This window comes from Aeromonas sp. 600774, from assembly GCF_049175075.1.
Taxonomy (GTDB): Bacteria; Pseudomonadota; Gammaproteobacteria; order Enterobacterales; family Aeromonadaceae; genus Aeromonas; species Aeromonas veronii_A.
This window is the reverse complement of the sequence record NZ_JAAKUJ010000002.1, coordinates 1-115343: the sequence shown is the minus strand read 5'-3', so window position 1 is coordinate 115343 and position 115343 is coordinate 1. Positions and strand designations below refer to the sequence as shown.

The window sequence follows — 115343 nt, the reverse complement described above, 5'->3', positions numbered from 1 at the left end:
TCACCCACTGCATGATGCCGAAGTGGTAGAGCACGGCAATCAGCGCGCTGATAAAGATCACCAGCGGCAGTACCCGCACGGCGAAGATAAAGCCGTTGCTGGCCAGATCGCCAAACACGAAACGAATGCCGCTGTCGGCAAAGCCGAGCAGGGCGGAGACGCCATTACTCATGGCACCGAGCATGATTTGTCCGGGGGGAAAATAGAGCACCAGCGCAGCAAAACCGGTTTGCAGGGCGAGCGCACCCAGCACGGTTCGCCAGCGGATAGCGCGGCGGTTTTCACTCGCCAGCCAGGCGATAAACATCAGGGCCAGCATACCGACCAGACTCAATAACAGTGTCATCTTGCACCTATGAAGAGAGGAGTTTCATATGGCAAGTCTGCAGACAGGCGTCGCGGGAGATCCGGCGGGAGAAGTGCCGACCCACGCGACACGCAGACCACAAACCTACAGGTTAGTGGCGGGTCCCATCCTGGGGTCATTCACGTTCCGGGTGACAGCATGTATCGGGTGACGCCAGCGCCGTCGCAGGGGGAGATGCGGCCGGGTGGCAGGTCGGGCGGCGATGGTACAGTGATCATCGTCACAGAAAAAGCGGTAAAACGATTGGCCGGAGTAACTTTTTCAACTTGTTCACACAACGAAACAGGGCCAGCGTGACGCTGGCCCTGTTTCAATCCGTACTTGAGCGTTCAGATGATTACTTGAGGCGCTTGCCGCTCGCGTCCACCACCTGCTCGCCATCCTCCTTGGCGAAGGCCCCTTTTTGCTGATCGGGCAGAATATCGAGCACCACTTCCGACGGACGGCACAGTTTAGTGCCAAGCGGCGTAACGACGATGGGGCGGTTGATGAGGATGGGGTGAGCCAGCATGGCATCGATCAGTTCATCATCGCTGAAACGATCTTCCGCCAGACCGAGCGCCTCGTAGGGTGGAACGTTCTTGCGCAGCAGATCGCACACCGGCATGTCCATGGCGGCGATCAGCGCCACCAGCTGGTCACGGGAGGGGGGCGTCTCCAGATAGTGGATGACAGTGGGCTCGACGCCGCTGTTGCGGATCAGCTCCAGGGTGTTACGGGAGGTACCACATTCCGGGTTGTGATAGATGGTGATTGCACTCATTTGCGTGTCTCTCATTAATCAAGTGAATAGAAAATGGATAGCATCTAGTTCGCGGCCAGCTGTTAGCGGCCATCAGTTAACGGCTCAGCCCCGCTTCGTACCAGGGTTTGCTGGCGTTAACCACCCGCACCACCAGCAGCATGACCGGCACCTCGATCAGCACCCCGACCACGGTGGCGAGCGCCGCGCCGGAGTGAAAGCCGAACAGGCTGATGGCGGCGGCCACCGCCAGCTCGAAGAAGTTGGAGGCGCCGATCAGGGCGGAAGGACAGGCGACCGAGTGCTTCTCCCCCACCTTGCGGTTGAGCCAGTAAGCCAGCCCGGAGTTGAACAGCACCTGGATCAGAATGGGCACCGCCAACAGGGCGATAACCAGCGGCTGCTCAATGATGGCGTTGCCCTGAAAGGCGAACAGCAGCACCAGAGTGAGCAGCAGGGCCGCCACCGACCAGGGCTGGATGCGGGTCATGACGCCGTCAAAATGGGCCTCTCCCTTGTTCAGCAAAGCCTTGCGCAGCAGCTGGGCGATGATGACCGGAATGACGATATAGAGCACCACAGAGGTGAGCAGGGTATCCCATGGCACAACTATGCTGGAGACCCCGAGCAGCAGCGCCACCAGAGGGGCGAAGGCAAACACCATGATGAGGTCGTTCACCGCCACCTGCGACAGGGTGAAGTAGGGATCGCCGTTGGTGAGGCGACTCCAGACAAACACCATGGCGGTACAGGGGGCCGCCGCCAGCAGGATCAGCCCCGCTACGTAACTGTCGAGTTGATCAGCCGGCAGCCAGTCGGCAAACAGCACGCGGATAAAGAGCCAGCCGAGGAAGGCCATGGAGAAGGGCTTGACCAGCCAGTTGATAAAGAGGGTGACCCCAATGCCCTTCATGTGCCCCTTCACCTGATGCAGGGCGCCAAAATCGATCTTGAGCAGCATGGGGATGATCATCACCCAGATCAGCAGCCCCACCGGCAGGTTGACCTTGGCCACCTCCATGGCGCCGATCGCCTTGAAGAGATCCGGCAACCCCTGTCCGAGGCCAATCCCCACCAGAATGCAGAGGGCGACCCAGGCGGTCAGATAACGTTCAAAAAAGCCGATGGCAGGCACGGCCTTGGCATCACATGTTGCAGACATCACAGCTCCCGATGCGGCGCAATCCCGCATCTTCTATTGGTTCAAAACAAAGGGTTAGAACAAGTAACGGCATATTCAAACCGCCCCGGCAGCGGGCCGGGGCGGCGACTCAATGGTGCTGGCAGAGGCGGCGCAGGGCATCTGGCCCCACCGGCTCCTCGGCGAGCAGCGGCACCACGGCGTAGCGGCTGGCATGTTGCTGCTCGACCGCCTCGATATAGGGCAACTGGCGCTCGGCCCGCAGTTGCAGCAGCGGCGAGCTGACCGCGGCTTGCTGCAAGCTGTGGTTGATGAGCCAGCCCCAGGGCTCGATGCCGGCTCGGCGCAGGTCGGATTGCAGATTGGCCGCCTCCTGCACTGGCGTCGGCTCGGGCAGCGTCACAATCAGCACCTTGGTCTGCTTGGGATCCTGCAACTGCATCATGGGGGTGGTGAAGTGCAGCCCCTTGTTTCCCATCTGGCGAGCGATCTCCCTGTGGTAGGCGCCAGTGGCGTCGAGCAGCAGCAGGGTGTGGCCGGTAGGGGCAGTATCCATCACCACGAAGCGCTTGCCCGCCTCGCGAATGATGCGCGAGAAGGCCTGAAACACGGCGATCTCCTCGGTACAGGGGGAGCGCAAGTCCTCCTCCAGCAGTGCCCGCCCCTGCTCGTCCAGCGCAGCCCCCTTGGTGGCCAGCACCTGAGCGCGGTAACGCGCGGTCTCGGTGTGGGGATCGATGCGGCTCACCTCCAGATGGGGCAGGCTAGCTGCCAACGTCTCGCTCAGGTGCGCGGCGGGATCCGAGGTGGTGAGATGCACCGGCAAGCCGCGGCTCGCCAGCTCCACCGCCACGGCGGCCGCCAGCGTAGTCTTGCCCACCCCGCCCTTGCCCATCAGCATGATGAGGCCATGACTGTCGGCGGCCAGTTCGTCCACCAGCGAACTCAACTCGGGCTGGGCTTGCTTGACAGTGGAGTGTGCTGTCGGGGATTGGGCGGCAGTTCCCTCTGATTGCAGCAACAGACGCAAACTGTCGACCCCCACCAGATTGGTGGCCAGCAGCGGGATATGATCCTGCGCCAGCCCCTTTATCCCCTGCGGCATCTGGGCGAGAGCCTGTTGCTCGCGCTGCCAGAGCGCCATTGCCAGCGGATCTCCGGCAAGGGCGCCTTCGGGGAAGAGGCCATTGATCACCAATTGCTGGTTCAACAAGCCGATAGCGGCCAGCTCCTCGTGGGTGCGGGCCACTTCCCGCAGAGTGGATTGCTGGGCCCGCGCCACCAGCACCAGACGGGTGCGGGCAGCATCTGCCAGCGCGGCGACCGCGTCGGCATACTGGCTGCGCTGCTTCTCCAGCCCCGCCAACGGGCCAAGGCAGGAGGCATCCCCCTTGCCCTGCTCCAGAAATTCGCTCCAGGCGCCCGGCAGTTGCAGCAGCCGGATGGTGTGGCCGGTTGGGGCCGTATCAAAGACAATGTGGTCATATTCGGCCAGCAGCGTGTGGTCGGTCAGCAGCGCGGTGAATTCGTCAAAAGCGGCGATCTCGGTGGTACAGGCGCCAGAGAGCTGCTCCTCGATGCTGCGCACCACGCTCTCGGGCAACTTGCCGCGCACCGGCCCGACGATCCGCTCCCGATAGGCTTTGGCCGCCGCGGGGGGATCTATCTCCAGCGCCGACAAACCGGGCACAACGGCGATGGCAGTGACGCGATTGCCGATCTCGGTGGCAAACACCTGCCCCACGTTGGAGGCAGGATCTGTGCTCACCAGCAGCACCCGCTTGCCAATATCACAGAGAGCCACTGCACTGGCGCAAGCCAGCGAGGTCTTGCCCACCCCGCCCTTGCCGGTGAAAAAGAGAAACGGCGGTGGATTGGTCAGAAAATGGTACATAGCCTCTCCTGAATGGTACGTCGCGACTCAGCAGCAACCGCTGCCAGAGCAGCAGCCGCCCTTGACGATCCCCTTGATGGCCGCTTGCGGCGCAGGCAGCCCGGCATAACGGGCCAGCTCGCTGCGGCTCGGATAACGGCCGGTCAACACCACCTGCCCCTCCACCAGCACCAGCGGCAACCCCTCCTCCCCGGCGTGGGTCAGAAAAGCGCTGACGGCAGGTGTCTCGGCAAATTGCATCGGCTGCTGGGCCAGATTGAAACGCTCGATGGCTACTCCCTGCTCCTTGGCCCAGGCAAGGTCGGCTGCGAAGGTGACCAGTGCCTGATCAACCTCGGTACCGCAGACACCGCTGGAGCAGCAGAGGGCGGGATCAAAAATCTGAATGGAGGACATGGCATTACTCCTTGTTGCAGCAGGGCTGCGCAGGCAGAACATGGGGGGAGCAGGCTGACTCGGCACGCATCACGCCGCACGCCTCGGGATGACCGGCACAGCACTCCTCGGTGAGGTAGGCGATCACATCCAGCATCAGGGGAATATTGGCGCGGTAGCGCAGAAAGCGCCCCTCCTGCTCCACCGACAGCAGACCGGTGTTGAGCATCGCCTTGAGGTGAAACGAGAGGGTATTGGGGGCAATATCGAGCTCGCTGGCCAGTTCACCGGCGACCCGCCCCTCCAGCCCGGCCTTCACCAGCAGCCGCCATACATCGAGCCGGATGCCGGATGCCAGCGATTCAAAGACCTTGGTGGCCATCTCTTTGTTCATCTTCAATCCCCTTGGTGCGACCTTTCATTTCAACTATACAAGAATTATTGAAATGATCAAGGTACGTACCGAAGCGAAGATACGAGGTTCTGACATCAAACCGAGCAAAAAGGGGAATCGACGAGTGAACAACCGTTGCGGACGAGCACACAGGGCTCGTCGCAGATAAACAGACGCCCTCCAGAGGGAGGGCGTATCAGAGCGTTTGACCCGCCAGCACAGTCAGCGCTGTCGGGGCAATCAGACGAACGCGTGCCTTATTTGGCAGCAGGCACTGCGTTAAAGGTGAGCAGGGCCGCCTTGTTGGCATCGCTCAGAGTCAGCTGGTTGCCGTTGATGGAGTAGGTTGCCACCTTCTCCAGCTTTTGCAGGAACTCGGTCTCTTTGTTCATGGCGTCGCCGATGCACATCATGCGAGTGGAGCCCATGGCGCCCAGCGTCAAGACACCGTCACCCTGCTTGGTGATACCGCCAAAATAGCGGTTGCAGCCGCCCTTGCCCGCCACCTTGCCGTCGACCACTTGCAGGGTGAAGGTATCGCCGGTGGCGCCTTGCAGCTGCCAGCCGGATGCTTGCAGTTGAGCCATGCTGGAACCTGTTGCCATTGCGCAGCCTCCCAGTGCCAGCGCGGCCAGCAGAGTCAGTTTCTTGTTCATGGATTCACCTCTTAATGATTAGAGCCATCAATACGGCAGCCTGTTTATCATGGCTGGCGCCCATGCCAAAGGATTTTATTGTGATCTCCCTTCACTTTACTACCAGCTGGCATGTGCCATGCTTAGGCTCAGTTCCGGACCCAGGGAGGGGAAACGAATGGTCAAATCACTCATCATCACACTGCTTGCAACCTGCGCCAGCTTGGCTGTTCAGGCCGCCGACTGGGCAGTGGTTCAGCCGCAATCCAACCCGTCTCTCTATGTCAAAAGTTACTCGGGTGTGCTGCTCAATGGCCATAGCCATCACAGCGACAGTTTTGATCTCTGGCTGGTCAATAGCGGCTATCAATATCCGGTGGTGGATGATGTGACCCTCTTTATGGAAGCGGGCCCGGCGGTGGCGGATCAGAATCGCACATCCGGTTTCAATATGAGTTCGGGGGTACGCTACCAGCTCTCTCCGGCATTCAATATCGGCAGCCAGATCAAGCATCTCGATCTCAACAAGACCAGCACCCTGCTGGAGCTCAACTCCAGCCTGCTGCTGACCCCCAGACTCTCCCTCACCGCCAACTACGGCGTCAGCGCCATCACTGCCGATCAGGCGCTTAGCCTGGGAGTCGGCTTCAACTTCTGAATCAGATCAGCGGCGTGGCGCTCACCACCACGCCGTTGCGATCCGCATAGATGTAATCCCCTTCGTGGATGGTCACACCGGCAAAGCTGACCACGGCCCCCAGCTCTCCCAATCCCCGCTTCTCGGTCTTGACCGGACAGGCCGCCAGCGCCTTGACCCCGAGCGCCAGTGTCGCCAGAGTGCCCACATCCCGCGCCGCGCCGTGGATCAGGATTCCCTCCCACCCCTGCTCCACCGCCTTGACCGCCAGTTGATCGCCAAGCAGCGCACGGCGCAGCGAGCCGCCACCGTCAATCACCAGCACCTTGCCGTGACCGGGGCGGCTCACCAGATCCCGCACCAGACTGTTGTCTTCATAACAGGAAAGCGTTACGGCGCGACCATAAAAGAGGGCCTTGCCGCCAAAATCCTGAAACACCGGGTCGGCCACTTGCAGCAAGTCGCCATGTTGATCGCAGAGGTCGGGCAGGAGATCCAGCATGATTTGATTCCTTTCAGATACATGAAGGTGTTCATTCTTTCATCATGCAAGGTTTCTGGCAATCCAGAAGGATTCAATATTGCCCAAGCAAACGGCTGATTTATCCGTCAATACTGGTGTCAGCCAGAGCTGGCCATCCTCCACCCAGTAGATGGCGTTCTGGCCAAAACGGGCAGCCAGCTGACGGGCTTGTGGCAGAGATAGCGCCACCGCCAGCGATGACTCCTGCCAGCGTTCGTCCGGGTCAGATCCCCAAAACGGCCCCACCACGGGCACCTGCAAATCAACGGTCAGGTGGCGCCACATCGCACGTTCCCGCCGCGAATTGCGCCGCGCCGAGACCTGCTGACTGGTCGGGTTCCAAGCCGTAATAATGGCAAACTCGGGCCAAATTGGTGGCTCAAATGGCGCGAGAAAGCAGATTTTCTTGTAGTTTTCCCACAAATTCATGTCAATCACATGTTACATTCCATTACATTTTTCAGTGAATAAAAAGGGGGGCAGGCCAAGTATGATGCAGCTGTATCTGGGTTTGACCTATATCAAAACAGAGTTAAAAAGTTGCTATCTGACGGCAAAGAGTGTTGTTATGCTCCTGTTAACTGATAAAATGCGGCCACTTTCGTAATGGATGACCTTTCCAGGCGCTGCTCGACCAGACTTGTCGGGAACCTATAAGTGGCACAGGGATATTTGCCGGTACTGATGCCTAATTCGCGATACTCCGACCTGACTCTCATACCCAGGATGACGTAATTAATTTTCAGGATCAGTCAGGAAATCGGTTTGAAACGCCAAAGAGTGTTAAATTTAAGATAATTAACTGATAAGAATCTGGGAATACTCATGCAAACACCACACATTCTGATCGTCGAAGACGAGCTGGTCACACGCAATACCCTGAAAAGCATTTTTGAAGCCGAAGGCTACATCGTGCTCGAAGCCAATAACGGCGACGAAATGCACCAGGCCCTCACTTCCCACACCATCAATCTGGTGATCATGGACATCAACCTGCCGGGCAAGAACGGCCTGCTGCTGGCCCGTGAGCTGCGTGAGAACGACAACATCGCCCTGATGTTCCTGACCGGTCGTGACAACGAAGTGGACAAGATCCTGGGTCTGGAGATCGGCGCCGATGATTACATCACCAAGCCGTTCAACCCGCGCGAGCTGACTATCCGTGCACGCAACCTGCTGAGCCGCACCATGAACGTGGCTGCCGGTGGCGAGGAGAAGAAGCTGGTTGAGCGCTACCTGTTCAACGGCTGGGCGCTGGATATCAACAGCCGCGCGCTGGTCAGCCCCACTGGCGACATGTTCAAGCTGCCGCGCTCCGAGTTCCGCGCCATGCTGCACTTCTGCGAAAACCCGGGCCAGATCCAGACCCGTGCAGAGCTGCTGAAGAAGATGACCGGCCGCGAGCTCAAGCCCCACGACCGTACCGTCGATGTGACCATCCGTCGCATTCGCAAGCACTTCGAAAGCGTCAACGATACTCCGGAGATCATCGCCACCATCCACGGCGAAGGCTATCGTTTCTGTGGTGAGCTGGAGCAGGAATAAGCTCCCGCAACGCTGTTGATCTGAAAAGGCGCCTCGGGCGCCTTTTCTGTCTCTGCGATTTGCCTTAAAAGCTGAGAAACGATGAGCCTGACATCACACGGCGTACAAGATAGATGAGAAACAAAAAGCCCACTCCTGCGAGTGGGCTTTTTGTTTTGAAGCTGGAGCGGGCAGCGGGAATCGAACCCGCATCATCAGCTTGGAAGGCTGAGGTAATAGCCATTATACGATGCCCGCCTGGCATCTGAAATTTGGAGCGGGTGATGGGAATCGAACCCACGTATGCAGCTTGGGAAGCTACCGTTCTACCATTGAACTACACCCGCGTCAGGGCTCCTACTATATGCATTTTGCCGCCGAGCGCAATGGCGCCTCTGCCACTTTTTTCAATAAATCAATCTGTTCGGACAAGGATTGAACAGACGGTTGCTTTTTCAATCAAACATTTTCAACACAGATAATTTACAAGGTTGCCAAGGCCAAACGGCAAGGATAGTCTTGCGCCACTCGACGCGAGGATGGTGGTAATGGATAAAAAAACGCAAAAACGTCTCTATGGCTGGTTGCGCAAGCAATCGAGTCACGGTCGCCGCTGGATCACGATATCCATCGCTTTTGGCCTTGGCCAGGGCATTCTGATGGTGGCGCAAGCCTGGCTGCTGGCGACCCTGTTGCACAGCTTTATCATCGAAGGCTCAACGCCTGAGCAATCCATCACGCTCTTTATTACCCTGCTGCTGGTGACGCTTGGCAAAGCGGCGCTGGCCTATGGCCGGGAAGTGGCCAGTTTCAAGGCGGGCAGCGCGGTGCGCCAGACCATCCGCCAGCTGGTGCTCACTCGCTTGAGTCGTCTCGGCCCTGCCTATATCCAGCGCCGTCCGGCCGGTAGCTGGGCCAGCCTGCTGCTGGAACAGATTGAAAATATGCAGGATTTCTTCTCCCGCTATCTGCCGCAGATGGCCATCGCCGTCTTTATTCCGGTGGTCATTCTGGTGGCCGTGTTCCCGGTCAACTGGGCGGCGGGCCTGATCCTGCTGGGCACTGCGCCCCTCATCCCCATCTTTATGATCCTGGTAGGTGTGGGCGCCGCCGATGCCAACCGCCGCAACTTTCAGGCGCTGGCCCGTCTCTCCGGCCACTTCCTCGATCGGCTGAAGGGGCTGCGCACCCTGCAACTCTTTATGCGTACCCAGGCAGAAGGTGACGCCATTCGCGACGCCTCGGAAGATTTTCGCGAGCGCACCATGGAAGTGCTGCGCCTGGCGTTTTTGAGCACCGCCGTGCTGGAGTTCTTCGCCGCCATTTCAGTGGCACTAGTCGCCGTCTACTTCGGCTTCTCTTATATCGACCATCTGAACTTTGGTAGCTATGGGGTCAAGGTCACCCTCTTTACCGGCCTGTTCGTGCTGTTTCTCGCCCCCGAGTTCTACGCCCCGCTGCGGGAACTGGGTGCCCACTACCACGCCAAGGCGCAGGCTATCGGCGCTGCCGAGCAGTTGCTGGAATTCCTAGAAGCCGAGGTGAGCGAGCCGGCCGCAGGCACAGCGCCGTTCCATGCCGACAGCCCGGTCAAGGTAGAAGCTAAAGCCCTTGAAGTGCTGAGCGCCGAAGGCAAGGTGCTGGTCGGCCCCATCGACTTCACCCTGGAAGCCGGTTCGCGCACCGCCCTCATCGGCGTCAGCGGCGCAGGCAAGAGCTCGCTGGTCAACGCCCTGCTCGGCTTTGCCCCCTATCGTGGCGAGCTCAAGGTAAATGGTCAGGAGCTTGCCACCCTCGACATGAGCCAGTGGCGCCTGCAACTGGGCTGGCTCTCGCAAAACCCGCAGCTGTTCCACGCCTCCTTGCGCGACAACCTGCTGCTGGCCAAGCCAACGGCCAGCGATGCCGAGCTGGAAGATGCCCTGAAACGGGCACAAGCGTGGGAATTTGCCATGGAGAAGGGGCTCGACTATCCGGTCGGCGATCAGGCGGGCGGCCTCTCGGTCGGTCAGGCCCAGCGCCTCGCACTGGCGCGCACCCTGCTCAAATCGACCCAGCTGATGGTGCTCGACGAACCGACCGCCAGTCTGGATCGCCACTCCGAACGCGCCATCATGACCACCCTCGAGCAGGCGATGGCTGGCCAGACCCTGCTGATGATCACCCACCGTCTCGACCAGCTTACCAAGATGGACAAGATAATGGTGCTGGCCCGCGGCCAGCTGGTGGAGCAAGGCAGCTTCCAACAATTGAGTCAGGCGGATGGGCCTTTTGCCCGCCTGCTCTCCCAACGTTCCGGAGGTTCTCTCGATGAGTGATCTGTTGCCGTTTCTGCGCCTCTATCGCCAACACTGGCTCAGCCTCACCATTGGTTTGCTGCTGGCGCTGGTGACCCTGGCCGCTGGCATGGGGCTGCTCTCCCTCTCCGGCTGGTTCCTCTCCGCCGCCGCCGTGGCGGGGATGACAGTTGCGACGACCCATGCCTTTAACTACATGACCCCTGCAGGCGGAGTGCGCTTCTTCTCCATCGTCCGCACTGCCGGTCGCTGGGGTGAGCGGGTCGTAAGCCACGACGCCACCTTCCGGGTACTGACCCGACTGCGGGTCTGGTTCTGGCAAAAACTCTCGCCGCTCTCCACCGGCACCCTGGCCGGTTTCCGTCAGGCGGATCTGCTCAACCGACTGGTGGCAGACATCGATGCGATGGACCACGTCTATCTGCGGCTGATCACCCCCATAGGCGCGGCCCTGCTCAGCACCGCCGGACTGGTCTTCTTCCTGTCGTTTTTCGACAGCCGTCTCGCCCTCACCCTGGGGGCCATTCTGCTGTTTGGCATGATTGCCCTGCCGCTGGTGTTCTACTTCCTCGGCCGTCGCCCCGGTCAGGCGCTGATTGCCGAAAAATCGACCCTGCGTACCCGGATGGTGGACTATCTGGATGGTCAGGCCGAGCTGCAGATGTTTGCCGCCGCCCCCAAGGCGCTGGTTGAGCTGCAACAGGCCGAACAGACGCTGCTCGTCGTGCAGGCCCGGATGGCCAAGGTGAGCGGGCTGGCCAACTTCTCGGTGCAACTGCTGAGCGGCTGGACCCTGACCCTGATGCTCTGGCTGGCCGGTCATGGGGTAGCGGGTGCGGCGCCCGACCCCATCACAGCACTGATGGTCTTTGCCACCCTGGCAAGCTTCGAGGCTCTGATGCCGCTGGCGGGGGCTTTCCAGCACCTCTCCACCAGCCTCACCTCGGCACGCCGCCTGAACGAGATCCTGCAAGAGGCAAAAGCCCCTGTGTGGGGCGACGAGCAGACCCATGCCACCGCTGGCGCGCTGCAGATCAATGACCTCTATTTTGGCTACCCGGGCAACCCCCAGCCGGTACTGCGTGGCTGCACCCTGCAACTGCACGCCGGTGAAAAGCTGGCGCTGCTGGGCCAGACCGGCTGCGGCAAATCGACCCTGATGGGGCTGCTGACCCGGGAGTGGAGCCCGCAGGCTGGCAAGATCCTGCTGGGTGGCAAGCCGCTCACCGACTACAGCGAAGGGGCGCTGCGCGCCTCCATCTCGGTGGTGAGCCAGCGGGTGCATCTGTTTGCCGATACCCTGCGGGGCAACCTCAAACTGGCCGCCCCGACCGCCACTGACGAGCAGCTGATTGCGGTGCTGACCCAGGTCGGACTGGCCAATCTGCTGGAAGATGAGGCGGGCCTCGACGCCTGGCTCGGTGACGGCGGCCGCCCCCTCTCCGGTGGTGAGCGTCGCCGTATCGGCATCGCCCGCGCCCTGCTGCACGATGCGCCGCTCTGGCTGCTGGACGAGCCGACCGAAGGGCTCGACAGTCAGACCGAGCGGGAGATCATGGATCTGCTGTTCCGGCTCGGGGCTGATCGCACCTTGCTGCTTATCTCCCACCGCCTGCTGGGGATGGAACAGATGGATCGGATTGCCCTGATGGAAGAGGGACAGATCCGCCTCTGCGCCCCTCACAACGAGCTGCTGGGGGATGATTACTACCGCAGCCTCTATCAGCGACTGGCTCCGGTTTGATATCAGGCTGATGGGGGTCACACCCTGACAACAGGGCGCAAAACGGGGCTGGTCGCCGCAGGCGGCTGGCCCCTATAATGTCCCCCTCATTATTCAACAAGATGCCGACATGGAGCGCCCGCGCATTTCTACTGTCCTCATCACCGACACAAGATACGAGACGATGAAACGCCTGATCCTGATGATGCCCCTGATTGCTTCCGGCTGTGCCAACTACGCCTTCAACAGCAATCTGGATAAAGAGAACTTCGACGAATACTTCAAACCCGGTAGCGTGCGCATCTATGAACAGGATGAGCTGGCTGACCTCAACTACCTCTACCTCGGCACCATCGAGGGTGAATCCTGCCAGGCCGATGCCAACCAGCCGGTGCCCAACGCCGGTGAAGCGCGCACCCAGGTCCGTCGCCGCGCGGCAGACATGGGTGGCAACGGCGTCACCATCGACAAATGCGCCGAATTCAGCGACACCCCGGGCTGCCTGAAACAGGTGATCTGCTACGGGCAGGCGCTGAAAGTGGCCGAAGAGAAGTAACCCGCTGTCATGGCCCTTGCTATCGTTCGCCTTGGCAGCCCGCGCCTGCCCGATGAGGGACTGCGGATCGGCACGGTGCGCCGCCCGCCCCGCGGCGTCCCCAAGAGCGAATTTGCCAGCCAGCATTGGTATGATGTCTGGTTCCCCAACCTGGCGCCCAGCAGCGAGACCATGAAGTTGGGGCAGGCAGCCGAGACGCCCGCCCAGTGGACGGCGTTTGGCAAACAGTACAAGGCAGAGATGGCGCAACCTGCCGCGAGGCACGATCTGGCGCTGCTGGCCGCCCTCTCCCACACCACCAATCTGTCGGTGGGCTGCTACTGCGAGCAGGAATCCCGCTGCCATCGCGCCATTTTGAAAGAGCTGCTGGTAGCTGCGGGGGCCGCCATTCGCTAACTCGGTGAGCGACAGCAATACGATGGGGAATCGCGTCAGCCTGTACTCGGCAACCATCAGGCATGGATAGACAGAGAGGGCATCCCGCGGGATGCCCTCTCTCGTTGTATTCGCACCTGCCGTACCACGCTCGGCAGCAGCGGCTCCGATGCCCCCTCCTAATGCAGACTGGGTTCCAGAAACTGCTGACGCAGCAAGCTCTCCTCGGCCTGAGTCATGGCATTCTCCGCCACCCCGGTGGCAGGCTCGATGGCCAGCCAGTGGGCAAGGTCGGCGACGGTCTCCTCCAGCGGCCGGAAGTTCAACCCGTGGACAATGGCCGCCTCAGCGCTTATAGAGCCATAACCGGCAAACTCCGCCTGCGCGCAGGGCAGCAGGGCGGGATAGCTCTGCCAGGGCTCGATACCGGCCGCCATCAGGGTGGGCCAGGGCAACCATTCGGGCTGAATGGGTCTGGCTGGCGGCAACCGGGCGCTCAACCGCTCCAGCCAGTCGCAGAGGGTAATGCCGGGTTTGAGCAAGTTGAATGTGCCCCCCAACTGCTGCTCGGCCGCGCGCAGCACAAACTCGGCGCAGTCGCGCACATCGAGATACTGCAAGCGATCCTCGCCACAGCCCGGTAACAACCAGGGCCCGCCCTGCTGCACCCGCTTAATCCACCAGGCCATGCGACCGGTGGGATCATGGGGGCCACAGAGCACGCCCGGGCGCAGGATGCAAAGCCGCTCACCCCAGCGGGCGCGATACTCGGCCTCGCACAACACCTTGAGCGGGCCATAGTCAGTGGACATTTCCCCTTCGGGGATAGGGTGCAGGGGCGCCGACTCATCCATTCCGGGCAGTGAGAAATCGCGATAGACGCTGATGGTGGAGATAAAGATGAGCCGTGCGCAGCACCCGAGCAAAGCCGCCGAGAGGCTCGCCGCCTGCTCGGGGCGATAGCAGCAGGTGTCGATGACGAGATCCCACTGCAACCCGGCCCCTTGCAGGGGGCTCAGGTTCTTGTCCCTGTCGCCGGTGAGCTGCACCAGATCGCGCCAGTCCGGATGCTGGTGCAGGCCACGGTTGAACAGGGTCACTTCATGGCCCCAATCCAGTGCCAGCGCGGTGAGGTGGCGCCCCAAAAAGCCGGTGCCACCGATAATCAGCAGTTTCATCCCTCTCCCTCCCCCTTCGGCGCGAGTGCGCACATTTCATCCTGACACGCCAGTTGCCTCCACCCTACGCAACTCGGCGCGCAGGCACAGCCCCCGACTGGCCGGGATGGGACAGGGATCACGGCAGCGCCGCAGAAAAGGGCGTAATGAGGCCAAACCTGCGTTTTGGGGCCGTCTGTGCTAAATTGCCGGGGTTTTCAGTCAGGATCCGCCATGAAGTTCGAAATCGACACCCTCGGGATCATCCGCTCTCCCTACAAGGAGAAGTTCGCCATCCCCCGCCAGCCCGGACTGGTCAAATCGGCCCGCGCCCGCCTCGAGCTGCTTCCCCCTTACGATCAGCCGGATGTGCTGCGCGGCATCGAGCAGTTCTCCCATCTGTGGCTCAGCTTCGTGTTTCACCAGACCATGGCGCAGGGCTGGCACCCGACGGTGCGCCCGCCGCGCCTTGGCGGCAACGAACGGGTCGGCGTCTTTGCCACTCGCTCCACTTTCCGCCCCAATCCGCTAGGGCTCTCGGTGGTCGAGCTGCACGGGGTAGGTCGCGAACGGGGCAAGTTGTGGCTGGAGCTGGGAGCGGTGGATCTGCTCGATGGCACCCCCATCGTCGATATCAAACCCTATATTCCCTATGCCGACAGCCTGCCGGATGCCCGTGGCGGCTTTGCCCCCGATGCGCCCACCCCGCCGCTGGCGGTGAGTTTCAGTGCCGAGGCCGAACAACAGTTGCAACCCTGGCTCAAGGCCCACCCCGAGCTGCGCCAGCTGGTGAGCGAAGTGCTGGCGCAAGATCCGCGCCCCGCCTACAAGAAGGGCAAGCCCGATGAGAAGGAGTACGGGGTGCGGCTGTTTGACTGCAACGTCCGTTTTTGCATCAACGAACCCGCGTGTCTGGTAGTGGCCATCGAGCCCGCCTGAACCTGGGCGGGCCGACATCGCTGATGCTATTTCACGCCTTCTTCACGTCACAAGGGGCTTAATGAGCCTGTAAATTGTGTGGCATTGATCAGACTATCCACCCGGTTGCCAGTGATACCATGCAGACAGCAGAGGGCATCTCCTCTCTGACTGATGTCAGAAGCAGGCTATCGATGTATGGCAAGCATGGTAGCTCTGCTATTGCCGCCAAAGGATCTGGCCTCGCCCCGACACGTTTGAGTGCGGGGATGCCAAACGGATGTGACAGCACTTCGAAGGAACAAACCTATGCTGATGAACAGTGAACAACGTTATGGCACCCTGAATATCGGGCTGCACTGGCTGACCCTGTGGGCCATGATCGCCGTCTACGCCCTGATCGAATTTCGCGATATCTTCCCCAAAGGGGACCCGGGTCGGGATCTGATGAAGGAGTGGCACTTTATGCTGGGGCTGCTTATCTTCGCCCTGGTCTTTGTAAGACTGGCCCTTCGCTGGATAAGCCCGACGCCCCGTATCGTGCCCGAGCTCTCCCCGCTCATGCACAAGCTGGCAAAACTGGCCCACCTTGCCCTCTACGGTTTTCTCATTCTCACCCCGCTGTTTGGCTGGCTGCTGCTGAGCGCCGCAGGCAAGCCTATCCCCTTCTTCGGGCTCGAGCTGCCAGCCCTGATCTCCCCCAGTCCGGATATCAAGGGGCTGATCAAGGAGGTGCACGAAACCTTGGGCAATATCGGTTACGCCCTGATCGGCCTGCACACAGTGGCCGCCCTCTATCACCACCATATTCTCAAAGACAACACCCTCACCAATATGCTGCCGCCGCGCCGCAGCTAACAAGCAGCAGAACAAAAACAGAAGGGGCGCACATTGCCCCTTCTGTTTTTTGAACGTGACAAGACTGGTGTCTCTGAAGCGACCCACTGCTCACGCCTCTGACAGGTCTCTACAAGCAGAACGCCTTATGATTCAGTCCCGATACAGGAGCTGCACGATAGGATTCGAATTGACTCAAAGCGACATACACTTTCTAATTGACAGTCTGGACCCCTATGACCGTTCACATCATGAAAATTCTGTTGGTCGAAGACGACAAGCTGCTCAATCACCACCTCTCCTCTCTGCTGACCGAAGCAAACAACCAGGTCTACAGTACCGATCAGGCCGGAATTGCGCTGCACTATGCCGCCGACTACCCCATTGATGTGGCGATCATCGATCTCGGTCTGCCCGATATGGATGGTTTGCAGTTGATCCGCCAACTGCGCGAGCGGCAGATCCCCTTCCCCATCATTGTGTTGACAGCCCGTGGCAACTGGCAGGACAAGGTCGAAGGACTGGAGGCTGGAGCTGATGACTATCTGGTTAAACCGTTCCAGAAAGATGAGTTGCTGGCCCGCCTCAATGCCCTGATGCGCCGAAGCGCGGGTTTTATTTCCCCCAAGGTGAAGGCCGGTGATTACGAGCTTGATCTCTCCCGCAAGGAGCTGACTATCGCTGGTGAAGTGGCTGTGCTCACCAGCTTTGAGTACCTCATTCTGGAGTACCTGATGCGCAACGCCCGTCAGGTGGTCTCCAAGCAGCAACTGCTTGACCAGCTATACGGCGATGGAGAAGGGGATCCCAACACCATAGAGGTGATGGTGAGCCGCCTGCGTAAAAAGCTGGATCCGGAAGGGACGATTCAACCCATCTCGACCATCAGGCGTCAAGGTTACATCTTCAACCTCTCCTGTAGCTGATGCAGTTTCATCTGCCACGCCCAGTCAAGATGATCCGCAGCTCCCTGCACATCAAACTGCTGCTCAGCTCGCTGCTGGTGATCGCACTGATCATGGGGTTTGCCGTCTACGCCCTCTACCTCGGCCACATGGAGGAGCAGAGTCAGAAGGCGAGCGCCGGCATGCAGGAGAACCTGGCCAAGCTTTTCTCCTCCACCAAGCCGGTCAACAGCGAAGCCACCGAGATCGGCCGTATCTCCCGCCAGGTCAGTAACAGCAATCTCGATACGCTGATCTGTCGTGCCGATGGCGAGATGATTTGGTCAAGTCTTCATATGCCGGAGGTCATTAGCTCCAAGCAGACCATCTGCAGAGAGTTGATGAAGTATCTGGGCGGTATGGATCTGGACTACTTTTTCAAAAAACACACTATCAAGAACGGCGAAAGCTACTTCGTCTACAGCCTGCGTTTTATCCGCAACCCCGGCAATGGCACCACCGCTTACTACGTGGTGATGATCGACTCGGCCAAACGCTATCACGAAGAGTCCCGCGCCTATCTCTACCAGACGGCCAAACAGGCACTGCTCGCCTATCTGCTGCTGGCCGGGCTGTTGCTGCTTACCACCTTCTGGAGCCTCAGCTCACTGCGCACCATCGCCCATCAAATCGACGATATCCGGGCAGGCAAGCGGGATGAGATCGCCCATGATTTTGAACGGGAGTTGGCCCCGCTGACCGACTCCATCAACCAGTTGCTGGAGAACGAACGCCAGCAGACCCAGCGCTACCAGCATGCCCTTAACGATCTCGCTCATAGCCTGAAAACACGGCTGGCACTGATCCAGATCACCACCCGTGAAATGCAGCTGGGGCGGGAACTCCACGACAACATCAATGAGCAGATCCTCACCATGGATCAGATGATCCAGTACCAGCTCAGACGAGCAGTTACTGGCCGCCAGCGCCTCGCCAGCAAAGGCACCGAACCAGTTCCGCTGATTGAAAAACTGCTGGCCAGTCTGGCCAAGGTCTATCGCCACAAGAAGCTGCAGACCCACTTCCTGTTCGATGATGATGCCCTCTTCCACGGCGAACAGGGCGACCTGATGGAACTGATGGGCAACCTGCTCGACAATGCCTGCAAGTTTGCCATCAGCGAAGTGAAGGTGACGGTACGCCGCCATCTCGACCGGTTACGCATCGAGGTAGAAGATGATGGCCCGGGCATCGATCCGGCCAAATCGGAGCAGATCTTTCAGCGTGGCGTGCGCGCTGACAGCTCGCCCGGCCAGGGCATCGGTCTGGCGGTGGTGACCGAGATCGTTCACAGCTACGGCGGCCAGATCCGGGTCGATGAATCTCCCCTCGGCGGTGCCCGCTTTACCCTGGATCTTCCCTGACACCGGATAGGCCCGACCACGGCCCCTCAGCCTCCCGCTACATAACCCTAACCGGGGTTAAAAATCCCGCCTGACACCACCCAATTCAGCAATATGCTATCGAGATACTTGAGATGTGATGCATCTCGGTTAAGCTATGGCCGACTCGTTTGTTAACCATTTGATGGATCTTTAATCGCACTATGGAAAACATGTTTGAAAGATTGATGTACGCATCCCGCTGGATCATGGCCCCCATCTATCTTGGGCTCAGCCTCATACTGCTGGCACTGGGAGTGAAATTCTTTCAGGAGATCCTCCATATCCTGCCCAACATACTGGAGATGAAAGAGGTAGATCTGGTGCTGGTCACACTGTCGCTGATCGATATCACCCTGGTAGGGGGACTTATCGTGATGGTGATGTTTTCCGGCTATGAGAACTTCGTCTCGCGTCTCGATGTAGGGGATGAGAACGACAAACTGGTGTGGCTCGGCAAGCTCGATGCCGGCTCCCTGAAAAACAAGGTCGCCGCCTCCATTGTCGCCATCTCCTCCATTCACCTGCTCAAGGTGTTTATGAATGCCGAGAACCTCCCCAATGACAAGATCAAGTGGTACCTGCTGATCCACATCACCTTTGTCCTCTCGGCCTTCGCCATGGGCTACCTCGACAAGCTGACCCGCAAATAGAAGTCAGCCTGTAATAGACGCTATGCCCGATAACACGACATGGACCGGGCATAGCGGTCGCCCCGAGCAGGGGATGGATTGGCAACGGGGATAAGCAAGTCACCAACATAGATGGCCGCCCGCCTTGGCCGGTATTGTGGTCGCCTTGAATGCCATGGCGGCATTCTCTACAATGACCCACTTTTTATTCATTTCGGGTTATATCGATGAGCGATACCAGCACCAAACCGGCTCTGCCGGATCACCTCTCCTGCAATCCCCGCAGCCCTCACTATGTGGCAGCCTGCTTCGATCACCCGATCGGTATTCGCCTGAACGGCAAAGAGCGCACCGATGTCGAGGAGTACTGCATCAGTGAAGGCTGGGTGAAGATCCCCTCCCCCAAGGCGCTGGATCGCCGTGGTCAGCCCATTCTGATCAAGCTCAAGGGCACCGTCGAAGCTTATTACAGCTAATCGCAGCCACCCGCTTCGGGTAAAACAGAAGGCCACCCTAGCGGTGGCCTTCTGTTTTTCGGCATTTGTGCTGGGATCTGCGCCCGCATCGTCGCCAGCACCAGACCATATTTCTCGCTGGGCAGCCCTTATACCCCCAGCCGATCACGCAGGGTGTACCAGGCGGCGCCGGCGGCGGTGAAGGGGATGCGGAACAACCGACCACCCGGGAAGGGGTAGTGCGGCAGTTTGGCAAACGCATCGAAGCGCTCCGCCTGACCGCTCAGCACTTCGGAGAGCAGCTTGCCCGCCAGATGGGTGCAGGTGACACCATGGCCGCTGTAGCCCTGCATGTAGTAGATGTTGGGGCCGATACGGCCAAACTGCGGCAAGCGCGACAGGGTGAGCAGGAAGTTGCCGGTCCAGGTGTACTCCACCTTGACGTCAGCCAGCTGCGGGAAGGTCTTGAGCATCTTGGGGATGATCAGCCGCTCGATATCAGCCGGATCCCGCGCGCCATAGACCACGCCGCCGCCATAGATCAATCGGTGATCGCCGGAGGTGCGGTAGTAGTCGAGCAGGTAGTTGCAATCCTCCAGACAGTAGTTCTGCGGCAAGAGTGAACGGGCCCGCTCCTCTCCCAGCACTTCGGTGGCGATCACCTGGGTGCCGCAAGGCATGCTCTTGCTGGCCAGTTCCGGCACCAGATTGCCGAGGTAGGCGTTGCCGGCCACCACGATAAAGCGCGCCTTCACCGCTCCTTTGGCGGTCTTGACCAGCGCCGGCTGACCCGGAGTAATGCTGGTGACGGCGGACTGCTCGAAGATCTGCCCCCCCTGGATGCGGATCGCTTCCGCCTCCCCCAGCGCCAGATTGAGAGGGTGAATATGGCCACCGCTCTTGTCGAGCAGGGCGCCGACGTAGCGATCGCTCGCCACCACCTCGCGCACCCCCTTGGCATCGAGCAGCTCCAGCTGCTCATTGCCCCACTTCTCCCAGCGCGCCTTCTGCGCCTTGAGCTCGTGGAACTGCTTCTCGGTCTCGGCGGCAAAGACGCCCCCCTCCTGCAGATCGCACTGGATGTTATAGCGCTTGATCCGCTCGCGGATGATCTGGCCCCCCTCAAACAGCATGGAACCGAGCAGCCTGGCCTGATCCGGCGGGCAGTTCGCTTCTATGGTGTCAATGTCGCGGCTGTAGGAGTTAACGATCTGGCCGCCGTTGCGGCCGCTGGCGCCAAAGCCGACTCGTGCGGCCTCCAGCACCACCACCTTGTAGCCCTTCTCGACCAGATGCAGGGCGCTGGAGAGGCCGGTATAACCCGCCCCGATGACGCAGACATCGCACTCCAGCTGTTCGGTCAATGTCGGGTAGGGCGCGTGTTTATTGGCGCTGGCTGCGTAGTAACTGTTTACATGTTCGGTCATGATCCCTGTTTCCTTACCGGTTCTGTTGCCAAACTACTGTCAGGATTAAAAGCTCGCCGGGGTGTGGGCACTGACGATACGACAGGTCTGCCCCGACGGATTGCTGAAGCTGTGGGGCTCGCCGGTGTCGATCACATAGCTGTCGCCCGCTTCGAGTTGATAGCTCTGGCCTGCCACCGTCAGGGTCACCGACCCCTCCAGCACTGTGCCGACCTCCTCTCCCTGATGCTTGACCTGCCCGCCGGTGTCGGTACCGGGGGGATAGGTCTCCAGCATAAAGCCGAGCTGGCGGCGGTTGTTGCCGTTGTGCACCAGCTTCATCGAGACCCCCTGACTGCCCAGCTCGATAAGCTGTTCAGCCTTGATCACCACACTGCAGGGGCGGCTCTCCTCCTCGGCGAAAAAGCGCGACAGCGGCAGGCCATAGACGGTGAGCAGCTTTTGCAACGACGCCACCGAGGGGCTCACCTTGTCCTGCTCTATCATGCAGATGGCGCCGTGGGTCAGGCCGCTCAGCTCCGCCGCCCGCCGCTGGGAGAGCCCCAGCTGGTGGCGCACTGCCGCCAGCCGCTCGCCCATGGTACGGGCACCGTTCTGTGGCAGCAGCAGCAGGCGAGCCTCGCTCTCACTGCTCTGTGGCCCGCTCATGGCAGGCCCCCTCTCATCTTCTGCCTGCACTCCCGCAACATGGGTCATCTCCCTCTTCCCTCTGGTTAAAATAGCGGACCAGCACCATCCCTGGCTGTTTGCGATGCTACACACGCATCGTTAATTATTTTGCACACCCCAACCATCACACCAAGCCACCGGATCGAGGTAAACTGCGCTACACAGCCCATTTTCTAGCACGCAGCACACCAACAATTCAAATATATTTAACACTTGAAAAACATTTCAGCTCAATTTATGGTCTCCCTGTGCTTATTATTTTATACGGCAGCACCACAGGATGAGCCGCATCATCGCCACCTTGCTGCCAGGTTTCACCATTGAGGCTTGCCATGTCCGCTACCAGCTCCAATCAAAGCTTGATCAAATCCCGCGCCTATATAGATGGTCAGTGGTGCGAGGCCGCCAGCGGCCGCACCTTCGAGGTCACCAATCCGGCTACCGGTGCCGTGATCACTCAGGTGCCCGACATGAATGAAGAGGATACCCGCCGCGCCATCGCGGCCGCCCATGCGGCACAACCCGCCTGGGCAGCCCTCACCGCCAAGGAGCGCAGCAACAAGCTCTACGCCTGGTTTACCGCCATCACCGCCCACAGCGATGAACTGGCCCGCATCATGACCTGCGAGCAGGGCAAGCCGCTGGCGGAAGCCAAAGGGGAAGTGACCTACGGCGCCAGCTTTATCCAGTGGTTCGCCGAAGAGGGCAAGCGCGCCTATGGCCGTACCATCCCGGGCTTTAGTGGCGATCGCCGGCTGGCCACCATCAAGCAGCCGGTCGGGGTGGTCGCCGCCATCACTCCGTGGAACTTCCCGATTGCCATGATCACCCGCAAAGCAGGCCCGGCGCTGGCCGCCGGTTGCACCATCGTCATCAAGCCGGCCGCCGAAACACCGCTCTGCGCACTGGCGCTGGCGGTACTGGCCGAGCAGGCGGGGATCCCCGCCGGGGTCATCAATATCGTCACCAGCCACCAGCCGAGCGCGGTGGGCAACGAGTTGTGCAACAACCCGACTGTGCGCAAGCTCTCCTTCACCGGCTCGACCCGCATCGGCAAGCTGCTGATGCGCCAGTGCGCCGACACCATGAAGCGCCTCTCGCTGGAGCTGGGCGGCAACGCCCCCTTTATCGTCTTTGACGACGCCGATCTCGACGCCGCCGTGGCCGGGGCGCTCGCCTCCAAATACCGCAACGCCGGGCAGACCTGCGTCTGCGCCAACCGCATTCTGGTGCAGGCCAGCGTCTATGACGCCTTCGCCGAGAAGCTGACTGCCGCCGTTGCCGCCTTCAAGGTGGGAGATGGCATGAGTGAAGGCACCCAGATCGGCCCGCTCATCAATCCGGCCGCCGCCAGCAAGGTCGCCGAACTGGTGCAACAATCTGTTGCCGCCGGTGCCGAAGTGCTGCTGGGTGGCGAGCCCCACCCCGCCGGCCCCCTCTTCTACCGCCCCACCATTCTGGGCAAGGTAGCCAAGGACAACCCCATCCTGCAGGAGGAGATCTTCGGCCCGGTCGCGCCGCTGGTGCGTTTCGAGAGCGAAGCCGAGGCCATCGCGCTGGCCAACGATACCCCCTATGGTCTGGCCGCCTACTTCTATGGCCGCGACATCGCCCGGGTATGGCGCGTCGCCGAGCAGCTTGAATACGGCATGGTCGGCATCAACGAGGGGATCATCTCAACCGAATTGGCCCCCTTTGGCGGCATCAAGGAGTCGGGTCTGGGTCGGGAGGGGGCAGCCGAGGGGCTGGAGGAGTATCTGGAGACCAAATACCTCTGCTTTGGCGCCATTCGCTAGGGCAGCAGAGGGCTAAAGCATCGTATTTATCGATGCTTTAGCTGCAATATTCATCGCTTTTACAGATAGATTCAGACGTTCACCCGAGGCGGCAAGGGGCGCAATTTGGCCTGCGCTGCCTCGCAAGAGGGCTTCTGCAACATACACCACACGCAGCCGATCTGGCCCGATGGGCTGTTCGGCGGTAATGGGCGCCAGATCGCCCGCCACATTTTCAGGGAATATCCGGGGCTGTGGCCCCTCAGGGAGGAAAGATGAGTCAGTCAGAATCAAACAAGGCGTGGCAAGCGCGCCGCGAGGCGGCCGTGGTCAACGGTGTTGGCACCCTGCTGCCGGTCTTTATCGACCGCGCGCAAAATGCCGAGCTGTGGGATGTGGAGGGCAACCGCTACATCGACTTTGCCTCCGGCATCGCCGTGCTTAACACCGGCCACAACCACCCGAAAGTGGTGGCGGCGGTGCGCGAGCAGCTGGAAAAATTCAGCCACACCTGCTTTCAGGTCACCCCTTACCCGGGCTATATCGAGCTTGCCGAAAAGCTCAACGCCCTGGTGCCCGGCCCGACCCCGAAACGCACCCTGTTTCTCTCCACCGGCGCCGAGGCGGTCGAGAACGCCATCAAGATTGCCCGCGCCCACACCGGTCGCAGCGGCACCATCGCTTTCAAGGGGGGCTTTCACGGTCGCACCATGATGGGCATGGCGCTCACCGGCAAGGTGGTGCCCTACAAGACCGGCTTTGGCCCCTTCCCGGGCGAGGTCTACCACATCCCCTTCCCCGCCGATTATCTGGGGGTGAGTGAAGAGGATGCCCTGCATGCCCTCGACCTCTGCTTCAGCGCCGACATCGAGCCCTCCCGCGTTGCCGCCATCATTATCGAGCCGGTACAGGGTGAAGGGGGCTTCTATCCCGCCTCCCCGAGCTTTATGCAGAAGCTGCGCAGCATCTGCGATCAGCACGGCATTCTGCTCATCTGCGACGAGATCCAGAGCGGCTTCTGTCGCACCGGCAAGACCTTCGCCACCGAGTATGCCGGCATCGAGCCGGACATCATGACGTTGGCCAAGAGTCTGGCGGGCGGCTTCCCCCTCTCCGCCGTGGTGGGCAAGGCAGAGATCATGAACGCAGCCAAGCCGGGCGGCCTTGGCGGCACCTATGCCGGTTCCCCCATCGCCTGCGCCGCCGCGCTGGCGGTATTGCAGGTGATCGAAGAGGAAAAACTCAACCAGAAAGCACTGGATCAGGGTGAGCAGATCAAGGCGGGGCTGCAACGCATAGCCGAGCGTTTTGACTGCATAGGTCAAATTCGCGGACCCGGTGCCATGGTGGCCATGGAGCTGGTGAAACAGCGCAATGCCGACCAGCCTGATCCCGACCTCACCAAACGTCTGGTGGCCGAGGCGGGCAAACGCGGTCTGGTCCTGCTCTCATGCGGGGTGCGCGCAAATGTCATCCGTTTTCTCGCCCCGCTGACCGCCCCGGCGGCAGTGATTGACGAAGGGATGCAAATCCTTGAAAAATCACTGGAGGCCGCGCTGGCCTGACCAGCAGGAAAGTAACCGCTAACCTGTGCAAAAAAATGCAGTTTTGCCCCCTTTTTTTCTTGTCAAGGGGGCCCTGCAAATGCACAATGCGCCGCCACTGCAAGGACCGGTATTACCACATCTCGCCGGTCCTTTTTTGTACAGTGAACAAACCCATAAACGAGGCCGGATCACCCCCGGAAAAGATAGCGAGATTGGCAGCAATCTCCCGACACCACATTCAGTGAGGAACAACATGGGGCATCTCAATGCTTTCCGACCGGCTCTGCCCGGTGCGCGCCACCCCGGCGCCCTTGATTCCCGGGCCTCTTTCCCGGTTTCGTTGATGGAGTGTGCCGCCCCGGCACCGCGTGAGGAACAGGCATGATGAACGCCCAACCGGTTGGTCTGAAAAAGACCCTGAAACTGTGGCAGGTCGTGGTCATGGGTCTTGCCTACCTCACCCCCATGGCAGTGTTCGACACCTTCGGCATCGTTACTGAGATCACCGAAGGCCATGTCCCTACCGCCTACCTCTTTGCCCTGATCGGCATGCTGTTCACCGCCCTGAGCTACGGCCATCTGGTACGCAAGTTCCCGTCGGCAGGCTCCGCCTATACCTATGCCCAGAAGGTGTTCCACCCCTATGTCGGCTTTATGGTGGGCTGGACCTCCCTGCTCGACTATATGTTCATGCCGATGATCAACATGCTGCTGGCCAAGATCTATCTGCAGGCGCTCTTCCCGAACGTAGAGCCCTGGACCTATATCTTCGGTCTGGCGGCGGTGATGACCGCCCTCAACCTGCGCGGCATCAAGCTGGTGGCCAACTTCAACAGCGTCATCGTCATCATGCAGTTCAGCATCATCGCCGTCTTTATCGGCCTGATCGCCTGGGGCGTGCACAATGGCGAGGGGCTCGGCACCGTGGCCAGCAGCCGTCCCTTCTTCTCCGAGCAGATCAACATCTCGCCGCTGCTGATGGGGGCCTCGATCCTCTGTCTGTCGTTCCTCGGCTTTGATGCCATCAGCACCCTGTCGGAAGAGACCCCTGACGCGGATCGGGTTATCCCCCGCGCCATCGTGCTGACGGCACTGATCGGCGGTGTGCTGTTTGTCACCACCTCCTACTTCCTGCAGCTCTTCTTCCCGGACATCTCCCGCTTCCAGCATCCGGATGCGGTGCTGCCGGAGATCGCCCTCTATGTCGGTGGCAAGCTGTTCCAGGCGGTGGTGCTGGTCTGCACCACAGTGGCGGTACTCGCCTCCGGGCTCGCCTCCCACGCCGGCGTATCGCGCCTGCTCTATGTGATGGGACGGGATCGCGCTCTGCCGAGCCGCTTCTTCTCCTATGTGCATCCGAAGTGGCAGACCCCGGCCTGCAATGTGCTGCTGGTCGGCCTGCTCGCCCTCTCCGCCGTCTCGTTCGATCTGGAGATGGCGCTGGCCCTGATCAACTTCGGCGCGCTGGTGGCCTTCACCTTCGTCAATCTGGCGGTGATTGCCCACTTCTATGTGAAGCTCGGTCGCAACAAGAGTCTCAAGGATCATCTGGTCTATCTGCTGCTGCCGCTCTGTGGCGCCGCCTGCATCGGGGTGCTGTGGCTCAACCTTGAGCCCTCCTCCTTCGAGTTGGGTCTGATCTGGGCTGCGCTCGGTGCCATCTACCTCTTCCTGCGCCTGACGGTGTTCCGCATTCCGCTGCGCACCAGCGAGGAGATGGCGCAATAAGCCAGCCGCGCGGATAAAACGATAAAGGAGCCTGCGGGCTCCTTGTTTTTACTCTGTCATGCTGATTGTTTAGCGCGTTGCTCTCCGTTTTAACGCTTTGCGGTTGCTCTCCTTCACCGCGCTGGCGCTCCCCTGATCTGCTGTGTGTGATGCGGTTATGGCCGCCACCTTTTGATAGCCACGCATGTTTTGCCATTGCGCTTTTTGCTGAAAATGTGACTGATTTCAAATCGGCGCCCACCACTATTGCCCTCCGTGATTTTGATCCGACTCAGTAAACCACTTTTACCAGTCATTTTAATGACTAAATATGCAACTGCTATTTTCTCCCACCAACCCCCTTATTCCCGCCAGCAAAGCCCCCAGGAGGTTGGGCTACAGTCCGGGGAATGGCGGCAAATATGATCAGGATCAATCTTGAGGCGCAATGCGCCCTGCAGGGACAATCAGGACAAATTTCGAACAGCATGAAAATAGTGCGTCGCCCCCCTCTATGCCCCCGTAAAGAGGGGGGCGGCACGGGGTCGGCCACAGGGGGCGAGTGACCACTTACCTTCGCTGCGCTTATGCAAAAAAATGCGATATTGAGCCGATTATTGCTTGTCAAGGGGGAATCCCGAATGCACAATACGCCGCCAATAAAGGACCGATGTTCACTGCGACATCGGTTTTTGTATTTTGAAGAGCAGTGCAAACCCACCACAAGAGGCCGGAAACGTTCCGGAAGTGATACCCGAGATTGCCAACAATCTCCCGACGTTAATGAGGAAAAACATGGGGCGTTTCAATGCTTTCCTGCCGGCTAATACCGGTTTGCGCCTCCCCGGCGCCTTTGATCTGCAGGCCTGCGAATCCACCGCAATCCTGTACTCGTTGCAAGCACGTGCTGCGGCACTGATTGAGGAGAAAGCGTAATGGCATCTCAAGGCGCCAAGCTGCTCAAAACCCTGACCCTGACCCAAGTGATCGTCATGGGTTTGGCCTACCTGACCCCCATGGCTGTATTCGATACCTTCGCCATCGTCGGTGACATCACCGAAGGCCGGGTCGCCACTGCCTATCTGCTGGCCCTCGGCGGCATCCTGCTGACCGCCTTCAGCTACGGCCATCTGGTGCGCAAGTTCCCCTCTGCGGGCTCTGCCTATACCTACGCCCAGAAAGTGTTCAACCCCTACATCGGTTTCATGGTCGGCTGGTCCTCCCTGCTCGACTACATGTTCATGCCGATGATCAACATCCTGCTGGCCAAGATCTACCTGACCGCCATGTTTCCGGGCGTCGAGCCCTGGGTCTTCATCTTCGGTCTGGTGACCGTGATGACCTTCCTCAACCTGCGCGGCATCAACCTGGTGGCCAACTTCAATGGCCTCATCGTGGTGATCCAGCTGGCCATCATCACCATCTTCATCGGTCTGATGGCATGGGGCATCTATCACGGCGAAGGCGCCGGCACCCTGATGAGCAGCCGTCCGTTCCACTTCGAGTCAGCACAACTGGTGCCGCTCTTCACCGGTGCAACCATCCTCTGCTTCTCGTTTCTGGGCTTTGACGGTCTCAGCTCTCTCTCCGAAGAGACTCCGAACGCCGGCAAGGTGATCCCCAAGGCGATCGTGCTGACGGCTCTTATCGGCGGCATCATCTTCGTGGTGGTCTCCTACTGCCTGCAGCTCTACTTCCCGAGCCTCTCCCGCTTCCAGCATCCGGATGCGGTACTGCCGGAGATCGCCCTCTACGTCGGCGGCACCTTCTTCCAGTCGGTAGTGCTGGTCTGCACCACGGTCGCGGTACTGGCCTCCGGCATGGCGGCTCACGCCGGTGTGTCGCGCATCCTCTACGTGATGGGTCGTGACCACATGATCCCGGAGCGGGTGTTTGGCTACATCCACCCGAAATACCGCACCCCGGCCATCAACGTGCTGATGGTGGGCGGTCTGGCCCTCTCCGCCGTGTCGTTTGATCTGGATACCGCACTGGCGCTGGTCAACTTCGGCGCACTGGTGGCGTTCAGCTTCGTCAACCTGTCGGTGATCGGTCAGTTCTGGGTGCGCGAGAAGCGCAACAAGACCCTCAAAGATCACGTCATCTACCTGTTGATGCCGTTGCTCGGTGCCGCCACCATCGGTGCGCTGTGGATCAACCTGGAGCAGAGCTCGCTGGAGCTGGGCCTGATCTGGGCGGGCCTCGGCGCAACCTATCTGTTCCTGCGTCTGGCGGTGTTCCGTATCCCGTTCCGTCAGTACGAAGAGGCGGCTGACGCCTGATCCTTTGCGGATAACGGATAGACAGAAGGGGAGCCATGGCTCCCCTTTTTGCTGCCGGTCTGTGGCCGGTCACACGGGCTTGGGCCCGGTCTGCTTACTGCTTATCCAGTACGGCGGTCGCCGCAGCCTTGAGCGGATCGCGAGCGATGCTCTTGGCATCCTGCTCCGCCTTGTGCAACTGCTGGTTTGCCTTGTCCATCTTCTGCTGCATACCGTTGCCGCTCTCCTTGAGGTCGGCACGCTTCTCGCCCAGCAGGTCGTTGCGGCCTTTTTGCACCTCAGCTTTCACCTTCTCTTTCTCCTGCTTCACCAGCTTGCTGGTATCACAGTTGCCCTTGACCCCCAGAGTGGCATTCACCGCTTCGTTTTTGAGGGCCTTGTCGAGGTTGCAGTCGGTTTTCAACAGGCTGGCCTGTGCCCCTGCCGAAAGCAGCCCCAGCGACAGAGAGAGGATCCATGCACGCATCATCTTGTTTACTCCTGCTTGCCAATAAAGGGGCGCAGTGTAGCGATCACATTCCGGCTGACAAGGCAGCAGTGCTTTCGTCCCCCCTTTTGCCACCCCAGAGCCAACCGGCTCGGTCAGCGCCTGTCGCCGCAGTTCGTCGTCATAAAAACATCATCGAAATGTCACGTTGTCATATTTCTGTCATTAACCATTGATTAAATGCGCGGGTCATCAACAACCCAAGACGGAACGACCGTCTCAAGAGGCTTTATGCAACACCATCACTCCTTGTCACAGCCGCCCGCGACCCGCGCCCTGTTCAACTGGATGAGTGTCATCGTACTGGTCTACCTGATCCTGGTTGCCGTGGGCGCCATCTCCCACGGCTTCAAAGATTTCTCCGGCGGCGCCGAGGGCGCAGCCCAGATCTTCGCCTTTGCCAACAACCCCTTTGTCGCCCTGCTGCTGGGTATTCTCGCTACCGCGCTGGTGCAATCCTCCAGCACCGTCACCTCGGTGATCGTCGGTCTGGTGGCTGGCGGCCTGCCCATCAGCATGGCCATCCCCATGGTGATGGGTGCCAACCTCGGCACCACCATCACCAACACCATTGTCTCCATGGGCCATGTGCGGGATCGCGCTGAGTTCCGCCGCGCTTTCGCCGCCGCCACCGTGCACGACTTCTTCAACCTGCTGGCGGTGTTCATCTTCCTGCCGCTGGAGCTGATGTTCGGCCTGCTGCAACATAGCGCCGAGTGGCTGGCCAACCTGCTGGTAGGCTCCGCCAACATGTCGATGAAGGGCATGGATTTCATGAAGCCGCTGACCGCACCGGCCCAGCAGCTGATTGACAGCGCCGTTGCCTTCCTGCCGGGCAAGGGCGCTGCCATCGCCACTATCATCATCGGTATCCTGCTGATCCTCGCCTGCGTCACGTATCTCGGCAAAGTGCTGCAACAGGTACTGGTTGGCCGCGCCAAAGAGGTGCTGCACAAGGCGCTGGGCCGTGGCCCGCTGACCGGCATCACCTCCGGTGCGCTGGTGACCATCATGGTGCAGTCCTCCTCCACCACCACCAGCCTGATGATCCCGCTGGCCGGCGGCGGCGTGTTCAGCACCCGTCAGCTCTACCCCTTCACCCTGGGGGCCAATATCGGTACCACCATCACCGCCCTGCTGGCTGCCACCGCCATCAGCGGAGCCGGTGCCCAGCTGGCCCTGACCATCGCGCTGGTCCACGTGCTGTTCAACCTCTTTGCCGTGGTCATCATCTATGGCATCCCCTTCCTGCGCGACCTGCCGCTGCGCGCCGCCGAGGGGCTGGCCCGGGTAGGCAGCGAGAACAAGCTGCTGGCTCTGGGTTATGTAACGGGTCTCTTCTTCGCCCTGCCCGCCCTGATGATGGTGGCCGCCAAGTAAGCGCCGCTGCCATGACAAGGGGCGAGTCACCGACTCGCCCCATTTTGCGTCCAGCTCGCCGGGCTTTGCCTGCCCGCTCACATCCTCCCGCCCTGTGGCTCGCCATCAGGGGCGGTGCGCGATAAGATGACGCCCTCATTGCACTTTTTACATTTCATGGAACAGGAAAAACCGATGAAATTCATACTGATCGCACTGCTCATCGCCGGTGTGGCCTACTACTTCTACTCCAGCAGCAATAACAAGAAGCTGGCGGCCGACAACGTGCGGATTGGCGCCGAGTTCCTCGCCAGCAACAAGGAGAAGCCGCTGGTGACCACCACCGCCTCCGGCCTGCAGTACGAAGTGCTGACCCCGGGCACAGGCACCGTTCACCCCACTGCCACCAGCAAGGTGAAGGTGCATTACGAGGGCAAGCTGCTGGACGGCACCGTCTTTGACAGCTCGGTCGCCCGTGGCGAGCCCATCGAGTTTGGCCTCAATCAGGTGATCGCTGGCTGGACCGAGGGGGTGCAGCTGATGGTGGAAGGTGAGAAGACCCGTTTCTACATCCCTGCCAACCTCGCCTACGGCGACCGCGCCGCTGGCAAAATCCCGCCGGGATCCGTCCTGATCTTCGACGTGGAACTGTTGGGTATCCAGTAACCGCGCAGGACGTTCCAGTGGCAATATCCCACTGAGCGTCAGTCCTGATCTTCGACGTGGAGCTGCTGGGTATCCAGTAAGCGCTCCGTCACGCTCCATCAACAACAAGGCCAGCATTATGCTGGCCTTGTTGTTATGGGAACCTTACTCCCCCTTGGCGATCCCTTCCCGGCGCGGATCCGCTGCACCAAACCAGCCACCGCCATTGCGCTCAACCCCCTGCAGGCCGGAGGTCTGCTCGTTCAGTACCACCTCATGTCCCCTCGCCTTCAATCCCTCGACCACCGACATGGGGGTGCGTCCCGCCTCCAGCTCGGTGGGGCCGTTGCGGCTGCCAAAGTTGGGCAGGTTGATGGCCTGTTGCAGGTTCAGACCCCAATCCTGGGTGCCGAGCAGGGTCTTGCCCACGTAGTTGATGATGGCGGAGCCCCCCGGCGAGCCCAGTGTCATGGTCAGCTCGCCGCTTGGCTTGTCAAACACCAGCAGGGGTGACATGGAGGAGCGGGGCCGCTTGCCCGGCTCCACCCGGTTTGCCACCGGCAGACCGGCGGCATCCACCGAGGTGAAGGAAAAATCGGTGAGCTGGTTGTTGAGCAGGTAGCCGTTGACCATCTGACGCGATCCGAAACCATCCTCGATGGAGCTGGTCATGGAGATGGCCATCCCCGCCTTGTCGACGATCGAGACATGGCTGGTGGAGGGGAGTTCGGGGGTCGCATCCTTGCCGCGTGCCAGCGCCAGTGGCGGCGTACCGGGCTTGGCAATCCCCATGGAGTGCTGACCGACAAGCTTGCCGCGCTCGGCCAGATAATCCTTGTTCAGCAGCCCCTTCACCGGCACGCTGACAAAATCGCTGTCGGCAACGTACTGGTTGCGATCGGCGAAGGCGAGACGCGCCGCTTCGCTGTAGAGGTGGATAGCCTCACTGGAGGCAGCCAGTCCCCCCTCCTTCGTGGTGATCGGCTTGAGGGCGGCCATATCGCGGCTCTCCAGCATGCCGAAAATCTGGCCGAGCGCCAGGGTGCCGGATGAGGGAGTGGGGAAACCGCAGATCTTGCTCTGGCGATAGTCAAAGCAGAGGCCATCCCGCAGTTTGGCCTGATAGCTGGCCAGATCGGTGGCCGCCAGTACCCCGGGATTGGTGGGATGCTGGCGAACTTTGGCCACCATAGCATCCGCCAGCGGCCCCTGATAGAAGGCATCCACCCCCTCTGTTGCCAGAGTGCGCAACACCTTAGCCAGCGCCGGGTTGTTCAGCCGGGTGCCTGCCGTTTTGGGGCTGCCATCCGCCTGATAGAAATAGGCACGGGCATCCGGGTCACGAGCCAGATAGGGATCCTTGGCCAGCAATGTGGCCAGCCGTGGACTTATTACAAATCCTTGTTCTGCCAGCGTGATGGCGGGCTCGAACAGCGCAGCCCAGGGCAACTTGCCATAACGCTGATGGGCCAGTGCCAGAGCGCGCAGGGTGCCGGGAACGCCGACCGAGCGGCCCCCCACCACCCCGTCATAAAACGCCAGCGACTTGCCATCTTGCATAAACAGCTGGTCGGTGGCGGCAGCCGGCGCCATCTCGCGGCCATCCACCGCACTCACCTTGCGGCCATCCCACACCAGCAGCAGCGTCCCGCCACCGATCCCGGAAGATTGCGGCTCCACCAGCGTCAACACCAACTGCACCGCAATGGCGGCATCGACAGCACTGCCACCGGCCTTGATGATCTGGTAGCCCGCATCCACCGCCAGCGGGTTGGCGGCCGCCACCATGAAATCATGGCCCTGCCAGCCCTGTTTGTCGGTCCAGCCACTGGCGGCTTCGGGTGCGATCAGGGTCTGGGCTGGCGGGGTGTAGTGAAAGCCGTTGTCACTGGCACAACCGGCCAGCAGGGCAAGGGCGACAGCCAGCCCCAGAGGTTTGCGCAACATGACACTCTCCTTGTCTGTTTTATGACCATGAAGAGGGACTATGTCACGATTGGCGCTGACAGCTCAAGTTATTGAACGAGATCAATATCTTACTCATCTATCAATAATGGCAATCCGCAATAGATATAAAAAAACCGCCCGAAGGCGGTTTTTACGATGGGATGGCAGAGGCCAAACAGGCGCAAGTCCGGTTAGATGGACTGCTCTTCGCCACCCAGGGCGGCAAACAGCGCCGGGATAAACTGGGACAGCTCGGAGGTCACCAGCGCGAAGTCCGCATCCAGACGGGCGGCCGGATCTTCGCTGGTGACATCGTCGTTCTGCTCGCGCAGCTCTTCGCTGAATTTCAGGCGTTTGATGGAGAGATCATCCCCCAGCACGAAGCTGACGGTCTCGCCCCAGTTGAGGGCCAGCTTGGTCACCAGCTTGTCGTTGGCCAGGTGGTTCTTGATTTCATCCGTCATCAGATCCTGCTGCTTGCAGCGGATGATGCCGCCGTGCTCCATGGCACTGCGCAGCTCGGCTTCGTCTTCCAGAGTGAAGGAGGCTGGCAGATTGCCCTCGTTCAGCCACTCGGTCATGGTGATCTCGGGCGGGTTCTTGAGGGCCACAGGCACCACCGGCAGGGAGCCGATGGATTTGCGCAACAGCGCCAGCAGATCGTCCGCCTTCTTGGCAGAACCTGCGTCCACCACCATCAAATTGTCGGCCGGATTGATCCAGGCGAAGGTCTGGCTGGTACGACTGAAGGCACGGGGCAGCAGGGTGTGGAGGATCTCCTCTTTCAGCGCTTCCTTCTCTTTCTTCTTGAGGGCGCGTCCCTGTTCGAACTCGATCGCCTCTACCTTCTCGGCCAGCATCTCCTTGACCACGGTACCGGGCAGCATCTTCTCTTCCTTGCGGGCGCAGATGAGGATGTGGCCGGAGGCAGAGTGGGTCAGGGTTGAGCCGAATTTGCCAAGGGGCTTGACCCACCCGAAACGGGAGATGTCCTGACTGCCGCAAGGGGTGAAGGCACAGGCTTCCAGCTGGGTTTCCAGCTGATCCACGGTCAGGTCAAAGGGGCGGGTAAAGCGATAAATCTGCAGGTTTTTAAACCACATGGCGTCCTCGGTCTCTAGATTGTCCGGCGGGCATTGTACTAGAGAGGCGCTTTGTGATCAGCCAATCATTCTCGCTAAATAAAGGGAGATCGACCTCACAGGGTCTCATTTATATCACCTGAGCGGCCGTCAAGTTCCCCTAGACTGCGAGTGTACAAGTTGTTACCAAGGATGGATTTATGTTGCGGCCCAGTCGCCCGGAAGATATGGAAGAGATCGTCGAAATCTGGCTGCTGGCCTCCCTGCAGGCCCACGATTTCGTCGATGCCTCCTGCTGGTGGCAGGCACAGGAGGATCTGCGTACCCGCTATCTCGAGCGTGCCGCCATCTGGGTGTTCGAGGAGCGCGGCGATCTGCTCGGCTTTATGGCGCTGGTGGACAACTTCCTCGCCGCCCTCTTTGTGCGTCCCGACCGTCAGGGTCGCGGCGTCGGCCACGCCCTGCTGCAGGAGGCCAAGCGTCAGGGGGCGTCGCTCCACGCCCGGGTCTTCGTCGAGAACGATCAGGCAGTACGTTTCTATCGTCGCCACGGTTTCGTCATCAAGGGTGAAGAGTCCGATCCTCTCACCGGTCACCCCCAGTACAAGATGTGCTGCGAACCCGCATGAACTGATGACAGCCCGCTGTTTTACTTGAAAAAAGCACGGGGCATCCTCATCTTGTCTCCATCGGGTGCCCCAGGCACCATCCCTGAAATCGGGCTGCTTTCCAATGAAAATCCTTCACACCGCCGACTGGCATCTTGGCCATCAACTGCATGGTCATGACCGCCGTTTTGAACACGATGCCTTCCTCTACTGGCTGAGCGACACCCTCAAGGCGCGCGAGATCGACGCCCTGTTGGTGGCAGGCGACCTGTTTGATACCGCCAATCCGCCCGCCAGCGCCTGGCAACAGCTCTACCGTTTTCTGGCGCGGCTGCGCGCCGAGATGCCCCACCTCAACATGGTGCTGATCGGCGGCAACCACGACTCCCCCTCCAAGCTGGATGCCCCCCACGAGCTGCTGCGCGCCTTTGAACTGCATCTGGTGGGCAGCATCAGCCGCGACAGTGAGGGCAAGCTCGAGACCGACCGTCTGCTGGTACCGCTGCAAGACCGGGAGGGCAACATTGCCGCCTGGTGCGCCGCCGTGCCGTTCCTGCGCAGCAGCGACTTGCGGGTGGAACAGCTGGCTGAGGGGCAGGACAGGCTGATCGAAGGGGTTCGACAGGTCTATGCCGAGGTGCTGGCCGAAGGGCGTGCTCGCTGCGGGGAGGAGCTGCCACTCATTGCCATGGGCCACGCCTATCTGGCGGCAGGCCAGCTCTCGGAGCTGTCGGAGCGGCGGGTGCTTGGTGGCAACCAGCACGCCCTGCCTGCCGAACTCTTTGCCGGTGCCGACTACACGGCGCTCGGCCACCTCCATCTGGCCCAGAGCCCGGCCGAGGGGGTGCACTACAGCGGCTCGCCGCTGCCGCTTTCGCTCGCCGAAGCCAACTACAACCACCAGGTGCTGGAAGTGACCTTTGCGGAGGGTAAACTGGCCGGGCTGGAGCGGATCCCGGTCCCCCGCGCGGTGGAGATGATCCGCCTGCCCCAGAGCAGCCTCGACGACGCACTCAAAGCCATCGCATCGCTCGAGCTGCCTGATTGTCCACAAGAAGCACAGCCTTTCCTCGAAGTACGGCTGCTGCTGCCCAAGCCCGAAGCCCGCATTCGCGAGCGCATTCTCGCCGCCATCGCCGACAAACCGGTGCGTCTGGCCCGCATCAGCACCCAGTATCAGGGCTCGGGGGAAGGGCTGGCCGATGGTCGCGAGCGGCGCAGGCTCGATGAGCTCTCCCCCACCGAGGTGTTTCGCCTCTGCTATCAGCGCCAGTTTGAAGGGGAGCCCGAGGCTGGGTTGGTCGCCTCGTTTGAAGAGATCCTGGAGCAGGTGAAGGAGTCAAACCAATGAAAATCTTGTCTCTGTCTGGTGAGAATCTGGCCAGTCTGACCGGCCCCTTCACCATCGACTTTACCAGGGGAGCGCTCGGCGCCGCCGGTCTGTTTGCCATCACCGGCAATACCGGCGCGGGCAAGAGCACATTGCTCGACGCCATTTGTCTGGCCTTATACGACGAGATGCCGCGCTTTATCGCCAATCGCAAGAACGTGGCCGAAGTGGGCCGTATGGATGATGAAGAGAAGCTCAAGGCCAACGACGTACGCGGCATCCTCAGTCGCGGCCACGCCAGCGGTTTTGCCGAGGTGCAGTTTCGCGGCTGCGATGGCCGCATCTGGCTGGCCCGCTGGGCGGTGCGCCGGGCGCGCAACCGCTCGGAGGGGCGCTTTCAGGCGCAGGAGCGCACCCTGACCGACGTCGAGTCTGGGCAGGTCTTCTCCGGCAGCAAACGGGAGCTGCAGGATCGCATCGACGAGCTGGTGGGCCTCTCCTGGGAGCAGTTCCGCCGCGCGGTGATCCTGCCGCAGGGGGAGTTTGCCGCCTTCCTCAAATCGGACGCCAACGAGCGCTCCGCCCTGCTCGAACGGATGACCGGCACCGAGCTCTACTCCGCCATCTCCATCCAGACCTATGAACGGGCGCGGGAAGAGCAGCAGAAGCTGGCCACCATTGCCCAGCGCCTCGGCGACGTAGAGCTGATGGACGAGGCCACCCGCGAACAGTGGGTGAGCCAGCAGGTGAGCCTCTCCACCACCCTCAAGCACGAGCAGCAGCAACAGCAGCTGATGCAGGACTTGCGCGACCTCAACAGCCGCATTGCCGCCCAGTTGCAGGGCTGCGCCGAGGGACAAGCAGCGCTCGATGCCGCCCTGCAGGCCCACGGCGCCGCCGCCCCCGAGCGCGACGAGTTTGCCCGCGCCGAGCAGGCTCAGGTGGCCCGCGCCGATCACAACGAGCTGGCCCGCCTCACCCTCGAAGTGCAGCAGCAGGAGAAGGTGATCGCCGAGCTGGGGCCGGAGCTGGCCAAGCTCGAGGCGCAGACCCAGCAGAGCGCGCTGACCGAACAGCAGCTGCTGGCGGAGAAGATCGCCGCCGAGCGGGAATGGGGCGCCCTGCAACCCGAACTCAAGCGGGCGCAGGAGCTCGATACCCGCATCCGGGAAAAAGTGCAGCAGTTGCAGAAGATCCAGCAGGAGGGGGCGCAGGAGCGGGAGGTCCAGCTCACTCTCGAACAGGGCTGGCGCGAGCAGAGCCGACAGGTAGAACTGCTCAAGCAGCAACACCAGCAGTGGGGGCTCTGGCTCGAAGAGCACAAGGAGCTGGCACCGGTTGCTCGCCAGTGGCAGCCCCTGCTCACCGCCATGCAGGATTGGGCCGAGGATGCCGACAAGCTACAACAGCTGCTCACCCTGCGGGATCACAAGCTGCGCGCCCTGCAACAGTTGCAGCGCCAGCTGGAGCAAGGTCAGCAGGAGCGCGACTACTGGCAACATGAACAAGCTCGGCTGCAACAGCAACAGAACGAGCTGCAGGAGCAGCAGTGGGAGAGCCGCCTCGCCAAGGCGCAGGAGCAGTGGCAGCAGCAAACCGAACAGCTGGGACAGCTGCGCCAGCTGCTGGAGCTGGCCGATTATGGCCGCAACCACGGCGAACAACATGGCCGCTTGCAGCAGGAGATTGCCCAGCTGGAGCAGGCCCTTGGCAAGCTCGCCACCCTAAGCGAAGAGCTGGCCCCCGCCCGCGAGCGGCTCGCCCTGCAGCGGGATGAGGCGCGCCATGCGCTGGAGCAGTCCCGCGCCATCGCCAGCTTCGAGCAGTATCGCCATATCCTGAGCGATGGAGAACCTTGCCCGCTCTGCGGCGCCGAGGAGCACCCCTACAGCCAGAGCCAGCCGCAGGTGGCGGGTATTCTCGGTCAGCTGGCGGAGCGGGCCAGAAGCCTCGAACTGGAGTGGGAGCGGCTCAACCACCAATACATTCAGTGCGAGAGCGAGCGTCAGGAGCTGGCTCGCCAGCTGGCAGTGCGCCAGCAGCACCTGCCGGAGCTGGAAGCGCGCGCCGAACAGCTGACCCAGCGCTGGCTGCAACTGGGAGGCGATACCCTGCTCGGCCATTCGCTGCCGCTGCGCCAAAGCCCCATTGAGTGGAACGAGCTGATGAGCACCCTGCTTGGCCGTGGCCAGGCGCTGGAGCAGGGGCTGGCCCAGAGCCAGCAGCAGCTGCGTCAGGCCCAGCTTGGCCAACAACAGCTGCAAGGGGTGCGTCAACAACTAAGCCAACTGGCTGCCCAGCACCAGCAGTTTGACCAGCAGTGGCAGGAGGCCGATCGCCAGCGCATCGCACTGGAAGGGGAAGTGAAAGGCATGGGTGAGCAGGAGGCGACCCTGCGCCAGCGCCTCGAACAGGGCGCCCACCGCCTCGATGAACAGATGGGCGGCCAACCCTGGCGCCAGTGGCTCGGCAGCCAGCAGTGGCACGAGTGGCAACGGACCTGCGAAGCCTGGCTGCACGGCCAGAGCGAGTGGGAGCGGCTGGCCAGCGAGATCGCCAGCCTCACCCCTGCCCTGAGCGCGCAGGAGGCGCGCCTGCAGACCCAGCGCGAGCTGCTGCACAAACTCGAGCGGGACTACAAGGAGCATGAGCAGCAGCGGCAGGGGCTGCTCACCAGCCGCGCCGCCTGTCTGAATGGCGAGGAGATCCCGCTGGTCGAGAGCAGCTGGCAACAGCGGCTGCAACAACTCGCCAGCGAACTGGAGCAGATGCAAAGCGGCGCCCGTGCTCTGCGGGAGCGGCAGACCGAGCTCAAGACCCGCCTCACCCATGTGGAGCAGGAAAAGCAGACCAGCAGCCGCCGCAAGCGGGAGGTACTAGGGCGCTGGGCAGCCCACGCCACTACCCTCGGCATCGCCGAGTACGACCTGCGCCGTCTGCTCGCCATCAGCCCCGATGAACTCAAGGCTCGCCGCACTGCCCTGCAAGGGTTGGAAGATGCCCTTGGCGAGGCGCGCACCCGCCTTGCCGAGCGGCAACGGGCGCTGGCACTGGAGGAGAGCAAGCGGGATCGCTATCGCGAGCACCACCCCGAGCTGGCCGCCCTGCCGGATGCAGAGCTGAGCGAGCAGCTGGTGGCGCTCGATGCCCGCTGCCGCGCCCTTGAAGAGCAGCTGTTCGAGTACAAGAGCAAGCTGGCACAGGCCGAAGCCGCCGCCCTCAAGGCGGGTAGCCTGCAACAGGAGCTGGCCGCCCAGCAGGCAGTGGCCGACCACTGGCAGCAGCTGTGCGATCTGATCGGGCAAGCCAACGGCGCCAAGTTCCGCACCTTCGCCCAGAGCCTCACCCTCGAGCGTCTGCTGCTGGAGGCCAACGCCCAGCTCGCCGAACTATCACCGCGCTACCGGCTGGAGCGGGTACCCGGCACCGATCTGGCGCTGCAGGTGGTGGATCTCGACATGGGGGACGAGGTGCGTTCGGTGGACTCCCTCTCCGGCGGCGAGAGTTTTCTGGTGTCGCTGGCGCTGGCGCTGGCCCTCTCCAGCCTCTCGTCGCGGCAGACCCAGGTCGAATCGCTGTTTATCGACGAGGGGTTTGGCACCCTGGATCCGGACAGCCTGGATCTGGCGCTCGCCAGCCTCGACTCCCTGCAGGCCGCCGGCCGCCAGATCGGAGTCATCTCCCACGTCCAGACGCTGGTGGAGCGGATTGGCGTGCAGATCAGGGTCGAAGCCCTCGGCGGCGGCGAGAGCCGGGTAGTGGTTCCCTGAGGGCCTTCGGCTCAATCACCACTACCATCGATCCACCACGCCGTAAATAACAAGACCCCGCCAATTGGCGGGGTCTTGTTGAGAGGCTATCAGCCGAAGCGGTAGGCGCCCATATAGAGGCTGCCGCCATCCCAGCTCTCGTGCAGCCGGGTGGGCGCCACACCATCGGCCGCCCCCAACGCCACAAAGAGCGGGCGCAGATGATCGTCGTGGGGATGGGACTCCACCGCTCCGGGAGCCTGCTGGCGATAGTCGAGCAACGCCAGACGATCCTCGTCGGCCATCTTCTGCTCCAGCCAGTCGACAAACTGGCTGGCCCACTCCGGCACTGGCGAGCCTTCCGGCGCCAGCGCCCGCAGGTTGTGGGTGATGGCACCGGAGGCGAGGATGCCAATCCCCTGACTGCGCAGTGCCCCCAACACCTCTCCCAACTGCCACAGTTGGGCCGGGGTGAAGCTCGCGGGAATGGAGATCTGCACCAGCGGGATCTCGCTGTTTGGGTCGATCAGGGAGAGCGGCGACCAGACCCCGTGATCCAGCTCGCGTCGCACCGGGGTGGCGGTCAGTCCGGCCAGTGCCAGCTGGTCGCTCACCCCTTGTTGCAGCCACTCGGGGCTGCTGGCAGGCCAGCGCATCCGGTAGAGGGGCTCGGGAAAACCGTAAAAGTCGTACATCAAGGCCGGTTTGGGCTCGACGTTGATCTGCAGCTCGCGGCTAAACCAGTGGGCGGAGATGACCACCAGCCCCTTGAGCTCACCCAGACGCAGGTTTCGCAGAAAGCGGGTGGCGGGTTGCTCACGCAGCACCAGATCCGGTGCGCCGTGAGAGATAAACCAGACGGGGGCGAGGGACATAAAGCAGACTCCAACAAAGTATCAGGGGCGATACCGGAGGGGATATCGCTGTTGGAATCGATTATCCCCCTGCCATTAAAAGTGAACAATCCAGCAAGATGGATAAGAACTATCAACCAATGGTTGATAATTTCACGCCTTCACGACAGGTAATCGGCAATAGATATCAACGCTGCGGCGCTTCCGGCTGCAGTCGGGCTGCACGAAGCGCCATCCGGGTCGCTGCACTGTGATCCTGCCACTCTCGCCACGCCAATCCCTCGGCGGCCGCCTCCCCTTTCACCGGATGGGAGAAGATCGCCAGCAGTCGCGCATTATCAGGCCAGTAGCTGGCTGGCAGTGTCTGAACCAGCAGCAGGGCGGCGCCCAGCAAGAGAAAAGCCCATCCGGTTTCATGGCTGTTTTTCATCCCTGCCTCCTTCACCCGTGCGCCAATGAACTAACATTTTTGCGCAAGCCGGTGACAAGACGGTGACAGCGGACGGGTGGTCATTTTACAACATCTGAACCTCAACCCGGCCAAACAACCACAGATGGCAACATTTGTATCCCTTCAGCCCGAACCTGTGGCCGTATGCTCTAAAATGTGACTCACAGGAAAACGTTATCCCTGAAAAGAAAACGTTATCTGGTCAAAACGTTGTTTCTGGATCATAAAAAGATTCCAAAAACTGGTGTATATTGCTCGGCGGAAATTCCTTAACCATGAAGATTGACATGAAAAAGACCAAAATTGTCTGCACCATCGGTCCGAAGACCGAATCCAAAGAAATGCTGGCCAAAATGCTGGACGCCGGCATGAACGTCATGCGCCTGAACTTCTCCCACGGTGACTACGCCGAGCACGGCAGCCGCATCAGCAACCTGCGCGCTGTAATGGCCGAGACCGGCAAGCACGCAGCTATCCTGCTGGACACCAAGGGTCCGGAAATCCGTACCATGAAGCTGGAAGGCGGCAACGACGTCGCGCTGGTCGCGGGCCAGACTTTCACCTTCACCACCGACCAGACTGTGGTTGGCAACAAAGACAAAGTGGCTGTGACCTATGCAGGTTTCGCCAACGATCTGCGCGTCGGCAACCGGATCCTGGTTGATGACGGCCTGATCGGTCTGGACGTTATCGAAATCACCGAGCGCGAAGTTATCTGTAAAGTGCTGAACAACGGTGACCTGGGCGAGAACAAAGGCGTTAACCTGCCGGGCGTCTCCATCAAGCTGCCGGCGCTGGCCGAGAAAGACAAGCGCGACCTGATCTTTGGTTGCGAGCAAGGCGTTGATTTCGTTGCTGCTTCTTTCATCCGTAAGAAAGAAGACGTTCTGGAAATCCGTGAGCACCTGAAAGCCCACGGTGGCGAGAACATCCAGATCATCTCCAAGATCGAAAACCAGGAAGGTCTGGACAACTTCGACGAGATCCTGGCTGTTTCCGACGGCATCATGGTTGCTCGTGGCGACATGGGTGTAGAGATCCCGGTTGAAGAAGTTATCTTCGCCCAGAAGATGATCATCGCCAAGTGCAACAAAGCCCGCAAAGTGGTTATCACTGCCACCCAGATGCTGGACTCCATGATCAAGAACCCGCGTCCGACCCGCGCCGAAGCTGGTGACGTGGCCAACGCCATCCTGGACGGTACCGACGCAGTGATGCTGTCCGGTGAATCCGCCAAGGGTAAGTACCCGCTGGAAGCCGTGACCATCATGGCCACCATCTGCGAGCGTACCGATGCCGTGATGCCGTCCAACCTGTCTGCTGCCAACGACAGCAACAAGCTGCGCATCACCGAAGCCGTATGTAAAGGCGCCGTAGAGACCTCCGAGAAGCTGGACGCCCCGCTGATCGTGGTCGCTACCGAAGGCGGCAAATCTGCCAAGGCCATTCGCAAGTACTTCCCGAAAGCCTGGATCCTGGCTATCACCACCAACAAGAAAACTGCTGCCCAGCTGGTTCTGACCAAGGGTGTGGTTGCTCACGTGGTTGACAGCATCGCCTCTACCGACGATTTCTATCGCATCGGTAAAGAAGCCGCGCTTGAAATCGGCATGGGTCTGAAAGGTGACGTAGTTGTGATGGTCTCCGGTGCTCTGGTACCGAGCGGCACCACCAACACCGCTTCTGTTCACGTTCTTTAATCAGAGCTGAACGAGTTGAAAACGGCGCCTGCGGGCGCCGTTTTTTTTGTCCCTCCCCCCTGCTTACCTGACAAGCCCGGTGTTAGAATCCACGCGAATTTAATCTATGCGGGAAATCTCCCGAATATCGCGTAATAACCCGGAAGTTATATGCCCTCAATACGTTTTAAAAGAGTCTCGGCCACCCTGTTGCCGCTGCTCTGTCTCCTCGCCAGCCTCTGCATGCCGCAAGCCATGGCGCAAGATGTCCCCTCTCGCAACGCAGTTCAGCGAGCGCTGGATGGTCTGGGTAAATCAGAGACCCTGACCGTCAGTCAGCAAGCGGATCAGAAGTTGCTGACCGAAACCCTCGGACTGCTCGACAGCATCGACAAGGAAGAGGCGAAGGCCAAGACCCAGGCCCAGAGGATCCGCAACCTGCCCACCGAGCTCAGAGAGATCAGCGCCAAGCTCGATGCCCTGACCAAGGGCAAGAGTGCCGAGCAGATCAAGAGCGAATACGCCAGCATGAGTCTGGCAGAGCTCGACAGCCGTCAGCCGGAAGTGCTGGCCAACATGCAGGCGGCCCAGGAGGCCCTCGGTGCCATCGGCAGCCAGCTCACCAGCTTGCAGACCCTGCCAGAGCGGGCCCAGGCCAGCATGAGCCGTGCCTACCAGCGCAGTCAGGAGATCCGTACCCGCCTCAACGCAGGTGAAAGCGTCTCCAGCGCCGAGAAGATGAAGCTCGGTGCCGAACTGGCCCTGCTCGACCTGCAACTTGCCCACCTGCAAAAGGAGCTGGATAACCGTACCAGCATGCAGGATCTGGCGATCAAGCAGCGCGACTACCAGAGTGCCCGCCTCGCCAGCGAAGAGCAGAAACTGCAGCTGTTACAGGATCAGAGCAGCGCCAAGCGCCTCGGCGACACCGAAAAAACCGCCGAGCAGACCGGTGAACTGGTGGCGACCGAAGACAGCCCGCTGGTGCAAAAAGAGCAGGAGCTCAACCACCAGCTCAGCCAGCAGCTGATCGGTGCCACCACCAACCTCAACTCGCTGGTCCAGAAAAACCTGCAAGCCAAGAGCTGGCTGGAGCGCGGCATCCAGACCGAGCGCAACCTCAATGAACAGGTGCAGATGCTCAAGGGCAATCTGCTGCTGTCACGCATCCTCTATCAGCTCTACCAGCAGCTGGAAGCGGCACCCACCATCGCCGTCAAAAATCTGGAAGAGCAGATTGCCGATCTGCATCTGGCCCAGTTTGAACTGAGCCAGCAGCGTGACCAGCTGTTCCAGAAGAACCTCTATCTGGACAATCTGATCGCCGGCAGCAAGGATCCGGTCAGCGAGGAGGACAAGGAGAGCCTTGCCAAGCTGCTCGACACCCGCATCAATCTGCTCGACCAGCTCAACCGCCAACTCGACAGCCAGCTCACCAACGCCATCAGCCTGCAGCTGACCCAGCAGCAGCTGGCGCGGGTCTATGCCTCTATCGAATTTACCCTGCAGCAACACATCTTCTGGGTAAGCAGCAACAAGCCCATCGACAGCAAGTGGTTTATCAGCTGGCCCGCCCAGGCCTACAAACAGGCCTCCGACTGGGTATTGAAACCGGACTGGAAACGCTGGCGCGAAGAGCTGCTCGGGATCTCCCTGCTTGCCTTCCCGCTGCTGCTGATCGGCGGCCTGCTGGTCTGGAAACGTCCGGCGCTGGTTGAGCGCGAGAAGAAGATCACCAAGGACCTTGGCCGTTTCCGTCAGGACAGCCAGTGGCACACCCCGCGCGCCCTGCTCTATACCGTGCTGCAACGCCTGCCGGGCAGCATGTTCATTCTGGCTGGCGGTCTGCTGCTCACCTACTGCGGTCTGCTCAGTCCCAAGCTGATGTTCCAGATCACCCTGAACCTTGCCCTCGGCTATCTGGTATTCAGCGTCTATCTGGCGGTGATGCGCCCGGGCGGCATCGCCGAAACCCACTTCCGGATCCCGAAAGCGGAGCTGCAGGCCAAGCGCAACAGCATGCGCTACATCTGGTTACCACTGCTGCCGCTCATCATGCTCGCAACCAAGGCGGTGGTTGAACCCTCCACCCTGGGCAACGACGTGATCGGCCAGGCCATGACCCTGACCCTGCTGGGGCTGGCCGCCTATCTGGTGTTCCCCATCTCCCGCGCCCGCATCAAGGGCGAGGCGAGCATGCAGAAGTCGCTGATCGCCATTGCCCTGGCGCTGGCACCGGTGGCGCTGATCGTGCTGGCCGTGCTCGGTTACTACTACACCGCGCTGAAGCTGACCGGTCGCCTGATCGAATCCTTCTACCTCATCATCATCTGGAGCCTGGTCTACCGCACCGCCCTGCGTGGTCTGGAGCTGGCTGCCCGTCGTCTGGCCTACCGCCGTGCGGTGGCCAAGCGTGAGCACAAATCTTCGGAAGATGCGGAAGGTGGCGAGTCCATCGAAGAGCAGCCCATGGATCTGGAGGATGTCAGCCAGCAGTCCCTGCGTCTGACCCGTACCGTGCTGATGCTGATCTTCGGTGTCGCCTTCTACTGGCTCTGGTCTGATCTGGTCGCGGTCTTCTCCTACCTCGACAGCATGGTGCTGTGGCACCGCAGTGAAGGCACCGGCGCCAACGCCGTGCTGTTCCCCATCAGCCTGAGTGATGTGCTGATCGGCTTCCTGCTGCTCGGCGGTGCCTGGTCACTGGCGCGCAACCTGCCCGGCTTGCTGGAGGTGCTGGTGCTCTCCAAGCTCAACCTGGCTCAGGGTACCGCCTACGCCATCACCACCATGCTCAACTACGTGCTGATCGGCTTTGGCTCCCTGACCGCTCTCTCCATGATGGGCGTGCAGTGGGACAAGCTGCAGTGGGTAGCGGGTGGTCTGTCAGTCGGTATCGGTTTCGGCATGAAGGAGATCCTCTCCAACTTCGTCTCCGGCATCATCATCCTGTTCGAGCGTCCGGTGCGGATCGGTGACACCGTCACCATCGGCTCCTTCTCCGGTACCGTCTCGCGGATCCGCATTCGCGCCACCACCCTGACCGACTTCGACCGCAAAGAGGTGATCATCCCCAACCAGCAACTGATGACAGAACGGCTCATCAACTGGTCGCTGAGTGACACCGTCACCCGGGTGATCGTGCGGGTGGGCGTGGCGTACGGCTCGGATCTGGAGCTGACCCGCACCCTGCTCAAACAGGCGGCCGACGAAAACAGCCGCGTGCTGAAAGACCCAGCCCCCATCGTCTACTTCCTCACCTTTGGCGCCAGTACTCTGGATCACGAGCTGCGCTTCTTCGTGAGCGAACTGGGGGATCGCAACCCGGCGGTGGACGAGTTGAACCGCAAGATCGACCAGCTGTTCCGCGAGAATGGCATCGAGATCGCCTTCAACCAGATGGATGTCTACATCAAGAACATGCAGGGCGAAGAGCAGAAGGTGGAGTCCAACTCCGCCGCCCTGCCGCCGCCCGCGGAAGATGGCAAGCAGCCAGCCTGATAGCGAACTGCATGAATCTGATGGCAACAGCCGCTCACCCTGGTGAGCGGCTTTTTTATGTTCCCGTTGCCACGACCGTCCACTCAGGCAACCGCCGGAGAGTGATAAATGAGTTTACCCGCTGCGGTCTCTCACCTAATGTAGGCTGACGAACGGGAGAGCAGGGAGCCGCGTTTTCGCCCATGGATGACCAACAACTAGAGCACATTCTGTTTCGCTCCTTTGATGTGATCCCGCTCCCAATCCTGGTGTCCGAGTCGACAGCCAGCCAGGGTCATATGTCACCCGACCGGATCCCCCTGCGTCGCCATCTCTTCCTCAACAGGGCCTTTCGCGAACAGCTGGGCTATGAGCTGCAGGATCTGCCGGACATGGAGAGCTGGTTTCACCTCGCCTATCCCGATGAGAGCTATCGCAACTCGGTAATTCAGGCTTGGCATAACCAGATAGAGCAGAGCCTGCACCATGGACTGGAGGTCGCCGAGATGCCGGCGCTGATTCGATGCAAGAGTGGCCACTCTCGCTGGTTTATCGTCACCGCCCAGCTGGGGGCAGATGCCATCCCGGATAGCCATATCGTCACCTTTCGCGATATCCACGACCTGCAATGCATGGTAGAAGAGGTGAGCCGCCTCTCCTGCACCGATCCCCTCACCGAACTGACCAACCGGCGTGGCGCCCAGCAACAGCTGCAGGCTCTCTGGTTGCAGGGCCAGCCCCTCTCGGTGGTGTTGGGAGATATCGACCATTTCAAGCAGGTCAATGACCGCTACGGCCATCCTGCGGGCGATGCCGCACTCTGCGCCGTCGCCCATGCCATGGCGGGCCAGTTGTTGCCCGGGGAAAGCCTGGCCCGTTGGGGTGGAGAGGAGTTTCTGTTGATCCTGCCAGACTGCAGCCTTGAGCAGGCGGCACAACGTGCCGAGCAACTGCGCCAGCATGTCAGTACCACCCGCTTGCCATGGCAAGGAGAACAGATCGCGCTAACCATCAGTCTGGGGTGTGCCGGCATGAAGGGTCAGGAGAGCATCGACTATCTGCTGATGATGGCAGACCGGGCCCTTTATCAGGCGAAGGAGCAGGGACGTAACCGGGTGGTCATCTCGGCACAATAGCCTGATAGCCAGAAAGGGAAGCTCGCATGCAACCATAAAAAAACCGAAGCACCAGGCTTCGGTTTTTTACTGCGGCAACTGGCATAGGCCAGCCGACCATTACTTCTTGATACGGATAACCGGAGTCTCGCCCACAGTCACGGCACCAGTCATCTTCACCAGCTCTTTGATCTCGTCCATGTTGGAGATGACCACCGGAGTCAGGGTAGATTTGGCTTTTGCTTCCAGAACGGCCAGATCGAATTCGATGATGGTGTCACCGCGCTTGACCTGCTGGCCTTCCTGAGCGATACGCTTGAAGCCTTCGCCTTTCAGTTCAACGGTGTCGATACCGAAGTGAACGAACAGCTCGATCCCAGAGTCGGACTCCAGAGAGAACGCATGGTTGGTCTCGAAGATTTTGCCGATGGTGCCGTCGCACGGAGCAACCATCTTGTTGCCAGCCGGCTTGATGGCGATGCCGTCACCCACGATCTTCTCGGCGAAGACAACGTCAGGCACATCTTCGATCGGCACGATTTCGCCAGACAGCGGAGCAAAGATTTCGATGCCGCCGGTATCAGCGCTATCGTCGGACACCAGTTTCTTCAGTTTGTCGAACAGACCCATAGTAAAAGCTCCTAAAGATGATTTGTCGCTGTTTGCAGCCGATCTTAGCAGACTGCCTTCTGCTTGATAAAGTTATCTACGCACGCTTCGATTTCAGCAGCGGTGGCAAAGCTCAATGCCTGGTCAGCCATTGCCTTCACATCTTCGAAGCTGGTGTTGCGGATAAGCTTCTTGATACGCGGTACAGAGATGGCGCTCATGGAGAACTCATCCAGACCCATACCCAGCAGCAGCAGAGTGGCGCGCTCGTCACCAGCCAGTTCACCACACATACCGGTCCACTTGCCTTCGGCGTGGGACGCATCGATAACCATCTTGATCAGGGTCAGGACGGAGGGTGACAGCGGGTTGTACATAGCAGAGATCATCTCGTTACCACGGTCGACGGCCAGAGTGTACTGGGTCAGGTCGTTGGTACCGATACTGAAGAAATCCACTTCCTTGGCCAGATGATGAGCCATCACGGCAGCGGCCGGGGTCTCGATCATGATACCCACTTCGATGGATTCATCAAAGGCTTTGCCTTCAGCACGCAGTTCGGCTTTCAGGGTCTCTACGGTCGCTTTCAGGCTACGGAACTCTTCGACAGAGATGATCATCGGGAACATGATGCGCAGTTTGCCGAAGGCAGACGCACGCAGAATGGCCCTCAGCTGAGCGTGCATGATGTCTTCGCGGTCGAAGAAAATACGCACGGCACGCCAGCCCAGGAAGGGGTTCATCTCTTTCGGGAAATTCATGTACGGCAGCTCTTTGTCGCCGCCAATGTCCATGGTACGCACGATGATCGGCTGATCCGGCATCGCTTCGGCCACTTCTTTGTAGGCTTTGAACTGCTCGTCTTCGGTCGGCAGCGCGTCACGGTCCATGAACAGGAACTCGGTACGGTACAGACCCACGCCTTCGGCGCCATTACGGATGGCACCTTCGGTATCCTTGACGGTACCGATGTTGGCGCACACTTCGACCTGGTGACCATCCAGCGTGATGGCAGGCAGATCTTTCAGCTTGGCCAGCTCATCTTTCTCGGCCTGGAACTGAGCCTGGAACTTCTTGGCTTCGTTCAGCTGTTCAGCGGTCGGATTGATGATGATCTGGTTATTGATCGCATCCAGCACCAGCATGTCACCGTTCTTGACGCGCTCGGTGATGTCGTTGGTGCCTACCACGGCCGGCAGCTCCAGGGAGCGGGCCATGATGGAGGTGTGAGAGGTACGGCCACCGATATCGGTGACGAAACCCAGCACATATTTCAGGTTGATCTGAGCGGTTTCAGACGGGGTCAGGTCTTTGGCGACCAGGATCACCTCTTCGTCGATGGTGCTCAGGTTGACAACGGCGATGCCCAGCACGTTCTTCACCAGACGGGTACCGATGTCACGGAAGTCGGTGGCGCGCTCGCGCAGATAGGGGTCATCCAGCTCGGCCATCATCTTGGCGTACTGCTCGATCACCTCATAGATGGCTTTGTCGGCGGATGCCTTGTTCTCTTTGATGAAGGATTTGATATCCCCTTCCAGCTCCTCATCTTCGAGCAACATGATGTGGCCTTCGAAGATGGCCTCTTTTTCCTCACCGAAGGTGCGACCGGCCATCTCTTTGATGGCTTCCAGCTGGGCAGCTGACTTGGTACGAGCTTCGAGGAAACGGTTGATCTCGCCATCAATCTGATCAGCAGAGATTTTGCCCTGATTGATAACGATTTCATCTTCTTTAAGAAGAAGCGCCTTACCGAATGCGATACCGGGGGACGCAAGAATGCCAGATATCATAATCCTTCCTATTAAAACGACTGTGGGGGAGGAATCTAAAGCTGGATTACTCCAGCTCGTCCATCAGGGCAACCAGCTTCTCAACAGCTTGCTGAGCATCCGGGCCATCAGCCTGGATAGTTACGTTGGTACCCTTGGTCAGGCCCAGGGTCTGCAGCTTGAACAGGCTCTTGGCGCTGGCGGACTTGCCACCGGAGACCACAGTGATCTCGCTTTGGAATTCTTTGGCTTCTTTCACGAACTGAGCTGCCGGACGGGTGTGCAGGCCGTTTTCAGCAGTAATAACAACAGACTTCTCGTACATGGTTTCACCCCATATTATTGATATTTTTTGGTGGATTGGTCGTTTTTGAAGCAACCTGACCCACCGTGTCAGTATGGATATGTTGTAAAGTAACGAAAGCAGACCCGCAATGGTTTAATCCAGGTCAAGTTTCTGTGCAGTAATCGGCACGCTGGTTGGCAATTTTCAGTTATTGGGCTACAAGCCGCATCAGGACTGGCTTGAAATTATTTTATAACGAAAAATAACACTTTGTTACTTTGTGATACCCAGCCAGCAAACACCGCGTGACGCCGCACAGGATATGAGATTTATCACAGAATGTCTGCTTTTTTTCTCACTCCCAAGCTTGTTATTTTACCCCAAAAAATAAGGACCAAGTGACACTATCAGGGGTTGAGTCTAGCCCATAAAGAAGCGGCGCTCTTGGGAGCGCCGCTGTTTTGAAAGATTCCGATCAGTTACTGCTGCAGTTCCTGCTCGCTGAACACCCCGGCAAACAGGGCGCTGGAGAGGTAACGCTCCGCGGCGCTCGGTAGGATAACGACTATCGTTTTTCCTTCAAACTCCGGCTGCTCGGCCAGACGGCTGGCTGCCACCACAGCAGCACCGGAGCTGATACCGGCCAGGATCCCCTCCTCCTCCATCAGGCGGCGAGCCATCTCGATAGCTTCGTCACTGGTCACCTGCTCGACCCGGTCAATCAGGGAGAGGTCGAGGTTGCCCGGGATAAAGCCGGCGCCGATACCCTGGATCTTGTGGGGGCCCGGTTTGATCTCTTCACCGGCCAACTTCTGGCTGATGACCGGCGACTCGGCAGGTTCGACCGCAACAGAGACCACCGCCTTGCCCTGGGTCTTCTTCAGGTAGCGGGAGACACCGGTAATGGTGCCGCCGGTACCGACCCCGGCCACGAACACATCCACCTCACCGTCAGTGGCATCCCAAATCTCGGGGCCAGTGGTCTTTTCGTGGATCTCCGGGTTGGCCGGGTTTTCAAACTGTTGCAACAGCACGTATTTGCCCGGCTCGGACTCGAGGATCTCGTTGGCCTTGGCAATGGCCCCTTTCATTCCAAGCGGTCCTTCGGTCAGCACCAAATTGGCACCGAGCGCCTTGAGCAGCTTGCGGCGCTCCAGACTCATGGTTGCCGGCATGGTCAGGGTAATGGGATAGCCGCGAGCAGCCGCAACAAATGCCAGAGCAATACCCGTGTTGCCGCTGGTGGGCTCGATGATCTCCTTACCCTTGGTCAGGATGCCACGCTTCTCGGCATCCCAGATCAGGTTGGCGCCGATCCGGCACTTGACGCTGAAGCTGGGGTTGCGGCTCTCGATCTTGGCCAGCACGCGGCCTTTGGTAACACGGTTGAGACGAACCAGCGGGGTGTGACCGATAGTCTGGCTGTTGTCCTCAAAAATTTTGCTCATGGTGCTATCCCTGTGTTTGTTACGACGATGAAACAAGATTACCCTGTGGTTTCTGAATGAGAAGTGACTATTCGTTATAACCATATGGTATTACAACATATAGATCTTATTCTCTCTGGCCCCTGACTCCGGGAGCCAATCGTCAAAGGAACCGACGTTATGGGATTTTCAGGAAGCAGCCAGTATCTCGCCTCCGATGCATTGAAGATGGCGGTCAATGCCGCCATCACCCTCGAAAAACCGCTGCTGATCAAAGGGGAGCCAGGCACCGGCAAAACGGTGCTGGCAGAAGCGGTCGCCAATCATCTTGGCACCGATCTCATTGCCTGGCATATCAAGTCCACCACCAAGGCCCAGCAGGGACTCTACGAATATGATGCGGTGGCCCGGCTGCGCGACTCACAGCTCGGCGATCCCAGAGTGGCCGATATCAGCCACTACATTCGTCAAGGCAAGCTGTGGCAGGCTTTTAGCGCCGAGCAGCGACCTGTGCTGCTGATCGACGAGATCGACAAGGCCGACATCGAATTCCCCAACGATCTGCTGCTGGAGCTGGATCGGATGGAGTTCGACGTCTACGAGACCGGCGAGCGAGTCAAGGCGCGCCAGCGGCCGGTGGTCATCATCACCTCCAACAACGAAAAAGAGCTGCCGGATGCCTTCCTGCGCCGCTGTTTCTTCCACTACATCCGCTTCCCCGACAAGGCCGAGATGCAGGCCATCGTCAAACTCCACTACCCCGACCTCAAGGAGAGCCTGCTTGGCGAGGCAATGGATCTCTTCTTCGAGCTGCGCGAGGTAGAGGGGCTGCGCAAGAAACCCTCCACCTCGGAGCTGCTGGACTGGATCCGCCTGCTCTTGGCCGACGATATCGCCCCCGAGGCGATGCGTGCCCGCGAGCCCGGCAAGCTGGTGCCCGCGCTATATGGCGCCCTGCTCAAGACCGAGCAGGATCTGCATCTCTTCGAGAAGCTCGCCTTTCTGGCCCGGCGCGGCAGCTGACCCATGCTGATCGACTTTTTTACCCACCTGCGCCGCCACAAACTCCCGTGCAGCCTGCGTGAGCTGCTGGACTTGCACGCCGCACTGGCTGCCCGGCTGGTCGCTGTCGATATGGACGAGTTCTACCAGCTCTCCCGCTGCCTGCTGGTAAAAGACGAGGCCCACTACGATCGCTTCGATCGCGCCTTCGCCGAATACTATGAGGGGCTGGAAGCGATTCCCCTGCTGCCGGAGAGCCTGCCCGAGGAGTGGCTGCGCAAGGAGTTCGAACGGCTGTTGAGCCCAGAGGAGAAGGCGCTGCTCAAATCCCTTGGCGGACTCGACAAGCTGATTGAAACCCTTAACCAGCGATTACGCGAGCAGAAAGAGCGCCACGCCGGCGGCAACAAGTGGGTGGGGACTGGTGGCAGCAGCCCGTTTGGCCACGGCGGTTTTCACCCCGAGGGGGTGCGCATGGGTGGAGAGGGGCAGCACGGCAAGGCGGCCAAGGTGTGGGAGGCCAGACATTATCGCAACTTCAGCGACGACTCACCGCTTGGCCAGCGCGCCATTCAGCTCGCGCTGCGCAAACTCAGACGCTGGGTGCGCAAAGGCAATCCCGACGAGCTGGATCTCGACGACACCATAAAAAGTTCTGCCCGCCAGGGCTGGCTCGATGTGAAACTGCGGCCCGAGCGCCACAACGGGGTGAAGCTGTTGGTTTTCTTCGATGTGGGAGGCTCCATGGATGCCCACGTGGCCGAGGTGCAGCGCCTCTTCTCCGCCCTGCGCCACGAGTTCAAGCATCTGGAGTACTTCTATTTTCACAACTGCCTCTACGACTTCGTCTGGAAGGATAACGAGCGCCGCTTTGAGGAGCGGTTCGATACCCTGCGGCTACTGCGCACCTACGGCAGCGACTACCGGGTGATCCTGGTGGGGGATGCCACCATGGGCCCCTACGAGATCACCTGGCCAGGCGGCAGTGTCGAGCAGTGGAACGAAGAGTCGGGTCAGGTGTGGCTTACCCGCTTGCAGCAGCACTTTCCCAAACTGGTGTGGATCAACCCCACCCCGCGCCGGGAGTGGCTCTGGCATCCCTCCATCAAGCTGATGAATGACGTGGTTGGCGGGCGAATGCATCCGCTGACCCTGGCGGGTCTCGCTGCGGCGATCGACCAGCTGTAACCCTCTCTACCCTATAAACCGACAAGCCGGGAACGCCCCCGGCGAGGAGCAAAGATGACCTCTATCGTGATCAGTGGCTCAGGCCTCTATACCCCACCCTTTGCCGTCAGCAATGAAGAGCTGGTGGCTGCCTTCAACCAGTATGTGGATCTCTACAACGAGGAGAACGCCTCTGCCATCGACGCCGGCCAGCTCCCCGCCAAGCAGCACTCCAGCTGCGAGTTCATCGAGAAGGCCTCCGGCATCAAGAGCCGTTATCTGGTGAGCCGCGAGGGGGTGCTCAACCCCGATATCATGCAGCCGCTGCTGGCGGAGCGGCCCGATGAGATGCCCTCCATCATGGTGGAGATGGCGGTGGCCGCCGCCGAGCAGGCGCTGATCGCCGCCGGTCGCGAGCCCGGCGAGATCGATCTGGTGATCGTCGCCGCCTCCAACATGCCGCGCCCCTACCCAGCGCTGGCCATCGAGCTGCAGCACTATCTGGGGGCGAGCGGCATGGCCTTTGATATGAACGTGGCCTGCTCGTCTGCCACCTTCGGCATCAAGACAGCCGCCGACATGCTGGCGGCAGGCACAGCCAACGTGGCGTTGGTGGTCAATCCGGAGATCTGCTCGGGGCACCTCAATTTTCGCGATCGCGATAGCCACTTTATCTTCGGTGATGCCTGCACCGCGGTGCTGCTGGAGCGGGAGGCCGATTGCAAGGTGGCCAATCCGTGGCAACTGGTGGCCAGCAAGCTGGTGACCCAGTACTCCAACAACATCCGCAACAACTTCGGCTTTCTGAACCGGCTGAGCCCGCGCACCCGCTACAGCGACGACAAGCTGTTCCGCCAGCAGGGGCGCAAGGTGTTCAAGGAGGTGTTACCGCTGGTGTGCGACCAGATAGCCAACCAGCTCGATGAGCAGGGCTGGCCCGCCGAGAGCCTGAACCGGCTCTGGCTCCATCAGGCCAACCTCACCATGAACCAGTTCATCGGTCGCAAGCTGCTCGGTCACGATGCCAGCCAGCAGGAGGCGCCGATCATTCTCGACAGCTACGGCAACACCAGCTCGGCAGGCTCCATCATTGCGTTTCACCTTCACAACGGTGACCTTCCTGCCGGGGCCCGCGGCGTCCTCTGCTCGTTTGGTGCCGGTTACTCCATCGGCAGTCTGCTGCTACAACGACAGTAACAGAGTGCGCGGGGAAAATGGCCCGCGCCCTGCACTCTGGTTGGGGCTTGGTACTGTTTCGCCACTAGCCCCTCTCCCGGCCCCCCTTGCGAGAGGAGAAGATGGGCATAAGAGAGTGGTCAGACCATAACTATTGACCCGAAAACGCCAGAACACAGTGACAACGGATACCGACAAGCCATTGATGAAAAACTTATTTTTCAGATTCGTTGCAATTTTTGAGTACCATGGTGCAACGGGCCGCTATCTGGATCACAAGATGACAGGAAAAGGCGGCAATTTGTCATCCTTTGCCAATGATGGCTTCCAATGAATTCGAGGTTTGCTATCATCCGGAGACATTTCTAATCTGTCGCCGGCTACAAAAGAATCCCCCTCATGTACACACAGTTCTTCGGCCTATCTGAACCGCCCTTCTCTATCTCGCCCAATCCCAAATACCTCTATATGAGTGAGCGCCACGGCGAAGCCCTTGCTCACCTCAACTACGGATTGCAGGATGGCGGCGGCTTTGTGCTGCTGACCGGCGAAGTGGGCACTGGCAAAACCACCGTCTCCCGCTGCCTGTTGCAGCAGTTGCCAGCAGAGACCGAGATCGCCTACATCCTCAACCCCTCCCTGACCGAACGGGATCTGCTGGCCGCCATCTGTGACGAGTTTCAACTCCCCTACCCCGCCGAGGCTGGGATCAAGCAACTGTTCGACCTGATCCGCGACCACCTGCTGGCCAACCTGACCGCAGGCAAGCGCAGCGTGGTACTGGTGGATGAGGCCCAACATCTGTTGCCCGGGGTATTGGAGCAGTTGCGTCTGCTGACCAACCTGGAAACCGACGAGAAAAAACTGCTGCAAATCGTGCTGATCGGCCAACCCGAACTGCAACAGATGCTGCGCCTGCCCCTGTTGCGCCAACTGGCCCAGCGCATCACCGCCCGCTACCACCTGCTGCCCCTCTCCGCCACCGATGTGGATGCCTACGTCCGCTTCCGGCTGCAAGTAGCCAGTTGTGTGCAGCCCATTTTTACCCCCAGAGCGATCCAGACGCTGCATCGGCTCTCCGGCGGCATTCCGCGCCTGATCAACCTCATCTGCGATCGCGCCCTGCTCGCAGCCTTCGCCCGTGGCAGCTACAAGATTGTCCACAGCGATATCAGCCAGGCCGCCTTCGAGGTCAATGGCGTTCGGGACGAAGGGAGCTGGGCCTCCGGTCTGATGGTGACGCTGGCGGGCGCCCTGCTGGTGGCCGCAGGCTGGTGGAGCTGGCAATTTTTCGGCGTGTTCCCCACCCGTCCGGTAGTCAAGGTCGAGGTGCCTGTCACCGTTGACGAAACCGCCGAGCAGCAGGAGCAGCTGACCGAGGCGATCAATCAGGCCATCGACCCCGACAGCGCCATGCAGAATCTCTATCGGGTCTGGGGTTATGAACCGGAACCGTTCGAGGCAACATGTGACAACGCGCCCCGTGCCGGTCTGCGCTGTCAGGAGGGAGAGGCAAGCCTCGACGAGCTGCGCGCCCTGCAGTATCCCGCCATGATCACGCTCACTGACCAGAATGGCGGTCTCTATTACGCCACCCTGGTCAATCTGGGGCCAAGCAAGGCCAGCCTGATGATCGGCAACCAGAGCTGGCAAGTGGATCGCCAGTGGCTCACCGACAACTGGGGTGGCAGCTATACCCTGCTCTGGCGCATGCCGAAAGGGGGCGTCAGCCTGATCGCCAGCAATGCCGGACAGACCCAGATCCAGTGGCTCGACAACGCCCTGAGCCGAGCATTGCAACAACCCGAACGCAAGGTGCGCCGTTTCGATGGCGAGCTCAAGACCAAACTGCAGCAGTTCCAGCGGGATCAGGGGCTCACCCCTGATGGCATCGCCGGCAGCAACACCCTGCTGCGGCTCAACGCTCTCTCCGGCGAACCCATGCCAAGACTGGAGGAGGCCTCCTGATGTCTACCCTGCTCAATGCTCTGCGCCGTGCCCAGCAGCCTTCGCAACAGAGCCATATTCCCGCCATGGGGCTAGCAGTAGCCCGCGAAGAGACGCAACCCGCGCGCCGTATCGGCTGGCTGCTGGCCCCCCTTGCCCTGCTACTGGGGGCGGGTGCCAACTATGGCTGGCATCTAATCCACCTGCGTCCCATCGAGGAGAAGGTGGAGGTAAAAGAGGTGATTGCCTCCCCCTTCGTGCGGGTTGAGCCCAAGGCGATGGTGACCCGTCCGCTGCCCCCGCCCCTGCCGGAACCTGTGGTGCAGCAGCCCAGGGTTGCTGCGGCTGCCAGCAATCCGGCAACCAGTCGACCGACCTTGGCCGAACAGCTGATGCGCGCCCTCAACGAAACACCGCTGCAACAGGAATCGGGTACAGTTCCCCAAGGCGTGCAGCCGGCCCAGCTGATGTCGCTGAATGCCGCTCCGCTTTCGGTTCGCCAGCAAGTGCCCGCATTCAGCTATGGCTCCCATGTGTTCTCATCCAATCCGGCCAAGCGGGCCGTGGTGCTCAATGGCCGGGAATATCGGGAAGGAAGCGAAATCGCCCCCGGAGTCCTGCTCGCCACCATAGACCAGCAGTACATTGTGCTGCAGGTCGGAGGCCAGAGCGTAACCCTCAAGGCGTTGCAGGATTGGCGAGGGTGAGTACGCACCTGTCCCTGATGATCGCTGGCCAGCAGGATGCGCCTCACCTGAGTGACACTTTTATGAGCATTCAAAGGGTTACGGTGTGATGAAATATCCATTTTTACAGTTTGGTGTGCCCGGACCCGTTGTGTCACAGCACGCAGCCGTACACAATACGCAGCCGCCCCAGAACCTGGAATTTGTTGATTAATATGACGCTACGATTCAGGGATGACATCTTGACCCTGCTGCTGGCCCGGTGCCGGCAGCTTCCTTTGACTCGCGTCACTGGAGTGTTCTTTCTGGCGCTGCTGTTGATGCTGGCACAACAGAGCGCAGCACTCACCTGGCGCTTGCTCACCCTGGCAAACCCGCAATCCAGCCAGCCGTGGCAACCTTCCACCGTAGCGGTCAGCGGCCAGAGCAGCCCGCGCCTTGAGCTGGATGAGGTAAGCCGACTGGCGCTGTTTGGCAAGGCGATCCCCAAGGCGCAGGCCAAAGCCGCAGTGGCCGCCAATGCGCCGCGTACCCAGCTCAATGCCCAACTCAACGGGGTGCTGGCCAGCTCAGATCCATCCAAATCCATCGCTATCATCGCCATGTCCGGCATCCAGAACTCATATGGTATTGGCGACATGATTGACGGCACCCAGGCGCGGATCCGGCAGGTCTATCCGGATCGGGTGATCATCGAGCGGGATGGCCGCGACGAGACCCTGATGCTGGATGGCGAGGAGTATGGCAAGCCGCTGCCGCAAACCAACTCTGCTCCTCTTGGCTCCCTGCGCAGCGAGCTGATGGCCGACCCGGGCAAGATCACCGATTACCTCAATATTTCACCGGTTCAAGTGGATGGCCGCATGACCGGCTATCGCCTCAACCCGGGCCCCCATCCGGAATTTTTCAACCAGAGCGGGCTGCAGGCCAATGACCTGGCCATCAGCATCAACGGGCTGGATTTACGGGACAACATGCAAGCCATGCAGGCGATGCAGCAGCTGGCTGGCGCAACGGAAATGACAGTGACCGTCGAGCGACAGGGCGAACAGTTCGATGTCTATGTGCGCTTGTCAGAATAATGATTTGGAGTCGTACCAATAATGACAACTAAAGGGAAAGGCTGGCGTCTGGCCACTATCGCAGCGGCACTGATGATGGCGGGCTCAGCCTGGGCCACCGAATACTCTGCCAGTTTCAAGAACACCGACATTGAAGAGTTCATCAATACGGTGGGCAAGAACCTCAATAAAACCATCATCATAGAGCCCTCGGTGCGCGGCAAGATCAACGTGCGCAGCTACGACCTGCTCAACGAGGAGCAGTACTACCAGTTCTTTCTGAGCGTACTCGACGTCTACGGCTTTGCCGTGGTGCCGATGGATAACGGCGTGCTCAAGATACTGCGCTCACGGGATGCCAAGACCTCCGCCATTCCGGTGGTGGATGGCAGCAACCCGGGCATGGGCGACGAGATGGTGACCCGGGTCGTGCCGGTGCGCAACGTCTCGGTGCGTGAACTGGCTCCCCTGCTGCGCCAGCTCAACGATAACGCCGGTGGTGGCAATGTGGTGCACTACGAGCCCTCAAACGTGCTGCTCATCACCGGCCGCGCTGCCGTGGTCAATCGTCTGGTGGAAGTGGTCAACCGGGTCGACCGTGCTGGCGATCAGGATGTGGACATCATCAAGCTCAAGTTTGCCTCGGCGGGCGAGATGGTTCGCTTGGTGACCAACCTCAACAAGGATGGCAATCCGCAAGGAGGCACCGCCTCCCTGCTGCTCTCCCCCAAGGTGGTGGCTGACGAGCGCACCAACTCGGTGGTAGTGAGTGGAGAGCCGAAAGCGCGCGCCCGCATCATCCAGATGGTACGCCAGCTCGACCGTGACCTGCAGAGTCAGGGCAATACTCGGGTCTTCTATCTCAAATATGGCAAGGCCAAGGACATGGTCGATGTGCTCAAGGGGGTCAGCTCCAGCATCGAGGCCGACAAGAAAGGGGGTGGCAGCGCAGCCGCTACCAGTGGCGGCAGTATCGGCGGCGGCAAGCTGGCCATCTCGGCCGACGAGACTACCAATGCTCTGGTCATCACCGCCCAACCAGACGTGATGGCCGAGCTCGAACAGGTCATCGCCAAGCTCGACATCCGCCGCGCCCAGGTGCTGGTAGAGGCGATCATCGTCGAAATGCAGGATGCCGATGGCCTCAACCTCGGCGTCCAGTGGGGCAATGCCAATGGCGGCGGTACCCAGTTCACGAACACAGGGCTCCCCATCACTGGTGCCATCGCCGCGGGCAAGGATTACCAGAATGGCAAGACCGATGGTGCTGCCAAGTTGCTAGAGAGCTTTAACGGGATGGCTGCCGGTTTCTATCACGGCGACTGGGCCATGCTGGCGACGGCGCTGGCCTCCAATACCAAGAACGATATTCTCTCCACCCCGAGTATCGTCACCATGGATAACAAGGAGGCCTCCTTCAACGTCGGTCAGGAGGTTCCGGTCCAGAGCGGCTCACAGACCTCCACTACCAGTGATCAGGTGTTCAGCACTATCGAGCGCAAGACAGTGGGCACCAAGCTGACGGTCACGCCGCAGATCAATGAAGGGGATTCGGTGCTGCTCAACATCGAGCAGGAAGTCTCGAGCGTGGGTAAACAGGCAACAGGAACAGACGGTCTGGGACCCACCTTCGATACCCGTACCGTCAAGAACTCCGTGCTGGTAAAGAGTGGCGAAACCGTGGTGCTGGGCGGCCTGATGGATGAGCAGACCAAGGAGGAGATCTCCAAGGTACCACTACTCGGCGATATCCCGGTACTGGGCTATTTGTTCCGTTCTACCGCCAACAGTACCTCCAAGCGCAACCTGATGGTCTTTATCCGGCCCACCATCTTGCGCGATGCGGACGTCTACTCCGGCATCTCCAGTAACAAGTACAGTCTGTTCCGCGCAGAGCAGCTCAATGCGGCCTCGCAGGAGGGCTACCTCACCTCCCCCGCCCGTCAGGTATTGCCCGCCTACGGTCAGGATGTGATGGTATCACCCGAGCTGCAAAAAGAGATTCAGAAGCAGATCAACGAGATGCAGAACAGACAGCAGAGCGCCGTCGAAACCACCACCCCCTTTGTGCAGAGCCGTCCCTGATGAGTGCCTACCATCTTGACGGCGGCGAGTTGCCGCCCCCGCTGCCGGAGCTGCCCTTTGCCTTTGCCCGCAATTTCGGGGTGATCCTGATTGAGCGGGAAGGGGCACCTGTGTTGCAGTGCCGCCCCGGCGTCACCCCGCAAGCCCTGCTGGAAGTACGGCGGGTAGCGGGTTGCAGCTTCGCGGTGGAGCAGCTCGACAACGAGTCCTTCGAAGAGCTGCTGATGGCCCACTATCAGCGCGACTCCTCCGAGGCACGTCAGCTGATGGAAGATCTCGGCAACGAGATGGACTTCTTCGCGCTGGCCGAAGAGCTGCCCCAGAGCGAAGACCTGCTGGACGCAGATGACGACGCCCCCATCATTCGCCTCATCAACGCTATGCTGAGCGAGGCGATCAAGGAGGAGGCCTCAGATATCCATATCGAGACCTTCGAGCGGGCACTGGTGATCCGGTTTCGCATCGATGGGGTGCTGCGGGAGATCCTGCGCCCCCATCGCAAGCTGGCCTCGCTCCTGGTCTCGCGGATCAAGGTCATGTCGCGGATGGATATCGCCGAGAAGCGGGTGCCGCAGGATGGCCGTATCTCGCTGCGTATCGGCGGCCGCGCCGTCGATGTGCGGGTCTCCACCATGCCGTCCAGTTACGGCGAGCGGGTGGTATTGCGTCTCTTGGACAAGAACAACGTGCGCCTCGAGCTCAAGCAGCTGGGGATGACCGCGGCCAACCGCACCATCATCAGCGAGCTTATTCGCAAGCCCCACGGCATTATTCTGGTCACCGGCCCGACCGGTTCCGGTAAATCCACCACCCTCTATGCGGCGCTGTCTGAAATCAACTCGCGGGATCGCAACATCCTGACCGTCGAAGATCCCATCGAATATGACCTCGAAGGGGTGGGCCAGACCCAGGTCAACACCAAGGTGGACATGACCTTCGCCCGCGGCCTGCGCGCCATCCTGCGTCAGGATCCGGATGTGGTGATGGTGGGGGAAATTCGTGACCTCGAGACCGCCCAGATCGCGGTACAGGCCTCCCTCACCGGTCACCTGGTGATGTCGACCCTGCACACCAATACCGCCATCGGCGCCATCACCCGGATGCGGGACATGGGGATCGAGCCCTTCCTGCTCTCCTCCTCCCTGCTGGCGGTGCTGGCCCAGCGGCTGGTGCGCACCCTCTGCCCCGATTGCCGCGCCCCGCGCCCGGCCACCGAGCAGGAGCGTCTCGCCATGGGCATCAAGCTGGAGCCGGATCAGCCTATCTGGCATCCGGTGGGCTGCGAACAGTGCAACCACACCGGCTATCGCGGTCGCACCGGCATCCACGAACTGGTGGTGGTTGACGAGGCGGTGCGTGAAGCCATTCACGGTGCCAGCGGCGAGATGACCATTGAACGGCTGATCCGCGGCCACACCCCCAGCATCCGCCGCGATGGCATCGACAAGGTGCTCAAGGGGCAGACCAGCCTCGAAGAGGTACTGCGCGTGACCCGGGAAGATTGAGATGGCGGCATTCGAATACAAGGCCCTCGATAACAAGGGGCGTAGCAAGAGCGGCGTGATGGAGGGCGACTCGGCCCGTCAGGTACGCCAGCTGCTGCGCGAGCAGGGGCTCACCCCGCTCGAGGTCAACGAGACCACCGAGAAGGCGAAACGGGAGGCAACCCGCTTCGCCCTGTTCCGTCGCGGTGCCAGCACTGCCGAGCTGGCCCTGATCACTCGCCAGCTGGCCACCCTGGTCGGTGCCGGTCTCACCATCGAAGAGGCGCTCAAGGCGGTGGCCGAGCAGTGCGAAAAGGCCCACTTGCGCTCTCTGGTGGCGACCGTGCGCAGCAAGGTAGTGGAAGGTTATTCGCTGGCCGACTCGCTGGGGGCCTTTCCCCATGTGTTCGACCAGCTGTTTCGCTCCATGGTGGCGGCCGGTGAAAAGTCGGGCCATCTGGAAAAAGTGCTCAACCGCCTCGCTGACTACACCGAGCAGCGCCAGCATATGCGCACCAAGCTGCTGCAGGCGATGATCTACCCCATCGTATTGACCTGCGTCGCCATCGGGGTTATCTCGATCCTGCTCACCGCCGTGGTGCCCAAGGTGGTTGCCCAGTTTGAACACATGGGTCAGCAGCTGCCGGGCACCACCCGTTTTCTCATCGGCACCAGCGAACTGATGCAGGCATACGGCCTCTGGTTCCTGCTGCTGATCTTCCTCGGCAGCTTTGTCTGGCGCTGGTGGCTCACCGACGAGAAGCGCCGCCGGCGCTGGCATCAGGTGCTGCTCGGCCTGCCGGTGATTGGCCGGGTCAGCCGCGGTCTCAACACCGCCCGTTTCGCCCGCACTTTAAGCATTCTCAACGCCAGTGCGGTGCCGCTGCTGGAGGGGATGAAGATCGCCGGTGAAGTGCTCTCCAACGACTTTGCCAGAATGCGCATTCTCGAGGCCGCCGAACGGGTGCGCGAAGGGACCAGTCTGCGCAAGTCGCTGACCGAGACCAAAATTTTCCCGCCCATGATGCTGCACATGATCGCCTCCGGCGAGCAGAGCGGCGAGCTCGACAGCATGCTGGAGCGGGCGGCAGACAACCAGGATCGGGAGTTTGAATCCCAGGTCAATATCGCCCTCGGGGTATTCGAACCCATGCTGGTGGTCTCCATGGCCGGGGTAGTGCTGTTTATCGTGATGTCGATCCTGCAGCCGATCCTCGAGCTCAACAATATGGTGAATATGTAAGTTTCCGGTGTTCGGTGATGCCGCTGGCGGCCCGTCGAACCCACCCAGTGATCACTCTCTGATGGGTCATCCCATCTCATTCGTTACGGAGCAACTCATGAACAAACGTCGTCAATCCGGTTTTACCCTGCTGGAAGTCATGGTGGTCATCGTGATCCTCGGTATTCTGGCCAGCCTGGTGGTGCCCAACCTGATGGGCAACAAGGAGAAGGCTGACCAGCAGAAAGCGGTCTCCGATATCGTGGCGCTGGAAAACGCCCTCGACATGTACAAGCTGGACAACAACCGCTACCCGACCACCGAACAGGGTCTGGAGGCACTGGTGACCAAGCCCTCCATCGATCCGGCACCGCGTAGCTACCGCGATGGCGGCTACATCAAGCGCCTGCCGCAAGATCCCTGGGGCAACCCCTACCAGCTGCTGAGCCCGGGCCAGTTCGGCAAGATCGATATCTTCTCCATGGGTCTGGATGGCGAAGCCGGTACCGATGACGACATCGGCAACTGGAACCTGAAGGATTTCCAATAAGTGATGTGCCGCCACCCCATGCAGTCCGCCTTGCTGGAGCAGCCTGAATGAGGGCTGCACCATCTGCCCGTTGTCAATCCGGCTTTACCCTGCTGGAGGTGCTGCTCGTTGCCATGTTGATGGGTCGGCTTGAGGCTACCGCTATGCAGTTGAGGCTGGTGCCATGAAACATACTCGCCAAGCTGGCTTTACTCTGCTGGAAGTGTTGCTGGTTGCCATGCTGATGGGGCTGGTGGCCACCGCCGTCACCCTCAGCATGGGGGGCGCAAAAGGTGACAGGGAAATCGACAAGCAGGCGCGCCGCCTGATGGCGACCCTGCAACTGGCGCAGGAGTATGCGGTGATGGATGGTCGACTGGTGGGCATTCGCATCGAGGATAACGGCTGGCAGTTTATGCAGCGTCAGGCCAGGGATCGCAAGTGGCTGGCCCTGGCCGGCGACAAACAGCTGGGCCCGGTACAACTGCCCGACGAGATGACCCTGACGCTCGAACTGGAGGGATTTGGCTGGCAGCCGGATCCCGATGAAGAGCGAGAAAAGAAACGGGATGCGAAGGAGCGTACCCCGCAGCTCCTTATCTTCCCCGGTGGTGAACTGACCCCCTTTACCCTTACCTTCAGCCAGCAGGGTGACGATGCGCGTTACACCCGCCTTGTCAGGGGTGACGAGTTTGGACGTCTCACCCTGTTCACCGGCGATGAGGATGAAAAAGGGAACAACCCATCATGAACGCCTGCAGGATGATGTTGTTTGATAAATCTGTGATGGTGGCGCCACCGCTGTGCCAACTACGCCCTCTACAGGTGACACGATGAATGCGCGCGGCATGACGTTACTCGAAGTGATGGTAGCGCTGGCGGTCTTTGCCATTGCCGGTCTCGCGGTCATGAAGACCGCCAGCGAGCACCTCTCGGCCCTCAACTATCTGGAGCAGAAAACCCTGGCCACCTGGGTGGTGGAGAACCAGCTGGTGCAACAGAAGCTCGAGAACAAGTGGCCCGGCAACAGCTGGGTAGAGGGGGAGGAGCAGATGGCGGGCAGTACCTGGTACTGGCGCTATCGTGGCGTCGCGACCAGCGACAGCAACTTCAAGGCACTGGACATGGAAGTGCGCACCGAAGCCAGGGCAGAGAACCCGGTCGCCATGATGCGGACCTATATCAGCCGATGACTCAGCTCTTCACCCGTACACCTCGCCCCATCCGCCAGGCCGGTTTCACCCTGCTCGAAATGCTGGTGGCCATCGCCATCTTCGCCACCCTCAGCATGGGCGCCTATCAGGTGCTGCAGGGAGTGCTCACCAGTGACGAAGTGGCCAAGCGCAAGGAGGCCCGCCTCAACGAATTGCAGCTCGCCTTCACCCTGCTGGAGCGGGATGTCACCCAGATGGTGCCGCGCAGCGGCCGCATCGAGGGGGAGAACAACAAGGTGCTGCTGGCGGCCTCCCGGTTCGGCCAGCAGAGCGATGACTGGGGTATGGCCTTTATGCGCAGCGGCTGGCTCAACCCCGATGGCATGCTGCCCCGCTCCCATCTGCAGCGGGTCGGCTGGCGGCTCAAGGGGCAGACGCTGGAGCGCCTCAGCTACCTCTATCCGGATCCGGTGATCGGCACCGAGCCACGTATCCAGCCGATTCTGACAGGGGTCACCGCCTTTCGCCTCTACTTCTACGACAAGGGCAACTGGAAGGAGGAGTGGACCCAACGCAGCGTGCTCCCCTACGGGCTGGCAGTGGAGCTGGATCTGGAAGATTACGGCACCATTCGTCGTCAGTTTCTGATTGGTGCCGGTGGCCAGCGCGCCGAAGAGAACAGCCAGAGCAGCAACCCCGCTCAAGGGAGCGGCAACGGCAATACCCATGGCGGCAATGGTGACAGCCAGAATGGAGGGGGCGCCAATGGGGGCTAATCTCCCGGGCCGCCAGCGCGGCATGGCACTGCTGGTGGTGCTGCTGATCCTCTCGGTGATGGTAATCATCGCCAGCAATATGAGCGGCCGCCTGCAGCTCGAGCTGCGCCGCACCGCCAACATCACCACAGGTAAACAGGCATGGTGGTATGCCCTCTCGGCTGAGGCGCTGGTGAGCAAGGTACTGGCCCAGGATTTCAAAGACAGCCCAGAGGTGGTGCACCTGGGTCAGAACTGGGCCCGCAAGGATGCCATCTTTCCGGTGGATGATGGCCAGCTCAAGGGCGAGGTGACCGACCTGCAATCCTGCTTCAACCTCAACAGCCTGAGCGTGGCATCGAAGGCGGGGAGCGACGAGGATCTGGCGCAGCAGCCCTATCCGGTGCAAGTGTTTCGCACACTGCTCAAGGAGCTGGCGATGGATGATTACGAGGCAGCCCAGCTCACTGACGCCATCCGCGACTGGACGGACAAGGATACGGTGCTGGTCTCCAGCCTAGGGGCCGAGGATGCCTACTACGAGGGACTCAAGCCTCCCTACCTCACCGCCAACCAGTGGATGCTGGGCAAGGATGAGCTGCGGGCGGTGCGCGGGGTGACGGCCAGGGTCTACGCAAAACTGGCCCCCTACGTCTGCGCCCTGCCAAACGACAAGCTGAAGATCAATATCAACACCCTGCTGCCCGAACACCCCGAGCTGCTGGCAGCCCTCTATCTGGGCAAGATTGGCAGCGATGACGCCAAGCGGGTACTGACCGAGCGGCCGAAGAAGGGGTGGAAAGAGAGCAAGCTGATGACGGATCAGCTGCCCGTACCTCTTGAAACCGTCAAGGGGCTCAAGGAGGCGCTGGTGGTCAAGAGCGACTTTTTCGAGGCCCACGTGGTCGCCGAGGTCGGTGACAACCGCGCCTGGCTGGAGAGCACCTTCCTGCGGGGCAAGGACAACAAGCTGGTCATGCTGCGCCGCCTCAATAGCGGCGCCGAATAAACAACGCTGGCGGGAGCGACTCCCGTCAGGGAAAACATTGGATGCAGCCTGCGGGCTGCGCACCGGTTGCGTGGGCCTGGCCCACACGAACCGGTATCGCAGGAGAGAGAGGCGTGAGCGAGAGTCTGGTCATCCGTCTGGGGACCACTAAACAACAACCGGTCGCCTGGCTGGTCTGGTCGAGTCAGGAGCAGGAGATCATCGCCTCCGGCGAGCTCCCTTCGGCCGATGCGCTGAGCGAACTGCAGGAGCGTGCTGGCGGCCGCCCCGTGGTCACGCTAGTGCCGGGCAGCGATCTGATATTCCGTCGGGTCACCCTGCCAGGACGATACAACCGTCAATCGGCGGCAGCCCTCCCCTATCTGCTGGAGGAGCAGATCGCCTCCGATGTGGATGAGCTGCATCTGGTGGTACTGGCTCACGACGGCCCGCAGGTAGATCTGATGGCGGTGGATCGGCAGAAGATGGCCCAGTGGCTCGGCTGGCTAGAGACGGCAGGACTCAAGGGCCTGCAGCTGTTGCCAGACGTGCTGGCACTGCCGCAGACCACTGATGGCTGGTCTGCGCTGCAACTCGGCAACGAGTGGCTGTTACGCCAGGGCCCCTGTCAGGGGATCGTCGCCGACGAACCGCTGCTCGCCATCTTGCTGGCCGCAGAAGCTGAACCCGTCACAATTTATAGCCACACGCCGGCGCCCGCCATTGCGGCGGCCAACTGGCAGCCGGCCGAACCCGAACTGCCCATGCTGCTGCTAGCCAAAGGGGCCCTCACCTGCCGCGCCAACCTGCTGACCGGCCCCTACCGCCCCCAGACCGAATATGCCCGCTACTGGCTGCAGTGGCGCAAGGTAGTCATTACCGCCGCCCTGTTGCTGCTGGTGGCGCTGGGCCAGCGCGGGGTACAGCTCTATCAGCTCACCGAGCAGGACAAGGCGCTGAAAGCGGAGATCCGCGCCGTCTATACCCGCATCTTCCCGGGAGAGAGCCGCATCGTTAACGTGCGCAGCCAGATGACCCAGCACCTGAAACAGATAGGACAGGCCCCGCAAAACGGCGTGCTGCTGATGCTCACCGAACTGGCCCCCACCTTTGCCGAAGTGCCCGGCCTCAAGCCACAGGTGATGCGTTTTGACGCCAGCCGTCGCGAACTGCGGCTGCAGGTGACCGCCCCCGGTTTTGCCGAGATCGAGCGGTTCCGCGAGCTGGCGGGCAAGCAATTCGAGGTACAGCAAGGCGAGGTGCGCAGCACCGAGGGCAAGGTTGAAGGGGCGCTGGTGCTCAAGGGTAAATCATCATGATGGAAAAATTGCAGGGCTGGTGGCACGGCATCACAGCACGGGAACAGCGGCTGGTGGTCGCAGGCGGCGTTCTGCTGCTGGTCGGCCTCTTCTACTGGAGTGTCTGGCATCCTCTCAACAACCGCATCGCCGAGCGCGAACGCCAGGTGCAAAACCAGCAGCAGACCCTCGCCTGGCTCAAGGAAAAAGGTGAAGTGGTGTTGGCCATGCAAGGGAGTACGGGGAGTCAGATCGACACCAGCGGCACCCTGGAGGGGGTGGTCAACCGCACTGCCTTCAACCACAAGATCAAGATTGCCCGGCTGCAACCCCAGGGGCAGGAGCTGCAGGTGTGGATCGACACGGTCCAGTTTGATGACTTGCTGCTCTGGCTCTCCACCCTGGTGGAGCAGCACGGCATTCAGGTTCAAATCATCGAGATCGCCCGCGAGGATCTGGCCCCGGGTCTGGTCAAGGTCAGACGTTTGCAGTTGAGCCGTCCACAATGAAAAAACGCATCCTGATTGCCAGCCTGTTTCTGGCCACCTATCTGGTCTTCCTGCTCGCCACCCTGCCCGCAGCACTGGTAGCGCGCTATCTGCCGCTGCCTGCCAACATTGCCAACCGGCTGAAACTGGAAGGGGTGAGCGGCACCCTCTGGAGTGGCCAGATCGCACGACTGCAATATGCCAGCGAATCGGTGAACCAGTTGCGTTGGGATCTCAACGGCTGGTCGCTGCTACGCTTCGCCCCCGAAGTGGCCATACGCTTTGGCGATCGCAACGGCCTCAATGGTCAGGGCGTTGTCGGCTGGAATGGCGCCGCCTTCGGCCGGGATCTAACCTTCAACGCCCCCGCCCCCTGGTTGCTGAGCCGGGTGCCGATGCGCCTGCCGATCCCGATCACCGTCAGCGGCCAGCTGCTGCTCAAAGTGGAGCAGTTTGCCCAGGGCACCCCCTGGTGTGACAACCTCTACGGCAACCTCGACTGGTACAACGCCAGCGCCGATACCCCGGCGGGCAAGCTGGATCTGGCCGACCCCGAGCTGAAACTCACCTGCCTCGACTCCAAACTGGTGGCCGAACTCAAGCAGGGCTCGGATGCGGTGCAGACCATAGGTCGCCTCGAGCTGCAACCCAATGGCCAATACCTGTTCCAGGGCACCCTGAAACCGGGCCCAGAACTGCCACCGCAGATGCAACAAGGACTCCCCTTCCTCGGCCAGCCCGACAGTCAGGGCCGCTTCCCCCTGCGCTATCAGGGGCGGATCTAACCCCTATCCCGCCGACCCCGGAGCCACTCCGGGGTCAGCTTGTTTATCCCTTTGTCCCTTCTCCTCTCACTGCACTGACCCCCTCAGCCCTTACTCATTTAACTCTGACGTACCGCCACATCCTCTGCAAGAGTGTCTGATCCCCCTCTCTTTCAACCCGCTCTGCGCAGCAACAACCAGCCTCACTCGTCAATCCACTTGCCGCAAATGGTCAATGAGCGCACACCTTGTTCAAAAAGCGGCAACTCGCCACAGCCAAATTAAATATCAATAATATTGCATCATTTGATAAATGTGAGCTGTCACCCGTTATTGATCTTTTCCAGCCACATTACAGCCGCCCACAAAAGCATAAAAATAACTAGCTGAAAAATAACAATTAAAAAAGATAACCATCCTCTTCACGCCCCATTTCATCTCATTTCCTTTGTGCCCACCAATCAGAAGTGTGAGCAACGGCAAAACGGTAGGTCAACCAAAAACAATTGATATAAGTATCGAAATACCAGATGCAAAGCAGAGGTCGATACAATTAGGTCAACTGGAGATGATTGATTTGTCTTGCTAGCGCGACAGGCACGCATCTCGACTGATCTGTCCATTTGATTTTCAAGCGTTGAGGGAAGGGTTATGGAAAAGAAGCGTATCTACCTGTTTTGCTCTGCGGGCATGTCCACATCACTGCTGGTCTCAAAGATGAGGGCCCAAGCGGAAAAATATGATGTGCCGGTGCTGATCGATGCCTACCCGGAGACTCTGGCTGGCGAGAAGGGACAGGATGCCGACCTGGTGCTGCTGGGGCCACAAATCGCCTACATGCTGCCGGAGATCCAGCAACAGCTGCCGGGCAAACCGGTAGAGGTGATTGACACCCTGCTCTACGGCAAGGTCGACGGGCTGGGCGTGCTGAAAGCAGCCGTCGCCGCCATCAAGAAGAGCCTCGCATAGGTAAGGAGATCCCTGTGAGCAACATCATCGCATCGTTGGAGAAGGTCATACTGCCCATTGCCGTCAAGCTGGGCAAACAGCCTCATGTCAACGCCATCAAGAACGGCTTTATCAAGATGATGCCCCTGACACTGGTCGGGGCCATGTTCGTACTGATCAACAACGTGTTCCTGAGCTTTGGCGAAGGATCCTTCTTCTACTCCATCGGTGTGCGGCTCGATCCTGCCACCATCGCCACCCTGGACGGCCTCAAAAGCATCGGTGGCAACGTCTATAACGGCACTCTGGGGATCATGTCCCTGATGGCCCCCTTCTTTATCGGTCTGGCGCTGGCCGAAGAGCGCAAGAGCGATCCCCTGGCATCGGGCCTGCTCTCGGTAGCGGCCTTTATGACCGTCACCCCGTTCAGCGTGGGCGACGCCTATGCGGTGGGCGCCAACTGGCTGGGCGGAGCCAACATCATTTCCGGCATGCTGATCGGTATCGTCGTGGCCGAGATGTTCGCCTTTATCGTCCGTCGCAACTGGGTGATCACCCTGCCTGACAGCGTGCCGGCCTCGGTCTCCCGCTCGTTCTCCGCGCTCATTCCGGGCTTTATCATCCTCTCCATCATGGGGGTCATCTCCTATCTGCTGAACGATGCGGGTACCAACTTCCACCAGCTGATCATGGACAGCATCGCCAAGCCGCTGTCCAATATGAGCGGTCTGGTCGGCTGGGTCTATGTGGTGTTCTCCTCCTTCCTCTGGTTCTTCGGGGTACACGGCATGCTGGCGCTCACCGCGCTGGAATCCGGCATTCTGTTCCCCTTCGCCCTGGAAAACGTCGCCCTCTACAACCAGTACGGCTCGGTTGAAGCGGCGCTGGAGGCAGGCAAACAGTTCCACTTCTGGGCCAAACCGATCACCGACTCCTTCGTCTTCCTCGGCGGCACCGGTGCCACCCTTGGCCTTATCCTGGCCATCTTTATGGTCTCCCGTCGCGATGACTACCGTCAGGTGGCCAAGCTGGGCCTGCCCTCCGGCCTGTTCCAGATCAACGAGCCCATCCTGTTCGGCTTGCCGGTCATCATGAACCCCATCCTGCTGGTGCCCTTCATTCTGGTGCACCCGGTACTGATGGGGATCACCATGGCGGCCTACTACGCCGGGATCATCCCGCCCATCACCAACATTGCGCCATGGACCATGCCAACCGGCCTGGGTGCCTTCTTCAACACCAACGGCAGCGTGGCCGCCTTCTGTCTGGCGATATTCAACCTGGGGGTCGCGACCATGATGTATATCCCCTTCGTGTTGATTGCCAACAAGGCGCAGAACGTCATCGATGAAGAAGAGGAGAGCGAAGAGGATATCGCTCTGGCTCTGAAGTTCTGATAACCGCCATTCCAATGACAGCAAGGGAGGAGCAAAACTCCTCCCCTAACAGCCTGGAGAAGTAACCCATGCAGTATCGTTTTCCGGATAACTTCTGGTGGGGCAGCGCCAGCTCTGCCCCGCAGATGGAAGGCGCCGCCAACCGCGGCGGCAAATCCGCCAACATCTTTGACTACTGGTTCTCCATCGAGCCCGAGCGTTTCCACAACGGGGTTGGCCCGACCGATACCTCCACCTTCTATGACAACTTCGAGAGCGACATCAAGCTGCTCAAACAGCTGGGGCACAACAGTTTTCGCACCTCCATCTCCTGGTCACGGCTGATCCCGGACGGGGTGGGCGAAATCAACCAGGAGGCGGTCAGCTTCTACAACGCCCTCTTTGACCGACTGCTGGCCGAGGGGATCACCCCGCTTATCAACCTCTACCACTTCGACATGCCGATGTGCATGCAGGAGCGTGGCGGCTGGGAGAGCCGGGAAGTGGTGGCCGCCTATGTGCGCTACGCCACCCGCTGCTTCGACCTGTTTGGCGGTCGCATCAAGCACTGGTTCACCTTCAACGAACCGATCGTGCCGGTCGAGTGTGGCTACCTTGGCCACTACCACTACCCCTGTGTGGTCGATTTTGGCCGGGCGGCCACCGTCGCCTACCACACCGCGCTGGCCCATGCCGGTGCCGTGCAGGCCTATCGCGCCTGCCAGCATGATGGCGAGATAGGCATCATCCTCAATCTGAGCCCGACCTATCCCCGCTCGCAGGATCCGGCAGATATCGCCGCCTCCCGCATCGCGGATCTGCTGCTCAACAAGAGCTTCCTCGATCCGGCCCTGAAGGGGAGCTATGACCCCGAGCTGGTCGCCCTGCTGGCGCAGTACGACTTGCTGCCGCAGATCGAAGAGGGTGACAAGGCACTGCTCGCCGCCGGCAAAGTGGATATCCTCGGCATCAACTACTACCAGCCGCGCCGGGTCAAGGCCAAAGAGGTGGCCTGGCAGGGTGTGCCGCGCACGCCGGAAGATCTGTTCGACTACTACGAAATGCCGGGCCGCAAGATGAACCCTCACCGCGGCTGGGAGATTTACGAAAAAGGGATCTACGACATCCTCACCGACCTGCGGGTCAACTACGGCAACCTCCCCTGCTACATCTCGGAGAACGGCATGGGGGTCGAAGGGGAAGAGCGCTTTATCGGTCCCGAGGGACGGGTGGAGGATGACTACCGCATCCAGTTCATTCGCGAGCACCTCGAGTGGCTGCATCGCGCACTGGAAGAGGGCAGCGCCTGTCGCGGCTATCACCTGTGGACCTTTATCGACAACTGGTCGTGGCTCAACGCCTACAAGAACCGTTACGGCTTCGTCCGCCTCGATCTGGAGAGCCAGCAACGCACCATCAAGAAGAGCGGCTACTGGTTTGCCGAGGTCGCGCGCAACCATGGTTTTAATTAACGCATTTACGTAAGGAACGACACATGTTCGATCTGGACAACATCACTGAAGAGGCCGCCACCTGCAACGATCTGGAAGAGGTGGTAATGGGGCTCATCATCAACTCCGGGCAGGCCCGCAGTCTCGCCTACACCGCGCTGAAAAAGGCCAAGGAGGGGGATCTGGCCGCCGCTCACCAGCTGATGGCCCAATCCCGCGAGGCGCTCAATGCCGCCCATCTGGTGCAGACCCAGCTGATCGAGGGCGATCAGGGGGAAGGCAAGATCCCGGTCACCCTGGTGCTGGTCCATGCCCAGGATCACCTGATGACCTCCATGCTGGCCCGTGAGCTGATCAGCGAGCTGATCGAGCTGCACGAAAAGCTGCAGAACCAGTAACCTCCGGACGGGGCGAGAGGCCCCGTCATCGGCCCGCAGATCAGGAAGCGACTCATGAGCGTCAAGACAATCCGGGAATCCGAACTGTTTAACAACAAACCGTTCCACATGTTCATCTACAACAAACAGGTGAGCGGAACCGGTTTGCACCAGCATGACTATTACGAGTTCACCCTGGTTTTGACCGGCCGCTATTACCAGGAGGTCAACGGCAAGCGGGTACTGCTGGAGCGGGGGGACGTGGTGTTTATCCCGCTCGGCTCCCGCCATCAGAGCTTCTACGAGTTCGGCACCACCCGCATCTTCAACGTCGGGATCACCCGTACCTATTTTGACGAGCACTTCAAATACCTGCTGCCGGAACACTTCGTCGCCTCACAGGCCTATGCGCTCAAGAGCGAGTTCCTCAGCTATATCGAGTCGGTACTGGTCTCCCCGGGCTTTCGGGAAGAGGCTCTGACCGAATTTCTCGAAGTGGTGACCTACGCGGTGATGAACCGGCTGCGTCACTACAAGGACACCTCCGCCAGCGATGATCTTCCGCTCTGGCTCCACGAAACCGTGGAGCGGATGCACGATCGCCCCCTCTTTGCCGAGGATGCGCTGGCCAACATGGTCTCCCTCTGTGGCAAGAGCCAGGAGTATCTGACTAGGGCCACCCGGCGTTACTACAACAAGACGCCGATGCAGATCATCAACGAGATCCGGATCAACTACGCCAAGATGCAGCTGGAGGTGACCAACAACTCGGTGGCCGATATCGCCTTCGAGACCGGCTACAACGACGTCAGCCTCTTTATCAAAAACTTCAAGAAGCTGACCTCGTTTACCCCGGGCAGTTACCGCAAATATCTCTATCCGAAATTCGAAAGTTCAGCCTGAAACCAGCGAGTTGCTGACCTAAACAACCCGGTTCAAGAGAACCAACCCATTGTCACCAGCCCCTGCCACAGAGGGCTGCGGCCCCTCTCACCCTGATGACAGAGCGGCCACCATCAAACCGATAAAGATCGATGAAGAGGGATTTATGAGCGAGAAGATCAAGGTAGTCACCATAGGCGGCGGCAGCAGCTACACCCCCGAGCTGGTCGATGGTTTCATCAAGCGCTACGCCGAGCTGCCCATCAGCGAGCTGTGGCTGGTGGATATCCCCGCTGGCGAAGAGAAACTGAACATCATCTTCGATCTCTGCCAGCGGATGATCCGCCAGGCGGGCATCCCCATGACCCTGCACAAGACCCTGGATCGCCGCGAGGCACTGGTGGGCGCCCACTTCGTCACTACTCAGCTGCGGGTCGGCCAGTTGCAGGCGCGGGAGAAGGATGAGCGCATCCCCTTGAGCCACGGCATGCTGGGGCAGGAGACCAACGGTGCAGGCGGCCTGTTTAAAGGGCTGCGCACCATTCCGGTCATCTTCGACATCATCCGCGACGTCGAAGAGCTTTGCCCGGATGCCTGGCTGATCAACTTCACCAATCCGGCCGGCATGGTGACCGAAGCGGTGCGCCGTCATACCAACTTCCGCCGCTTTATCGGGGTGTGCAACATTCCGGTCGGCATGCAGATGTTTGTGCGCGATGCCCTCCAGCTCACCGAGCGGGATCACCTCTCGATGGATCTGTTTGGCCTCAACCATCTGGTCTTTATCGGCGATGTGCTGGTCAACGGCGAATCCCGCTTTGACGAGCTGCTGGAAGGGGTCGCCGATGGCAGCCTGACCCGCGCCAGCTCGGTCAAGAACATCTTCGATCTGCCGTTCGATCCCGGTTTTATCCGCGGCTTGCGCCTGCTCCCCTGCTCCTACCTGCGTTACTACTTCAAGGAGAAAGAGATGCTGGGGATCGAGATGGGCGAGTTCTACAAGGGCGGTGCCCGGGCTCAAGTGGTGCAGCAGGTCGAGAAGAAGCTGTTCGAGCTCTACCAGAACCCCGAGCTGTGCGAAAAGCCCAAGGAGCTGGAGCTGCGTGGCGGCGCCTACTACTCCGATGCAGCCTGCGAAGTGATCAGCGCCATCCATAACGACAAGCAGAGCGAGCACTACGTCATCGTGCCCCATCAGGGCCATGTCACCAATATCCCGGCCGACTGGACGGTGGAGATGAGCTGCCTGATCGGGCGTGACGGTGCCATCCCCCACCCGCGTCTCACCCGCTTTGACGACAAGGTGAACGGGCTGGTGCACCTCATCAAGAGCTTCGAGATCGCCGCCGCCAAGGCAGCCATCAGTGGCAACTTTGATGACCTGCTGCTGGCGATGAACCTCAACCCGCTGATCCACTCCGACAACGATGCCCGCATCGTCGCCCGCGAGCTGCTGCTGGCCCACCGCGAACACCTGCCCAACTTCGCCGCCGCCATCGACGCCCTCGCCTGAGGCCAGCACGCCCCGCCTGACCACAGGCGGGGCGCTTAACCGCAAGGGAACCCTCATGAGCAAGAGATTGATCATCAACGCCGACGATTTCGGCCTCTGTCGCGCCCAGAACTACGGCATCATAGAGGCGTTCGAGCACGGGGTCGTCAGCTCCACCACTGCGATTGTCACCTCCCCCGCCATCGACCATGCCGCCTGGCTGGCCAAACGCTTCCCCGAGCTGCCAGTCGGGCTGCACTTTATGCTCAGCTGGGGAAAACCGCTCACCCCGCTCACTTCACTGGTGAACGAGCAAGGTGAACTCAACAAGGGGATCTGGCACAAGAGCGAGGCGAGCGAGCTGGATCTGGCCGAGATATCCGGCGAGCTGGCGAGTCAGTATCAGCGCTTTGTCGAGATCTTCGGCCAGCAGCCGACCCATATCGACAGCCACCACCATGTTCATATGTTGCCGACTATCTACCCGCTGGTGGAGGCCTTCGCCAAAGCGCATGGCCTACCCCTTCGCATCGACCGGGGCGAAATCGCCCGCCACGGTCTGACCGTTAACCACCCGCAGAGCTGCGATCGGTTCGACGACCGCTTCTACGGCGCACAGCTGACCCAGGCCAACCTGCTGCAACTGCTCGATGAAGCCAGTGAACAGGGGGCCCATTCGCTCGAGGTCATGTGCCACCCCTCCTTTATCGATCTGGAGATGCAGGGCAGCTCCTACTGCCAACCCCGCCTCAACGAACTGGCCATCCTGACCGATCCGGCCCTGCCCGCTCTTATCACCGAGCGCGGTTACCACCTTGCCAGCTATCGGGATTGGCGATCTTAAGCTCAGTAAACAGACCGTTAGCTGCCGGGGAAACGAAAGAAGCAGGCAAGCGTGTGCGCCAGCAAGTCAGAAGGCCCCTCGGGGCCTTCGTCTTTGGTCGCTGCATTTTCCGAACAATATCCGCCCTGAATATCCTGAAAATGACGCTATTTCCCGCTTGAGGTGACCCGCTCAATAGAGCTTTTTCTGTGGGGGGCCTGCGAAGTTAAGGGGGCCAATGCCTTGCATCTTCACTTCGATCAGCGCCGGCCCCTTCAGGGCACAAGCCTGCGCAATGGCTTGTTCAAAGCCCGCCAAATCGGACACTTGCCAACTGGCCAGCCCGATAGATTGACCCAGGGCCCTGAAATCCGGGGTGTGCAGCTGATTAAAGTACTGACGGCCACCAAAATAGTGGTTCTGGATGCCGCGCATCACCCCATAGCCCCCGTCGTTCATCACCAGCAGGACCAGGTTGGTTTGCTCTTGCACCATAGTGGCCAGCTCGCCAACCCCCAGCATCAAGCCGCCATCCCCTACCAGGCCCACCACCTTGCGCGTCGGGTTCGCTATAGCAGTGCCGATCGCCATACTCAGCCCCATGCCGATCGCCCCCGCCAGGGAGTGAATATTAGTATTCGGTGCCCAGATGGGAAACAAACGACTACCCCAGGTACTGCCAGACATGGTGATGTCACGCACCAGAATCGCATCTTGAGGCAGGGCCTGGCGCAGTTGGCCACAGAGGGTGGCATAGGGGCCAAGTTGCTCGGTGAGCGCGGCAATGGCACTGCCTTTGGCCTCACTGATCGCCTGATCAAACGCTCGATTGACCTTGGTTTCCCCCTGCAAGCTGTCGCGCAGCGCCGCCAGTACCACCTTGGCATCGCCGCACACGAAGTGATCACTGGCGTAGTTGCGCGACGCCGCGCCGGGGTGAGCATCCACCTGATAAAGGGGACGGGGCAACGTCAGGCTATAGGTGCGGGTTTCATTGCTGCGCAGCCGTGAGCCGACCACAATAGCCAGATCGCACTGCGCCATCAGGGCTTCCACCGCCGCCGCGTTATGAAACGCCCCCAGGCTGCGCGGATGCTCATCTGACAAGATGCCGCGGCCATGGGTCGAGGAGATCACCGCGACCCCGAGATCGGCCAGGGCCAAGACCTCCTCATGGCACGCGAGCGCGCCACCGCCGACCCACAGCAGCGGCTGCCTGGCCGTTTTCAGGGCGGCGACCAGCTTTGCCAGATCCGGCGCAGCCGGTGCGGGAAGCTGCAGGGGGGCGATCGGGCCGAGCTCGGCGGGCAGGGTGATCTGCGCGGCCTGCACATCGATGGGGATCTCGACACTCACCGGCCCCATGGGGACTGTTGTCGCAATGCGGATGGCATCAAGCAGCACTCCCACCGCCTGCTCCGGGCTGTTGATCCGAAAAGCCGCCTTACTGCTGGCTTTGAGAAATGTCAGCTGATCCCGGGTCTCATGGATAAAACTGGCATCCCGATCAAGGTATTCCCGCTCGACCTGACCGGTGAGATGCAGTAGCGGGCTCCCGGCGTTGAGCGCCTCCAGCAAGCCTCCCACCCCGTTACCTGCCCCGGCACCGGTACTGGTGATGGCCACCCCCAAGCCGCTAAAGCGTCCGTGTGCATCGGCCATGGTGACCGCCCCCGCCTCTCCTCTTGCCGCCACAAACCGGATCCGCTCCCGTCGCCCGATGGCATCGGCGATGGGCAAATTGTGGATAGAGATGACCCCATAAACCGAGCCAACCCCATGGGCTTCCAATACTCTGGCGATGGCTTCGCCCACATTGACTTGATTGCTCATGACCTTTCCTTACTCTGTTCAGTGGTTGGCCCGGTTAGTTGCACCAGGGATTGGGTTGATCGCCAAGGCCCAGATAGACACTCTTCTGCTGCATGTATGCGAACACGCCCTGACGCCCCTTTTCCCGGCCAAGCCCGCTCTCTTTGAAACCGCCGAAGGGAGCCGAGACGGAGAATTTTTTGTAGGTATTGATCCAGACAGTGCCCACCTCGAGCCTGCGCGCCAACGCCCAGGCCCGGCGAAAATCTTCACTCCAGATCCCGGCGGCCAAACCAAACACACTGTCGTTGGCCTGTTGCAACAACTGCGCGTCGTCCGCGAAAGGCAGCACCACCAGCACAGGGCCGAAGATCTCCTCCTGACACACCCGGGCTTGATTGGAGAGACCGGTAATAATGGTGGGTGGATAGAAACTGCCCTTGGCATATTCAGCGCCGGTCAGGCGAGCACCGCCGCACAACACCTGCCCCCCTTCCGCCTTGGCCAACGCCACATACTCATCGACTGACTGCAGATGGGATTCACTGATCAGCGGCCCTATGTGTATCCCCGGCTGCTCAGGGTGGCCAATTCGCAGCTCCCGGGTCAACGCCAGCAAGCGGGTGAGAAACGCTTCATATAACGACTGATGCACAAACAGCCGCGCCCCTGCGATGCAGGCCTGCCCTGCCGAGCTGAAGATGCCATATACCACCCCTTTGGCAGCCAACTCGAGGTTCGCATCCGCCAGCACTATGGTCGGTGACTTGCCGCCAAGCTCCAGCGAGGTGGGGATGAGCTTGTCGGCAGCGATATGGGCCAGCCGTCGCCCGGTATTGGTACCGCCCGTGAACGAGATCTTTTTAACCAGCGGATGGCGAGCCAGCGCCTCACCAACGATGGAACCCCGTCCCGGCAACACGCTCAATAACCCCTTGGGCAACCCCGCCTCTTCAAAGATACGGGCCAGCGCCAGTGCCGCCAGCGGAGTGGCATCGGCCGGCTTGAGCAGCACCGCATTGCCCCCCGCCAGAGCAGGGGCAATCTTCTGCATCTCGCTGGCGATGGGGGAGTTCCACGGGGTGATCGCGGCCACGACGCCTAACGGCTCATGGACGCTGAGGGTCATGAAGTCCGGCGATCTCGGAGTTGGCAACTGCTCATCGAGGGTCTCGCAGACGGCCGCAAAGTAGCGGGCCGTACCGGCGGCACTGGCGACCAGCCCACGGGTCTCCTGCAGCGGCTTGCCGTTGTCTCTGGTTTGCAGCCGCGCCAGCTCTTCACTGCGCAGTTCGATAAGATCCGCGACCCGATAGAGCACTGCGGCCCGTTGGTGGGGCAGGCTATGGCGCCAGGAGGGATCACGCCAGGCCCGCTCGGCCGCCTCGACGGCCTCTGCCACATCCTCCACGCTGACAGTACTGATCTGATCATTGATGCTGCCATCGGCAGGAAAATAGCTGGTGCTCACCGGGCCACGCCCCTGGCGCCATTCACCCGCGATATAGATAGGTTTCACCATGTTGCTGCTCCTTAAATAACCAAGCTGTCGCTACATTGGCGACAGGCACGCACCACGCTCAGTGCAGCCAGCGTGGAGGTTTTCGGATTGGCCTCCAGCGGGAAACCGCTCATGGCGATATCGAGTTCACCAAACCGACCACACGCTTTGATTTGGTGCTGGTTGCGCCCAATCGTCGGGTCGACAACCAGTTCAACCTGAGTACGATCCATGCCCAACCCGGCCAGCGCGATGGTGGCAGCCACGTTGGCATTAGCAGGAAACAGCATGGCCGCCTCCCGGGCTGACCCGCGAAAGAAAGTTGTCGGTTCAGAGATCCGGGCCAGATCGATCAATCGCTCGGCATAACTCCCTCGCCAACTCTGGGGACTCTTGCGCCCCTGATAGGTGACTGACTCCAGCCCCCCCTCGCGGGCGGCGGCCAGACCATCGATCCCGGCGATGGCTCCGGCGAGCACCAGCATGGTGCCGCCCCCCTGACGGGCGGCCTCCCGCAGTTGCCGGGTGAGGGTCTCATCGGCCAGCGCGCCCACCGAGATGAGCCCCAGCGTCCAACCCCGGGTCAATATCGCCGCCCCGTGCTCACGCACGGCAGCCTGCCCAGCACACTCCACCACCAGATCCGGGCTTGCCGTACACTCTTCAATCCGGCTCAGCACCGTCACGGCGGGTCCCAACTCGGCTTGCACCAGTGCCACGCTGGCCGGGGGCACCACGACCCATTTCAGCATCAGATCCTCAGGCAGCAGCGTCATCACCTCACGGGCCATGGCACCAAAGCCCACCATCATCAGTTGTTTCATCATCTCTCCTAGAGGTGCCTGTTAAAGCCACCCGAGACATCGAGCGCTGCCCCGGTGGTATAGGCCGCCAGTGGCGAGGCCAAAAAAATCAGCGCACGGGCAGGCTCTTCGGGTTTGCCCAACCGTCCCATGGGTATGCCCCTGCGTGCAGCGATCCCCTGTGTCCACTCCTCCCAACTCAGCTGTTGCTCGCTGCGTTCGGCAAAGCGGCGACGCCACTGCTCCGACTCCACCATGCCGAGCAAGATGGAATTAACCCGGATCCCCTTGGCGGCAAACTCATGAGCCAATGAGTGGGTCAGGTTTAACAGGGCGGCCCGAGCGGCCGAGGTCGCAATCATGTGTGGCTCTGGCTGTAATGCCAGCAACGAATTGACATTGGTGATGGAGGGGCATGGCGAGCGCGTCAGCTGATCCAAAAAAGCCTTGATGGGATAGATGACACTGAATGTTTTCAGCCGGCTCTCTGCCAACCACTGCTCATCGTCGGTCTGCTCAAAGTTGGAGACACGTCCCTGACCGGCGTTGTTGATCAACATGTCGGTACCGCCAAAACGGGCCTCGACCGCCGCAGCAAAGGCCGTCACCGCCTCTTTATCGAGTACATCGCACGGGTAAGCCATGCAGTTGTCCTCGGGAAAGCTGGCCAACATCTCGGCCAGCGAGGTAGCCAAACGCTCGGTATTGCGCCCACACCAGGCAACTCTTGCCCCCTCGGCCAGTAACAACCGCACGGTTTCCAGCCCGATCCCCGATGAGCCGCCCGTTACCACGGCTACCTTGCCTTTCACGTTAAAACTCACGGTTATCCCCCTCGATTGGTTAATAAAGCGACCAGTTGCACCACGGCCCGGCTAAACGCCGCAGGTTGATCGATATAGCTGGCGTGACCCGCCCCCGGCAGAGGCTCGCAATGAGCCTTGCCATGCCCGGCAGCCAGGGCCAGCACCCCTACGGGTGGCGTAATGACATCCTCTTCGCCATAGATCACCCCGATCGGAGCGGGATAGCGCGCCAGATAATCACGAATATCGTCATAGGCCAGCAGATAGGAAGCAGCCTCGAAGCCCACCTGGGTCAACCCGGTCATGCTGTTGGCAACCAGTGCCAACTGGGCCTTGCTTGCGCTGGGGCCCAGCAGCACAGGGCCACGGGCGGCCGCAAGCCCAGCGTGGCCCAGGGTGCGCAACATCTCGGGGCGCTTGCGATGGATCTGCTCCCGCATCTCAGGTTCGTCCCGGCCATAACCCTGTGCGGGATTGGCCAACAGCAGCCCCCTGACGCTATCGGGTTGTTCACTGGCATAAGCTGCGGCCACCATGGCCCCCAACGAATGCCCCAGCAACAGCGGTTGCTCCAGCTCAAGGGCAATGATCAACTGATGCAGCACTCTGGCATACGCCCGGGCGTCCGGAGTTGAACCTGGCAGCGGGTCACTCTGGCCATAGCCGGGCATATCCCACGCCACCAGGGTGAACTGCGCAGCCAACTGCTCCAATTGGCACACCCAGGAGCCGGAGCCGGAGCTGATCCCATGCAGTAACAGCAACACGGGCCCCTGCCCAACCCGACGATAGGCCAACTGACGCCCGGCCAGCATCGTCCGTTGCAACGGGAAGTCAGTGAGACGAGCGACCAGATCGCCCATCATGAGACCCGCTTGATCTTGGATAACGGGTGGGTGTCCGGGTAGGTGGGCGTGGTCGGCTTGCTGGCCCCCAGCATCACGCACATCAGTGCATCCTCCTCACCATGGTTCAGCAGACCACGATAAATTCCCGGCGGAATGGAGATAAGATCCCGCTCATTAAGTTGGGTCTCAAATTTTTCCCCTTCGAACTCGACGAACAGGGTTATCGAGCCACGCAGCATGAAAAACACCTCTTCGACATCGTCATGGAGATGCAGCGGCCCTTCACACTGGGCAGGCAGCACCATGGTAGAGAAAGTGAAATGCTCGGAGGGGACGGTATTGCTGTCGCTCTGTACCCCTGTGGCCCCCGTGCCCATATAACGCATCTGGGCACGGCGATATTTAGGGTCATAATCAGCCTGGAATTTCAGGGCATCGAAGTCATAGCGACGGGTGCTAAAGCGGGCGATGCGACTATCCAGCCACTCTCCCAGACTCTTGTCAGCGGGTTTATTCCAGGTGGCAAATTTCGCGTTCATAGTGCGTTTCCTCTCAGTGGTTATTGCTCAGTTTCAGATAAAGAGCGCCCCTTCCGCGACAACGGAATAAGCAGCCAGTCAGGTCAGGATCAGTACTTTTTAACGAGGGGGAGCAGCAGCAGCGAACCGAGCACGGCCACCCACACCAGGAACATCAGTCCCAGATTGAAGTCTCCGCTCCGGGTCACTATGTAGCCCATCAATACCGGGGCGGCAGATCCGGCGAAGTTGCCAAAGCCGTTGAAAATCCCCCCCGCCGTCGCACTCACTTCTGACGGCGTGAGCCGGGCCAGCAAGGCGAACACGGCTGACACACCAAAACCCCAGCTCATAGTGCTCACCGACAGAGCCAGGATCGCCAGCACAGCGTCATGAAGCTGCAATACCAGATAGAGCGCACATCCGGCGAGAAACAGACCGGCAAATACCTGTACCGCCCGCTTGCCTGTTTTATCAGAGAGGAAGGCGCCCGCTATCTCCCCAAACAGCATGGCGATGAAGGGCAGTGACGAAAGTGCGCCGAAGGAGGCAAGATCCACCCCTTTCTCTTCGATAAGGTAACTGGGCAACCAGCCGTTCACGCCCCAGAGATAGGTCAACAAGGCGGCATTAAAGAGACAGAGGGCCCAAAACGAGGGGGACTTGCACAATTGCTGACTATTGTGAAAGTGCTGCAGCCAGGTCACCCGCTTCTTCGGCGAACCATCAGCACTGCCACTGTTCAGTGAGACCCCCTTCAGACCCCAGTAGACCACCATCAAGGTCGCCAGCGTCAACCCGGCCATCACGAAGAAGGTCATCTGCCAACCGTAGCGATGGAGGATAAAGGCGGTAATGGGGAAGCCGAGCGCAGCGCCTATCGGAGTGCCCAGCAGAAACATGGTACTGGCCCTGGCCTGCTGCCCCGAGTTGTAACACTGTTTGACGATGCTATAAGCCAGCGCAAACAGCGGGCCTTCGGCAATCCCTAGCAGAACACGCAACACCAGCAGTTGTTCATAACTGGTCGCCATGCCCATCATGGCCATCAATATTCCCCAGGAGGCCACGCCTGTCAGCAGGCAGGTTCGCGGGTTGATGATGTCGCCGATAAAGCTCAGGCAGACAGATGAGAGGCCATACGCCAGCAAGAAACTGCTCATCAACCAGCCCAGCCTGGTCTTGTCAGCCCCGATGCCCATTGCATTCTGAAACACCGGGTCCGAGAACAGCACTGCAATACTGATCTTGTCAAAGAAGGCCAGTACCACACACACCATGAGTACGACGGAGATAGACCATTGCCGCAACAGGCTCACAGGGGCTGGTTTATCGGTCATCAGCAGGGTTTCTTTTATGGTTTCCATACTTGTTTAACCTTGTCGTCCTGTTACGGTTTCAGCGTCATCAGATTGACTGTGATGTCAGCCAGTTGTCCGGCAGGCAGCAGAGTCCCCCCCTTGAGCCATCGTTTGCCAAGTTTCATCAACCTGGCGTCATTGACCGTCACCATGGACTCCAGCCGCCCTTCTGCATCCAGATAGATAAATGAACGCTGATGTTCCCCGTAGTAGCGCTCAACCAGGCGGCTGGCGTGATTGGCCGGAGTGCCCAATATCTGGATATTGCAGTCATATTGATCCGACCAAATCCAGAGTGCCTCCCGATACTCGCAAGGCTCACCCAGCATCGACTTGGCCACGCTGATGGCCTGATTCTGGGCATTGGCCCAAGACTGCACGCACATACCCAGCGTGGGGTGCACGGCCACATCCCCCGCGGCATAAATATCCGGGTGGGATGTCCTGCCGAACTCATCGACCAGCAGGCCATTATTAACGGCCAACCCCGCATCGCGGCCCAGCTCGGAGGCTATTTCCGCCCCGGCCCCCACCACTACGGCGTCCACCTCCTGCAGCAACTGACCCTCTCGCAGCAGTCGGACTGCCCCACCGTCGGTCACCACCAGATCAATGGCGCCACACGCCAGCTGAACGTCAACCCCCTGCTCCTGGTGCAGCTTCATAAGAAACGCCGACAGCTCGGGCCTCACACTGCGGGCACACAACCGGCTTGCCTGTTCGAACAGGCTCACAGCTACCCCGTTGGTTCGCGCCGTCGCAGCCACCTCCAGGCCAATCCATCCGCCACCCAAAATGGCCAGACGCTTGCCGGGCAGCAGTCGCTCACGCAGACGGATGGCATCTTCGACGGTGCGCAGGGTAAAGACGTGGGGCAACCCCAACCAGTCTCGCACCGGAACACGGGCCCGGCTGCCGGTGGCGATCAGCAGTTTGTCGTAGGCCAGAGTCACCCCGTTAGCCAGGCTTACCTGCCGCTGCTGCGGGTTGATGGCCGTTGCCAGCACAGGTTTGTGCCAATCGATATCCATGGCGGTAATCGCCTCGTCGGAAAAGAGTTGCAACGCCGCCGGGGCCATAGTCCCCGCCAATACCTGTTTGGAGAGGGGGGGGCGCTCATAGAACACCTGCTCCTCGGCAGAGATCACCGACAAACGCCCCTGATAGCCCTGTTGCCTCAGGGTGTGTGCAGCCCAGGCCCCAGCCTGCCCTGCACCGATGATCACAATCCGGCTGATGGTTGGATGCATGGCTCAGACCTCCTGCTTGAGCTGCCGCCGGGTACGGCTGTCGAGACCGCCCTCGATCGCCCACTCGGTAAAGAGCTCCAGACGATGTTCCATGGTGCGGGGCTGCCACTCCTGGGTCAGATAATCATCGTTGGTGTAGTACTCGAACGCCCCGCCCAGTGGGCTATTGACATACCAGAAGTAGGCCGACGAAATTGGGTGACGACCCGGACCAATAAAGGTGGACCAGCCATGTCGATTCATCGCCATGCCAGCGCCAATCACCTCGTGGATATCGCGCACCGTGAAAGCCACATGATTGAGCCCCGCCGGCTTACCCGGCACATGCAACAGGAAGAGATCATGGTGGTGCCCCTCCGCGGCACAGCGCATGAAGGCCCCCTTGCCCTGATAGCAGTCAGAGAGATGGAAACCGAGTCGATCACGGTAAAATGCTTCTGTGCGGGCAAGGTCAGGGGTAAAAAACACCACATGTCCGATCCCGATGGGTTCGCCACGCTCATAGACAGGGCTGGCCTCATTGATCCGGCGAATATCCCCATGCTGATTAATCGGCGTCACCCGTAACTCGACCGGTCGCTGCGCACTCAATTGAAAACTCAGGGTCATGCCATTGGGGTCCTGGCAACTCAGACGCCCTTCCTCGCTTCGCAATGACGGATGCCCCGCCAGCCGCTCGGCCAGTTGCGCCAGACACCCCGGGCTAGCCACGCCCCAAACTACCTCGCGCAGCGTCGAGCCGCTCTCGAAGGCCGCCGGCAAACGGGGGTCATCCACCTCGAACAGATAGACCCGACTCTGATTCAGCGTCAGGAAGAGATCCGCCCCGGCGATATCACTGCTGGCCCGGCGCAACCCGAAATCAGCAAGAAACGCGGCTGCCTTGGCTCTGTCGATCACCCCGAACTTCAGGGTTTCAATTCCAGTAATCTTCATGCTCACACTCTCTTAATTGGGATGTCATCCGCTCAGTTGAAGACAAAACCGCCGTTAACCGGCAGGTTCTGACCCGTGACAAAGGAAGCGAGATCAGACAACAGATAGAGCACGGTGCCGTTTACATCCTCAGGCACCTGCGGCCGGTTGATGGCCCGCCCGTCGACATAGTGCTGATGACGCGATGCAGGGACATAGGTGGTCGCCTCAACCTGCGTCAGGCCAGGACTGATCGCGTTGACGCAGATGTTGTACTCCCCCAGCTCGCGAGCCATGGAGCGGGTCATTGCCAGCAAGGCCCCTTTACTGGCCACGTATGCCATTAATCTGGGGGCCCCCCACAATGCGGTGTCGGACGCGATATTCACCACCTTGCCGGCACCGGACACCTTGAGATAAGGCACTACCGCCCGGGTCATCAGCCAACTGCCACGGACATTGACCTGCATGACGCGATCCCACACCGCCACATCCAGCGCCAGCATGTCGACGCCACCAATACCGGTCGCGATGGCACCGCAATTGACCAGCCCGTCGAGCCCGCCCAGTAGCTGAGCTGCATCATGGGCGCAGCGGGCAATGGAGTCCGGATCAGCCAAGTCCAATGACAGGCCATGTGCCATACATCCCTCGGCAGACAGCGCCCTGGCACCGGCTAACACCTGCTCGGCAAGAATGTCCGCCATCACCACACTGGCACCCGCCGCGCAGGCGGCCCTTGCAAACTCCAGCCCCAGCCCTCTGGCCGCTCCGGTGATCAGCAATCGTTTGCCCGACAGCAACCTAGACATCGCTCACAGCCTCTTCCCTGACTTGCAAGCGGGCCAGTTGCTGCTCTGCCATCTTCTTCATCAATCTGCGCAGCCGCGACAACCCCACATCATGCTGATAAAGAAACTCGTGTTCGCGGGCATCGGGGGCCATCTGTTCAAGGATCACCCGGTCTTGCTCCAGCACATCCCAGTGCAACTTTTCCAGATGGTTGCGATAGAGGAAGCGCCACACATTGCGCTGCCAACCGCTGACCTTGCGTGCGCGCCAGAAGAATACCCGGGTGTGGTGCTCATCCACCGGGGTCGCGAAACCGACAATCCAGAACTCGCCGCCCGGCCCAAACTGCGGACGATAGGGGATCGACAGGCGCAACCAGAAAGTTCCGCTGCTGCCAAATTCCACCCAGTCGAAGTTGACACCACTTTGGCCGGTTTTCTCGAAGATGAATCCCTGTTCCGTGTTGCGAGCACGCATATCAGCACTCTTGTCCCCTTCGGCCATGGAGTGGGAAGTGCAATGCAGGTAGCTGCCATGCATGGGATCCATCACGTTATCCACCGCATAGCGGTAGTTGACCGCCCAATCGGCTTGACAGAGGAAGTGGCTCCACTCCTCACTTTCCAACTGTTCCGGCAGCACCAGCTCTGCGGGTGTGCTCTCCGCTTCCAGGCCAAACCACAGAAAGATAGCGCCGTGCTTCTCGATGACCGGATAAGAGCGCAGGCACTTGCTGCCAGTCATGGGACAGGCATCGACCGCCGGCACATCGGTCACCACGCCCGCGCCATTTACCTCCACGCCGTGATACCAGCAAGCCACCCGATCCCCCAGATTCCAACCCAGCGAGAGCCGGGCTCCCCGGTGAGGGCAACGATCTTCAAGCGCGTTGACCTTCCCCTTGGTATCGCGCCACAGCACGATATGTTCACCAAGACGCGTGATACCTACCGGATTGCTGCTCACTTCCCAACTGGATACCACCGGATACCAGAGATCCTTGAGACCCAAATTCAGGTGATGCTCCAGTGCACTTTGTTGCTTCATCGTGTTCTCCTCGCTATCTGCAGTGGGCCGCTCAGTAACCGAGGCGGGCCATCTCATCCTGAAAATTGGTACAACTCCACGGATCGCCCGCCTCATTGCGCAGTCCAGACCGATTGAGGGTCTCTACAAGGGACTCCAGTTCGGTAATGCCCTCGGCAAAGGCCTTCTCCAGTTGACTCACCAGCGCCAGCTCATAAGCGGTCGGCTCGCGGTAGCGGTTCTGCCATATCAGGTTGACCGTCTTGCCCGGGATCTGAATGTTGTTTTGCCCGGCCTCAGCACTGGGCTCCTTATTGAGCCAAGCGGCCAGTTTGGGATTGAAATTCTCCATTCACTGCTTCCTCGTCATGCCATGTGAAGGAGTACGTCGTCGCCTTCGACGCGTACCTCGTAGGTGTTCAAATCGCGGCAACCCGGGCCGCTTTGCAGCTTGCCGGTGGGTATATCGAAAATGGCCTCATGCAGCGGGCACTCAACCGTGCGCCCTTCCACGAACCCCTCACTCAGCAGGGCGTAGGCATGAGGGCAGATATCCTCGATGGCATGAAGCTGCCCCTCGATCATGAATATCCCAACCGCTTTCCCCTCGACATTGAGCGCCAGATGCTCCCCATCCGATATCGCACTCAATTTACAAACCGGCATCCAACTCATCTCGCCTCCGAAAAATTCACTATAGAAACATTTTTTCGTATGCAAACACGTTAATCGCCAAGAGCAACCCATGTCAATGAGTTGTGTACTTTTTGTTACCATCACCACCAAAGCCTCCTCCATGAAGTGCCACGATAACGCTCATCGACCCTCTGTTGAGGGGTCGCCAGAACGGAAATGGGTCAGTGCAGCTGAGCGCAACAGGCAACTGGGTTTGATTATCCGATTGAATTTGATGATTAATTTTTGATGTTTGAGAAGGGCGCTACGCTCTGCCACCATCGACGCAGGTTGGCGACAGTCAGCCATGAACATGGCCCCAAGGCATCAGCAGCTATCCAGTGGCGGGAACAAGATTTAACAATCTGACCAAGTTGCGTTATTGCTGGCCTGATGTTCGAGCAGCAAAGGCTCGGTAGTACACTGGGTGGCAAAGAAAGGAGGGGGGATAAACCGGGAGTTGCAAATCATGCAACAAGCCATGCGCTTGCGCATGGCGTTACAAAAAGAGCGCTATTTTTCAGGGATTACCGTTATTCAAACTGAGTGTGCGCGACAGATCGTGCGCAGCATGGATCACCTTATCCCGAATGCGTCCTTCAAACTCCTCTCGGGGAAAACTTTGCAGGGGGCAGCTGACAGAAACCGATGCGATCATGCGGCCGTCACTTAACCGATTTATCGGTGCCGCACAGGCAGCCATCACGGGATTGTAATAGCCCCAGCTGATCAGCGCCGGTTGTCCCCGTACCTCAGCCATGCAAGCCAGCAGTGACTCAATGCTGTTCGGGGTTCCCTCGGTGTAGGTGGACCATTGATAATCACGATATAGCTCGATAATGGCCTCATCAGACAAGTCAGAAAGCAGCAACTGACCGGTGACGGTTGCATGGGCTGGCCATCGGGTGCCCACTCCTACCGTGCTGGTAAACGGCCCTTTCGCCTGATAACGATCGACAAAGACTATGTCTGTCCCCTGACGGATCACCAAATGGCACGCAATGGTAATATCGTCCCGCAAGCGCTGCATGATAGGCCGCGATGGCTCCAGTAAATCCAGCCCCGAGAGATAGGTAAATCCCAAATCCAGCACCCTGGAAGTCAAGCTATAGCGTCTGGACCCATCTGCCTTATACAAAAAGCCACAGGTTTCCAGGGTATAGATAATACGGAAAGCACTGGAACGATTGACATCAATGACTTCGGCAAGCTCTGACACGCTTAATTCTCTTCGCTCTTCGCTAAATGCCTGAAGCGCTCTCAGTCCCCTTACCAAGCCTGGCACTGTATATCTGTCATCTGTCTCCATATATCTCCCTGAAGTACCTGACATTTTGTTAATTAATGGGAAAATTTGACCATGGTAGGGGGGGAACGTCAATCAATGACCCTCTTTCTCCATCAAATGGCAGGAGACAGTCAACATCCGCACCGCAGGCGAGAAGCTGACGAGAGTCTATGAGCGGAGCAACAGGATGACGACTCAGGGCTCAAACATGGATGCAGACAACTCAGCCTCAGAGAAGAGACGCTCATCGAGTAGTTAGAGATGAGAGAGATAGCCGTCATCCTGCTCCAAGTCACAAGATGCGGGGACGCTTTGACGGCATCCCATTTGCGACCAGGAGTACTGTCGAGCAAGACTACACGGCACAGATACAAAAAAGCCCAAGCGGGTGACCGCTTGGGCTTTCTCTTTGAATATGGCGGAGGAGGTGGGATTTGAACCCACGGATGGTCGCCCATCGCCGGTTTTCAAGACCGGTGCATTCAGCCGCTCTGCCACCCCTCCGAACGGCGTGCATACTACGCTAAGCCCTTGTTCATATGCAATACATATTTCCTGTGGGATAGTGTGCGGGAGCAAAATGGCAGGTGGCTTGAAATTGTTCCTCGTCATCCCTATTTGTTCTACATACAATGCGTAAACATGCAGTAACAAACAGCGATCACGAGGCGGCTGCTCGCCGTCTCACCCGGACATCAAGAGGACACCCAAGATGGATACCCGTTCTATCTACACTGGCACCCAAAGTGCCGTACGCGATACCAACAAGGTGCTGCGTAACACCTATATGCTGCTCTCCCTCACTCTGGGCTTCTCTGCCGTAGTGGCGGGCATCGCGACCGTAATGAACATGCCGCCGCTGCACTGGGCCATCTTCCTCATCGGCGTATACGGTCTGATGTTCCTGACCGAGAAGAACCGCAACAACGGCATGGGGCTGGTCTTCACCTTCGCCCTGACCGGTCTGCTGGGCTATAGCCTGGGCCCCATCATCAACATGTATATGAATAATGGTGGTGGCGAGATCGTGATGACCGCCCTTGGCGGCACCGCGCTCACCTTCTTCGGTCTGTCGGCCTATGCCCTGACCACCAAGCGTGACCTCTCTTTCATTGGCGGCATGCTGTTCGTCGGTTTCTGGGTACTGCTGGTGGCCATGATTGCCAACATCTTCCTGCAGATGAGCGCCCTGAGCCTGGCTCTGTCCGCCATGTTCATGCTCTTCTCCTCCGGTGCCATCCTGCTGACTACCCAGCAGATCGTGCGCGGCGGCGAGACCAACTACATCTCTGCCACCGTCACCCTGTATGTCTCCATCTACAACATCTTCCTGAGCTTGCTGAGCCTGCTTGGCGGCAACCGCAACTAATCAGAAACCCCGCTTCGGCGGGGTTTTTATTGGCTCCTCTTTCTGTCAGGATAAGTTGTAAATCAAGGATATGAAGCGAAGTGGCCCTGATTTGGATCAGGGCCACTTCACGCTTGGCGGGTTACTATCTCGCTCTCGTTTCGATCAAGGGTTTCACCTGTCTCATGCCGATGGATCTCTCTGGCCTGCTGCGCCGACTGCTGACCGATAGTCACATCTACTTCGCCCTCAAGGTGCTGCTGGCCATTCTCGGTCTGCTCGCCTTCACCCTGGCCACCGGCAATATCCAGCTCACCGTGCTGCTCTCCCTCGGGGTCGTGGCGGGTGCCATTGCCGAAACCGACGACAGCCTGTGGGGACGCCTTAAAAACCTCGCCATGACGCTGATTTGCTTCATTTTTGCGTCCCTGTGCGTGCAGTATCTCTACCCCACCCCCTGGCTGTTTGCCATTGGGCTCGCCAGCTCCACCTTTATCTTTGTGATGGTGGGGGCCCTCGGTGCCCGCTACGCCACCATCAGCTTTGGCTCGCTGCTGATCGCCATCTACACCATGCTGGGGGCCGCCAAGGCGCCGGATCTCTTCTACCAGCCGCTGGCACTCGGCGCCGGCGCCCTCTGGTACGGGCTGGTCTCGTTTATCTGGCTCTGGCTGCTGCCCTACAAGACCCTGCACGAGCAACTGGCCCAGAGCTACTTCGCCCTTGGCCGCTACCTGCTGGAAAAGTCCCGCTTCTTCCCGGCGGACGAGCACGGCGCCCAGGCCATTCGCCACAATCTGGCCCAGCTCAACATCAATCTGGTGAGCGCGCTGACCCTCACCAAGTCGGCCCTCAACGCCCGCCTGAGCCGCCGCCATCCGGCGAGCCCCGAGCTGGCCAGCCTGCTGCGCCTCTATCTTCTGGCGCTGGAGATTCACGAGCGCGCCACCTCCAGCCACTATCCCTACAGCCGGTTGGAAGCGGAGCTCAAGCAAGGCATCGTACTGGAAGGATTTCAGGAGGTGTTCCTGCAACTCTCCGAGGCATGCCAGCGGCTCGGTTACGCCATTCTGGTGCACAAGCCCTACGCCCATAACAAGCGCATCCACTGGACGCTGGAGGCCCTCGGCGATCAGCTGGAGTTCACCAATCTCAAGCAGCACTACCCGAAAACCCTGCTGACGCCGATGAAATTCCTGCGCCGCAATCTGGCCAGCATCAACCAGTTGCTGGGCAGCGCCGAAGTGCTGCAAAACCCCGAGCAGCCGGAGCAGGATCTGCCAGCGCTGGCGCGCCCCCTCCGCCTGCCGCTGCTAGCCCAGCTCAAGCAGCACCTCACCTTGCACTCCATGGTGTTTCGCCACGCGCTGCGTTTGTCGCTCGGACTGGTGATCGGCTACGGCATACTGCAAACCTTTGATATGGATAAGGGCTACTGGATTTTGCTGACCGTGCTGTTTGTCTGCCAGCCCAGCTACAGCGCCACCCGCCGCCGACTGGTGCAGCGGATGCTCGGCACCTTCGCCGGCATACTGGTGGGCATTCCGGTGCTCTGGCTGTTTCCCGAGCTGCACGTCCAGCTGGTGGTGATGGGGCTGGCCGCTTTCCTCTTCTTTACCCAGGTGCGCAACAACTACAGCGCCGCGGTCTGCTTTATCACCCTCTACGTGCTGATGGCGTTCAATCTGCTCGATGGCATCGGCTTTGCCATTCTCGGGCCACGGCTGCTCGATACCCTGCTCGGCTGCCTGATCTCTTACGGGCTGGTGGCCTGGCTCTGGCCGGACTGGCAGTACAAGCGGCTGCCGACGCTTATCGCCAATTCGCTCTCGGCCAACGCCCGCTACCTCTCAGCGGTGCTGGCGAGCCTCAAGCAGCAGCGAGACGAGTCCATCGACTATCGGGTGGCGCGCAAGAGCGCCCATCTGGCAGACAGCGAGCTGGCCACCGCCTGGCAGAGCATGCTGGTGGAGCCGCAAAAGCGCCGCCGCTTCCTCGATCTCTGCTTTACCCTCACCTGGCGCAACCATGCCCTGCTCTCCTACATTTCGGCGCTGGGGGCCCATCGCGACAAGCTGGAGGCCATCAGCGGGCTGGATGAGGTGCGCCACCACATCTGCCACACCCTGGAGCAGGCCGCCGGACATCTGGCGGGCAACCCCTCCAGTTCCATCGGTGGTCAGTGCCCGGTGATAAGTCCGGACAGCAGCGAGGAGCAGCTGATGCTGACCCAGCAGCTCAACCTGATCAGCGAGCTGGCGGATCAGCTGCTGCATCTGGCCAACGAGAGTCGGTTGCTCACCGGGGATCAAGGCGCTACCATGCCCGCCCAATCCTGATAGCCCCATTAGCGAGGAGCCCTCATGTCTGCGCCCGAAAAACATCAGCTGGAATTCAACGGCCAACTCATCGAGACCGATGCCAAGGGCTACCTGCTCAACAGCAACGACTGGAGCGAGGAGCTGGCGCTGGTACTGGCTGCGCAGGAGGGGATCACGCTTGAGGAGCCGCACTGGGAAGTGGTGCGCTTTGTGCGCGCCTTCTATCTGGAGTTCAACACCTCCCCCGCCATCCGCGCGCTGGTCAAGGCGATGGAGAAGCAGTACGGCCCCGAGAAGGGCAACAGCCGCTACCTCTACAAGCTGTTCCCGGAAGGGCCCGCCAAGCAGGCGACCAAGATTGGCGGCCTGCCCAAGCCGGTAAAGTGCATCTGATCCCATGCATCTCATCCCATAACAACGGGGGCCGAAACTGCGGCCCCCGTTGTTTTTCATGCGTCTTTCTCACGCACCGCGCATTCATGCCACGCGCACTTCCAGCCAGCCTTATCCCCGCTTGTCAGCCAGCACGACCAGCTGCTCCGCCAGCCGGTGACCGTGCAGGTAGGAGGCGATCAGCTCGCTATCCGCCTTGCCGATTTCAACCTGCTGATACCAGTGCTCCAGCATGGCGGCAAAGCCGCGCTGGGCCAGCACCGGCTGCCAGTCGCTGGGGCTAAGCATCTCGGCCTGCTTATCGCGGGCGATGATGCCGCGAGTGCAGTTCTCAAGGTGCAGGGAGAGGTTGTCGCCGTAGGCATCGATGCGCTCCTCGGTGATCCCGGCGCTGCGGTTCATGCTGCCGCTGATGGCACGATCGCCGCTCTGCCAGCTGACGCTTACCCCGGCCAGCAAGCTGTTGTCCTGCGCACAGGGGCGCAATACCGCATGAACGTCGCCGCCCGGCACGGCGCCATAGAAGCAGAGGCTGTCGAGCACATGGATAAAGTCGTCGAACAGAAAATCCCGCGCCTTGCCCGGCAGAGCGAAGCGGTGTTTTTGCCAGTTAAGCTCAGTGAGCGGCTGGGCACGGGCAGCATCCATGGCGGGCAGATAGCGGCGGTTGAAACCGGTAAAGAGGGCGCAGTCTTGCGCGATGGCGAGGTTGGCCAGTCCCTCGGCCTCGGCCAGATTGTCGCACAGGGGCTTGTCGACAAAGGTGGGGATCCCTGCGCGCAGGCACTGCTCGGCCAGCTCGCGGTGAACGGCGGTAGCGGCGTGGATCATCACGGCGTCGGGACGGCTGGCCAGCAGGGCCGCCACATCGGTAAAGCACTCGGCGACCCGATACTGGCGGGCCAGCTTCTCCAGCACCGATGGACTCCGGGTGCAGAGCAGCGGGGTGATCCGCTCGTCGCTCGCCAGCAGCGGCAGATAGGCTTTCTGGGCGATATCCCCCAGACCAATCATGGCAATGCGCATCTCAACTCCTTTTCACTCGATAACGGGACAAGCGGATAACTGCCCGCACCATCGCAGGATTTGTCCCGCAGATCCAGCCTGCCGTTAGCAAACTGGCTGGCGTGCGCAGCTCTGTGCAAACGGCGACGTTATTTAGGCATGGCAAGATCGCAGACCGACTTGATCACCTCGGCCAGCCACTCGATGGCGAGATTGCCCTGACTTTTGCGGTGTCTGCCAACCACCACCTCGAACTGCTGCGGCGCCCCGGCCAGCTCCAGCATGCGAAAATCGCCGAGGGTGGCGATGGCCGACGGAATGCAGGCCGCCACGTCATTGACCGACATAAAGGCTTGCAGCGAGGTGTAAGAGAATCAAATTGGGACACCCACCTTTTGGAGCAAGCCACTATTAGGCTACTTGCAGGCCCAATAAGGGGTGTGTATCCGAGCTGATGCCTGCAAAAGTAGGCTGGTGGGAGAGATTGTCAGGTTTAGAAAGCAACAGCCCCTGCACAGCCATTTATTGGACTATGTGCAATACCCGGAGCTATCAGCAGGGTGGATGCAAAGCTATCACAGCCTTGGTTGATGGCATCGTCGCTGGCCACAGTGGCGGGCAAACTGCTGACATTGATATCTGTCTCCCACCACTCTGATCCCTTGTCGCCTGAACAGCGTCACCTGCTTCAACCAGCGAACAGCATCGAGTCCCAATCGTTCCAGAATGGGTCCAAATTGGGCCGGAATATGACCCCGCTTGTCGGGCCGAATAGCACGACCAGTCCAATCAACCAGCATCAGGTAGTCGCTGAAGGCATAAGGCAGCTCTTCAGGCTTACCCTGGCGGGCAAACGGCAGCAAAAGTGGTGGCAAAACCTCAGTAGTAGCAGGCGCGTCAAGGCGCTGTTTGATACTGGTGTATTCACTCTGCTCTGGCCGATCGGTCAACGCAGCTCGTATCGGATTGAGGTCAACATACGCCATACAGGCCAACAAGGCGGATTCGGTGAGCAAAGCCTGACTCTTGAAGCGCCCCTCCCAGAAATGGCCCTTGCAACCATCTTCCTGATTGGCCTGACGGGCCAGATTTTCATTGAGTAGCCGAATAAACCAACTTATGGAGTGAAGCCGCTCCCGCCATTGGGCCAGCAATTGCTGCACGACAGCCAGCTCAGGCTCGATCAACATCTCCCCCTGATACCAGCGCCTGACCAAATGCGGCCACTGGAATAGCGCCGCCCAGCGCTCAGCCACCTCCCGCTCACTCCAGTTGGCTGCGGTATCGGGCTCCACCTTGAGCACCAGATGATAATGATTGCTCATCACCGCATAAGCACAAATGCCAATTGCAAACAGCCGCGATAGTTGCCCCAACTTGTCGACCACCCACTGACGCCGATGCTCATAACTCTGGCCAGAATGGGCATCGTCACCACACAGAAAGGCTCGCCGCACACAGCGGCTGACCACATGGTAGTAAGGCGTATCCTGCAAGCTGATTTGACGTGAACGGGCAATGGTCATGGCACATCCCTCAACGGTGACCTCTTAAGTCAAGAACAGCCCTACGCCACTGTCAAAAAGGTGGGTGTCCCGAAAAAATGCCTTGCCCACGCCGAAGCCATTATCCCCCTCGCCGCCCTGATGAAGCTGAAAGGGAGCCGTCAGGGGGCCAGCCCGGATCAGCTGTTCAGCCAGCAGAACAACGAGTGGCGAGGCGGCTGGGTCTCCCCCTATACCGCCAATATTCAGTGGGATATCTACCAGAACGGGCAGCGGCAGGTGCTGGTCAAGATGCTCTACAACGAAAAGGAGATCGCCTTTAAAACCGGCTGCCAGCCCTACCAAAGCGGCAGCCACTACTACGACTTCGAGGAGCTCAAGCGCTGCTACGGCTATAACGGCTAACCCCTAGCGCGCCGGATATGGCAATCACAAGGGGCGACCAGCGGGTCGCCCTAATTCACTCCCCTTCCCTGCCAGCCAAAGCGGGATATGGCTATAAAGCCGCCTTCCGGCTCCATTTGCTGATCAAGCTCAAAAAACGATTAATTTCTGATAGTTAGGTCACTTTAAGTCTCGCCTCGGCAGTTTCGTTTGGCTTACCATGGTCATTCAGAACCTGTTGAGCTGCGATGGGTTGCTGCCAACGCAGGTCAATGGAGCATATTGGAAGCTGTAATCCACGGGCGGTAGCGTGGGATTTTTACTTCGTAACCAATTGCTAAAGTCGGTACACCCATATATGCACAAAATACCATTAGTGACTCACTAAAAACTTTATATATTGGAATAAACGTATGTATATAAGCTCAATTGGACCGATGGATGGTGATAAATGGGAGTCATTGATTCAAGCTGTATTTAAAAGAAAATATGATACCTATCAAGAAATGCTCGCCTCTCCAGGTGATTTTGGTATAGAAGGTTTCGTATTAGCTGAAGGTATTGCTATACAATGTTACTGCCCAGACAAGCAATATGATACAGCAACTCTATATGATAAACAGCGTGACAAGATCACCACCGACCTAAACAAACTGGAATTATATGAGAAAGCAATAATTGCAAGAATTGGATGTTCAAAAATAAAAAAATGGATTTTCATAACTCCAGAAATATCTAAAAACGATTTACTTGCCCACGCTAGAACGAAAGAGATTGAGATGAGAAATAAAAACCTCACTCTTCTTGATAATACATTCACTGTGTTGATACATGATATTGGGTTTTACATTTTAGACATTAGAAATATACAACTTGCTCAAGATATAAAGATTCAATTCGCCACTAATAACACCTCACAACTAGGTGATCCTAAAAACACGACCGAATACGATAAAAACATATATGACAAAAACAAAATCCGTAGCATTAAAAAAATGGAATATAATAAAGATACACACCTGAAATTAAATGAAATAACGAAAAGGAATTATTTTGATGGATACTCAATACTTAGAAGCATATACAATCAAACTCCTGAGCTTCATGAGAAAATATTAAGAATAATTAACACGTTCGAGGATTATGTCGAAGAAAACTCAGCCACATGGGAAGATAGTCCTAGAGAATTGATTACTCACATCCAAGATAAGCTCACTGAAAAACTTCGACAAGACCCTTCTATAAGCGCTATTGACAGTAATGATCTAACAAATATAGTCAATCATATGACAGCAAGATGGATCGCTGAATGCCCAATGAGAATAACTGAATGAGCAAAGTTAATTTCCAAAGAAGGAAAGCCTCAGTAATACCGGAGCTTAGACCTTTATATAAAATATCAAAAATTTTATTGATATTAAATTGTTGTTGCATTGGAAAAAAATCTAGCCTATTGAAACTTCATTTATTTAATTGGGCGATGTTAGATATGAAACGCTTAGATATGTTAAATATCTCGGCAATTCAAGGTGATTTAATTATAGGTATATGGGGTATTGATCCCTCTTTAAATATGGCAATAGAATTTGCAATATCAGAATCGTTAGTTGAAAAGCTATCTAATGGCGCATATAAACTATCAAAAAAGGGGGAATATTTCCTCTATCAGAGTGACTCAAAAGCACTATTTGAAGATGAATATCCAAAGCTACTTCAAATAGGGAACAAGATAACAGAAAAAATGGTTAATGCGGCAGCAAAAAGGTGGTGTAATGAAGTTTAAAAAACTATTGGTAAAGATCACCACAGAACATGATAAACACTTTGGTTATCATTTCAGTTTTTCCAGTGGCCTTAATATTATTCGAGGGGATAACTCCTCGGGTAAAAGTACTTTTGTTAACTCCTTAATTTATGCTCTTGGTATGGAGGAAATTATAGGAGCTAAGGGCCCTACAGCCCTACCTTATGCATTAAAAGATAAATTTGAATATGATGGTGTTGAAATATCTGTATTTGAGTCTGCCATATACTTAGAAATCGAGAACGACGAAAATAGAATAATAACACTGAAACGATATATAAAATCAAAAGATACTGATACGAAATTGATTCAAATAATTGAAGGTCCGTATCTTTCTAAAAAAGACAGCCAAAATTCATATAAAAATCATTTTACATTTGTTCATGACCCTGGCTCAGCACAAGATCCGGAAAGAGGATTCTATGCTTATTTAGAGCGTTTTATGAAACTATCTTTACCTGAAATTTCAGATAACAAAGGGAAAGGTGCAAAACTGTATCTACAGTCTGTTTTCTCCGCATTAATCATTGAGCAAAAAAGAGGGTGGACAGACTACATAGCTAACATTCCATATTATGGAATATCAGGCATGAGAGAAAAAGTGGCAAGTTTTCTACTTGATCTTGATACATTCAGAAACAATAAAAGACTAAGTGAATTATTAACATCAAGAGATAGGCTTTTCGCTCAATGGTCATCTAATATTACAGATATGAAATTAACGACCGAGTATAAGGGCATTGCATTTAGTGGTATCCCCAAAAACCCGGTTAATGACTTTGACTCCACACTTGTTAACATAGGCGAATGGGATAAATCTGAAATAAAAGATATTAGAAAGGTAAAAGAAGAGCTTCTTTCACAGTGGAATGAGATAAATAAAAAACCAGTAGAAGATGACTCATTACCAAATGAATCAGCTGCTGACATTTTGATATTGCAAAATAATATTGATGAGCTACTTATAGCCCTAAGCATGTGCAGTAGCCAAATTAAAATCAGTGAATCACAACTCATTCAATATAAAGAAAATCTAATCGATATTGAAAAAGATCTAAAAGCAAACAAACTAACATCTAAAATTATCAAGTTTGGAGCACAGCAGAGTAATCTAAGCATTGCCAAAGGCAAATGTCATACATGTATGCAGCCTGTCGATGACATTCTAATGCCACCAGATAGTCTGTCTATGCCCATGACTATAGATGAAAACATAGTTCATTTAGAAAACCAAAAAAACATGATTAAATCAATTTCAGCAGGGCTGGAAAAAGAGATCATGGCAAACAAAGAACAACTGATTACAATCACAAGAAAAATAACAGAACAAAAACAAATTCTAATTTCTCTAAAAAGAGATATGAAATCAACAAATCAAATAAAAGAAGCAGACATAAGAAAGAAAATAATAATAGAAAACAGAGTTAGCGAATTAGAACATGCAGAAAATGAAGTGGAAAAACTGGTAAGCAATTTCAATAAACTATCTGAAAGATATAAAAAAATACAAAAAGAAATCGCGCAACTATCAACTTACACACTCTCATTTTCAGACAAGAAAAAAGTCGATTTTTTAGAAAAAACATTTAAAGAACTAGCACAGAGCTTTGGTTATAGAAGCGCAAATATTAATGAAGTCAAAATTGAGCCTTCTACACTATTACCATATTTAATGGGAATTGAGCTACGTGAAAACATTGATACTCCAACTGAAAGGAAGCGCAACACTGCTGATATAAAATCAGATTCATCAGCAAGTGATTTTGTCAGACTAATATGGTCATACTTAATATCGATATACAAAACATCAGATACATATAATGGAAACCATCCAAGATTTATTATCTTCGATGAACCTGCGCAACATTCTATGGGCGTAAAAAGTATGAACAAATTGCTTATGGCATTATCTTCCACACTCAATTTGCAAAGTATTGTCTCTGCATCATTTGATGAAAGTGATGAAAACTACAAAGAATCCACTGAAGGCCTGACTGCATTTAACGTTGATATTTTACCAAGAAAACTAATAGGCCCATTATAAATAAAAAGGCGACCATCCGGTCGCCTTTTTATTTTCTATCGCTTTTCAGTCAGGAAAACTTACCTAGCCGGTCGCTTGGCACCATTTCCTTTGGCCGCTGGCTTGCCGCCTTGAGCTGCGGGTTTGGCACCTGGCTTGGAGGAACCTGCGCGGGTCGGGGTTTTCCCCTTATGGGCGGGTTTTCCGGCAGGTTTGCTCTTACCCGCATTCTGGCCAGCATGCTTGCCTTCACCCTGTGCGGCCGGTTTGCCATTAGCCGCCCCTTTTTGCAGTTGGGAGCCCACCGGCTTGTTGCCTGTGCCATTGCCACGCTGGTGACTGATGTTGCTATGGCGAGTCAGGGCCGGTTTCATCCCCTTGCCGCTGGCGGCGCGCTCGTTGCGCCCTTCCGCAGGCACCAGACAGCCGGGGCCACTGCCAATCAGGTGGCCCTTGCCCATGGCGAGCAGGGCTTCGCGGATCATCGGCCAGCCAGCGGGGTCGTGGTAGCGCAGCAGCGCCTTGTGCAGGCGGCGACGGCGCTCGCCCTTGGCGACGAAGACATCGCCACCGGTACGGCTCACCTTGTTTAACGGGTTTTTCTCCGTGTAATACATGGTGGTGGCATTGGCGAGCGGCGACGGGTAGAAGTTCTGCACCTGATCGAGCTTGAAGCGGTTCTCTTTGACCCAGAGCGCCAGATTGATCATGTCTTCATCCGTGGTGCCCGGGTGGGCGGAGATAAAGTAGGGGATCAGGTACTGCTGCTTGCCCGCCTCTTTGGAGTATTTGTCGAACAGCTCCTTGAACTGGTAGTAGCTGCCCATGCCCGGCTTCATCATCTTGGAGAGCGGCCCCTCCTCGGTGTGTTCCGGTGCGATCTTGAGGTAGCCGCCGACGTGGTACTTGGCCAACTCCTTGATATAGCGGGGATCTTCGACCGCGATGTCGTAACGCACGCCGGAGGCGATGAGGATCTTCTTGATCCCCTTGAGGTCGCGCGCCTTGCGATAGAGGTTGATGGTCGGGCTGTGGTCGGTGTCCATGTGCGGGCAGATGGTGGGCCAGACACAGGAGGCGCGACGGCAGGTCTGCTCGGCCTTGGGGCTCTTGCAGCGCAGCTTGTACATGTTGGCGGTGGGGCCGCCGAGATCCGAGATGACGCCGGTAAAGCCCGGCACCTTGTCGCGGATATCTTCGATTTCTTTGAGGATCGACTCTTCCGAGCGGCTCTGGATGATGCGCCCTTCGTGCTCGGTGATGGAGCAGAAGGAGCAGCCGCCAAAGCAGCCGCGCATGATGTTGACCGAGGTCTTGATCATCTCGAAGGCCGGGATCTTCTCGTTACCATAGGCCGGGTGCGGCACCCGCTGGTAGGGCAGGCCGAAGACGCCGTCCATCTCCTCGGTTTCGAGCGGGAAGGCGGGCGGGTTGACCCAGACGATGCGATCGCCGTGGGCCTGCGACAGGGCGCGGGCACAGCCGGGGTTGGTCTCGTGGTGCAGAATGCGCGAGGCGTGGGCGTAGAGCACCTTGTCCTCTTTCACCCGCTCGAACGCCGGCAGCTTCACATAGGTTTTTTCCCACGGCTTGGGTTTGGCCGGCTGCACCAGCACAGGCTGGGCCTCCTGCGCGGCAGGGGCCGCTTCAGTGGCGTCGTCCGAGCATGGGGCCCCTTCCATATAAGGGTTCATGATGGGATCGATGCGGCCAATCTGGTCGAGCTTGCTCGAATCCACCCCTTTCCAGCCCGGCAGCGGCTCCTTGCGGATGACGGCAGTGCCGCGAATATCCTGCATGGTGTCGATGCTCTCCCCCGCCGCAATACGGTGGGCCACTTCCACCAGCGGCCGCTCGGCGTTGCCGTAGATGAGGATATCGGCCTTGGCATCGAGCAGGATGGAGCGGCGGATGGTCTCGGACCAGTAGTCGTAGTGGGCGATACGGCGCAGGGATGCCTCGATGCCGCCGATAACGACCGGCACCTCCTTGAAGGCCTCCTTGCAGCGCTGGGTATAGACCAGGGTGGCGCGATCCGGCCGCTTGCCGCCCACATCCCCCGGGGTGTAGGCGTCGTCGTGGCGCAGCTTTTTGTCGGAGGTGTAGCGGTTGATCATGGAGTCCATGTTGCCCGCGGTGACCCCGAAGAAGAGGTTCGGTTTGCCCAGACGCATAAAGTCATCCTTGGATGACCAGTCCGGCTGGGCGATGATGCCGACCCGAAAGCCCTGCGCTTCCAGCATCCGGCCGATGACCGCCATGCCGAAGCTCGGGTGATCCACATAGGCATCCCCCGTCACCAGAATGACATCGCAGCTGTCCCAACCCAGCTTGTCCATCTCTTTGCGGGACATGGGCAGGAAGGGCGCCGTGCCGTAGCACTCGGCCCAATAGCGGGGATAGGAGAAAAGGTTGGGTACCGGCTGCATTTTGAACACCTGGAAAAATTCGGGTCGCGCATTATACCGGTTGCGGCCAAGGGGAGCGATGGCTTTTTGTCCCCAGCATTCGCGCGGGAAAAGGCGCTTTGCCATCCAACACCCGCATCACGCCACCACAAACAAGCACGCCCGCAGGATGAGTGCGGGCGATCTTTGACTGCAACTGCCGCACGGTGAGCCGGGCCAATGCGGGGGGCTCACCGCCTGAATGGTTACTGACTCAGATCCTTGTCGATCCAGTATTTGGAGCCGGAGATGTTGGCATCGAACAGCAATCCCTTCTCGCCGATTTGGTAGATGGCCATGCCACCGTTGTATTTGGCGGTCAGCTCGGCGCTCTCCTTGCCAGCTACCACACCCACTTCTGAGGTGGCCTCCCACCCCTGGGTCACGAAGGCATCGAATCTGGCCTTGTCTTCAAACAGGATCACCTGCTGATAGAACTTGCCACCGATACCGGCCGCCAGCCCCGCGCCAAACATCTTCATATAGGTGTGTTTGCCACTCTTGCGATTGATGGCCACCCCGGCGCCCTGATTGGTATGCAGCATCAGGGAGAACTTGCGCGAATCGAATACTGCGTAGCCATACGCCTTGTCAAACAGCAACTTGGCTGAAGGCTGTTCATTGAACAGGCGCACCAGTGCCGTGTCGGCCATGGTGTTGAGCGCCACCCGCGCCTCTTGCGGGGTTTTGGGCTCCAGCATCTCGTCGAGCTTCTTGTCGGCTACCTTCAGCCACTCCTTGCCGGTGGCGATGCTCTTGTCGGTCCAGACCCCGGCGGTGTTGAACGCCTCTTCACCCCAGGCAGAGATGGAGGCCCAGCTCTTTTTGGAGAAGTCGCTGACGTCCTGCCACACCTCCTTGCCCGTCTCACTCACGGCGGTGCCGAGATCGGCGGCGGCAGCCTTCAGTTTCTCCCAGTCGGCATGGCTGGGTGACACCACCAACGTCAGTGACAGGGCCAGCAACCAGTTACGCTTGTTCATTTTTTCACTCCCGTATTGTCGAGTGTCTGGGTTACCCTGCGATCCCCTACAACAGGCTACCCGGTGAAAACCACTCCCGCATTATCGGAAGGGGAATCCGGTTAAGCAATCATTGAGTCCTGTTTATCCCGCCACAGCCAGAAATAAAAAGGCTGCTCATCAGAGAGGAGCAGCCTTGTTGAACACTGTAAAACCGGACGGGCTTATTCGACCATCATCACCTTGCAGGTGTTGGTACTGCCGACGGTTTCCATCTTGTCACCGTGGGTCAGCAGTACCATGTCACCGCTTTGCAGCAGCCCCTTCTCCTTGAGCACGGCCAGCGCGTCGCGACACACTTCGTAGACCGGCTTGGTCTCGTCACCGTCGAACAGCACAGGGGTCACGCCACGGTAGAGGTTGGTCCAGGCCAGGGTCTTGTTGTGGGGAGACATGGCGAAGATCGGCAGACCGGAGCTGATACGGGACATCAGCAGCGGAGTGGTGCCCGATTCGGTCAGCGCCACGATCGCCTTGACCCCTTCCAGGTGGTTGGCTGCGTACATGGTGGACATGGCAACCGCCTCTTCCACCGAGGTGAAGGTGTAGCTCATGCGGTGATTGGAAACGTTCAGGCTCGGGTGCTTCTCGGCACCGACACAGACGCTCGCCATGGAGGTCACAGTCTCGATGGGGAACTGACCGGCGGCGGTTTCGGCAGAGAGCATCACCGCATCGGTACCATCCAGCACGGCGTTGGCCACGTCCATCACTTCGGCACGGGTCGGCAGCGGCGCGTTGATCATCGACTCCATCATCTGGGTCGCGGTGATCACCACCCGGTTCAGACGACGGGAGAAGCGGATCAGCTTCTTCTGTACGCCAACCAGCTCGGGGTCACCGATCTCGACGCCCAGATCGCCACGGGCGACCATCACGGCATCAGAGCCGAGGATGATATCTTCCATCGCTTCGTCGGTGGCGACAGTCTCGGCGCGCTCAACCTTGGCCACGATCTTGGCATTGGAGCCAGCTTCGCGAGCCAGTTCGCGGGCGTAACGCAGGTCATCACCGCAGCGCGGGAAGGAGACGGCCAGATAATCCACGTTCATCAGCGCGGCTGTCTTGATATCTTCCTTGTCTTTCTCGGTCAGGGCTGGCGCGGAGAGACCGCCCCCTTTCTTGTTGATGCCCTTGTTGTTGGAGAGCGGACCCGCCACTGTCACAGTGGTGTGGATGCGGGTGCCTTCCACGCTCTCGACTTTCAGTTGTACACGGCCATCGTCCAGCAACAGGATGTCACCCGGCACCACATCATTTGGCAGGCTCTTGTAGTCGATGCCGACCTGCTCCTGACAACCTTCACCCTTGCCCAGGGCTGCATCCAGCACGAACTTGTCACCGATGGCCAGATAGATCTTGCCGTCTTTGAAGGTGGATACACGGATTTTCGGGCCTTGCAGGTCACCCATGATGGCAACGTGGCGGCCGAGCTTGGCAGCAATGTCACGCACCTGATTGGCGCGCTGGATATGATCTTCAGGAGTGCCGTGAGAGAAGTTCATCCGCACCATGTCGGCGCCGGCGCGGATAATCCCTTCGAGGATCCCTTCGCGGTCGGTGGCCGGACCAAGTGTGGTTACAATCTTTGTACGTCTAGGCATGAAAGACTCCAATATGAAGTTGAGATAATTTGAGATTCTGCCCCATCAAGCCGATGGCTCGATGCACCCGCTTGCAAACCATCCGGGTGGTTTTTGTTATTAAGTTACAATACCACATCAAGACTACACCAAGGAGGGTGGCATAGACAGTCGGGGGCCAAAGCCCCCGACGATTCAGGAAGAGTGTGGTGTTTCAAAGCGGGATTCGCGCAATCCCTCTTTTACCTTCTTCAGGTTTTCACGAAATTTCATCCCCCGGCGCAGGGTAAATCCGGTTGCCAGCACATCCACCAGCGCCAGCTGCGCGATGCGGGAAGCCATCGGCATGTAGACATCGGTATCTTCCGGCACATCCATGGAGAGCACCAGGTTGCACTCGCGCGCCAGTGGGGAATCCTTGGCGGTCATGCCGATGACGGTGGCGTCGTTCTCGCGCGCCAGCGCGGCGATCTCGACCAGCGCCTTGGTGCGGCCGGTATGGGAGATCAGCACCACCACATCCCCTTCGCTGCTGTTGATGCAGCTCATGCGCATCATGACGATATCGTCAAAGCTCACCACCGGGATATTGAAGCGGAAGAACTTGTTCTGGGCATCGCGGGCAACGGCTGAGGAGGCGCCAAGACCAAAGAAGCTGATCTTCTTGGACTGGGTCAGGATATCGACACAGCGGTTGATGGCCGAGATATCCAGGCTGTTCTTGGCGGCATCCAGACAAGCCATGGTGGATTCGAAGATTTTGGCCGTGTAGGTATCGGGGCCGTCTTCTGCTTCCACATGACGATTGACGTAAGGAGTGCCATTGGCCAAGCTCTGGGCCAGATGGAGTTTGAAATCGGGGAAGCCTTTGGTATCGAGGCGACGGCAAAAACGGTTGACGGTCGGTTCACTGACGTCGGCCATTTTGGCCAGGGCGGCGATGCTGGAGTGGATGGCGGTCTGGGGAGACGCCAGGATCACCTCGGCAACCTTGCGTTCTGATTTACTGAAACTTTCCAGGTTGTTCGTAATTTTATCAAGGGTATTCATCATCACCACCAGACGTTTTTGTAATTTAGCTTCAGTGTCTTTGCACTAAATCTACGGCTAAGCAGGTTTCCAATCAAGCTGATGACTATACAAGACAAGCGGTTATCGCAACTAACGCCTGCCGTACAAAGTATGACTCATCTCTAATTATTTCGTACTTTTCGTTACAAAACGTCACCTCGCTGTGAAACCGCTTACAAATGTTGCAAAGCAACAACACTGTGAGCAGGCGCACGTTTGTATCGATCCGGCGGGTGAGTGAGCCTGAGCTCGGATAGAATGGGCCGTCATAATCCAACAATAATGTCGGGACACCACAGTCGTCCCCATCCTGTAACGAAGGAGTTGTTATGCAGCATACCCATGCGCTGGTCGGCGATGTCGGCGGTACCAATGCACGTCTGGCCCTGTGTGAGCTGGCCACCGGTACTATCTCTCAGGCAAAGACCTACTCAGGTCTGGCCCATCCCAGCCTTGAAGCCGTGGTTCGCCTCTATCTGGAGGAACACAAGGTCGAGGTGGCTGAAGCCTGCATCGCCATCGCCTGCCCCATCAATGGTGACTGGGTCGCCATGACCAACCACAGCTGGGAGTTCTCCATCAGCGAGATGCAGAGCAATCTCGGGCTGGCGCGCCTGCAAGTAATCAACGACTTTACCGCGGTCTCGATGGCGGTACCGGTATTGGCCGAATCGGATCGCATCCAGCTGGGCGGCGCCGCACCGGTGGCTGGCAAACCCATCGCCATCTATGGAGCGGGCACCGGCCTTGGGGTTGCGCATCTGGTCAAGGCGGGCGATCAGTGGTTGAGCCTGCCGGGCGAAGGGGGTCATGTGGATTTTGCCGCCAACACCGAAGAGGAAGATGCGGTGCTGCAGGTGATGCGTGGCGAACTGGGCCATGTCTCGGCCGAGCGTTTCTTATCCGGCCCGGGCCTGGTCAATCTCTATCGCGGGCTGGTGAAATCCGATGGTCGTGATCCGGAGCCGTTCGCTCCCAAAGACATCACCGAACGTGCGCTGGCGGGCGAGTGTCTGGATTGCCGTCGCACCCTGAGCCTGTTCTGCGTGCTGATGGGCCGCTTTGCCGGCAACCTGGCGCTCAATATGGGCACCTTTGGCGGCGTCTATATCGCAGGTGGGATAGTGCCGCGCTTCCAGGAGTTCTTCACCAGTTCCGGTTTCCGGGTTGCCTTTGAAGACAAGGGCCGTTTCAAATCCTACCTCAAGGATATTCCGGTATTCCTGATCACCCATGAAGGGCCTGGCCTGCTCGGTGCTGGCGCTTACCTGCGCCAGTCGATGGGGATTACCATCTGATTGGAAAGTGGAGTGAAGCTGGAACATCCGTGGTTCAGCATCGATTCAGTGTGGATGGCATATAGTAGCAGCACGTAACCAAGAGGGCCGCACTTCACAAGGAGTGGAAAGCGACTCTCATCCGCTGGATACGTTTGTCACCTGACAAGCCTGAACTGTTTCAACCGGCCTTCTGGCCGGTTTTTTTTATCTCTGAGATCGGACACTACTGGGCCAGCGCCTTCAACTGTGTCTTGTCGGGCGGGTTGTTCCAGTCGATGGGGCCATGGGTAAAGCGGTACTGCAACCGTGGCAAGCTGGTCTCCAGCCACTCTTCCCTAAAGTAGGCATACCCCTGATTCCAATCAGGATCATTGGCCCAACCGGTTTGCAGGAAGTAGAGGCGAGTGCCCTGCCCTTCCGGCACAAAGCGCAGACAAACCTGAGTCTTCTGCTGACGAATATGGGGCAGACTGGGCGGAAAATTCCAGCTAAAGCTGAGCAGATCATAGGGCATGACGGCCATGACCCTGCACCCTTCACTCCCCCGTTCACCCAGTGGAGCATCAGGCCTGAAGTAGATTTCGAAGGGGCCATTCGGTTCGGCGACCATCAAACACTCGGGAGCCAGAAAACTGCGCAGACCACTCTCTGTCGTCCAGGCGTGCCACACGTCATCGATATGAGCCGGAACAAAAATGTTGCCTTCAATCTGTTTATTGTCCATAAATCAACAATCCTCACGCCATCCATACAGGGGACTTCGGCAGTATAGCCCCATGACAAATGTAATGGACAGCCCTTAATCACACCCTTGTCATTTGCCCCAGATAACCTTGCCAGCGCGCAACAGGGAACAGTGACCGCCCTTGGGAGAGCATGATGATCAGGCGCATGGAAGAACGTGATATCACCCCGCTGGCCAAGCTGTTTTTACAAGGCCGCAGACAAACCTTTCACTGGGTAGACCCCTCCCTGTTTCACCTGGATGACTTTATCGAGCAGACCCGGGGAGAAGAGATATGGGTGGCAGAGCGAGGGGGGACTGTCTGTGGATTTATCGCCGTATGGCAACCCGAGCACTTTGTGCATCATTTGTACGTTGCGAGCGACTGGCATGGTCAGGGGATTGGGCGAGCGCTGCTCGAACATGGTCTGGCTGATAGTCCCTGCAAGGCATCACTCAAGGTGGCAACCCGCAATACGGCGGCCGTGGCCTTCTATCATCGGCTTGGCTGGCAGCATGGCAACGAGACCGGGTATTGCGAGATCACAGGCCCCTGGTGCAAGCTGTGTCGTGAGTAGACAACCGCACTCCAGACTGTCATACATGGTCTCGGAAAGGGAAAATATCGATCCGGGATTGCATGGCAGAAAATGAGAACACCACGACCACCCGTTGCGCGCGTGATCGCGACCACCGCTCGCACCGAGGATCCCCCCAGGGCGTACGTGCTCTCTAGACTCGAAACAGCTTGAGGAGGGTATCGAGCTGACCGGAGAGCTGGCGCAAATCGCTGCTGGCTTCAGCCACTTGCACCACCCTGGCCGCGCTCTCGCTATTAAGGGTGGCAATCCGGTTCACGCTATGGCTCACCGCCTCCGCTACAGAATGTTGCTCTTCCGAGGCTTGGGCAATATACATGTTCATCTCGCGGATCAAACTGACCTGGTTTTTTATCTTCTCCACCGATATCTGTACATCAGCTGCTTCGGCTCCCGCACGAGAGGCCTGCTCCTGGCTCAGCAGCATCCCGGCACCAACATTCTGGGTCGCTTGTTGCAGCCGTTTGATGCTGGCACTGATCTCTTCGGTCGACTGACGGGTACGACCTGACAAGGTTCGCACTTCATCGGCCACCACCGCAAAACCGCGCCCCTGATCCCCAGCCCTCGCAGCCTCGATGGCGGCATTGAGCGCCAGCAGATTGGTCTGCTCGGCAATACCATTGATCACTTCGATAATATTGCCAATGCTGCTACTCTCGGTAGAAAGGGAACGCATCAGCCCCGCCACCCGTTCCACCTCTCCCACCAGCTGGCGAATCGCCTGATTGGCATGACCGGCCAGATTGTAGCCCTGCTCGACATAAAGGTTGGCCTCATCGGTCGCCGTAGCAGTCTTCACTGCATTACCTGCCACCTCCTGTACCGCCTGACTCATCTCGGTAATGGCAGTCGCGACCTGATCCAGTTCCTGTTGCTGGGCATCACTGGCGCCCCGAGTATCCGCCGCAAGGGTGTCACAACGTTCGGCGGTCTGCAGCACGCCGGCAGAGAGCTCGTTGATCTCCGCCACCATCTCCTGCAACTTGGCAATAAAGTGGTTGATGTTGGTGGCCAACGCGCCCATCTCATCCTGACGGCTAATCTTCAGACGCCGGGTCAGATCCCCCTCTCCTTTGGCCAGATCGAACACCGCCTGATTCATCTGATGAAGTGGTCTCAGCACATTGCGATGAATCAGCACCATCAGCAGCGCAATGATGCAGAGATCGAGCACAAGGATCTGCCAGACGGTAGTGATCAACTGCTGGCGCAGTTGGGCCTGAATGGCAGCATCACTGGTTTGCACCAGCAATCGGGCCACGGTGTTTTTCTGGCCGCTGTCGTCATAGACCAGGTCATATCCCCCATAGGCAGCGGTATCGGCAGGCATGGCTGTCACAGGGGCAATGCTCCCCGCCGAGTCACGGGCAAACCCGGCCACCAGCTTGTCCTTGTTGACCACCAGCAAAGCACTCAGGATATCGGCCGCCAGCTCGGACTTGAGCGATGCCTCGATGAAGGCCGATTCATAATTCCACAGCGGGCCGGGCAGGGAGAGCTGTAGCCGGCCGATGGCCTGCTCGACCAGCGCACTCTGTTTGCTGTAGCTCTCCGCCCTGACCGCGTTGTAGTTGTAAGCGCCAAACAACACCAGTAGCAGACTCACCGACAGGGAGGTCAACACGGCAATCCTGAACGTCAGACTTTTCCAATCCATGGTTTCCTCCCGGTTTTACGGCAGCCGGCACAGTGCCATTCAGCGGCACTTGCTATTGGTACTGTTACTGGTACTTGGCATTGATCTTGTCGATGGTGCCATCCGCCTTCATGGCAGCGAGGATCTCGTTGAGCTTGGTGATGAGCTCATCGGGCGTATCCTTGTTAAACGCCAAGCTCATCTGGGTTTCCTTGAACACGAAGACCGGCTTTGGTGAAGCTACTTTCTCCTTGCTGGCCAGATAAGGCGCCAGATACTGGCCGGTTGCCCAAAGATCGATGCGGCCCGCCTCCAGTTTTTTCACGTTGGCGGTATCGTTGGCAGCCAGCTGCAACTTGGCAAATCCCTGTGCCTTGAGATACTCGGCGGCCGCATCGCCGTTATAGCCACCCACCGAATACTGCTTGGCATCTTCCAGCGACTTGACCGTGATATTGGCGGTCGAACTGGAGAAAAACACCCAGTTGTTATTGACCAGCGGCCCTACCCACTTGAACAGTGCTTCCCGCTCCGGAGTGCGGGTCGTGGAGTAGAGGGCGGTATTGGGGGTGCCGAGGGTATCTTCGTACGCCCGTTTCCAGGGCATCAGGGTCAGCTTGTATTCGACCCCGGCACGCTTGAACAGCTCTTCGACCACCTCGGTCGACAGCCCGACAATCTTGCCCCCCTCCCCCTGCATGTTGAATGGCGGGTAATCCTCGGTCATCACGTTCAGTGGCGCAGCCTGAACCGCGCTTATCGCCATCATGGAAGAGACTGAAAAAATTGCACTTTTCCACAGCAGTTGATAGTTCATTGCAACCTCGCTTTGCTTGCCATTCATCCCTGAACATCCGCCGTTACCGATGGCGGTGCACGTCTGACCCGCTGGGGTCATGCCGGCTTTCACGGCTCGCCGCCCACCCATGTGCAGCAGCAAACAGATCCGGATTTTGCCTGTGCGCAACGAAACGCAACCGGCGAGGGAGGCTCACAACAAATCGAGGTGGAAACATGCTAGGGCAGCATAAGGGGAGTGCGGAGTGGGGCGGATAAGCCTCTGCCATACAACAGCGCCGTGGCAAAGAAAAAGCGCATCGTTTTACGACAGAGGTCTGGGAGAGAAATGATAGAAAACGCCAACATCCATTTTCCCATACTGCTCGAGGAGACCTCAGAGCCAAACCTGTCCTTTAGCTAAGGTCACGAAAAGAGATACGTCAAATGAGAATGCTAACCCCCTCATCTGCTTCCAGATTAGATTCCAGATAAGCACCGCCGAGCCACAAAGTGGCGCGAGATACCCGAAAAACAGAAGGCCACCGCGAGGTGGCCTTCTCCAAATCAACAATAAACGTCTGGTGAAACTCAGTCCTTGGCCGCGTCCATCACACCCTCTTCGGAGTGCGCAGGCAGGATCAGGTTGAGCAGGATGGCGGCAACAGAGGCCAGGCCAACACCGGCCAGCGCGAAGTCGCCAATCTTCATCTCCAGCGCACCGACACCGACGGTCAGAGTCACGGCGACGATGGCGATATTGCGTGACAGTCCCAGATCCACCTTGGATTCCACCAGCGTCTTGAGACCGATGGCAGCGATGGATCCGAACAGCAGCAGCATGATACCGCCCATCACCGGCATGGGGATGGAGGTAAGCAGCGCATTGAACTTGCCGAAGAAGGCCAGAATGATGGCAAACACCGCAGCCCATGTCATGGTGACCGGATTGAAGTTGCGAGTGATCATCACGGCACCGGTCACTTCGGCGTAGGTGGTCACGGGTGGGCCACCGATGAAACCGGCGAAGCAGACGCCGATGCCGTCACCGGCCAGCGTACGGTGCAAACCCGGATCCTTGGTGTAATCCTTGCCAGTCACGCCACCAATCGCCAACACGCCACCGATATGCTCGATACAGGGGGCGATGGCTACCGGCAACATGAACAACGCAGCAGCCCAGTTGATCTCCGGGGTTTCGAAGTGGGGCAGCGCCAGCCAGGGGGCGTTCACCATGCCATCGAAACTCACCTGGCCCATGAAGACCGCCGAGAAATAACCGGCAATCACGCCGCACAGGATGGGGATCAGCTTGATCCACCCCTTGCAGAACACTGCTGCAATCAGGGTGACCGCCAGCGAGATACCGGCCAGTGTCAGCGCAGTTCCCGCAGGAACCACCTGCTCACTACCGGCGCGGCCCATCGCCATGTTGCAGGCAACCTGCGCCACAGAAAGACCGATCACCATGATCACCGGGCCAATCACCACCGGAGGCAGCAATTTGTGCACAAAGCCCATCCCTTTTGCCCGGATCAGCGCAGCCAGAATGAAATACATGAAACCGGCGGCAAACAGGCCAAACATGGTGGATGGCAATCCCCAGGTCTGGGTGGCGTAGATGATGGGGGCGATGAAGGCAAAGCTGGAACCGAGGAAAATCGGGACCTGGCGGCGGGTGCAGAGCTGGAACAACAGGGTGCCCACACCGGCGCCAAGCAGGGCCATGGAGGGGTTCAGTCCGGTGAGCAGGGGCACCAGAACCATGGCACCGAAGGCGACAAACAGGATTTGCAGCCCGGCGACACTTTGCTTGACTAAGGAAAACATGGATGTCCTTAATTTTTTGATAACTGACGGGGATATTTATCACTTTTCAGTTATCACAAGACTTTTCCAAGGCACGAAATGAACACAAATACGTCACTTGTTGCCTTTTACTGCTTGGGAAGGGCATGAAACTGGCTTTTTAGGCGGGATTCGTTGCTACAAGCATCGAGTATGTGATTTTACGCATTATTGTGACGAACGCCAATCGTTTTTCCATCATGTTTATTGTGTTCATGGTCAAAAATGCCGCCGCCAGGGGCGCGCTCTATAATGGATCCTGTGAATCAAGATGGACAAGGAGTCCCCATGTCACAGCCCCCATTCAAGGCCAGCCAGCGCAGATTGCTTATTGGCTCGGCCATCGCACTCGCCCTGTTTGCGAACCCGTTCAGTTATGATTTCGCCCAAAATGAGTGGCAAATGAATCAGGCCTATGCCAAGTCCTGCTTTATCGCCGGCACTCGCATCACGATGGCCGATGGTTCCACCCGCCCCATAGAGACGCTCCGGGTCGGTGAACAGGTGCTGGATCAGCACGGCGGCAGTAACCGGATCCTGGCGGTCGAACGGGTCATACTGGGCAAGCGCAGACTCTACGGGATCAATGATCTGCCCCCGTTCTTTACCGCTGAGCACCCTCTGCTGACCACTCGGGGCTGGGCAGCTATCTCACCGGCCATGACCCGAACCGAAAACCCGCAACTGGCGGTAGTGCCGCTATTTACCGGCATGCAGATAATGTGTCGCTCGGCACCTGTCATGGTGACGGGCAATCTGGCCCTGCAACCCCAGCCGGAATTACTGCTGGTTGAGTCACTCTGCTGGATCGAGGCATCTCCCACTACCGCACTCTTCAATCTGCTGCTCGATGGCAGCCACAGCTACATCGCCAATGAGCTGATCGTTCACAACAAAGATGGCGATGGTGGCAGTGGGGGCAGCAGTGGTGGAGGCAGCAACAGCGGCGGAGGCAGCAACAGCGGCGGAGGCAGCAACAGCGGCGGAGGCAGCAACAGCGGCGGAGGCAGCAACAGCGGCGGAGG

The 115343-nt window shown here is 59.0% G+C and carries 103 protein-coding genes, 3 tRNA genes and 3 pseudogenes (1 of these 109 running past the window's edge); 60 read left to right on the top strand and 49 right to left on the bottom strand.

All coding sequences use genetic code 11. The features are described from left to right. From G5171_RS03605 to G5171_RS03575, 7 genes are all read right to left on the bottom strand, one after another. A protein-coding gene (locus G5171_RS03605; protein ID WP_421259832.1) for a NupC/NupG family nucleoside CNT transporter crosses the window boundary here: on the bottom strand, positions 1-346 show its start. 866 nt of this gene lie to the left of the window's left edge; the window shows 346 of its 1212 coding nt (coding positions 1-346); it begins with the start codon at positions 344-346; its stop codon lies off the left edge, out of view. A 358-nt stretch (positions 347-704) separates the two neighbouring features. Next, positions 705-1130, bottom strand: coding sequence for a glutaredoxin-dependent arsenate reductase (gene arsC, locus G5171_RS03600; RefSeq protein WP_421259831.1), 426 nt, complete (start codon positions 1128-1130; stop codon positions 705-707). A gap of 76 nt (positions 1131-1206) precedes the next feature. Further along, positions 1207-2271: an ACR3 family arsenite efflux transporter gene (arsB, locus tag G5171_RS03595; RefSeq protein ID WP_164537411.1), complete on the bottom strand. Its 1065-nt coding sequence runs from the start codon at positions 2269-2271 to the stop codon at positions 1207-1209. A gap of 109 nt (positions 2272-2380) precedes the next feature. After that, a complete protein-coding gene (gene arsA / locus G5171_RS03590; protein WP_421259830.1) occupies positions 2381-4144 on the bottom strand; it encodes an arsenical pump-driving ATPase in 1764 nt (587 codons plus the stop codon). A 27-nt stretch (positions 4145-4171) separates the two neighbouring features. Beyond that, on the bottom strand, positions 4172-4540 hold the full coding sequence (gene arsD / locus G5171_RS03585) for an arsenite efflux transporter metallochaperone ArsD (RefSeq protein WP_005347398.1): 369 nt from the start codon (positions 4538-4540) through the stop codon (positions 4172-4174). Positions 4541-4544: 4 nt separating this feature from the next. Continuing rightward, complete coding sequence (locus G5171_RS03580; protein ID WP_005338181.1) at positions 4545-4913, bottom strand: ArsR/SmtB family transcription factor; 369 nt, start codon at positions 4911-4913, stop codon at positions 4545-4547. A gap of 257 nt (positions 4914-5170) precedes the next feature. Further along, the gene (locus G5171_RS03575; protein WP_203118094.1) at positions 5171-5569 is read right to left on the bottom strand and encodes an META domain-containing protein; all 399 of its coding nucleotides are present in this window, start codon (positions 5567-5569) and stop codon (positions 5171-5173) included. A 157-nt stretch (positions 5570-5726) separates the two neighbouring features. Here G5171_RS03575 and G5171_RS03570 point away from each other — a divergent pair, with 157 nt between their 5' ends. Further along, the gene (locus G5171_RS03570) at positions 5727-6206 is read left to right on the top strand and encodes a hypothetical protein (RefSeq protein ID WP_421244348.1); all 480 of its coding nucleotides are present in this window, start codon (positions 5727-5729) and stop codon (positions 6204-6206) included. A gap of 1 nt (position 6207) precedes the next feature. Here G5171_RS03570 and G5171_RS03565 read toward each other — a convergent pair whose 3' ends face one another. Together G5171_RS03565 and G5171_RS03560 are read right to left on the bottom strand one after the other, a co-directional pair. After that, the gene (locus G5171_RS03565) at positions 6208-6687 is read right to left on the bottom strand and encodes a putative 4-hydroxy-4-methyl-2-oxoglutarate aldolase (RefSeq protein WP_421250452.1); all 480 of its coding nucleotides are present in this window, start codon (positions 6685-6687) and stop codon (positions 6208-6210) included. A gap of 42 nt (positions 6688-6729) precedes the next feature. Next, a complete protein-coding gene (locus tag G5171_RS03560) occupies positions 6730-7137 on the bottom strand; it encodes a DUF3293 domain-containing protein (protein WP_216980281.1) in 408 nt (135 codons plus the stop codon). Between the two features lie 396 nt (positions 7138-7533). Here G5171_RS03560 and arcA point away from each other — a divergent pair, with 396 nt between their 5' ends. After that, a complete protein-coding gene (arcA, locus tag G5171_RS03555) occupies positions 7534-8253 on the top strand; it encodes a two-component system response regulator ArcA (protein ID WP_005338193.1) in 720 nt (239 codons plus the stop codon). A 162-nt stretch (positions 8254-8415) separates the two neighbouring features. Here the strand turns inward: arcA and G5171_RS03550 are convergent. Together G5171_RS03550 and G5171_RS03545 are read right to left on the bottom strand one after the other, a co-directional pair. Continuing rightward, a tRNA-Gly gene (locus G5171_RS03550) sits at positions 8416-8490 on the bottom strand. Positions 8491-8505: 15 nt separating this feature from the next. Further along, positions 8506-8579: transfer RNA gene (locus G5171_RS03545), tRNA-Gly, on the bottom strand. A gap of 201 nt (positions 8580-8780) precedes the next feature. On the opposite strand from G5171_RS03545, the gene cydD reads away from it, so the two are divergent. The 4 genes from cydD (at position 8781) to G5171_RS03525 (ending at position 13204) form a co-directional block, all read left to right on the top strand. Beyond that, complete coding sequence (cydD, locus tag G5171_RS03540) at positions 8781-10550, top strand: heme ABC transporter permease/ATP-binding protein CydD (RefSeq protein ID WP_216978346.1); 1770 nt, start codon at positions 8781-8783, stop codon at positions 10548-10550. Further along, positions 10543-12273, top strand: coding sequence for a heme ABC transporter ATP-binding protein/permease CydC (cydC, locus tag G5171_RS03535; protein WP_421259829.1), 1731 nt, complete (start codon positions 10543-10545; stop codon positions 12271-12273). The genes cydD and cydC overlap by 8 nt, the downstream gene beginning before the upstream one ends. A gap of 163 nt (positions 12274-12436) precedes the next feature. After that, positions 12437-12808 (top strand): Rcs stress response system protein RcsF, encoded by a 372-nt coding sequence (gene rcsF / locus G5171_RS03530; protein WP_421259828.1) that lies wholly within the window; start codon positions 12437-12439, stop codon positions 12806-12808. A 9-nt stretch (positions 12809-12817) separates the two neighbouring features. Beyond that, positions 12818-13204: a DUF488 domain-containing protein gene (locus G5171_RS03525; protein WP_005347417.1), complete on the top strand. Its 387-nt coding sequence runs from the start codon at positions 12818-12820 to the stop codon at positions 13202-13204. A 158-nt stretch (positions 13205-13362) separates the two neighbouring features. Here G5171_RS03525 and G5171_RS03520 read toward each other — a convergent pair whose 3' ends face one another. Continuing rightward, complete coding sequence (locus G5171_RS03520; protein ID WP_421259827.1) at positions 13363-14361, bottom strand: NAD-dependent epimerase/dehydratase family protein; 999 nt, start codon at positions 14359-14361, stop codon at positions 13363-13365. A gap of 213 nt (positions 14362-14574) precedes the next feature. Here G5171_RS03520 and tsaA point away from each other — a divergent pair, with 213 nt between their 5' ends. The 6 genes from tsaA (at position 14575) to G5171_RS03490 (ending at position 19529) form a co-directional block, all read left to right on the top strand. Then, complete coding sequence (gene tsaA / locus G5171_RS03515; RefSeq protein WP_421244345.1) at positions 14575-15279, top strand: tRNA (N6-threonylcarbamoyladenosine(37)-N6)-methyltransferase TrmO; 705 nt, start codon at positions 14575-14577, stop codon at positions 15277-15279. Positions 15280-15567: 288 nt separating this feature from the next. Next, positions 15568-16116 (top strand): cytochrome b, encoded by a 549-nt coding sequence (locus tag G5171_RS03510; protein WP_216978342.1) that lies wholly within the window; start codon positions 15568-15570, stop codon positions 16114-16116. Between the two features lie 230 nt (positions 16117-16346). Beyond that, positions 16347-17021, top strand: coding sequence for a response regulator (locus G5171_RS03505; protein ID WP_041234484.1), 675 nt, complete (start codon positions 16347-16349; stop codon positions 17019-17021). Further along, positions 17021-18403, top strand: coding sequence for an ATP-binding protein (locus tag G5171_RS03500; RefSeq protein WP_005347433.1), 1383 nt, complete (start codon positions 17021-17023; stop codon positions 18401-18403). The genes G5171_RS03505 and G5171_RS03500 overlap by 1 nt, the downstream gene beginning before the upstream one ends. Before the next feature lie 182 nt (positions 18404-18585). Beyond that, positions 18586-19074 (top strand): TIGR00645 family protein, encoded by a 489-nt coding sequence (locus G5171_RS03495; protein WP_216978340.1) that lies wholly within the window; start codon positions 18586-18588, stop codon positions 19072-19074. Between the two features lie 206 nt (positions 19075-19280). After that, positions 19281-19529: a DUF3297 family protein gene (locus tag G5171_RS03490; RefSeq protein WP_421259826.1), complete on the top strand. Its 249-nt coding sequence runs from the start codon at positions 19281-19283 to the stop codon at positions 19527-19529. A 128-nt stretch (positions 19530-19657) separates the two neighbouring features. Here G5171_RS03490 and G5171_RS03485 read toward each other — a convergent pair whose 3' ends face one another. Beyond that, positions 19658-20935, bottom strand: coding sequence for an NAD(P)/FAD-dependent oxidoreductase (locus tag G5171_RS03485; RefSeq protein WP_071912020.1), 1278 nt, complete (start codon positions 20933-20935; stop codon positions 19658-19660). Between the two features lie 45 nt (positions 20936-20980). After that, positions 20981-21583: an HTH-type transcriptional regulator PuuR gene (gene puuR, locus G5171_RS03480; protein WP_421250509.1), complete on the bottom strand. Its 603-nt coding sequence runs from the start codon at positions 21581-21583 to the stop codon at positions 20981-20983. Positions 21584-21936: 353 nt separating this feature from the next. Here puuR and G5171_RS03475 point away from each other — a divergent pair, with 353 nt between their 5' ends. The 5 genes from G5171_RS03475 (at position 21937) to G5171_RS03455 (ending at position 28915) form a co-directional block, all read left to right on the top strand. After that, positions 21937-23400: an NAD-dependent succinate-semialdehyde dehydrogenase gene (locus G5171_RS03475; protein WP_421250454.1), complete on the top strand. Its 1464-nt coding sequence runs from the start codon at positions 21937-21939 to the stop codon at positions 23398-23400. Positions 23401-23654: 254 nt separating this feature from the next. Further along, positions 23655-24944, top strand: coding sequence for a 4-aminobutyrate--2-oxoglutarate transaminase (gene gabT, locus G5171_RS03470; RefSeq protein WP_042033089.1), 1290 nt, complete (start codon positions 23655-23657; stop codon positions 24942-24944). A 366-nt stretch (positions 24945-25310) separates the two neighbouring features. After that, positions 25311-26654, top strand: a complete 1344-nt coding sequence (locus G5171_RS03465) for an APC family permease (RefSeq protein WP_201909952.1) — start codon at positions 25311-25313, stop codon at positions 26652-26654. Between the two features lie 678 nt (positions 26655-27332). Further along, a complete protein-coding gene (locus G5171_RS03460) occupies positions 27333-27569 on the top strand; it encodes a hypothetical protein (RefSeq protein ID WP_133164096.1) in 237 nt (78 codons plus the stop codon). Next, the gene (locus G5171_RS03455; protein ID WP_421250455.1) at positions 27569-28915 is read left to right on the top strand and encodes an APC family permease; all 1347 of its coding nucleotides are present in this window, start codon (positions 27569-27571) and stop codon (positions 28913-28915) included. The genes G5171_RS03460 and G5171_RS03455 overlap by 1 nt, the downstream gene beginning before the upstream one ends. A 94-nt stretch (positions 28916-29009) precedes the next feature. On the opposite strand, the gene G5171_RS03450 is transcribed toward G5171_RS03455, so the two are convergent. Then, positions 29010-29384 (bottom strand): hypothetical protein, encoded by a 375-nt coding sequence (locus G5171_RS03450; protein WP_227342259.1) that lies wholly within the window; start codon positions 29382-29384, stop codon positions 29010-29012. 249 nt (positions 29385-29633) lie between these two features. Between G5171_RS03450 and G5171_RS03445 the strand changes: the two genes are divergently transcribed. Together G5171_RS03445 and G5171_RS03440 are read left to right on the top strand one after the other, a co-directional pair. Beyond that, positions 29634-30782, top strand: coding sequence for a Na/Pi cotransporter family protein (locus G5171_RS03445; RefSeq protein ID WP_421250456.1), 1149 nt, complete (start codon positions 29634-29636; stop codon positions 30780-30782). 174 nt (positions 30783-30956) lie between these two features. After that, complete coding sequence (locus tag G5171_RS03440) at positions 30957-31427, top strand: FKBP-type peptidyl-prolyl cis-trans isomerase (RefSeq protein ID WP_005347462.1); 471 nt, start codon at positions 30957-30959, stop codon at positions 31425-31427. 144 nt (positions 31428-31571) lie between these two features. On the opposite strand, the gene ggt is transcribed toward G5171_RS03440, so the two are convergent. Beyond that, entirely contained in the window at positions 31572-33353 is a 1782-nt protein-coding gene (gene ggt / locus G5171_RS03435) for a gamma-glutamyltransferase (protein ID WP_421250457.1), read from the bottom strand. A 191-nt stretch (positions 33354-33544) separates the two neighbouring features. Beyond that, positions 33545-34456 (bottom strand): recombination-associated protein RdgC, encoded by a 912-nt coding sequence (gene rdgC / locus G5171_RS03430; RefSeq protein WP_005350107.1) that lies wholly within the window; start codon positions 34454-34456, stop codon positions 33545-33547. A gap of 179 nt (positions 34457-34635) precedes the next feature. Here rdgC and G5171_RS03425 point away from each other — a divergent pair, with 179 nt between their 5' ends. From G5171_RS03425 to G5171_RS03415, 3 genes are all read left to right on the top strand, one after another. Continuing rightward, entirely contained in the window at positions 34636-35064 is a 429-nt protein-coding gene (locus tag G5171_RS03425) for a GNAT family N-acetyltransferase (protein WP_164537427.1), read from the top strand. A gap of 103 nt (positions 35065-35167) precedes the next feature. Then, the gene (locus G5171_RS03420; protein ID WP_421250459.1) at positions 35168-36394 is read left to right on the top strand and encodes an exonuclease SbcCD subunit D C-terminal domain-containing protein; all 1227 of its coding nucleotides are present in this window, start codon (positions 35168-35170) and stop codon (positions 36392-36394) included. After that, the gene (locus G5171_RS03415; protein ID WP_421259825.1) at positions 36391-40143 is read left to right on the top strand and encodes an AAA family ATPase; all 3753 of its coding nucleotides are present in this window, start codon (positions 36391-36393) and stop codon (positions 40141-40143) included. Before G5171_RS03420 ends, G5171_RS03415 begins: the two co-directional genes overlap by 4 nt. 89 nt (positions 40144-40232) lie before the next feature. Here G5171_RS03415 and G5171_RS03410 read toward each other — a convergent pair whose 3' ends face one another. Continuing rightward, positions 40233-40997: a DODA-type extradiol aromatic ring-opening family dioxygenase gene (locus G5171_RS03410; protein ID WP_164537430.1), complete on the bottom strand. Its 765-nt coding sequence runs from the start codon at positions 40995-40997 to the stop codon at positions 40233-40235. Between the two features lie 166 nt (positions 40998-41163). Continuing rightward, the gene (locus tag G5171_RS03405; RefSeq protein WP_164537431.1) at positions 41164-41406 is read right to left on the bottom strand and encodes a hypothetical protein; all 243 of its coding nucleotides are present in this window, start codon (positions 41404-41406) and stop codon (positions 41164-41166) included. 308 nt (positions 41407-41714) lie between these two features. Between G5171_RS03405 and pykF the strand changes: the two genes are divergently transcribed. From pykF to G5171_RS03390, 3 genes are all read left to right on the top strand, one after another. Then, a complete protein-coding gene (gene pykF, locus G5171_RS03400; protein ID WP_031227651.1) occupies positions 41715-43127 on the top strand; it encodes a pyruvate kinase PykF in 1413 nt (470 codons plus the stop codon). A 150-nt stretch (positions 43128-43277) separates the two neighbouring features. Beyond that, on the top strand, positions 43278-46607 hold the full coding sequence (mscK, locus tag G5171_RS03395; RefSeq protein WP_421259824.1) for a mechanosensitive channel MscK: 3330 nt from the start codon (positions 43278-43280) through the stop codon (positions 46605-46607). 182 nt (positions 46608-46789) lie between these two features. Next, complete coding sequence (locus G5171_RS03390) at positions 46790-47722, top strand: GGDEF domain-containing protein (protein ID WP_421250462.1); 933 nt, start codon at positions 46790-46792, stop codon at positions 47720-47722. A gap of 99 nt (positions 47723-47821) precedes the next feature. Here the strand turns inward: G5171_RS03390 and crr are convergent, their stop codons facing one another. From crr to cysK, 4 genes are all read right to left on the bottom strand, one after another. Then, complete coding sequence (gene crr / locus G5171_RS03385) at positions 47822-48331, bottom strand: PTS glucose transporter subunit IIA (RefSeq protein WP_216953167.1); 510 nt, start codon at positions 48329-48331, stop codon at positions 47822-47824. Positions 48332-48375: 44 nt separating this feature from the next. Then, positions 48376-50103, bottom strand: coding sequence for a phosphoenolpyruvate-protein phosphotransferase PtsI (ptsI, locus tag G5171_RS03380; RefSeq protein WP_216953166.1), 1728 nt, complete (start codon positions 50101-50103; stop codon positions 48376-48378). Positions 50104-50149: 46 nt separating this feature from the next. Then, a complete protein-coding gene (locus tag G5171_RS03375) occupies positions 50150-50407 on the bottom strand; it encodes an HPr family phosphocarrier protein (protein ID WP_005338266.1) in 258 nt (85 codons plus the stop codon). A 440-nt stretch (positions 50408-50847) separates the two neighbouring features. Then, entirely contained in the window at positions 50848-51816 is a 969-nt protein-coding gene (cysK, locus tag G5171_RS03370; RefSeq protein WP_215807521.1) for a cysteine synthase A, read from the bottom strand. Between the two features lie 159 nt (positions 51817-51975). Between cysK and G5171_RS03365 the strand changes: the two genes are divergently transcribed. The 25 genes from G5171_RS03365 (at position 51976) to chbG (ending at position 76971) form a co-directional block, all read left to right on the top strand. Beyond that, complete coding sequence (locus G5171_RS03365) at positions 51976-52818, top strand: AAA family ATPase (RefSeq protein ID WP_421250463.1); 843 nt, start codon at positions 51976-51978, stop codon at positions 52816-52818. A gap of 3 nt (positions 52819-52821) precedes the next feature. Continuing rightward, positions 52822-53985 carry a vWA domain-containing protein gene (locus tag G5171_RS03360; protein ID WP_421250464.1) on the top strand — a complete coding sequence of 388 codons (1164 nt, stop codon included), beginning with the start codon at positions 52822-52824 and terminating at the stop codon, positions 53983-53985. A 54-nt stretch (positions 53986-54039) separates the two neighbouring features. Further along, on the top strand, positions 54040-55161 hold the full coding sequence (locus tag G5171_RS03355) for a beta-ketoacyl-ACP synthase III (RefSeq protein ID WP_421250465.1): 1122 nt from the start codon (positions 54040-54042) through the stop codon (positions 55159-55161). A 378-nt stretch (positions 55162-55539) separates the two neighbouring features. Then, positions 55540-57108: an ExeA family protein gene (locus tag G5171_RS03350; RefSeq protein WP_421259823.1), complete on the top strand. Its 1569-nt coding sequence runs from the start codon at positions 55540-55542 to the stop codon at positions 57106-57108. After that, a complete protein-coding gene (gene exeB / locus G5171_RS03345) occupies positions 57108-57794 on the top strand; it encodes a GspB family T2SS assembly factor variant ExeB (protein ID WP_421211947.1) in 687 nt (228 codons plus the stop codon). Before G5171_RS03350 ends, exeB begins: the two co-directional genes overlap by 1 nt. Positions 57795-58015: 221 nt before the next feature. Next, positions 58016-58855 (top strand): GspC family type II secretion system variant ExeC, encoded by an 840-nt coding sequence (gene exeC / locus G5171_RS03340; RefSeq protein ID WP_322112875.1) that lies wholly within the window; start codon positions 58016-58018, stop codon positions 58853-58855. A 21-nt stretch (positions 58856-58876) separates the two neighbouring features. Further along, positions 58877-60919, top strand: coding sequence for a GspD family T2SS secretin variant ExeD (exeD, locus tag G5171_RS03335; protein WP_216978321.1), 2043 nt, complete (start codon positions 58877-58879; stop codon positions 60917-60919). Then, a complete protein-coding gene (gene gspE / locus G5171_RS03330) occupies positions 60919-62424 on the top strand; it encodes a type II secretion system ATPase GspE (protein ID WP_421250467.1) in 1506 nt (501 codons plus the stop codon). The genes exeD and gspE overlap by 1 nt, the downstream gene beginning before the upstream one ends. A 1-nt stretch (position 62425) precedes the next feature. Beyond that, positions 62426-63646 (top strand): GspF family T2SS innner membrane protein variant ExeF, encoded by a 1221-nt coding sequence (exeF, locus tag G5171_RS03325; protein ID WP_005347516.1) that lies wholly within the window; start codon positions 62426-62428, stop codon positions 63644-63646. A gap of 97 nt (positions 63647-63743) precedes the next feature. Beyond that, positions 63744-64175: a GspG family T2SS major pseudopilin variant ExeG gene (gene exeG, locus G5171_RS03320; protein ID WP_005347518.1), complete on the top strand. Its 432-nt coding sequence runs from the start codon at positions 63744-63746 to the stop codon at positions 64173-64175. Between the two features lie 47 nt (positions 64176-64222). Continuing rightward, positions 64223-64342, top strand: a complete 120-nt coding sequence (locus tag G5171_RS03315; protein WP_421211953.1) for a type II secretion system protein — start codon at positions 64223-64225, stop codon at positions 64340-64342. Then, on the top strand, positions 64339-64905 hold the full coding sequence (gene exeH, locus G5171_RS03310; protein ID WP_421211955.1) for a GspH family T2SS minor pseudopilin variant ExeH: 567 nt from the start codon (positions 64339-64341) through the stop codon (positions 64903-64905). Before G5171_RS03315 ends, exeH begins: the two co-directional genes overlap by 4 nt. 82 nt (positions 64906-64987) lie before the next feature. Next, positions 64988-65347 carry a GspI family T2SS minor pseudopilin variant ExeI gene (exeI, locus tag G5171_RS03305; protein WP_005347523.1) on the top strand — a complete coding sequence of 120 codons (360 nt, stop codon included), beginning with the start codon at positions 64988-64990 and terminating at the stop codon, positions 65345-65347. Then, on the top strand, positions 65344-66084 hold the full coding sequence (gene gspJ, locus G5171_RS03300) for a type II secretion system minor pseudopilin GspJ (protein WP_421250468.1): 741 nt from the start codon (positions 65344-65346) through the stop codon (positions 66082-66084). The genes exeI and gspJ overlap by 4 nt, the downstream gene beginning before the upstream one ends. Then, positions 66074-67072, top strand: coding sequence for a GspK family T2SS minor pseudopilin variant ExeK (gene exeK, locus G5171_RS03295; protein WP_421259822.1), 999 nt, complete (start codon positions 66074-66076; stop codon positions 67070-67072). The genes gspJ and exeK overlap by 11 nt, the downstream gene beginning before the upstream one ends. A gap of 113 nt (positions 67073-67185) precedes the next feature. Beyond that, positions 67186-68370, top strand: coding sequence for a GspL family type II secretion system protein ExeL (gene exeL, locus G5171_RS03290; RefSeq protein ID WP_236348877.1), 1185 nt, complete (start codon positions 67186-67188; stop codon positions 68368-68370). Next, positions 68367-68858 carry a GspM family type II secretion system protein ExeM gene (exeM, locus tag G5171_RS03285; protein WP_421211960.1) on the top strand — a complete coding sequence of 164 codons (492 nt, stop codon included), beginning with the start codon at positions 68367-68369 and terminating at the stop codon, positions 68856-68858. Before exeL ends, exeM begins: the two co-directional genes overlap by 4 nt. Then, on the top strand, positions 68855-69622 hold the full coding sequence (exeN, locus tag G5171_RS03280; protein ID WP_421259821.1) for a GspN family type II secretion system protein ExeN: 768 nt from the start codon (positions 68855-68857) through the stop codon (positions 69620-69622). The genes exeM and exeN overlap by 4 nt, the downstream gene beginning before the upstream one ends. A gap of 630 nt (positions 69623-70252) precedes the next feature. Continuing rightward, a complete protein-coding gene (locus G5171_RS03275) occupies positions 70253-70570 on the top strand; it encodes a PTS sugar transporter subunit IIB (protein WP_005347542.1) in 318 nt (105 codons plus the stop codon). Between the two features lie 14 nt (positions 70571-70584). Next, complete coding sequence (gene chbC, locus G5171_RS03270) at positions 70585-71946, top strand: PTS N,N'-diacetylchitobiose transporter subunit IIC (protein WP_005347544.1); 1362 nt, start codon at positions 70585-70587, stop codon at positions 71944-71946. Between the two features lie 68 nt (positions 71947-72014). After that, a complete protein-coding gene (locus G5171_RS03265; protein ID WP_421259820.1) occupies positions 72015-73397 on the top strand; it encodes a glycoside hydrolase family 1 protein in 1383 nt (460 codons plus the stop codon). A gap of 23 nt (positions 73398-73420) precedes the next feature. Beyond that, a complete protein-coding gene (gene chbA / locus G5171_RS03260) occupies positions 73421-73774 on the top strand; it encodes a PTS N,N'-diacetylchitobiose transporter subunit IIA (protein ID WP_216978312.1) in 354 nt (117 codons plus the stop codon). Positions 73775-73828: 54 nt separating this feature from the next. After that, positions 73829-74656 (top strand): transcriptional regulator ChbR, encoded by an 828-nt coding sequence (gene chbR / locus G5171_RS03255; protein WP_216978311.1) that lies wholly within the window; start codon positions 73829-73831, stop codon positions 74654-74656. Positions 74657-74801: 145 nt separating this feature from the next. Continuing rightward, on the top strand, positions 74802-76148 hold the full coding sequence (locus G5171_RS03250) for a 6-phospho-beta-glucosidase (RefSeq protein WP_216978310.1): 1347 nt from the start codon (positions 74802-74804) through the stop codon (positions 76146-76148). 55 nt (positions 76149-76203) lie between these two features. Continuing rightward, the gene (chbG, locus tag G5171_RS03245; RefSeq protein ID WP_337072363.1) at positions 76204-76971 is read left to right on the top strand and encodes a chitin disaccharide deacetylase; all 768 of its coding nucleotides are present in this window, start codon (positions 76204-76206) and stop codon (positions 76969-76971) included. Positions 76972-77142: 171 nt separating this feature from the next. Here chbG and G5171_RS03240 read toward each other — a convergent pair whose 3' ends face one another. The 15 genes from G5171_RS03240 to G5171_RS03170 form a co-directional block, all read right to left on the bottom strand. Beyond that, positions 77143-78783, bottom strand: a complete 1641-nt coding sequence (locus G5171_RS03240; protein ID WP_421259819.1) for a thiamine pyrophosphate-binding protein — start codon at positions 78781-78783, stop codon at positions 77143-77145. A 34-nt stretch (positions 78784-78817) separates the two neighbouring features. Next, positions 78818-80284, bottom strand: coding sequence for an aldehyde dehydrogenase (locus G5171_RS03235; RefSeq protein WP_421259818.1), 1467 nt, complete (start codon positions 80282-80284; stop codon positions 78818-78820). A gap of 11 nt (positions 80285-80295) precedes the next feature. Next, positions 80296-81087 carry an aspartate dehydrogenase gene (locus G5171_RS03230; protein ID WP_216980279.1) on the bottom strand — a complete coding sequence of 264 codons (792 nt, stop codon included), beginning with the start codon at positions 81085-81087 and terminating at the stop codon, positions 80296-80298. Positions 81088-81095: 8 nt separating this feature from the next. Further along, positions 81096-81890: an SDR family oxidoreductase gene (locus G5171_RS03225; RefSeq protein ID WP_216978307.1), complete on the bottom strand. Its 795-nt coding sequence runs from the start codon at positions 81888-81890 to the stop codon at positions 81096-81098. 2 nt (positions 81891-81892) lie between these two features. After that, positions 81893-82738 (bottom strand): alpha/beta fold hydrolase, encoded by an 846-nt coding sequence (locus G5171_RS03220; protein WP_216978306.1) that lies wholly within the window; start codon positions 82736-82738, stop codon positions 81893-81895. Continuing rightward, the gene (locus G5171_RS03215) at positions 82735-83259 is read right to left on the bottom strand and encodes a cupin domain-containing protein (protein ID WP_005347566.1); all 525 of its coding nucleotides are present in this window, start codon (positions 83257-83259) and stop codon (positions 82735-82737) included. Before G5171_RS03215 ends, G5171_RS03220 begins: the two co-directional genes overlap by 4 nt. A gap of 89 nt (positions 83260-83348) precedes the next feature. Then, positions 83349-84605 (bottom strand): MFS transporter, encoded by a 1257-nt coding sequence (locus G5171_RS03210; RefSeq protein ID WP_005347567.1) that lies wholly within the window; start codon positions 84603-84605, stop codon positions 83349-83351. Between the two features lie 23 nt (positions 84606-84628). Next, on the bottom strand, positions 84629-85849 hold the full coding sequence (locus G5171_RS03205; RefSeq protein ID WP_421244323.1) for an NAD(P)/FAD-dependent oxidoreductase: 1221 nt from the start codon (positions 85847-85849) through the stop codon (positions 84629-84631). Positions 85850-85852: 3 nt separating this feature from the next. Further along, positions 85853-86785 (bottom strand): VOC family protein, encoded by a 933-nt coding sequence (locus tag G5171_RS03200; protein WP_421259817.1) that lies wholly within the window; start codon positions 86783-86785, stop codon positions 85853-85855. 32 nt (positions 86786-86817) lie between these two features. Continuing rightward, the gene (locus G5171_RS03195) at positions 86818-87576 is read right to left on the bottom strand and encodes an SDR family oxidoreductase (protein ID WP_005347570.1); all 759 of its coding nucleotides are present in this window, start codon (positions 87574-87576) and stop codon (positions 86818-86820) included. Then, a complete protein-coding gene (locus G5171_RS03190; RefSeq protein WP_236348889.1) occupies positions 87569-88603 on the bottom strand; it encodes an aromatic ring-hydroxylating oxygenase subunit alpha in 1035 nt (344 codons plus the stop codon). The genes G5171_RS03195 and G5171_RS03190 overlap by 8 nt, the downstream gene beginning before the upstream one ends. Before the next feature lie 31 nt (positions 88604-88634). Then, on the bottom strand, positions 88635-88934 hold the full coding sequence (locus G5171_RS03185; RefSeq protein WP_005347574.1) for a recombinase-like helix-turn-helix domain-containing protein: 300 nt from the start codon (positions 88932-88934) through the stop codon (positions 88635-88637). 14 nt (positions 88935-88948) lie between these two features. Then, positions 88949-89248, bottom strand: a complete 300-nt coding sequence (locus tag G5171_RS03180; RefSeq protein ID WP_421259879.1) for a non-heme iron oxygenase ferredoxin subunit — start codon at positions 89246-89248, stop codon at positions 88949-88951. Between the two features lie 529 nt (positions 89249-89777). Continuing rightward, on the bottom strand, positions 89778-90566 hold the full coding sequence (locus tag G5171_RS03175; protein ID WP_005347578.1) for an IclR family transcriptional regulator: 789 nt from the start codon (positions 90564-90566) through the stop codon (positions 89778-89780). Between the two features lie 395 nt (positions 90567-90961). Then, positions 90962-91049 (bottom strand) — tRNA-Ser (locus G5171_RS03170). 208 nt (positions 91050-91257) lie between these two features. Here G5171_RS03170 and G5171_RS03165 point away from each other — a divergent pair. From G5171_RS03165 to G5171_RS03155, 3 genes are all read left to right on the top strand, one after another. Continuing rightward, positions 91258-91914, top strand: a complete 657-nt coding sequence (locus tag G5171_RS03165) for a Bax inhibitor-1/YccA family protein (protein WP_227342215.1) — start codon at positions 91258-91260, stop codon at positions 91912-91914. Between the two features lie 164 nt (positions 91915-92078). Further along, on the top strand, positions 92079-94232 hold the full coding sequence (gene yccS, locus G5171_RS03160) for a YccS family putative transporter (RefSeq protein ID WP_421259816.1): 2154 nt from the start codon (positions 92079-92081) through the stop codon (positions 94230-94232). Between the two features lie 24 nt (positions 94233-94256). Next, complete coding sequence (locus G5171_RS03155; protein WP_235463163.1) at positions 94257-94607, top strand: TusE/DsrC/DsvC family sulfur relay protein; 351 nt, start codon at positions 94257-94259, stop codon at positions 94605-94607. Positions 94608-94718: 111 nt separating this feature from the next. Here G5171_RS03155 and G5171_RS03150 read toward each other — a convergent pair whose 3' ends face one another. The 3 genes from G5171_RS03150 to G5171_RS03140 all read right to left on the bottom strand — a co-directional run bounded on the left by G5171_RS03150 (position 94719) and on the right by G5171_RS03140 (position 97138). Further along, a complete protein-coding gene (locus G5171_RS03150; RefSeq protein ID WP_421259815.1) occupies positions 94719-95633 on the bottom strand; it encodes a Gfo/Idh/MocA family protein in 915 nt (304 codons plus the stop codon). Between the two features lie 128 nt (positions 95634-95761). Then, positions 95762-95959 carry a hypothetical protein gene (locus G5171_RS03145; protein WP_421231591.1) on the bottom strand — a complete coding sequence of 66 codons (198 nt, stop codon included), beginning with the start codon at positions 95957-95959 and terminating at the stop codon, positions 95762-95764. A gap of 228 nt (positions 95960-96187) precedes the next feature. Then, entirely contained in the window at positions 96188-97138 is a 951-nt protein-coding gene (locus tag G5171_RS03140; protein ID WP_216953146.1) for a transposase, read from the bottom strand. A gap of 84 nt (positions 97139-97222) precedes the next feature. Between G5171_RS03140 and G5171_RS03135 the strand changes: the two are divergent. The 4 genes and pseudogenes from G5171_RS03135 to G5171_RS03120 all read left to right on the top strand — a co-directional run. Beyond that, positions 97223-97522, top strand: a pseudogene (locus G5171_RS03135) (histidine acid phosphatase); the annotation flags it as partial. A 392-nt stretch (positions 97523-97914) separates the two neighbouring features. Beyond that, complete coding sequence (locus G5171_RS03130) at positions 97915-98835, top strand: hypothetical protein (protein ID WP_244775439.1); 921 nt, start codon at positions 97915-97917, stop codon at positions 98833-98835. Further along, positions 98832-99284, top strand: a complete 453-nt coding sequence (locus G5171_RS03125; protein WP_194496491.1) for a hypothetical protein — start codon at positions 98832-98834, stop codon at positions 99282-99284. Before G5171_RS03130 ends, G5171_RS03125 begins: the two co-directional genes overlap by 4 nt. Continuing rightward, the gene (locus G5171_RS03120) at positions 99274-101349 is read left to right on the top strand and encodes an AAA family ATPase (protein WP_323940001.1); all 2076 of its coding nucleotides are present in this window, start codon (positions 99274-99276) and stop codon (positions 101347-101349) included. Before G5171_RS03125 ends, G5171_RS03120 begins: the two co-directional genes overlap by 11 nt. Positions 101350-101408: 59 nt before the next feature. Here G5171_RS03120 and G5171_RS03115 read toward each other — a convergent pair whose 3' ends face one another. The 4 genes from G5171_RS03115 to G5171_RS03100 form a co-directional block, all read right to left on the bottom strand. Further along, positions 101409-103757, bottom strand: a complete 2349-nt coding sequence (locus G5171_RS03115; RefSeq protein WP_421259814.1) for a YgiQ family radical SAM protein — start codon at positions 103755-103757, stop codon at positions 101409-101411. A 224-nt stretch (positions 103758-103981) separates the two neighbouring features. Next, positions 103982-104758: a beta cell expansion factor BefA gene (gene befA, locus G5171_RS03110; protein WP_005347598.1), complete on the bottom strand. Its 777-nt coding sequence runs from the start codon at positions 104756-104758 to the stop codon at positions 103982-103984. A gap of 203 nt (positions 104759-104961) precedes the next feature. After that, a complete protein-coding gene (gene pyk, locus G5171_RS03105) occupies positions 104962-106401 on the bottom strand; it encodes a pyruvate kinase (protein WP_421259813.1) in 1440 nt (479 codons plus the stop codon). Between the two features lie 174 nt (positions 106402-106575). After that, positions 106576-107433, bottom strand: a complete 858-nt coding sequence (locus G5171_RS03100) for a MurR/RpiR family transcriptional regulator (RefSeq protein WP_005347620.1) — start codon at positions 107431-107433, stop codon at positions 106576-106578. Between the two features lie 344 nt (positions 107434-107777). On the opposite strand from G5171_RS03100, the pseudogene glk reads away from it, so the two are divergent. After that, positions 107778-108749: pseudogene (gene glk, locus G5171_RS03095) on the top strand (glucokinase); the annotation flags it as partial. Positions 108750-108954: 205 nt separating this feature from the next. Here the strand turns inward: glk and G5171_RS03090 are convergent. Beyond that, complete coding sequence (locus G5171_RS03090; RefSeq protein ID WP_005347626.1) at positions 108955-109455, bottom strand: SRPBCC family protein; 501 nt, start codon at positions 109453-109455, stop codon at positions 108955-108957. Positions 109456-109610: 155 nt separating this feature from the next. On the opposite strand from G5171_RS03090, the gene G5171_RS03085 reads away from it, so the two are divergent. Continuing rightward, on the top strand, positions 109611-110033 hold the full coding sequence (locus G5171_RS03085; protein ID WP_005347629.1) for a GNAT family N-acetyltransferase: 423 nt from the start codon (positions 109611-109613) through the stop codon (positions 110031-110033). A gap of 154 nt (positions 110034-110187) precedes the next feature. Here G5171_RS03085 and G5171_RS03080 read toward each other — a convergent pair whose 3' ends face one another. From G5171_RS03080 to G5171_RS03070, 3 genes are all read right to left on the bottom strand, one after another. Further along, positions 110188-111714, bottom strand: a complete 1527-nt coding sequence (locus tag G5171_RS03080) for a methyl-accepting chemotaxis protein (RefSeq protein ID WP_421259812.1) — start codon at positions 111712-111714, stop codon at positions 110188-110190. 64 nt (positions 111715-111778) lie between these two features. Beyond that, entirely contained in the window at positions 111779-112510 is a 732-nt protein-coding gene (locus G5171_RS03075; RefSeq protein WP_005334783.1) for a substrate-binding periplasmic protein, read from the bottom strand. Positions 112511-113061: 551 nt separating this feature from the next. After that, the gene (locus tag G5171_RS03070; RefSeq protein WP_421259811.1) at positions 113062-114300 is read right to left on the bottom strand and encodes a uracil-xanthine permease family protein; all 1239 of its coding nucleotides are present in this window, start codon (positions 114298-114300) and stop codon (positions 113062-113064) included. 306 nt (positions 114301-114606) lie between these two features. Between G5171_RS03070 and G5171_RS03065 the strand changes: the two are divergent. Then, positions 114607-115343 (top strand): annotated as a pseudogene (locus G5171_RS03065) (hypothetical protein); the annotation flags it as partial.

Excerpts from the sequence above, each read along its gene's own strand:
- G5171_RS03070 (WP_421259811.1), bottom strand. The coding sequence starts at position 114,300 with ATGTTTTCCTTAGTCAAGCAAAGTGTCGCCGGGCTGCAAATCCTGTTT.
- G5171_RS03220 (WP_216978306.1), bottom strand. The coding sequence starts at position 82,738 with ATGATGGGCGATCTGGTCGCTCGTCTCACTGACTTCCCGTTGCAACGG.
- exeG (WP_005347518.1), top strand. The coding sequence starts at position 63,744 with ATGAACAAACGTCGTCAATCCGGTTTTACCCTGCTGGAAGTCATGGTG.
- G5171_RS03150 (WP_421259815.1), bottom strand. The coding sequence starts at position 95,633 with ATGCGCATTGCCATGATTGGTCTGGGGGATATCGCCCAGAAAGCCTAT.
- G5171_RS03415 (WP_421259825.1), top strand. The coding sequence starts at position 36,391 with ATGAAAATCTTGTCTCTGTCTGGTGAGAATCTGGCCAGTCTGACCGGC.
- G5171_RS03410 (WP_164537430.1), bottom strand. The coding sequence starts at position 40,997 with ATGTCCCTCGCCCCCGTCTGGTTTATCTCTCACGGCGCACCGGATCTG.
- gabT (WP_042033089.1), top strand. The coding sequence starts at position 23,655 with ATGAGTCAGTCAGAATCAAACAAGGCGTGGCAAGCGCGCCGCGAGGCG.
- G5171_RS03235 (WP_421259818.1), bottom strand. The coding sequence starts at position 80,284 with ATGGTGAAACCTATCTATATCGCGGGTGAATGGCGCCAGGGGCGTGGC.
- cydC (WP_421259829.1), top strand. The coding sequence starts at position 10,543 with ATGAGTGATCTGTTGCCGTTTCTGCGCCTCTATCGCCAACACTGGCTC.
- G5171_RS03360 (WP_421250464.1), top strand. The coding sequence starts at position 52,822 with ATGCTGATCGACTTTTTTACCCACCTGCGCCGCCACAAACTCCCGTGC.
- G5171_RS03265 (WP_421259820.1), top strand. The coding sequence starts at position 72,015 with ATGCAGTATCGTTTTCCGGATAACTTCTGGTGGGGCAGCGCCAGCTCT.
- G5171_RS03125 (WP_194496491.1), top strand. The coding sequence starts at position 98,832 with ATGAGCAAAGTTAATTTCCAAAGAAGGAAAGCCTCAGTAATACCGGAG.
- rdgC (WP_005350107.1), bottom strand. The coding sequence starts at position 34,456 with ATGTGGTTTAAAAACCTGCAGATTTATCGCTTTACCCGCCCCTTTGAC.
- G5171_RS03165 (WP_227342215.1), top strand. The coding sequence starts at position 91,258 with ATGGATACCCGTTCTATCTACACTGGCACCCAAAGTGCCGTACGCGAT.
- G5171_RS03120 (WP_323940001.1), top strand. The coding sequence starts at position 99,274 with ATGAAGTTTAAAAAACTATTGGTAAAGATCACCACAGAACATGATAAA.
- pykF (WP_031227651.1), top strand. The coding sequence starts at position 41,715 with ATGAAAAAGACCAAAATTGTCTGCACCATCGGTCCGAAGACCGAATCC.
- G5171_RS03365 (WP_421250463.1), top strand. The coding sequence starts at position 51,976 with ATGGGATTTTCAGGAAGCAGCCAGTATCTCGCCTCCGATGCATTGAAG.
- G5171_RS03570 (WP_421244348.1), top strand. The coding sequence starts at position 5,727 with ATGGTCAAATCACTCATCATCACACTGCTTGCAACCTGCGCCAGCTTG.
- G5171_RS03505 (WP_041234484.1), top strand. The coding sequence starts at position 16,347 with ATGAAAATTCTGTTGGTCGAAGACGACAAGCTGCTCAATCACCACCTC.
- G5171_RS03575 (WP_203118094.1), bottom strand. The coding sequence starts at position 5,569 with ATGAACAAGAAACTGACTCTGCTGGCCGCGCTGGCACTGGGAGGCTGC.
- G5171_RS03195 (WP_005347570.1), bottom strand. The coding sequence starts at position 87,576 with ATGTCTAGGTTGCTGTCGGGCAAACGATTGCTGATCACCGGAGCGGCC.
- tsaA (WP_421244345.1), top strand. The coding sequence starts at position 14,575 with ATGAAGTTCGAAATCGACACCCTCGGGATCATCCGCTCTCCCTACAAG.
- G5171_RS03560 (WP_216980281.1), bottom strand. The coding sequence starts at position 7,137 with ATGAATTTGTGGGAAAACTACAAGAAAATCTGCTTTCTCGCGCCATTT.
- G5171_RS03140 (WP_216953146.1), bottom strand. The coding sequence starts at position 97,138 with ATGACCATTGCCCGTTCACGTCAAATCAGCTTGCAGGATACGCCTTAC.
- arsC (WP_421259831.1), bottom strand. The coding sequence starts at position 1,130 with ATGAGTGCAATCACCATCTATCACAACCCGGAATGTGGTACCTCCCGT.
- G5171_RS03375 (WP_005338266.1), bottom strand. The coding sequence starts at position 50,407 with ATGTACGAGAAGTCTGTTGTTATTACTGCTGAAAACGGCCTGCACACC.
- G5171_RS03075 (WP_005334783.1), bottom strand. The coding sequence starts at position 112,510 with ATGAACTATCAACTGCTGTGGAAAAGTGCAATTTTTTCAGTCTCTTCC.
- G5171_RS03565 (WP_421250452.1), bottom strand. The coding sequence starts at position 6,687 with ATGCTGGATCTCCTGCCCGACCTCTGCGATCAACATGGCGACTTGCTG.
- G5171_RS03465 (WP_201909952.1), top strand. The coding sequence starts at position 25,311 with ATGAACGCCCAACCGGTTGGTCTGAAAAAGACCCTGAAACTGTGGCAG.
- G5171_RS03100 (WP_005347620.1), bottom strand. The coding sequence starts at position 107,433 with ATGATGAATACCCTTGATAAAATTACGAACAACCTGGAAAGTTTCAGT.
- G5171_RS03350 (WP_421259823.1), top strand. The coding sequence starts at position 55,540 with ATGTACACACAGTTCTTCGGCCTATCTGAACCGCCCTTCTCTATCTCG.
- G5171_RS03080 (WP_421259812.1), bottom strand. The coding sequence starts at position 111,714 with ATGGATTGGAAAAGTCTGACGTTCAGGATTGCCGTGTTGACCTCCCTG.
- exeD (WP_216978321.1), top strand. The coding sequence starts at position 58,877 with ATGACAACTAAAGGGAAAGGCTGGCGTCTGGCCACTATCGCAGCGGCA.
- G5171_RS03520 (WP_421259827.1), bottom strand. The coding sequence starts at position 14,361 with ATGAAACTGCTGATTATCGGTGGCACCGGCTTTTTGGGGCGCCACCTC.
- arsA (WP_421259830.1), bottom strand. The coding sequence starts at position 4,144 with ATGTACCATTTTCTGACCAATCCACCGCCGTTTCTCTTTTTCACCGGC.
- G5171_RS03215 (WP_005347566.1), bottom strand. The coding sequence starts at position 83,259 with ATGAACGCGAAATTTGCCACCTGGAATAAACCCGCTGACAAGAGTCTG.
- G5171_RS03405 (WP_164537431.1), bottom strand. The coding sequence starts at position 41,406 with ATGAAAAACAGCCATGAAACCGGATGGGCTTTTCTCTTGCTGGGCGCC.
- arsD (WP_005347398.1), bottom strand. The coding sequence starts at position 4,540 with ATGTCCTCCATTCAGATTTTTGATCCCGCCCTCTGCTGCTCCAGCGGT.
- G5171_RS03200 (WP_421259817.1), bottom strand. The coding sequence starts at position 86,785 with ATGAAGATTACTGGAATTGAAACCCTGAAGTTCGGGGTGATCGACAGA.
- G5171_RS03455 (WP_421250455.1), top strand. The coding sequence starts at position 27,569 with ATGGCATCTCAAGGCGCCAAGCTGCTCAAAACCCTGACCCTGACCCAA.
- G5171_RS03155 (WP_235463163.1), top strand. The coding sequence starts at position 94,257 with ATGTCTGCGCCCGAAAAACATCAGCTGGAATTCAACGGCCAACTCATC.
- G5171_RS03175 (WP_005347578.1), bottom strand. The coding sequence starts at position 90,566 with ATGGAGACAGATGACAGATATACAGTGCCAGGCTTGGTAAGGGGACTG.
- exeM (WP_421211960.1), top strand. The coding sequence starts at position 68,367 with ATGATGGAAAAATTGCAGGGCTGGTGGCACGGCATCACAGCACGGGAA.
- G5171_RS03275 (WP_005347542.1), top strand. The coding sequence starts at position 70,253 with ATGGAAAAGAAGCGTATCTACCTGTTTTGCTCTGCGGGCATGTCCACA.
- gspJ (WP_421250468.1), top strand. The coding sequence starts at position 65,344 with ATGACTCAGCTCTTCACCCGTACACCTCGCCCCATCCGCCAGGCCGGT.
- puuR (WP_421250509.1), bottom strand. The coding sequence starts at position 21,583 with ATGAGCGGGCCACAGAGCAGTGAGAGCGAGGCTCGCCTGCTGCTGCTG.
- G5171_RS03185 (WP_005347574.1), bottom strand. The coding sequence starts at position 88,934 with ATGGAGAATTTCAATCCCAAACTGGCCGCTTGGCTCAATAAGGAGCCC.
- chbG (WP_337072363.1), top strand. The coding sequence starts at position 76,204 with ATGAGCAAGAGATTGATCATCAACGCCGACGATTTCGGCCTCTGTCGC.
- cydD (WP_216978346.1), top strand. The coding sequence starts at position 8,781 with ATGGATAAAAAAACGCAAAAACGTCTCTATGGCTGGTTGCGCAAGCAA.
- mscK (WP_421259824.1), top strand. The coding sequence starts at position 43,278 with ATGCCCTCAATACGTTTTAAAAGAGTCTCGGCCACCCTGTTGCCGCTG.
- G5171_RS03090 (WP_005347626.1), bottom strand. The coding sequence starts at position 109,455 with ATGGACAATAAACAGATTGAAGGCAACATTTTTGTTCCGGCTCATATC.
- yccS (WP_421259816.1), top strand. The coding sequence starts at position 92,079 with ATGCCGATGGATCTCTCTGGCCTGCTGCGCCGACTGCTGACCGATAGT.
- exeN (WP_421259821.1), top strand. The coding sequence starts at position 68,855 with ATGAAAAAACGCATCCTGATTGCCAGCCTGTTTCTGGCCACCTATCTG.
- G5171_RS03180 (WP_421259879.1), bottom strand. The coding sequence starts at position 89,248 with ATGCCGGTTTGTAAATTGAGTGCGATATCGGATGGGGAGCATCTGGCG.
- G5171_RS03205 (WP_421244323.1), bottom strand. The coding sequence starts at position 85,849 with ATGCATCCAACCATCAGCCGGATTGTGATCATCGGTGCAGGGCAGGCT.
- G5171_RS03420 (WP_421250459.1), top strand. The coding sequence starts at position 35,168 with ATGAAAATCCTTCACACCGCCGACTGGCATCTTGGCCATCAACTGCAT.
- arsB (WP_164537411.1), bottom strand. The coding sequence starts at position 2,271 with ATGTCTGCAACATGTGATGCCAAGGCCGTGCCTGCCATCGGCTTTTTT.
- G5171_RS03425 (WP_164537427.1), top strand. The coding sequence starts at position 34,636 with ATGTTGCGGCCCAGTCGCCCGGAAGATATGGAAGAGATCGTCGAAATC.
- exeF (WP_005347516.1), top strand. The coding sequence starts at position 62,426 with ATGGCGGCATTCGAATACAAGGCCCTCGATAACAAGGGGCGTAGCAAG.
- G5171_RS03355 (WP_421250465.1), top strand. The coding sequence starts at position 54,040 with ATGACCTCTATCGTGATCAGTGGCTCAGGCCTCTATACCCCACCCTTT.
- crr (WP_216953167.1), bottom strand. The coding sequence starts at position 48,331 with ATGGGTCTGTTCGACAAACTGAAGAAACTGGTGTCCGACGATAGCGCT.
- rcsF (WP_421259828.1), top strand. The coding sequence starts at position 12,437 with ATGAAACGCCTGATCCTGATGATGCCCCTGATTGCTTCCGGCTGTGCC.
- G5171_RS03210 (WP_005347567.1), bottom strand. The coding sequence starts at position 84,605 with ATGGAAACCATAAAAGAAACCCTGCTGATGACCGATAAACCAGCCCCT.
- befA (WP_005347598.1), bottom strand. The coding sequence starts at position 104,758 with ATGAACAAGCGTAACTGGTTGCTGGCCCTGTCACTGACGTTGGTGGTG.
- G5171_RS03510 (WP_216978342.1), top strand. The coding sequence starts at position 15,568 with ATGCTGATGAACAGTGAACAACGTTATGGCACCCTGAATATCGGGCTG.
- gspE (WP_421250467.1), top strand. The coding sequence starts at position 60,919 with ATGAGTGCCTACCATCTTGACGGCGGCGAGTTGCCGCCCCCGCTGCCG.
- G5171_RS03450 (WP_227342259.1), bottom strand. The coding sequence starts at position 29,384 with ATGATGCGTGCATGGATCCTCTCTCTGTCGCTGGGGCTGCTTTCGGCA.
- G5171_RS03475 (WP_421250454.1), top strand. The coding sequence starts at position 21,937 with ATGTCCGCTACCAGCTCCAATCAAAGCTTGATCAAATCCCGCGCCTAT.
- G5171_RS03250 (WP_216978310.1), top strand. The coding sequence starts at position 74,802 with ATGAGCGAGAAGATCAAGGTAGTCACCATAGGCGGCGGCAGCAGCTAC.
- G5171_RS03145 (WP_421231591.1), bottom strand. The coding sequence starts at position 95,959 with ATGTCGGTCAATGACGTGGCGGCCTGCATTCCGTCGGCCATCGCCACC.
- G5171_RS03190 (WP_236348889.1), bottom strand. The coding sequence starts at position 88,603 with ATGAAGCAACAAAGTGCACTGGAGCATCACCTGAATTTGGGTCTCAAG.
- G5171_RS03500 (WP_005347433.1), top strand. The coding sequence starts at position 17,021 with ATGCAGTTTCATCTGCCACGCCCAGTCAAGATGATCCGCAGCTCCCTG.
- G5171_RS03495 (WP_216978340.1), top strand. The coding sequence starts at position 18,586 with ATGGAAAACATGTTTGAAAGATTGATGTACGCATCCCGCTGGATCATG.
- exeH (WP_421211955.1), top strand. The coding sequence starts at position 64,339 with ATGAAACATACTCGCCAAGCTGGCTTTACTCTGCTGGAAGTGTTGCTG.
- exeB (WP_421211947.1), top strand. The coding sequence starts at position 57,108 with ATGTCTACCCTGCTCAATGCTCTGCGCCGTGCCCAGCAGCCTTCGCAA.
- arcA (WP_005338193.1), top strand. The coding sequence starts at position 7,534 with ATGCAAACACCACACATTCTGATCGTCGAAGACGAGCTGGTCACACGC.
- G5171_RS03230 (WP_216980279.1), bottom strand. The coding sequence starts at position 81,087 with ATGAAACAACTGATGATGGTGGGCTTTGGTGCCATGGCCCGTGAGGTG.
- pyk (WP_421259813.1), bottom strand. The coding sequence starts at position 106,401 with ATGCCTAGACGTACAAAGATTGTAACCACACTTGGTCCGGCCACCGAC.
- G5171_RS03085 (WP_005347629.1), top strand. The coding sequence starts at position 109,611 with ATGATCAGGCGCATGGAAGAACGTGATATCACCCCGCTGGCCAAGCTG.
- exeI (WP_005347523.1), top strand. The coding sequence starts at position 64,988 with ATGAATGCGCGCGGCATGACGTTACTCGAAGTGATGGTAGCGCTGGCG.
- exeK (WP_421259822.1), top strand. The coding sequence starts at position 66,074 with ATGGGGGCTAATCTCCCGGGCCGCCAGCGCGGCATGGCACTGCTGGTG.
- chbR (WP_216978311.1), top strand. The coding sequence starts at position 73,829 with ATGAGCGTCAAGACAATCCGGGAATCCGAACTGTTTAACAACAAACCG.
- G5171_RS03390 (WP_421250462.1), top strand. The coding sequence starts at position 46,790 with ATGGATGACCAACAACTAGAGCACATTCTGTTTCGCTCCTTTGATGTG.
- cysK (WP_215807521.1), bottom strand. The coding sequence starts at position 51,816 with ATGAGCAAAATTTTTGAGGACAACAGCCAGACTATCGGTCACACCCCG.
- G5171_RS03130 (WP_244775439.1), top strand. The coding sequence starts at position 97,915 with ATGTATATAAGCTCAATTGGACCGATGGATGGTGATAAATGGGAGTCA.
- G5171_RS03440 (WP_005347462.1), top strand. The coding sequence starts at position 30,957 with ATGAAATTCATACTGATCGCACTGCTCATCGCCGGTGTGGCCTACTAC.
- G5171_RS03240 (WP_421259819.1), bottom strand. The coding sequence starts at position 78,783 with ATGAGCAATCAAGTCAATGTGGGCGAAGCCATCGCCAGAGTATTGGAA.
- chbA (WP_216978312.1), top strand. The coding sequence starts at position 73,421 with ATGTTCGATCTGGACAACATCACTGAAGAGGCCGCCACCTGCAACGAT.
- G5171_RS03485 (WP_071912020.1), bottom strand. The coding sequence starts at position 20,935 with ATGACCGAACATGTAAACAGTTACTACGCAGCCAGCGCCAATAAACAC.
- G5171_RS03490 (WP_421259826.1), top strand. The coding sequence starts at position 19,281 with ATGAGCGATACCAGCACCAAACCGGCTCTGCCGGATCACCTCTCCTGC.
- G5171_RS03445 (WP_421250456.1), top strand. The coding sequence starts at position 29,634 with ATGCAACACCATCACTCCTTGTCACAGCCGCCCGCGACCCGCGCCCTG.
- G5171_RS03115 (WP_421259814.1), bottom strand. The coding sequence starts at position 103,757 with ATGCAGCCGGTACCCAACCTTTTCTCCTATCCCCGCTATTGGGCCGAG.
- ggt (WP_421250457.1), bottom strand. The coding sequence starts at position 33,353 with ATGTTGCGCAAACCTCTGGGGCTGGCTGTCGCCCTTGCCCTGCTGGCC.
- G5171_RS03315 (WP_421211953.1), top strand. The coding sequence starts at position 64,223 with ATGAGGGCTGCACCATCTGCCCGTTGTCAATCCGGCTTTACCCTGCTG.
- G5171_RS03580 (WP_005338181.1), bottom strand. The coding sequence starts at position 4,913 with ATGAACAAAGAGATGGCCACCAAGGTCTTTGAATCGCTGGCATCCGGC.
- ptsI (WP_216953166.1), bottom strand. The coding sequence starts at position 50,103 with ATGATATCTGGCATTCTTGCGTCCCCCGGTATCGCATTCGGTAAGGCG.
- G5171_RS03525 (WP_005347417.1), top strand. The coding sequence starts at position 12,818 with ATGGCCCTTGCTATCGTTCGCCTTGGCAGCCCGCGCCTGCCCGATGAG.